At 71.3% G+C, this 115,343-nt stretch carries 83 protein-coding genes and 1 tRNA gene (2 of these 84 running past the window's edge); 42 read left to right on the top strand and 42 right to left on the bottom strand.

The genetic code is table 11. The features are described 5' to 3' along the window. The 9 genes from ACWDRB_RS30960 to ACWDRB_RS30920 all read left to right on the top strand — a co-directional run. Window positions 1–4,307: part of a type I polyketide synthase coding region (locus ACWDRB_RS30960; RefSeq protein ID WP_449899526.1), annotated on the top strand (this coding region is incomplete at its 5' end). Its footprint begins 5,662 nt before the window's first position; the window shows 4,307 of its 9,969 annotated nt. A gap of 26 nt (window positions 4,308–4,333) precedes the next feature. Beyond that, window positions 4,334–5,152, top strand: coding sequence for a hypothetical protein (locus ACWDRB_RS30955; protein ID WP_449899524.1), 819 nt, complete (start codon window positions 4,334–4,336; stop codon window positions 5,150–5,152). 2 nt (window positions 5,153–5,154) lie between these two features. Continuing rightward, window positions 5,155–8,232 carry a non-ribosomal peptide synthetase gene (locus ACWDRB_RS30950; RefSeq protein ID WP_449899521.1) on the top strand — a complete coding sequence of 1,026 codons (3,078 nt, stop codon included), beginning with the start codon at window positions 5,155–5,157 and terminating at the stop codon, window positions 8,230–8,232. 130 nt (window positions 8,233–8,362) lie between these two features. Beyond that, window positions 8,363–14,647 (top strand): amino acid adenylation domain-containing protein, encoded by a 6,285-nt coding sequence (locus ACWDRB_RS30945; RefSeq protein WP_449899519.1) that lies wholly within the window; start codon window positions 8,363–8,365, stop codon window positions 14,645–14,647. After that, window positions 14,644–20,133 carry an amino acid adenylation domain-containing protein gene (locus ACWDRB_RS30940; protein WP_449899517.1) on the top strand — a complete coding sequence of 1,830 codons (5,490 nt, stop codon included), beginning with the start codon at window positions 14,644–14,646 and terminating at the stop codon, window positions 20,131–20,133. Before ACWDRB_RS30945 ends, ACWDRB_RS30940 begins: the two co-directional genes overlap by 4 nt. Next, entirely contained in the window at window positions 20,130–21,197 is a 1,068-nt protein-coding gene (locus tag ACWDRB_RS30935; RefSeq protein WP_449899515.1) for a saccharopine dehydrogenase NADP-binding domain-containing protein, read from the top strand. The genes ACWDRB_RS30940 and ACWDRB_RS30935 overlap by 4 nt, the downstream gene beginning before the upstream one ends. Further along, window positions 21,194–22,228 (top strand): Gfo/Idh/MocA family oxidoreductase, encoded by a 1,035-nt coding sequence (locus ACWDRB_RS30930; protein WP_449899513.1) that lies wholly within the window; start codon window positions 21,194–21,196, stop codon window positions 22,226–22,228. Before ACWDRB_RS30935 ends, ACWDRB_RS30930 begins: the two co-directional genes overlap by 4 nt. Continuing rightward, complete coding sequence (locus ACWDRB_RS30925) at window positions 22,225–22,968, top strand: thioesterase II family protein (protein WP_363979406.1); 744 nt, start codon at window positions 22,225–22,227, stop codon at window positions 22,966–22,968. Before ACWDRB_RS30930 ends, ACWDRB_RS30925 begins: the two co-directional genes overlap by 4 nt. Window positions 22,969–22,979: 11 nt before the next feature. Further along, the gene (locus ACWDRB_RS30920; RefSeq protein ID WP_449899510.1) at window positions 22,980–23,954 is read left to right on the top strand and encodes a methyltransferase; all 975 of its coding nucleotides are present in this window, start codon (window positions 22,980–22,982) and stop codon (window positions 23,952–23,954) included. Between the two features lie 62 nt (window positions 23,955–24,016). On the opposite strand, the gene ACWDRB_RS30915 is transcribed toward ACWDRB_RS30920, so the two are convergent. From ACWDRB_RS30915 to ACWDRB_RS30895, 5 genes are all read right to left on the bottom strand, one after another. After that, the gene (locus tag ACWDRB_RS30915) at window positions 24,017–26,521 is read right to left on the bottom strand and encodes a PEP/pyruvate-binding domain-containing protein (RefSeq protein ID WP_449899508.1); all 2,505 of its coding nucleotides are present in this window, start codon (window positions 26,519–26,521) and stop codon (window positions 24,017–24,019) included. Window positions 26,522–26,740: 219 nt separating this feature from the next. Then, window positions 26,741–27,376: a response regulator gene (locus tag ACWDRB_RS30910; protein ID WP_449899505.1), complete on the bottom strand. Its 636-nt coding sequence runs from the start codon at window positions 27,374–27,376 to the stop codon at window positions 26,741–26,743. 3 nt (window positions 27,377–27,379) lie between these two features. Then, on the bottom strand, window positions 27,380–28,681 hold the full coding sequence (locus tag ACWDRB_RS30905; RefSeq protein WP_449899502.1) for a sensor histidine kinase: 1,302 nt from the start codon (window positions 28,679–28,681) through the stop codon (window positions 27,380–27,382). Continuing rightward, entirely contained in the window at window positions 28,678–29,400 is a 723-nt protein-coding gene (locus ACWDRB_RS30900) for an ABC transporter permease (protein ID WP_357744017.1), read from the bottom strand. The genes ACWDRB_RS30905 and ACWDRB_RS30900 overlap by 4 nt, the downstream gene beginning before the upstream one ends. Next, entirely contained in the window at window positions 29,397–30,113 is a 717-nt protein-coding gene (locus ACWDRB_RS30895) for an ABC transporter ATP-binding protein (RefSeq protein ID WP_449899499.1), read from the bottom strand. Before ACWDRB_RS30895 ends, ACWDRB_RS30900 begins: the two co-directional genes overlap by 4 nt. A 161-nt stretch (window positions 30,114–30,274) precedes the next feature. Between ACWDRB_RS30895 and ACWDRB_RS30890 the strand changes: the two genes are divergently transcribed. Further along, window positions 30,275–31,120, top strand: a complete 846-nt coding sequence (locus ACWDRB_RS30890; protein ID WP_397365838.1) for an ABC transporter ATP-binding protein — start codon at window positions 30,275–30,277, stop codon at window positions 31,118–31,120. After that, window positions 31,117–31,968 carry an ABC transporter permease gene (locus ACWDRB_RS30885; RefSeq protein ID WP_449899497.1) on the top strand — a complete coding sequence of 284 codons (852 nt, stop codon included), beginning with the start codon at window positions 31,117–31,119 and terminating at the stop codon, window positions 31,966–31,968. Before ACWDRB_RS30890 ends, ACWDRB_RS30885 begins: the two co-directional genes overlap by 4 nt. A gap of 221 nt (window positions 31,969–32,189) precedes the next feature. On the opposite strand, the gene ACWDRB_RS30880 is transcribed toward ACWDRB_RS30885, so the two are convergent. From ACWDRB_RS30880 to ACWDRB_RS30870, 3 genes are all read right to left on the bottom strand, one after another. Then, complete coding sequence (locus tag ACWDRB_RS30880; protein WP_350728276.1) at window positions 32,190–32,921, bottom strand: 4'-phosphopantetheinyl transferase family protein; 732 nt, start codon at window positions 32,919–32,921, stop codon at window positions 32,190–32,192. A 133-nt stretch (window positions 32,922–33,054) separates the two neighbouring features. Next, window positions 33,055–33,717: a response regulator transcription factor gene (locus ACWDRB_RS30875; protein ID WP_355199581.1), complete on the bottom strand. Its 663-nt coding sequence runs from the start codon at window positions 33,715–33,717 to the stop codon at window positions 33,055–33,057. Next, on the bottom strand, window positions 33,704–34,651 hold the full coding sequence (locus ACWDRB_RS30870; RefSeq protein WP_355199580.1) for a sensor histidine kinase: 948 nt from the start codon (window positions 34,649–34,651) through the stop codon (window positions 33,704–33,706). Before ACWDRB_RS30870 ends, ACWDRB_RS30875 begins: the two co-directional genes overlap by 14 nt. A gap of 900 nt (window positions 34,652–35,551) precedes the next feature. Between ACWDRB_RS30870 and ACWDRB_RS30865 the strand changes: the two genes are divergently transcribed. Both ACWDRB_RS30865 and ACWDRB_RS30860 read left to right on the top strand, forming a co-directional pair. Continuing rightward, entirely contained in the window at window positions 35,552–38,296 is a 2,745-nt protein-coding gene (locus ACWDRB_RS30865; protein ID WP_449899494.1) for an AAA family ATPase, read from the top strand. 211 nt (window positions 38,297–38,507) lie between these two features. Continuing rightward, on the top strand, window positions 38,508–39,437 hold the full coding sequence (locus ACWDRB_RS30860) for an aldo/keto reductase (RefSeq protein WP_449899492.1): 930 nt from the start codon (window positions 38,508–38,510) through the stop codon (window positions 39,435–39,437). A 16-nt stretch (window positions 39,438–39,453) separates the two neighbouring features. Here ACWDRB_RS30860 and ACWDRB_RS30855 read toward each other — a convergent pair whose 3' ends face one another. After that, complete coding sequence (locus ACWDRB_RS30855; protein WP_449899490.1) at window positions 39,454–40,332, bottom strand: UbiA family prenyltransferase; 879 nt, start codon at window positions 40,330–40,332, stop codon at window positions 39,454–39,456. 209 nt (window positions 40,333–40,541) lie between these two features. Here ACWDRB_RS30855 and ACWDRB_RS30850 point away from each other — a divergent pair, with 209 nt between their 5' ends. Continuing rightward, the gene (locus ACWDRB_RS30850) at window positions 40,542–42,209 is read left to right on the top strand and encodes a 2-isopropylmalate synthase (protein ID WP_449899487.1); all 1,668 of its coding nucleotides are present in this window, start codon (window positions 40,542–40,544) and stop codon (window positions 42,207–42,209) included. A gap of 258 nt (window positions 42,210–42,467) precedes the next feature. On the opposite strand, the gene ACWDRB_RS30845 is transcribed toward ACWDRB_RS30850, so the two are convergent. Beyond that, a complete protein-coding gene (locus ACWDRB_RS30845) occupies window positions 42,468–42,677 on the bottom strand; it encodes a DUF5988 family protein (protein WP_449899485.1) in 210 nt (69 codons plus the stop codon). 12 nt (window positions 42,678–42,689) lie between these two features. Then, window positions 42,690–44,102 (bottom strand): acyl-CoA carboxylase subunit beta, encoded by a 1,413-nt coding sequence (locus ACWDRB_RS30840; protein WP_449899482.1) that lies wholly within the window; start codon window positions 44,100–44,102, stop codon window positions 42,690–42,692. 320 nt (window positions 44,103–44,422) lie between these two features. Between ACWDRB_RS30840 and ACWDRB_RS30835 the strand changes: the two genes are divergently transcribed. Then, the gene (locus ACWDRB_RS30835; RefSeq protein ID WP_449899479.1) at window positions 44,423–45,631 is read left to right on the top strand and encodes an NAD(P)-dependent malic enzyme; all 1,209 of its coding nucleotides are present in this window, start codon (window positions 44,423–44,425) and stop codon (window positions 45,629–45,631) included. An 83-nt stretch (window positions 45,632–45,714) separates the two neighbouring features. Here the strand turns inward: ACWDRB_RS30835 and ACWDRB_RS30830 are convergent, their stop codons facing one another. Together ACWDRB_RS30830 and ACWDRB_RS30825 are read right to left on the bottom strand one after the other, a co-directional pair. Further along, window positions 45,715–46,143: a nucleoside deaminase gene (locus tag ACWDRB_RS30830; RefSeq protein WP_350728266.1), complete on the bottom strand. Its 429-nt coding sequence runs from the start codon at window positions 46,141–46,143 to the stop codon at window positions 45,715–45,717. Window positions 46,144–46,197: 54 nt separating this feature from the next. Then, window positions 46,198–47,055: a DUF4429 domain-containing protein gene (locus tag ACWDRB_RS30825; protein ID WP_449899477.1), complete on the bottom strand. Its 858-nt coding sequence runs from the start codon at window positions 47,053–47,055 to the stop codon at window positions 46,198–46,200. 37 nt (window positions 47,056–47,092) lie between these two features. Here ACWDRB_RS30825 and ACWDRB_RS30820 point away from each other — a divergent pair, with 37 nt between their 5' ends. Next, complete coding sequence (locus ACWDRB_RS30820) at window positions 47,093–47,680, top strand: HD domain-containing protein (RefSeq protein ID WP_449899475.1); 588 nt, start codon at window positions 47,093–47,095, stop codon at window positions 47,678–47,680. Here ACWDRB_RS30820 and ACWDRB_RS30815 read toward each other — a convergent pair. Further along, window positions 47,677–48,387 (bottom strand): FadR/GntR family transcriptional regulator, encoded by a 711-nt coding sequence (locus ACWDRB_RS30815; RefSeq protein WP_449899473.1) that lies wholly within the window; start codon window positions 48,385–48,387, stop codon window positions 47,677–47,679. The two genes, ACWDRB_RS30820 and ACWDRB_RS30815, sit on opposite strands and share 4 nt — an antisense overlap. 132 nt (window positions 48,388–48,519) lie before the next feature. Between ACWDRB_RS30815 and ACWDRB_RS30810 the strand changes: the two genes are divergently transcribed. The 5 genes from ACWDRB_RS30810 to ACWDRB_RS30790 are packed head-to-tail and all read left to right on the top strand — an operon-like array spanning window position 48,520 to window position 54,943. Then, window positions 48,520–50,124 carry an ABC transporter substrate-binding protein gene (locus ACWDRB_RS30810; RefSeq protein WP_449899470.1) on the top strand — a complete coding sequence of 535 codons (1,605 nt, stop codon included), beginning with the start codon at window positions 48,520–48,522 and terminating at the stop codon, window positions 50,122–50,124. Continuing rightward, complete coding sequence (locus ACWDRB_RS30805; RefSeq protein WP_350728261.1) at window positions 50,121–51,080, top strand: ABC transporter permease; 960 nt, start codon at window positions 50,121–50,123, stop codon at window positions 51,078–51,080. Before ACWDRB_RS30810 ends, ACWDRB_RS30805 begins: the two co-directional genes overlap by 4 nt. Beyond that, window positions 51,077–53,014 (top strand): dipeptide/oligopeptide/nickel ABC transporter permease/ATP-binding protein, encoded by a 1,938-nt coding sequence (locus ACWDRB_RS30800; RefSeq protein ID WP_449899467.1) that lies wholly within the window; start codon window positions 51,077–51,079, stop codon window positions 53,012–53,014. Before ACWDRB_RS30805 ends, ACWDRB_RS30800 begins: the two co-directional genes overlap by 4 nt. Then, window positions 53,007–54,041, top strand: coding sequence for an oligopeptide/dipeptide ABC transporter ATP-binding protein (locus ACWDRB_RS30795; RefSeq protein ID WP_449899465.1), 1,035 nt, complete (start codon window positions 53,007–53,009; stop codon window positions 54,039–54,041). Before ACWDRB_RS30800 ends, ACWDRB_RS30795 begins: the two co-directional genes overlap by 8 nt. Then, window positions 54,038–54,943, top strand: coding sequence for a dihydrodipicolinate synthase family protein (locus ACWDRB_RS30790; RefSeq protein ID WP_449899462.1), 906 nt, complete (start codon window positions 54,038–54,040; stop codon window positions 54,941–54,943). Before ACWDRB_RS30795 ends, ACWDRB_RS30790 begins: the two co-directional genes overlap by 4 nt. 1 nt (window position 54,944) lies before the next feature. Here the strand turns inward: ACWDRB_RS30790 and ACWDRB_RS30785 are convergent, their stop codons facing one another. Both ACWDRB_RS30785 and ACWDRB_RS30780 read right to left on the bottom strand, forming a co-directional pair. Next, on the bottom strand, window positions 54,945–55,202 hold the full coding sequence (locus ACWDRB_RS30785; protein WP_185067965.1) for a DUF1876 domain-containing protein: 258 nt from the start codon (window positions 55,200–55,202) through the stop codon (window positions 54,945–54,947). Between the two features lie 462 nt (window positions 55,203–55,664). Then, on the bottom strand, window positions 55,665–56,765 hold the full coding sequence (locus ACWDRB_RS30780; protein WP_449899459.1) for a winged helix DNA-binding domain-containing protein: 1,101 nt from the start codon (window positions 56,763–56,765) through the stop codon (window positions 55,665–55,667). Window positions 56,766–56,863: 98 nt separating this feature from the next. Here ACWDRB_RS30780 and ACWDRB_RS30775 point away from each other — a divergent pair, with 98 nt between their 5' ends. The 3 genes from ACWDRB_RS30775 to ACWDRB_RS30765 are packed head-to-tail and all read left to right on the top strand — an operon-like array spanning window position 56,864 to window position 60,821. Next, complete coding sequence (locus ACWDRB_RS30775; protein ID WP_364248214.1) at window positions 56,864–57,898, top strand: LacI family DNA-binding transcriptional regulator; 1,035 nt, start codon at window positions 56,864–56,866, stop codon at window positions 57,896–57,898. 33 nt (window positions 57,899–57,931) lie between these two features. Next, on the top strand, window positions 57,932–58,933 hold the full coding sequence (locus tag ACWDRB_RS30770; RefSeq protein ID WP_449899456.1) for a hydroxyacid dehydrogenase: 1,002 nt from the start codon (window positions 57,932–57,934) through the stop codon (window positions 58,931–58,933). A gap of 58 nt (window positions 58,934–58,991) precedes the next feature. Beyond that, window positions 58,992–60,821, top strand: a complete 1,830-nt coding sequence (locus ACWDRB_RS30765; RefSeq protein WP_449899454.1) for a protein kinase domain-containing protein — start codon at window positions 58,992–58,994, stop codon at window positions 60,819–60,821. Here the strand turns inward: ACWDRB_RS30765 and ACWDRB_RS30760 are convergent. From ACWDRB_RS30760 to ACWDRB_RS30750, 3 genes are all read right to left on the bottom strand, one after another. Continuing rightward, a complete protein-coding gene (locus ACWDRB_RS30760) occupies window positions 60,818–64,117 on the bottom strand; it encodes a protein kinase domain-containing protein (protein WP_449899451.1) in 3,300 nt (1,099 codons plus the stop codon). The two genes, ACWDRB_RS30765 and ACWDRB_RS30760, sit on opposite strands and share 4 nt — an antisense overlap. Window positions 64,118–64,223: 106 nt before the next feature. Further along, complete coding sequence (locus tag ACWDRB_RS30755) at window positions 64,224–64,778, bottom strand: GNAT family N-acetyltransferase (protein WP_350728251.1); 555 nt, start codon at window positions 64,776–64,778, stop codon at window positions 64,224–64,226. 12 nt (window positions 64,779–64,790) lie between these two features. Beyond that, complete coding sequence (locus ACWDRB_RS30750) at window positions 64,791–65,300, bottom strand: shikimate kinase (RefSeq protein WP_350728250.1); 510 nt, start codon at window positions 65,298–65,300, stop codon at window positions 64,791–64,793. A gap of 38 nt (window positions 65,301–65,338) precedes the next feature. Between ACWDRB_RS30750 and ACWDRB_RS30745 the strand changes: the two genes are divergently transcribed. Further along, window positions 65,339–65,620, top strand: coding sequence for a hypothetical protein (locus ACWDRB_RS30745; RefSeq protein WP_192787484.1), 282 nt, complete (start codon window positions 65,339–65,341; stop codon window positions 65,618–65,620). Window positions 65,621–65,633: 13 nt separating this feature from the next. After that, window positions 65,634–66,131 (top strand): ChaB family protein, encoded by a 498-nt coding sequence (locus ACWDRB_RS30740; RefSeq protein ID WP_449899447.1) that lies wholly within the window; start codon window positions 65,634–65,636, stop codon window positions 66,129–66,131. 96 nt (window positions 66,132–66,227) lie between these two features. Here the strand turns inward: ACWDRB_RS30740 and ACWDRB_RS30735 are convergent, their stop codons facing one another. The 3 genes from ACWDRB_RS30735 to ACWDRB_RS30725 form a co-directional block, all read right to left on the bottom strand. Continuing rightward, window positions 66,228–68,057 (bottom strand): transketolase, encoded by a 1,830-nt coding sequence (locus ACWDRB_RS30735; protein ID WP_397365815.1) that lies wholly within the window; start codon window positions 68,055–68,057, stop codon window positions 66,228–66,230. A gap of 80 nt (window positions 68,058–68,137) precedes the next feature. Then, entirely contained in the window at window positions 68,138–69,145 is a 1,008-nt protein-coding gene (locus ACWDRB_RS30730) for an SDR family oxidoreductase (RefSeq protein ID WP_449899443.1), read from the bottom strand. A gap of 7 nt (window positions 69,146–69,152) precedes the next feature. After that, a complete protein-coding gene (locus ACWDRB_RS30725; RefSeq protein ID WP_449899440.1) occupies window positions 69,153–69,428 on the bottom strand; it encodes a hypothetical protein in 276 nt (91 codons plus the stop codon). A gap of 235 nt (window positions 69,429–69,663) precedes the next feature. Between ACWDRB_RS30725 and ACWDRB_RS30720 the strand changes: the two genes are divergently transcribed. Next, entirely contained in the window at window positions 69,664–69,912 is a 249-nt protein-coding gene (locus ACWDRB_RS30720) for a BON domain-containing protein (protein WP_192787480.1), read from the top strand. Further along, window positions 69,905–70,636 carry a metallophosphoesterase family protein gene (locus tag ACWDRB_RS30715; RefSeq protein WP_221519178.1) on the top strand — a complete coding sequence of 244 codons (732 nt, stop codon included), beginning with the start codon at window positions 69,905–69,907 and terminating at the stop codon, window positions 70,634–70,636. The genes ACWDRB_RS30720 and ACWDRB_RS30715 overlap by 8 nt, the downstream gene beginning before the upstream one ends. Before the next feature lie 465 nt (window positions 70,637–71,101). On the opposite strand, the gene ACWDRB_RS30710 is transcribed toward ACWDRB_RS30715, so the two are convergent. Continuing rightward, entirely contained in the window at window positions 71,102–71,251 is a 150-nt protein-coding gene (locus tag ACWDRB_RS30710; protein ID WP_165959640.1) for a GPGG-motif small membrane protein, read from the bottom strand. 113 nt (window positions 71,252–71,364) lie between these two features. On the opposite strand from ACWDRB_RS30710, the gene ACWDRB_RS30705 reads away from it, so the two are divergent. Next, window positions 71,365–71,961 (top strand): nucleotidyltransferase, encoded by a 597-nt coding sequence (locus ACWDRB_RS30705; RefSeq protein WP_350728242.1) that lies wholly within the window; start codon window positions 71,365–71,367, stop codon window positions 71,959–71,961. A gap of 57 nt (window positions 71,962–72,018) precedes the next feature. Here the strand turns inward: ACWDRB_RS30705 and ACWDRB_RS30700 are convergent, their stop codons facing one another. Further along, the gene (locus ACWDRB_RS30700) at window positions 72,019–72,279 is read right to left on the bottom strand and encodes a hypothetical protein (protein ID WP_449899435.1); all 261 of its coding nucleotides are present in this window, start codon (window positions 72,277–72,279) and stop codon (window positions 72,019–72,021) included. A gap of 70 nt (window positions 72,280–72,349) precedes the next feature. On the opposite strand from ACWDRB_RS30700, the gene ACWDRB_RS30695 reads away from it, so the two are divergent. The 6 genes from ACWDRB_RS30695 to ACWDRB_RS30670 all read left to right on the top strand — a co-directional run bounded on the left by ACWDRB_RS30695 (window position 72,350) and on the right by ACWDRB_RS30670 (window position 79,140). Continuing rightward, window positions 72,350–73,435 carry an acyltransferase family protein gene (locus ACWDRB_RS30695; protein ID WP_449899432.1) on the top strand — a complete coding sequence of 362 codons (1,086 nt, stop codon included), beginning with the start codon at window positions 72,350–72,352 and terminating at the stop codon, window positions 73,433–73,435. A gap of 67 nt (window positions 73,436–73,502) precedes the next feature. Next, window positions 73,503–74,318: an SAM-dependent methyltransferase gene (locus ACWDRB_RS30690; protein WP_449899430.1), complete on the top strand. Its 816-nt coding sequence runs from the start codon at window positions 73,503–73,505 to the stop codon at window positions 74,316–74,318. 171 nt (window positions 74,319–74,489) lie between these two features. Next, entirely contained in the window at window positions 74,490–75,353 is an 864-nt protein-coding gene (locus ACWDRB_RS30685) for a DMT family transporter (protein WP_449899428.1), read from the top strand. Between the two features lie 169 nt (window positions 75,354–75,522). Continuing rightward, a complete protein-coding gene (secA2, locus tag ACWDRB_RS30680) occupies window positions 75,523–77,691 on the top strand; it encodes an accessory Sec system translocase SecA2 (RefSeq protein ID WP_449899426.1) in 2,169 nt (722 codons plus the stop codon). Window positions 77,692–77,736: 45 nt separating this feature from the next. Further along, window positions 77,737–78,111, top strand: coding sequence for a VOC family protein (locus tag ACWDRB_RS30675; protein WP_363979521.1), 375 nt, complete (start codon window positions 77,737–77,739; stop codon window positions 78,109–78,111). Between the two features lie 144 nt (window positions 78,112–78,255). After that, entirely contained in the window at window positions 78,256–79,140 is an 885-nt protein-coding gene (locus ACWDRB_RS30670) for a DMT family transporter (RefSeq protein ID WP_449899423.1), read from the top strand. 14 nt (window positions 79,141–79,154) lie between these two features. Here ACWDRB_RS30670 and ACWDRB_RS30665 read toward each other — a convergent pair whose 3' ends face one another. Further along, window positions 79,155–81,557 (bottom strand): nSTAND1 domain-containing NTPase, encoded by a 2,403-nt coding sequence (locus ACWDRB_RS30665; protein WP_449899421.1) that lies wholly within the window; start codon window positions 81,555–81,557, stop codon window positions 79,155–79,157. Window positions 81,558–81,564: 7 nt separating this feature from the next. After that, the gene (locus tag ACWDRB_RS30660) at window positions 81,565–82,140 is read right to left on the bottom strand and encodes a GNAT family N-acetyltransferase (RefSeq protein WP_350728233.1); all 576 of its coding nucleotides are present in this window, start codon (window positions 82,138–82,140) and stop codon (window positions 81,565–81,567) included. 109 nt (window positions 82,141–82,249) lie between these two features. Between ACWDRB_RS30660 and ACWDRB_RS30655 the strand changes: the two genes are divergently transcribed. The 3 genes from ACWDRB_RS30655 to ACWDRB_RS30645 are packed head-to-tail and all read left to right on the top strand — an operon-like array spanning window position 82,250 to window position 85,652. Next, window positions 82,250–83,452 carry an acyl-CoA dehydrogenase family protein gene (locus ACWDRB_RS30655; RefSeq protein WP_449899418.1) on the top strand — a complete coding sequence of 401 codons (1,203 nt, stop codon included), beginning with the start codon at window positions 82,250–82,252 and terminating at the stop codon, window positions 83,450–83,452. Beyond that, the gene (locus tag ACWDRB_RS30650; protein ID WP_449899415.1) at window positions 83,449–84,612 is read left to right on the top strand and encodes an acyl-CoA dehydrogenase family protein; all 1,164 of its coding nucleotides are present in this window, start codon (window positions 83,449–83,451) and stop codon (window positions 84,610–84,612) included. Before ACWDRB_RS30655 ends, ACWDRB_RS30650 begins: the two co-directional genes overlap by 4 nt. Further along, window positions 84,609–85,652 (top strand): acyl-CoA dehydrogenase family protein, encoded by a 1,044-nt coding sequence (locus ACWDRB_RS30645; RefSeq protein WP_449899412.1) that lies wholly within the window; start codon window positions 84,609–84,611, stop codon window positions 85,650–85,652. Before ACWDRB_RS30650 ends, ACWDRB_RS30645 begins: the two co-directional genes overlap by 4 nt. Here ACWDRB_RS30645 and ACWDRB_RS30640 read toward each other — a convergent pair. Further along, window positions 85,623–86,213 (bottom strand): TetR/AcrR family transcriptional regulator, encoded by a 591-nt coding sequence (locus ACWDRB_RS30640; protein ID WP_449899410.1) that lies wholly within the window; start codon window positions 86,211–86,213, stop codon window positions 85,623–85,625. The genes ACWDRB_RS30645 and ACWDRB_RS30640 overlap by 30 nt on opposite strands. Before the next feature lie 200 nt (window positions 86,214–86,413). Here ACWDRB_RS30640 and ACWDRB_RS30635 point away from each other — a divergent pair, with 200 nt between their 5' ends. Further along, window positions 86,414–87,160 carry a nuclease-related domain-containing protein gene (locus ACWDRB_RS30635; protein ID WP_449899408.1) on the top strand — a complete coding sequence of 249 codons (747 nt, stop codon included), beginning with the start codon at window positions 86,414–86,416 and terminating at the stop codon, window positions 87,158–87,160. A 44-nt stretch (window positions 87,161–87,204) separates the two neighbouring features. On the opposite strand, the gene ACWDRB_RS30630 is transcribed toward ACWDRB_RS30635, so the two are convergent. Both ACWDRB_RS30630 and ACWDRB_RS30625 read right to left on the bottom strand, forming a co-directional pair. Next, on the bottom strand, window positions 87,205–88,569 hold the full coding sequence (locus ACWDRB_RS30630; protein WP_449899405.1) for a vWA domain-containing protein: 1,365 nt from the start codon (window positions 88,567–88,569) through the stop codon (window positions 87,205–87,207). Continuing rightward, window positions 88,553–89,401, bottom strand: coding sequence for an AAA family ATPase (locus ACWDRB_RS30625; RefSeq protein WP_185067936.1), 849 nt, complete (start codon window positions 89,399–89,401; stop codon window positions 88,553–88,555). Before ACWDRB_RS30625 ends, ACWDRB_RS30630 begins: the two co-directional genes overlap by 17 nt. Window positions 89,402–89,519: 118 nt before the next feature. On the opposite strand from ACWDRB_RS30625, the gene ACWDRB_RS30620 reads away from it, so the two are divergent. Further along, window positions 89,520–89,593 (top strand) — tRNA-Lys (locus ACWDRB_RS30620). A 48-nt stretch (window positions 89,594–89,641) separates the two neighbouring features. On the opposite strand, the gene ACWDRB_RS30615 is transcribed toward ACWDRB_RS30620, so the two are convergent. From ACWDRB_RS30615 to ACWDRB_RS30570, 10 genes are all read right to left on the bottom strand, one after another. Continuing rightward, a complete protein-coding gene (locus ACWDRB_RS30615; RefSeq protein ID WP_449899402.1) occupies window positions 89,642–90,190 on the bottom strand; it encodes a phospholipase in 549 nt (182 codons plus the stop codon). A gap of 154 nt (window positions 90,191–90,344) precedes the next feature. Then, the gene (locus ACWDRB_RS30610; protein ID WP_449899399.1) at window positions 90,345–92,678 is read right to left on the bottom strand and encodes a right-handed parallel beta-helix repeat-containing protein; all 2,334 of its coding nucleotides are present in this window, start codon (window positions 92,676–92,678) and stop codon (window positions 90,345–90,347) included. Window positions 92,679–92,765: 87 nt separating this feature from the next. Next, on the bottom strand, window positions 92,766–93,311 hold the full coding sequence (locus tag ACWDRB_RS30605; protein WP_449899397.1) for a hypothetical protein: 546 nt from the start codon (window positions 93,309–93,311) through the stop codon (window positions 92,766–92,768). Continuing rightward, window positions 93,304–93,828, bottom strand: a complete 525-nt coding sequence (locus ACWDRB_RS30600; protein ID WP_350728224.1) for a hypothetical protein — start codon at window positions 93,826–93,828, stop codon at window positions 93,304–93,306. The genes ACWDRB_RS30605 and ACWDRB_RS30600 overlap by 8 nt, the downstream gene beginning before the upstream one ends. Window positions 93,829–93,877: 49 nt before the next feature. Then, a complete protein-coding gene (locus ACWDRB_RS30595) occupies window positions 93,878–104,290 on the bottom strand; it encodes a WXG100-like domain-containing protein (RefSeq protein ID WP_449899393.1) in 10,413 nt (3,470 codons plus the stop codon). A 10-nt stretch (window positions 104,291–104,300) separates the two neighbouring features. Continuing rightward, window positions 104,301–104,645: a hypothetical protein gene (locus ACWDRB_RS30590; RefSeq protein ID WP_355199544.1), complete on the bottom strand. Its 345-nt coding sequence runs from the start codon at window positions 104,643–104,645 to the stop codon at window positions 104,301–104,303. Next, window positions 104,642–105,046 carry a YbaB/EbfC family nucleoid-associated protein gene (locus tag ACWDRB_RS30585; RefSeq protein WP_350728221.1) on the bottom strand — a complete coding sequence of 135 codons (405 nt, stop codon included), beginning with the start codon at window positions 105,044–105,046 and terminating at the stop codon, window positions 104,642–104,644. The genes ACWDRB_RS30590 and ACWDRB_RS30585 overlap by 4 nt, the downstream gene beginning before the upstream one ends. A gap of 105 nt (window positions 105,047–105,151) precedes the next feature. Then, window positions 105,152–105,556: a hypothetical protein gene (locus tag ACWDRB_RS30580; RefSeq protein WP_397365798.1), complete on the bottom strand. Its 405-nt coding sequence runs from the start codon at window positions 105,554–105,556 to the stop codon at window positions 105,152–105,154. After that, window positions 105,553–106,443: an SseB family protein gene (locus tag ACWDRB_RS30575; RefSeq protein WP_449899389.1), complete on the bottom strand. Its 891-nt coding sequence runs from the start codon at window positions 106,441–106,443 to the stop codon at window positions 105,553–105,555. The genes ACWDRB_RS30580 and ACWDRB_RS30575 overlap by 4 nt, the downstream gene beginning before the upstream one ends. A 27-nt stretch (window positions 106,444–106,470) precedes the next feature. Then, window positions 106,471–108,270 carry a glycoside hydrolase family 15 protein gene (locus ACWDRB_RS30570; RefSeq protein WP_449899387.1) on the bottom strand — a complete coding sequence of 600 codons (1,800 nt, stop codon included), beginning with the start codon at window positions 108,268–108,270 and terminating at the stop codon, window positions 106,471–106,473. A gap of 98 nt (window positions 108,271–108,368) precedes the next feature. Between ACWDRB_RS30570 and ACWDRB_RS30565 the strand changes: the two genes are divergently transcribed. Further along, entirely contained in the window at window positions 108,369–111,314 is a 2,946-nt protein-coding gene (locus ACWDRB_RS30565; RefSeq protein ID WP_449899386.1) for a BTAD domain-containing putative transcriptional regulator, read from the top strand. A gap of 1 nt (window position 111,315) precedes the next feature. On the opposite strand, the gene ACWDRB_RS30560 is transcribed toward ACWDRB_RS30565, so the two are convergent. From ACWDRB_RS30560 to ACWDRB_RS30550, 3 genes are all read right to left on the bottom strand, one after another. Next, window positions 111,316–112,275, bottom strand: coding sequence for a hypothetical protein (locus tag ACWDRB_RS30560; protein ID WP_449899385.1), 960 nt, complete (start codon window positions 112,273–112,275; stop codon window positions 111,316–111,318). Next, on the bottom strand, window positions 112,272–113,654 hold the full coding sequence (locus ACWDRB_RS30555; protein WP_449899383.1) for a phenylacetate--CoA ligase family protein: 1,383 nt from the start codon (window positions 113,652–113,654) through the stop codon (window positions 112,272–112,274). The genes ACWDRB_RS30560 and ACWDRB_RS30555 overlap by 4 nt, the downstream gene beginning before the upstream one ends. Before the next feature lie 228 nt (window positions 113,655–113,882). Further along, on the bottom strand, window positions 113,883–114,620 hold the full coding sequence (locus tag ACWDRB_RS30550) for a hypothetical protein (protein WP_449899380.1): 738 nt from the start codon (window positions 114,618–114,620) through the stop codon (window positions 113,883–113,885). Window positions 114,621–114,707: 87 nt separating this feature from the next. On the opposite strand from ACWDRB_RS30550, the gene ACWDRB_RS30545 reads away from it, so the two are divergent. Continuing rightward, a protein-coding gene (locus ACWDRB_RS30545; RefSeq protein ID WP_449899377.1) for an SDR family oxidoreductase crosses the window boundary here: on the top strand, window positions 114,708–115,343 show its 5' portion. It continues 207 nt past the right edge of the window; only the first 636 of its 843 coding nucleotides appear in the window; it begins with the start codon at window positions 114,708–114,710; its stop codon lies off the right edge, out of view.

Below are 115,343 nucleotides of genomic sequence, written 5' to 3'. Positions count from 1 at the left end.
ACGCCGGGTTGTCGGCCGCCGATGTGGACGTGGTCGAGGCGCACGGCACGGGCACCAAGCTCGGCGACCCGATCGAGGCCCAGGCGCTCCTCGCGACCTACGGCCAGGAGCGGGACCAGCCGCTGTGGCTGGGGTCGCTGAAGTCCAACATCGGTCACACGCAGGCTGCAGCCGGTGTGGGTGGCGTGATCAAGATGGTCATGGCCATGCGGAATGGGGTTCTGCCGCAGACCTTGCATGCGGACGAGCCTTCGCCGCACGTGGACTGGACGGCGGGCGCGGTGCGGCTGCTCACCGACACGCAGCCGTGGGAGCAGAACGGGCATGCCCGTCGTGCGGCAATCTCTTCGTTCGGGATCAGCGGTACGAACGCCCATGTCGTGCTGGAGGAGCCTCCCGCGCCGACAATCGAGACCGGTGGCGCGGAGCCACGGGTGGTGCCATGGCTGATCTCCGCGAGAAGTCGCGAGGCCCTTCAGGCTCAGGCGTCTCGACTGGCGTCGTGGCTGGAGGAGCGGCCGGAGCTGAAGACGGCCGATGCCGCGTGGTCGTTGGCCACGGGGCGGGCCGTGTTGGAGCAGCGTGCGGTCGTGGTTGGCGCTGACCGTGACGAGCTGCTGGCCGGGTTGCGGGCGCTGGCCTCGGACGTGGTTTCCGAGAGTGGCTCGGGTGGCCGGCTGGCGTTGTTGTTCGCCGGTCAGGGGAGCCAGCGGGTCGGGATGGGCCGTCAGCTCGCTGAGGCGTTCCCGGTGTTCGCCGAGACGCTGGAGGAGATCGACCAGCTCCTGCCGATCCGCGAGGTCATGTTCAACGACCCGGACGGGGTGTTGAACGAGACCGGTATGACCCAGCCGGCGCTGTTCGCCTTCGAGGTCGCGCTGTATCGGCTGCTGGAGTCCTTCGGCATCCGCGCCGATGTGCTGGTCGGGCATTCGATCGGGGAGATCGCCGCCGCGCACGTGGCCGGGGTGTTCTCGCTGGCGGATGCGTGTGCGCTGGTGGCGGCCCGGGCCCGGTTGATGCAGGCCCTGCCGACCGGTGGGGCGATGCTCGCGATCGCGGCGCCCGAGGCGGAGGTTCTGCCGCTGCTGGGGGGCCGGGTCGGGATCGCGGCGGTCAACGGCCCGGCTGCGGTGGTGATCTCCGGAGACGCCCGAAAGATCGCTGAGATCGAGGAGCGGGTCAGCGTTCGGACGCGCAGGCTGCGGGTCTCGCACGCTTTCCATTCGCCGTTGATGGAGCCGATGCTGGCCGATTTCGAGCAGGCCATCACCGGGCTGACCTACCACGAGCCCACTCTCGCGATCGTTTCCAACCTCACCGGCCAGATCGCTGAACCGGGCCAGTTGACCACCCCGAGCTACTGGGTGGAGCACGTGCGCCAGGCCGTGCGGTTCGCCGACGGGGTGACGGCTGCGGAGGCTGGCTGCTTCCTGGAAGTAGGCCCGGATGGGGTGTTGACCGGGCTGGCTCAGCAGAGCATCGCCGACGGTGTGTTCGTTCCCGCCGCCCGCAAGGACCGCGATGAGGTCCGCACCCTGATCGAGGCGCTCGGCCGGTTGCACACCCAGGGGATCGCCGTGGACTGGACGGCCGTGCTGACCCCGGCCAGGCACGTAGACCTGCCCACCTACGCCTTCCAGCACCAGCGGTACTGGGTGCCGGCCAGTCTGGAGTCCGGTGATGTGGACGCGGCCGGGCTGGGCGCCATCGAGCATCCGATGTGGAGTGCGATGACCGAGGTGGCCGGCGGCGCGTCGGTCATCTTCACCGGCCGCCTGTCCCTCACCTCCCAGCCCTGGCTGGCCGATCACCAGGTCAACGGCCGGGTGGTGGTGCCGGGTGCGGCGCTGGTGGAGCTGGCGGTGCGGGCCGGGCATGAGCTGGATTGCCCGCAGCTGCGGGAGCTGACCATCCAGGCGCCGTTGCTGGTGCCTGCCGAGGGCGGCGTGCACATCCAGCTGGTCGCCGGACCATGCGACGAGTCAGGCACCCGCCCCATAAGCATCCATTCCCGCAGCAGCCAGGCCGCGGAGTGGGTGCAGCACGCGCAAGGCCTGCTCGCTGACCAGACGGAGGAGCCGGTGTTCGACCTGGCTGAATGGCCTCCGGCCGGGGCGGCTCCGGTTGACGTCGAGCAGCTGTATGACGACCTGGCCGCGGATGGGTTGGAGTACGGGCCGCTGTTCCAGGGACTGACTGCGGCCTGGCGGCACGGAAGCACGGTCTTCGCCGAGATCACGCTGCCGGAGCAGGCGCACGCCGAGGCGGGCCGGTTCGGTTTGCACCCGGCTCTGCTGGACGCCTCCCTGCACGCGGCCGCGCTGGGCGACGTGGTGCCGCGACCGGAGGCAGGACGCCCGTATCTCCCGTTCGCCTGGAGCGGGGTGTCGCTGCACGCGGCCGGTACGAGCGGCCTTCGCGTCAAGGTGAGCGCGACTGGCGAGGCGAGCATCACGTTGAGCATCGCCGACGAGAGCGGCGCGCCGGTGGCCGAGATCGGCACCCTGGCCCTGCGTGCCCTGTCCACCACCGAGAACCGAAGCTCGCTGCACCAGCTCGACTGGATCGCGATCCCGCCCGCGGCCGGCTCGCAACCACCTCGGTGGGCCGTGCTGGGTCCCGACGACTTCGGAACCGGCGCCCAGACGTACCCCGACCTGGCCTCGATTCAGCCGGTGGAGGCGGTCCTGGTCGCGTGCCCGGCCGCCGGCCAGAACGTGCACGCCACGACCCACGCGACGCTGGAGCTGGTCCAGGAGTGGCTCGCCGACGACCGCCTGGCCTCGTCCCGGCTGGTCGTCGTCACCCACGGCGCGGTGGTCGCGATCGTCGACGACGTACCGGATGCGGCGCAGGCGGCAGTCTGGGGTCTGGTACGGGCCGCGCAGGCCGAGCAGCCGGGCCGGTTCACGCTGCTGGACCTGGACGGCGACACACCTGAAGACGTGATCGGCCGGGCGCTGGCGTCGGGCGAGTCCCAACTCGCGGTGCGGGCGGGCGAGCTACGGATGCCGCAGCTGGGTCGGGCCACAGATCTGGAAGATCAGGGTCCGGTGTTCGGGCCGGGGGGCACGGTGCTGGTCACCGGTGGCACGGGCGGGCTGGGCGCATTGGTGGCCCGCCATCTCGTCACCGAACACGAGGTCAGACGCCTGCTGCTGGTCAGCCGTCGCGGCCCGGAGGCGCCGGGCGCGGCCGAGCTGGTCGCCGAGCTCTCGGAACTCGGTGCCGAGGTGGAGGTGGCGGCCTGCGACGTGGCCGACCGCGAGGCGCTGTTCGGGGTGGTGGCCTCGGTGGCGGACTCGCTGACCGGGGTGGTGCACACGGCCGGCGTGCTGGACGACGGCGTGATCACCTCCCTGTCGGGCGAGCGGCTGGACGCGGTGCTGCGGCCCAAGGCCGACGCCGCCTGGCACCTGCACGAGCTGACACGAGGACTCGACCTGACCGCGTTCGTGCTGTTCTCCTCGCTGGCCGGCGTGCTGGGCAGCGCGGGCCAGGGCAACTACGCCGCCGCCAACGCGTACTTGGACGCCCTGGCGCACCACCGCAGAGCCCAGGGTCTCCCGGCGACCTCCCTCGCCTGGGGCCTCTGGACGACCAGCGGCATGGCGGGCGAGCTGACCGAGACCGACCTGCGCCGCATGGAACGCGCGGGCGTGCAGCCCCTGACCACTGAGGAGGGATTGGAACTCTTCGACGTCGGCGTCCGCTCCGGCCGCGCCGCGCTGGTCCCCGCGAAGTTCACCAAGGCCGGGACCCGTACCCGGCCACGCCGTGTCCGCCCGGCCCAGGGACTGGCGGAACGGCTGGCCACGATGGAGCCGGACCAGCTGCAGGACACCCTGTCGGAACTCGTCAGAGGCCAGGTCGCGGCGGTGCTCGGGTTCGCCGACGGGTCGGCGATCGAGCCGGGGCGCCAGTTCCAGGATCTCGGCTTCGACTCCCTGACCGCGGTCGAACTCCGCAACCAGCTCAACGCGGCCACCGGACTTCAGCTCCCGGCCACGCTCATCTTCGACTATCCGACTCCCCACGACCTGACGCGATTCGTACTGGAGCAGCTCTTCCCGGCCGCCGCGGCCAGGACGGCCGGGCCCGCCGCGGTCCGGAGCGACGCCGAGGTACGGCAGCTCCTGACGACCATCCCGATCTCACGGCTACGTGAGGCCGGGCTGCTGGACAGCCTGTTCCGCCTAGCCGGCCCGGAGGAGGACGGAGAGCCGAACGGCAGGACCGAGGAGATCGACAGCATGGACGCCGACCTCCTGATTCAGCTCGCCCTTGAAGGCGGGAGTTCCTAGGCAGAACTCCGATCAAAGGAATGATCATGACCCTGGTAACCACTTGGACGACGCTCAAAGCATCCAACTCGGCGGACCTCGTCCTCTGCGTCGACTTCACGGAGACCGGCCGCGCGGAGGCGGGCTTCCCCGAGCTGGTGGCGAACATTGACTATGACGCGACCTTCTGGCACGTGCGCCCGCCCGCCGTGGCGCCCGGTTGCGGGATCGACGGTGCCGCCTATGTCCGTTCCTGGGTGGAGCCCATCAAGGAGAGCGGCAGGAAGGTCCACGCGGTCATGGGCTACTGCGTGGGCGCCGTCTACGCGACCGAGCTCGTCGACCGGCTGGCCGAGCTGCAGGGCTCGACGCCTGAGCTGATCCTCTTCGACCCGGAGCCCACGAGCCTGGAGAACGTCTACTTCCAGTTCGGCAAGGTCTTCGGCATCCTCTCCTCGATCCTGAACGAGGAGGACGTCGCCCAGCTCCGGGAGACCATGGACACGACGCTCCAGGTCGAGGGGATCACGGTCGAGGGCTACGCCGCCCAGCTGTATGCCACCTTCCGCGAGGTCGGGCACCGCGCGTTCGAAAGGGCCGGGTTCGACCCGGAGTACTCCGAGGAGATGTGGGAGACGTTCAGCGCCTTCCTGGCCTTCCTCACCTACGCCGACCACCTGGACCCCTGGGAGGGGTGGCTGCGCGCCATCGCGGTGAGCTCGTCCAACCCGAGGAACGGCCTGAACCGGCTGCGTGACTCCGGTCGCACCCTCGTGGCCGAGGAGCTCAGGTTCGAGGAGGGCCACGACGTGCTGCTCACCTCGGACGAGGTCGCCAGGGCCGTCACCAAGCTGCTGGAGAGATGATCATGGAGCAGATGCTGGGTCAGCGCGCCTCGCGCAAGGAGCAGGCGCTGTGGATGCTGGAAGAGCTGGTCCCCGGTACCGGGGTGAACAACCTGGGCGTGGCGTTCAGCGTGGCGAGACTGCCGAGCCGCACCCTCATGCTGGACGCGATCAACCACGTCCTGCGCCGGCACGAGATCCTGCGCACGGTCTTCGGGATCGAGGCCGAGGGCATGACGCGGGAGGTCCTGCCGCCCGAGTACGCCGAGCTGCGCTTCGAGGAGGGCGGCCGGGGAGCCACGCGCGAGTGGCTGACGGAGTTCGTGGCCCGGCCGTTCCGGCCGGACGGCGAGCTCCTGGTGCGCGCCGCCGTCCTGGAGGAGGAGGCGGGCGAGGTCTACTGCCTGGCGATCCACCACTCGATCTTCGACGGGCTGTCGTCCGCGCTGCTGATGAACGAGCTCGCCGCGACCTACAACGCCCTCGCGGCGGGCGAGTCGCCGCCGCGCGATACCGTGCCGGCCTGGGAGGAGCCGGCCGCCGACCCGCGCAGCCGGGAGTTCTGGCACGACAAGCTGGACGGGTTCCGCGCCGACGAGCTGGACCTGTGGTGCGAGCAGCCGGAAGCCTCGCAGGTCACCCTCCTGGGCGACGTGGTCAACTGGGAGCTGTCCCCCGCCGCGCGCGACGCGGCGCGGCGGATGCAGCGCGAGCTGCGGGCGCCGGAGTCGGTCGTCCTCATGGCCGCGTACGGCGTGCTGCTCGCCGCCCACGGCGCCGGCCCCGACCTCACCATCGGCTCGCCCATCAGCGTGCGGACGCCCGAGGCCGCCACCCGGCTCGGCTACCACATCAACGTGCTCACCCTGCGCACCCGCGTGCAATGGGCGAACAACTTCCGCACGTACACGCGGCTCACCCGCCGCACGTTCATGGAGGCCATGTCGCACGCCGACCACCCGGTGGACGACCTGCTGGAGATCGTTCCGCGCGACGGCTGGCGCAACAACCTCTTCCGGCACACCTTCAACTACGTGCCCGCAGACCTGTCCGCCGAGTTCATGCTGGGCGGGCTGCGGGCCGGGCAGGTGGTGATCGAGAACGGCTTCAGCAAGTTCGACCTGGAGTTCTTCGTCACCTCCACCCCCGAGGCGATCAAGATCAGGACTGCGTTCTGCGTGGACGTCCTGGACCGGGCCGACGTGGAGCTGCTGCTGGCCCGCTTCGACGAGCTGCTCGTCACGCTCGCGGAGCAGCCCGACACGCCGCTCGCGGACCTGCCCGTCTGGTGCTACCAGGACCGGGCGGCCATCGAGCTGGCCAACGCCACCGAGCGCGCCGTGACGCCGGCGACCGTACTGGACAAGATCGCCCGCCAGGTCTCCGCCGCGCCGCCGGAGGACACCGACGCGGTGCTCGACGGCGAGCGCCGCGTCGGGTTACGCCGCCTGTGGGCCGCAGCCGAGGCCACCCGCGACGAGTTGCGGGCCGCCGGCGTGGGCAGGGGCGACGTCGTCGCGCTGCTCGCGCGGCGCAGTCCCGAGCTGGCCGCGGCCGCCGTCGGCGTGTGGCTCGCCGGGGCGGCGTACCTGCCGCTCGAACCCGACCACCCGCAGCAGCGGCTCGACTACCAGCTCGACGACGCGGGCGCCGCCGTGGTCCTCGCGGGCGAGGGGATCGTCGTCTCCGGCGACCGTACGGTCCTGCCGCTCGTGCCCGTCGACTCGGTGACGCCGGTCTCCGGCACGGTGACGGCGTTCAGCAGCGTCAGGCCGGAGGACTGCGCGTACCTCATCTACACCAGCGGCTCCACCGGGCTCCCCAAGGGCACGCTGATCGACCACTACAGCCTCGCCAACCTGATCGCGCACTTCGCGCACCAGCTGGCCGTGAGCGCGGAGGACACCGTGCTCTGGCTGACCACGTTCAGCTTCGACATCTCCGCTCTGGAACTGTTCCTGCCCCTGACGACGGGCGCGCGGCTGGCCGTCGCGCCGGACGACGCCCGCACCCAGGGCGAACCCCTCGCGGAAGCGCTGCGGCGCTACGAGGTCACCGTCGCCCAGGCCACGCCGACCACCTGGCGTCTGGTCATCGACCAGGTGGCCGGGCAGCTGGCCGGCCGCCGCGTGCTCTGCGGCGGCGAGCCGATGCCCGCCGTCCTGGCCAAACGGCTGTCCGCGACCGGGTGCGAGCTCTACAACGTGTACGGCCCCACGGAGACCACGATCTGGTCCACCTCCGGCCGCATCGACCCGGCCGCCGACCGCGTCGACGTGGGCGTGCCCATCGCGAACACCAAGGTGTACGTCTCCGCCCCCGACGGCCGCCCGCTGCCGATCGGGACCCGGGGCGAGCTCTGCATCGCCGGCGACGGGGTGGCCATCGGCTACCACAACCGCCCGGAGCTGACCGCCGAGCGGTTCGGCGAGCACCCCCAGTACGGCCGGTCCTACCGCACGGGCGACCTGGCCCAGTGGACGTCCGACGGCCGGCTGGAGATCCTCGGCAGGCTCGACCGCCAGATCAAACTGCGCGGCAACCGGATCGAGCTCGCCGAGGTCGAGGGCGTGCTGCTGACCCACCCGGACGTCAGGGCCGCCGCGGTCGTGGTCGTCGGCGACCCCAGCGCCGACGCCGTCCTGTGGGCCTTCGTGGTGGCGCCGGAGCGCCCCGAGGTCACCTCGGAGCTGTGGGAGCACGCCAGCGCCTCCCTCCCGTACGCCGCGACCCCCCAGGAGTACGTGACCGTGGACGCGTTCCCGATGACGGGCAACGACAAGGTCGACTACCCCGCCCTCCGCCGCCTGGCCACGGAGCTGAGCGACGCCGAGAACAGCGTGGAGGAGGAACTCCCGTCCGAGAGCGGGGACGAGCTGGTCGACTCCCTGGTGGCGCTCTGGAAGGTCATGCTCAACCGCAACGATCTCGGCCCCAACAGCCACTTCTTCGCGCTCGGCGGGCACTCGCTGCTGGCGGTCAAGCTGCTGCAGGAGATCAAGCGGGAGACCCAGATCCGGCTCAAGCTCAAGGACATCTTCGAGGAGCCGACGCCGGCCGGCCTCGCCCGGCGGCTGCAGGCGGCCAACGCGAACCTCTGACGAACCCGCGGCCGGGTCCGCACCCGGCCGCGGGCGTGATGCAGGCACTACTCGATAGGCGGGTTCTCTCGTGTCGGACAAAGCCGTCGTTCCTCATGCCCCTTCCACCTCTCCGCCGACCCTCGACTCGATGCGCGCGGACATCGCGGGCCAGCTCGACCTCGACCCCTCGGCGGTCACCGACCACGCCGACCTGATCAGCCTGGGGCTCGACTCGCTCCGCGCGATGCGGCTGGCCGGGCGGTGGCGGCGCGCCGGGGCCGGCATCGCGTTCAGCGAGCTGGCGACGGAGTTCACGCTCGCGGCCTGGTGGTCGCTGGTCGGCTCGCGACTGTCCCCGGCCGTGGAGGTCCCCGCGCCGGAGCCGGTCGTGGACGAGGCGGCGCCGTTCCCGCTCACCCCGGTCCAGCTGGCGTACTGGATCGGGCGTGGCGACGGGCAGGTCATCGGCGGTGTCGGCTGCCACGCGTACCTGGAGTTCGACGGCTCCGGCATCGACCCGGCGCGGCTGGAGCGGGCCGTACGCGCGCTGATCGACCGGCACGGCATGCTCCGCGCGATCTTCCACGACGACGGCACCCAGCAGATCACGGACACCAGCCCCTGGCCCGGCCTGACCGTGCACGACCTGACGGAACTCGGGGAGGAGGCCGCCGAGGCCGTCAGGGAGCGGCTGTCGCACCGCCGCTTCGACGCCTCCGGGGGCGAGGTCTTCGACGTGCGGCTGTCGCTGCTGCCGGGCGGCCGCACCAGGGTGCACTTCGAGGTGGACTTCCTGGTCGCCGACGTGCTCGGGCTGCAGATCCTGCTGCGGGACCTGGCCATGCTCTACCTGGACCCGGACCGGCCGCTCCCCGAGCTGGCCTGCTCGTTCCCCCGATATCTCGCGGCCCGCGACGCCGAACGCGCGGTGCGGCGCGTACGGGACCAGGAGTACTGGCGCGGACGCCTGGACGAGCTCCCCGGCGCGCCCCAGCTGCCCCTCGCCGTGGAGCCCGGCCGGATCGCCCGGCCCCGGTTCGTCCGGCGCGAGAGGTGGCTGTCCCTTGACTCGTGGCGGCGGATCCAGGAGCAGGCCCGCGCGTACGGGCTGACCCCCGCCATGGTGCTGGCCACCGCCTACGCCGAGGTGCTCGCCGCGTGGAGCGGCGAAAAGCGCCTCCTCCTCAACCTGCCGCTGTTCGACCGGGACGAGACCGTGCATCCGGACGTGGCCCACCTGGTCGCGGACTTCACCAATCTGATCCTGGTGGCCGCCGACCTGTCCGAGGCGCAGCCGTTCGCCGAGCGCGCCAGAACCCTGCAGGCCCGCTTCCGCGCCGACGCGCGCCACACCGGGTACTCCGGCGTCGAAGTGCTCCGCGACCTCGCCCGCGGCGGCGAGCACACCGGGGCTCCGGTGGTGTTCGCCTGCAACCTGGGCACCGAGCTGATCGTCCCGGAGGTACGCGAGGCCTTCGGCGCTCCCGGCTGGATGATCACGCAGACGCCGCAGGTGTGGCTCGATCACCAGATCAACGAGTACGACCATGGGCTGCATCTGGCGTGGGACGCGGTGGAGGAGCTGTTCGCGCCGGGTGTGTTGGACGCGATGTTCGCCGCTTATGGGGGGTTGTTGGAGTGGTTGGCGGAGGGGGATTGGTCGGTTGCTGCTCCGGTGGGGTTGCCTGCTGGTCAGGTAGTGGTGCGGGAGCGGGTGAACGCTACTTCGGGGTCGTTGCCTGAGGGTGTTTTGCACGAGGGGTTCTTTGGGTGGGCTGCCCGTGAGCCGGATCGTGCGGCGTTGATCGGTGATGGCCGGGTGGTGTCGTATGGCGCGCTGGCGGATCAGGCGTTGCAGGTCGCGGGGCATCTGCGGGCGGCTGGGGTCGTGACGGGCGATGCGGTGGGGGTTGTGCTGCCGAAGGGGCCTGATCAGATCGCGGCGGTGTTGGGTGTTCTTGCCGCTGGTGGGGTGTATGTCCCGGTGGGGGTGGATCAGCCGGTCGCGCGGCGGGAGCGGATCTTGTCGCGTGCGGGTGCGTGCCATGTCCTGACCGGTCTGCCTGGGGAGGCGGGGCGGTTGGCCGAGCCGGTGATGGTCGCGCCGGATATGTCGGCATACGTGATTTTCACGTCGGGGTCGACGGGCGAGCCGAAGGGGGTGGAGGTCTCTCATCGGGCGGCGCTCAACACGATCGAGGACATCAACCAGCGTTTCGGCGTGGGTCCAGATGATCGCGTCCTGGCGGTGTCGGCGTTGGACTTCGACCTGTCGGTGTATGACATCTTCGGCCTGCTGTCCGTGGGCGGCGCGCTGGTAATGCCCGAAGAGAGCGAACGGCGTGATGCCCAACGCTGGGCGGAGCTGTGCGCCGCGCACGGGGTGACGATCTGGAACACCGTCCCGACCCTGCTCGACATGCTTCTGCACACCACGGCTCCGAGTCTGCGGCTGGCGTTGGTGTCGGGTGACTGGGTGGGCCTGGATCTGCATGCGCGTCTGGCCGCTCAGAGAGAGTGCCGGCTGGTGGCGTTGGGCGGTGCGACGGAGGCTGCGATCTGGTCGAATGCGTGGGAGGTGGATCGGGTCCCGGCGCATTGGACGTCGATCCCTTACGGATTGCCGTTGCGTAATCAGCGCTATCGGGTGGTGGACGGGCATGGCCGGGACTGCCCGGACTGGGTGGCGGGGGAGCTGTGGATCGGCGGCGCAGGCGTCGCCATCGGGTACCGGGGAGATCCGGAGACGACATCGGCCAAGTTCGTCCAGCACGAGGGCGAGCGGTGGTATCGGACCGGGGACCTGGGCCGGTACTGGCCGGACGGGACGCTGGAGTTCCTGGGGCGGGCCGATCATCAGGTGAAGATCCGGGGGCATCGGATCGAGCTGGGGGAGATCGAGGCGGCCCTGGAGGCGTCTTCGCAGGTGGCCCGCGCCGTGGCGGTCGCGGTAGGGGATCGGCGGCAGCGCCGGTTGGCCGCTTTCGTCACGCCTGAGGACGTCGATCTCGACAAGTTGCGTTCGTTCCTGTCCGATCGGCTGCCTGGCTACGCCGTCCCGCCGACGATCACCGTACTGGATCGGCTGCCGCTGACCGCCAACGGCAAGATCGACAGAAGTGCACTCACCGCCCTGGTCATCGAGACAGCGGAGAGCACCGTCCAGGAGCCGCCCGTGGGACCGGCCGAGACCGTGCTCGCCAAGATCTGGGCCGACCTGCTCGAACTCCCGGCCGTACAGCGCACGGACAGCTTCTTCGCCCTCGGCGGCGACTCCCTGCTCGCCACCCGCATGATCGCGCGCCTGCGTGCGGAAGGCGTCGCCGACGCCAGGCTGAGCCTGCTGTTCGAGACGCCCGTGCTGGCGGACTTCGCGGCCACCTTCACCGTGGGGGAGGCGGTTGCGCCCGCTCCCGTGCTGGTCCCGGACGTCGAGCACCGGCACGACCCATTCCCGCCCACCGAGGTGCAGCGGGCCTACTGGCTCGGCCGGGCCGAGCACTTCACGCTCGGCGGCGTCGGCTGCCACTTCTACACCGAGTTCGACGGCGACATCGACCTCGAACGGCTGGAAACGGCCTGGAACCTGCTGATCGAGCGGCACGAGATGCTGCGCGCGGTCTTCGACCAGGACGGGCTCCAGCGCATCCTGCGCGAGGTGCCGCGCTTCGCCGTCGCCGCCGTCGACAGCGTCGAGCAACTGCGCGAGCAGATGTCGCACCAGGTGCTGGACGTGTCCAGCTGGCCGCTGTTCGACGCGCGGGCCGCCCGCCACGACGGCGGGGTACGGCTCGGCGTCAGCTTCGACAACATCATCGTCGACGCGCTCAGCATGATGGTCTTCTTCGCCGAACTCGACCAGCTGTACCACGACCCCGACACCGTCCTGCCGCCGATCGAGGTGTCGTTCCGCGACTACGTGCTCGCGCAGGAGCCCGATCCCGCGGTCTTCGAGACGGCCAAGGAATACTGGGCCGCCCGGCTGCCCGAACTGCCGCCCGCCCCGAGGTTGCCACTGCGCGTGGACCCGGCGATGATCGACCGGCCCCGGTTCGCTCGCCGCGAGCTCCGGATACCGGCCGAGCGGTGGCGTACGATCACGGATCTGGCCAGGCGGCACGAGCTGACCCCCGCCACCGTGCTGGCCGCCGCCTTCGGCGAGGTCCTGGGCAGGTGGAGCGGCCAGGAGGCGCTGACGCTCAACCTCACGCTGTTCGACAGGCGGGAGGTCCACCCCGACATCCACCGCGTGCTCGGCGACTTCACCTCCCTCCTCCTCGCCGGCTACCGGACGGGAGCCGGCTGGCTGGACGGGGCGCGCGGGCTGCAGGAAGAGGTGTGGCGCGGGCTCGAACACGGCGAGGTGTCGGCGGTCTGGGTGATGCGGGAGCTGGCCAGGCGGAGCGACTCGATCGAGATGACCATGCCGGTCGTGTTCACCAGCACGCTCGGCGTCGCCGGCGGCGGCGCGTTCGGCCCCTCCTTCGCCGAGCAGGTCTGGGGCGTCTCGCAGACCCCGCAGGTCTGGCTGGACAGCCAGGTGGGGGAGGTCGAGGGAGGCCTGCTGGTCCGGTGGGACGCGGTGGAGGAACTGTTCGCGCCGGGTGTGCTGGATGCGATGTTCGCCGCCTACGGGGAGTTGCTGGCGTGGCTGGCCGAGGGGGATTGGTCGGTTGCCGCTCCGGTGGGGTTGCCCGTTGATCAGGCGGTGGTGCGGGAGCGGGTGAACGCTACTTCGGGGTCGTTGCCTGAGGGTGTTTTGCACGAGGGGTTCTTTGGGTGGGCTGCCCGTGAGCCGGATCGTGCGGCGTTGATCGGTGATGGCCGGGTGGTGTCGTATGGCGCGCTGGCGGATCAGGCGTTGCAGGTCGCGGGGCATCTACGGGCGGCTGGGGTCGCAACAGGCGATGCGGTGGGGGTCGTGCTGCCCAAGGGGCCCGACCAGATCGCCGCTGTCTTGGGCGTTCTTGCCGCTGGTGGAGTGTATGTCCCGGTGGGGGTGGATCAGCCGGTCGCGCGGCGGGAGCGCATCCTGTCGCGAGCGGGTGCGCGTCACGTCCTGACCGGTCTGCCCGGGGAGTCACAAGGGTTGGCCGAGCCGGTGATGGTCGCGCCGGATATGTCGGCATACGTGATCTTCACGTCGGGGTCGACCGGAGAGCCGAAGGGGGTGGAGGTCTCTCATCGGGCGGCACGCAACACGATCGAGGACATCAACCAGCGTTTCGGCGTAGGTCCGGACGATCGGGTCCTGGCGGTCTCGGCGTTGGATTTCGACCTGTCCGTCTTCGACATCTTCGGCCTGCTGTCGGCGGGCGGTGCGCTCGTTCTGCCGCAGGAGGAGGAGCGGCGGGATGCGCAGGCTTGGGCCCGATTGTGCGCCGCGCACGGGGTGACGATCTGGAACACCGTCCCGACCCTGCTCGACATGCTTCTGCACACCACGGCTCCGAGTCTGAGGCTGGCGTTGGTGTCGGGTGACTGGGTGGGGCTGGACCTGCACGCGCGACTGGCCGCTCAGAGCGAGTGCCGGCTGGTGGCGTTGGGCGGAGCGACGGAAGCGGCGATCTGGTCCAACGCCTGGGAGGTGGACCGGGTCCCGGCGCATTGGACGTCGATCCCTTACGGGTTGCCGTTGCGTAATCAGCGCTATCGGGTGGTGGACGGGCGTGGCCGGGACTGCCCGGACTGGGTGGCGGGGGAGCTGTGGATCGGCGGCGCCGGGGTGGCGGTCGGTTATCGGGGAGATCTGGAGACGACGGCGGCCAAGTTCGTCCAGCACGGTGGCGAGCGTTGGTATCGGACCGGGGATCTGGGCCGGTACTGGCCGGACGGGACGTTGGAGTTCCTGGGGCGGGCCGATCATCAGGTGAAGATCCGGGGACATCGGATCGAGCTGGGGGAGATCGAGGCGGCCCTGGAGGCGTCTTCGCAGGTGGCCCGCGCCGTGGCGGTCGCAGTGGGAGATCGGCGGCAGCGCCGGTTGGCCGCTTTCGTCACCCCTGAGGACGTCGATCTCGACAAGCTGCGTTCGTTCCTGTCCGATCGGCTGCCCGGCTACGCCGTCCCGCCGACGATCACCGTACTGGATCGGCTGCCGCTGACCGCCAACGGCAAGATCGACAGGGGAGCTCTGTCCACCCGGCTGGAACCTCTGCCTGATGACGACCCCCCACGCCCGGGTACGGAGGCGCTGCTCGCCGAGCTGTGGGCCGAGCTGCTGGAGATCCCGCCGCCGGGACGGGGCCAGAGCTTCTTCGCCCTCGGTGGCGACTCCCTGCTCGCCACCCGTTTCGCCGAGATCGTACGGCGGCGGCTCGGCGTGGAGCTGTCCCTGCGTCGCTTCTTCGCCACTCCCACCATCGCCGACTGCGCCGAGGCGATCGGCCTGACGGCGGACGACACCCAAGAGACGGAAGAGGGCGTGCTGTGACCCAGGCACCGGCCGTACACGAACTCATCGCCGACATGGAGGCCGCCGGGATTCGGCTGTGGGAGGACGACGGCAGCCTCCGCTTCCGGGCGCCCAAGGGAGCGCTGACCGAGGATCGGCGCGCGGCGCTGATCGGCGCGAAGCCCGAGATCATCGCGCACCTGCGCCGCGAGTCCGAGGCCGAGACGGTCCGGCCCGAGCCCGAACGCCGCCTCGACCCCTTCCCCCTGACCGACGTCCAGCAGGCCTACCTGCTCGGCCGCAACGACGCGTTCGGCTACGGCGGAGTCGCCTGCCACGGCTATGTCGAGGTCTCCTTCCCCCGGCTCGACCCGGAACGGGTACAGGCCGCGTGGCGTGCCCTGATCGCCCGCCACGACATGCTCCGCGCCGTGATCCACCCCGACGGCCACCAGCAGGTGCTCGCCGAGGTCCCCGGCTACGAGGTCCGTGTGACGGACCTGCGCGGCACCGACCCGGAGGAGCGGCTCGCCGCCGTCCGCGAGGAGATGGCGAACACGGTCTATCCGGCGGGCAGCTGGCCCCTGTTCGAGCTGCGGATCTCGCTCACCGATCGCGGAGCCCTCCTGCACGCCTCGATCGACCTGCTCATCGCCGACTACGTCAGCATCCAGCTGCTGCTCGGCGAGCTGCACCTGCTGCACGAGAACCCTGACGCCGACCTGCCCCCCGTCCCGGTCAGCTTCCGCGACTGCCTGCTGGCCCTGCGCGCGCAGCGCGAGAGCGCCCGTTACGACCGGGATCGCGCCTACTGGTGGGGACGCATGGACGACCTGCCGGCCGCGCCCGAACTGCCCGCGCTCGACCAGGCCGCCGTGGACGCCCGATTTGGGCGGTGGGAGAGCAGGGTGGAGCCGGCGGAATGGGCGCGGTTACGCACCCGGGCCGCCGCGGCCGGCATCACGCCGTCGCAGGCCGTGCTGGCCGCCTATGCCGAGGTCATCGGGAGGTGGAGCCGGCGGCCCAAGTTCACGCTCAACCTGACGCTGCTCGACCGCCCGCCGCTGCACCCGTACATCGACCGGGTCGTCGGCGACTTCACCACGCTCAACCTGCTCGCCGTCGACACCACGCCCGGCCGGTTCTTCGCCGAGCGCGCCCACGCCATCGGCCGGCAGCTCTTCGCCGACATGGAGCACCGCCGCTGCGGCGGCATCGAGGTCATACGGGAGCTGGCCCGCCGGCGCGGCCGGGACGCCGCGCTGATGCCGGTGGTGTTCACCAGCGCCATCGGCCTCGGCCGTGACGACGCCGAGCACGGTACGCCGGAGTACGGCATCAGCCAGACGCCCCAGGTGTGGATCGACTGCCAGGTCAAGGAGCACCGCGACGCGCTGCTGGTCAACTGGGACGTGCGCGCGGGGGTGTTCCCCGAAGGGCTCGTGGACGACATGTTCGCCGCGTTCACCGCGCTCCTGCACGGCCTGTCCTCGGACGAGGCCTGGTCGTCCGAGGACCCTGTCGAATTGCCCGAAGCGCAGACGCGCCGCCGCGCCCTCGTCAACGCCACCGCCGCGCCGCTCCCGGACGGGCTGCTGCACGAGGAGGTCGTGGCCCAGGCACGCCGCACACCGGAACGAATCGCCGTCGTCACGGGCGCCGGTTCGATCACGTACGGCGAGCTGCTGGGCCGGGCCGCCGGGGTGGCGCGGGCGCTGCGCGAGGCGGGGCACCGGCCCGGCGAGATCGTCGCCGTGGTCATGGACAAGGGGGTCGAGCAGGTCGTGGCCGTGCTCGGCACGCTGCTGGCCGGCGGCGCCTACCTGCCGGTCGACACCGGGCAGCCACCGGCGAGGCGCGACCGCATCCTCGCCGACGCCTCGGCCCGCCTGGTGCTCACGCAGTCCTGGCACGCCGAGCACGACTGGATCGCCGTCGACACCCTCCCGCCGACCCATGCCGAGCACGCCTTCTCGCCGGCCCACGCCGAGGACGGCGCTCGGCGGCACCCTGACGATCTGGCCTACGTCATCTACACCTCGGGCTCCACGGGCGTGCCCAAGGGCGTGATGATCAGCCATCGGGCCGCCCGCAACACCATCGACGACATCAGCGCCCGCTTCGGCGTCGGCCCGGACGACCGCGTGCTCGGGCTGGCCGGCCTGGGGTTCGACCTGTCGGTCTACGACATCTTCGGACCGCTCGCCGTCGGGGCGGCCCTCGTGCTGCCGGATCCGTCACGCCGGGGCGACCCGGCCCACTGGGCCGAGCTCGCCGCCGGGCACGGGGTCACCGTGTGGAACTCGGTGCCCGCGCAACTCCAGATGCTCCAGCACTATCTGCACGCGGAGCCCGCGGCGGAGCTGCCCACGCTGAGGCTGGCGATGTTGTCGGGCGACTGGATCCCGGTGGCGCTGCCCGGCCAGATCCGCCGCCGCGTGCCGGGACTGGACGTGATCAGCCTGGGCGGGGCCACGGAGGCCGCGATCTGGTCCATCTACCACCCCGTCGGCGACCCGCTGCCCGGCTGGGTGAGCGTCCCGTACGGCAAGCCGCTGGCCAACCAGACCTTCCACGTGCTCGACGCCGCCATGCGGCCCTGCCCGGACTGGGTGCCAGGAGAGCTGTACATCGGCGGCTCCGGTGTGGCGATCGGCTACTTCGGCGATGAGGGCAGGACCGCCGAGCGCTTCGTGCGCCACGGCGGCGAGCGCCTCTATCGCACCGGCGATCTCGGCCGCTACCGGCCCGACGGCAACATCGAGTTCCTCGGCAGGGAGGACTCCCAGGTCAAGATCCGCGGCCATCGGATCGAGCTGGCCGAGGTGGAGACCGCGCTGCAGGCACACCCCGCGGTCGCGGCCGGGACCGTGATCGTGGACGGCGACCGCGCGCTGGAACGCCGCCTGATCGCCTTCGCCCAGGCCGCCGCCCGCAAGGACGACGGCGCACCGGACGCGGAGGCTGAGAGTGGCGACGCGCCGGAAACAAGGGCGGGGCGGGGCGACGCGCCGGACGCAGGGGCTGGGGATGGCGGGCTCGATGTCGCGGGTGCGGCCGAGGTCGCGGCGGTTGCGGCCCTGGAGGGCGTCGATCTGGCGCGCGTCGTGGCGGTGGCCGAGACGCTCGACGAGATCGCGCTTGCGTCGATGGCGGCGGCGCTCCGTACGGGCGGCCTGTTCACCACCGAGGACGGCCACGGCCTCGAGGAGATCCTGGCCGCCGCGCGGGTCGCGCCGAGCCACCACCGGCTCGTCCGGCGCTGGCTCACGGCGCTGCACGAGCGCGGACGGCTCGACCGCGACCCCGATGGGCGGTACCGGAACCTGCGTGGGGACACCGGCGTGGAGCCGCTGTGGCGCCGGGTCGGGATCCTGGCCGAAGGGCTCGACTACGGGGCCGAGCTGATCAGGTTCCTGCGGGTCAGCACCACGCACCTGTCCGAGCTGATGCGCGGCGAGCTCGACGCCCGCGAGCTGCTGTTCCCCGAGGGTGACGTGGGGACGGCCGAGGGCGCGTACAAGGACAACGTGCTCAGCAGGTACGTCAACCGCATCGTGCGCGCGGTGGTCGGCCGCGTGGCCGAGCACCACACCGGCGGGCCGCTGCGCGTCCTGGAAGCGGGCGCGGGCGTGGGCGGCACCAGCGCCGAGCTGATCCCCGAGCTGGTCGGACACCAGGTCGAGTACGTCTTCACCGACCTGTCGCGGTTCTTCCTCACCCAGGCCGCCGAACGGTTCGCGGACCACCCGTGGGTGCGGTACGGCCTGTTCGACATCAACGCCGACTACCGCGCCCAGGGCTACGAGCCGAACTCCTTCGAGGTCATCCTCTGCGCCAACGTCCTGCACAACTCCCACGACGCCGCCGCCGTGCTGGCCAGGTTCCGCGAGCTGCTGGTGCCCGGCGGGTGGCTGGTGTTCATCGAGACCACCCGCGAGCACGTCCAGATCATGAGCTCGATGGAGTTCCTGATGAACCCGCACGACTACGCCGACGTGCGGCAGGGCCGCGACCGGACGTTCGTCACCCGCGACGAGTGGCTCGACCTGCTTCGCGGGGCGGGCGCCCGTACGCTTGCCTGCCTGCCCGGGCCGGGCGACCCGCTGGCGTCCCTCGGGCAGTGCGTCTTCGCGGCCCGCTTCCCCGACGACCGGGAGCGGATCGACCTGGCGGAGCTGCGGGCGTTCCTCGCCGAGCGGCTGCCCGACTACATGCTCCCGGCCCACGTCCAGGTGGTCGACGAGCTGCCGCTGACGGACAACGGCAAGATCGACCGGACGCGGCTGCGTACCCTCCTGCCCAGCACGACAGGAGAGAGCGCGCCCGGCGGCGAGGAGCCGCGCGACGACCTCGAACGGCGGCTGGCCGCCCTCTGGGCCGAGCTGCTCGGGCTCCCGCGCGTCCACCGCGACCAGGACTTCTTCGCGCTGGGCGGCGACTCCCTGCTGGTCACCCGCCTGGCCGGGCGGGTGCGCGAGGAGTTGGAGGAGGCGAGCGGCTTCTACTGGGACAGCCTGGTCCGCCAGCTCGTCAACCAGCCGACCGTCGCCGCGCTGGCGGCCCACCTCCGCCAGGCCCGCGACGACCGTGAGCAGGGGCTGCCGAGAACGCACGCCAGCCCGCTGGTACGCCTGTCCGGGGACGGGACGAAGGGCGGTTCGGTGCGGGTGCTGCTGCATGACGGCACCGGCACCCTGACCCCGTACCGGGCGCTCGTCCCCGAGCTCTCCGGGACGCCGCTGCTCGGCCTGGTGATCAACGACGCGGAGCGCTACCTGGAGCTGGACCCCGCGCAAACGGTGGAATCGCTGGCCGGATCGTACGCGCGGCTCCTGATCGAGGAGGGCGCGGCCGGCTACCACATCGTGGGTTACTGCATGGGCGGCCTCATCGCCACCGAGGTCGCCCGCCGGCTCACCGAGAGCGGCGCGGTGGTCGACGGGCTCACCGTCGTCAGCAGCTCCCGCTTCCCCTACCGGATCAGCGACGAGCTCATGCTGGAGTACGGCTTCGCGCAGGCCTGCGGCCTGGACCCGGTCCGGCTCGGCCACCCCGGCGGAGACCTCGCCGGGGCCCTGCGGGTCGTGCTGGAGTCGTCGCCCGGACACGTGCCCGAGGGCAGCCTGGCCGCGCTCGCCGGCAGCGCGGATCCCGGCCACGCGCAGATCGGCCGCCAGTTCGCCGAACTGGCCGCCACCTCACCCCCGGACCGGCTGGCCGCCGTCGCCCGCGCCCTCGGTCAACCGCAGGAGCGGGTGGACCTGGCCTACCGGGTCTTCCGGCAGAGCTTCACGGCCGTCACCCACTACGACCCGGAGCCGTACGCGGGCGACATCACGTTCCTCCGCCAGCGCGGCGTCACCAACCTCGTGCCGACGTTGCAGGACGACATGACGGACTTCTGGCAGAACCTCTGCCTGGGCCGGCTCACCGCGCTCGACATCGAGGGCGACCACTTCAGCTGCCTCAGCGGGCCGTACGCGGACGACGTGGCGAAACTGGTGACCGAGGTGACCGCGTGATCGGCGTACTCGGCGGCTACGGCGCGGTCGGTGGCGCCGCGGCCCGCCTGCTCGCCGGCCACCCGGGGCTGCGCGTGGGCGGGCGGGACGGGGCGGCGGCCCGGCGGTTCGTCGACGCGGATCTGGGCGGGCACGGCGAGGCGTGGCAGGTGGACGCGCTCGACGCGGCCGAGCTCGCCCGCTTCTGCGCGGGCTGCCAGGTCGTCGTGAACTGCGCGGGCCCCTCCTACCTCCTGCGGGACCGGGTGGCGCGGGCCGCGTTCGCCGCCGGGGCCGACTACGTGGACGCCGCCGGTGACGCCGCCGCCTTCGCCCAGGCCGATGCGGGCGCGCAGGGACGTACGGCGGTGCTGTCGGCGGGAATGCTCCCCGGCCTCACCGGACTCGTGCCCCGCCACCTGGCCGCCCTCGCCTCCCCGAACGCCGGGCTCCGGCTGGACGTCTACACCGGCGGGCTGGACCGGCTCACCCCCGCCGCCGCCGGTGACTTCCTGCTGGCCGGGCAGGAGGAGCGGGGCGCCGCGCTGGCCGCGTGGCGTGACGGCGCCAGGGTCTCCCGCGCCCTGACCCCCGTCCACGACGTACAGCTCCCCTACTTCCCAGGGCCGGTCACCGCCTACCCCTACCTGAGCGCCGAGGCGGAGCGGGTGGCCGGGGAGCTCGGGCTGGTGGAGGCCCGCTGGTACAACGTCATCACCGGCGACGGCGTCCTCGCCGCCGCGAGCACTGCCGGCCAGGCCGCGGACCTGACGCGCGCGGCCGAGCTCGAACTGGCCGGGCGCACCCCGTACTACGTCCTGCTCTTCCAGCTCAGCAGCCCGCACGGCACCCGCACCCTGGCACTGCGCACCCACGACTCCTACGCGCTCACCGCCGCGGTCGCCGCGCACGCGGCCATGGCGGTGCTCCGCGGCGAGGTCGCCGCGGGGCTCCACCAGGCCGACGCCGTGCTCGACCCGGCCCGGGTGCTGGCGGACCTGGAGCCCGTGGCGAAGATCGAGATCACCGAGGCGGTGGCGCCGATCGACCTGGTCGCGCCGGTGTTCGAGGAGGGCGCGCTGTGAAGCGGGTGGTGGTGTGCGGGACCAAGTTCGGCCAGATCTACCTCTCCGCGCTGCGGGACGGCCCCTTCGAGCTGACCGGCGTCCTCGCCCGCGGCAGCGCCCGATCCGCCGCGTACGCCGAGGAGTACGGGGTCCCGCTGCTCACGGACCCCGACCAGGTGCCCGAGCTCGCGGACCTGGCCTGCGTGGTCGTACGGTCGGGAGTCGTCGGGGGAGAGGGCAGCGAGCTGGCCGGTGCCCTGCTGGCCCGCGGCGTGCACGTGCTGCAGGAGCATCCGCTGCACGCCGACGAGCTGGCCCGCTGCCTGCGCACCGCCCGGGCCGCCTCCGCCGTGCACCACGTGAACACCCTGTACGTCCACCTCGACCCGGTACGCCGGTTCATCGAGACCGCCCGCCGCCTGTTCGAGCTCCAGCGGCCCCTCTACGTGGACGCCGCCTGCAGCGTCCACGTCGCCTACGCCCTGTTCGACATCCTCGGCCGGGCCCTGGGGGCGTTACGCCCGTGGACGTTCACCGCCACAGCCCCCGGCACGCCGTTCACCTGCCTCACCGGAACCGTCGGCGGCGTGCCGCTGACCCTCCGGGTGCAGAACCAGATCGCCCCCAACGACCCCGACGCCCACCTGCACCTGCTCCACCGCGTCACCGTGGGGACGGAGGGCGGCAGCCTCACCCTCGTCAACACGCACGGCCCGCTCGTGTGGAGCCCCCGCATGTACGTCGGCCGCGACGCCGACGACCGCTTCGATACCGGCGCGGACCACCTGCGCCTGCCCAGCGCCACCACCATCGGACCGGCGCAGGCGCCTACCTTCCACGACATCGTCACGTCCGTGTGGCCCGACGGCGTCCGGCGGGCGCTGTCGGAGCTGCGCCAGGACGTCGAGGAGGGGCGGGATCCGCTGCGCCAGGGCCAGTACCACCTGACGCTCAGCCGCCTCTGGCTCGACGCCACCGCCGCGATCGGCCGGCCCGAACTGCTGGTCCAGACGGCACCACGACCCCTGTCCGCCGCGGAGCTCACATGAACTGGTTCCACTGTTACCGGCCCAGGCCGTACGCCGGGCTGCGGCTGTTCTGCTTCCCGCACGCGGGCGGCTCTGCGAGCTTCTACCGGAGCTGGCACGGGGACGCGCCGCACTCCGTCGAGGTACGCGCCGTGCAGTACCCGGGACACGGCGATCACCGCGCCGCCCCGCTCGTGGACGACGCCGTCCACCTCGCCAAGCTCGTCACCGACGCCATGGCGCCGCTGCTCGACCGGCCGGTGGCGCTGTTCGGGCACAGCATGGGGGCGCTGATCGCGTACGAGGTGGCCCGCGCGCTGGAGGCCAGGGGCAGGGGCGTGACGCACCTGTTCGCCTCCGGCCGGCACGCCCCTCACGAGCACCGCCCCGGCGACACGCACGCCCGCTCCGACGACGAGCTGGTGGACGAGCTGGTCCGGCTCGGCGGCGTGGACCGGGAGCTCATGGACGATCCGGACATCCGCGAGCTGACCCTGCCCGCCGTACGCAACGACTACCGGGTCGACGAGACCTACCGGCACCGGCCGGGCGGCGTGCTCGCCTGCCCCGTCACCGCGCTGCTCGGGAGCGACGACCCCGAGGTGACCGCCGGGCAGGCGGCGCGATGGGGCGAGCTCACCAGGGACCGATTCGCCGTCCGCGTGATGGAGGGCGACCACTTCTACCTCGTGCCGCGGCAGGGCGACGTGATCGCGGAGCTGTCCCGCGCCGTCGCCACCGCGTGGCCGTCCACACCCTGAGGAAGGATTCGATGGAGCAGGATCTGATGCGCATCCTCACCGGAGGATGGGTGGCGCAGGCGACCTTCGCCGCGGTGCGCCTGGGCGTCGCGGACGCGCTCGACGGGCGGCGCCTGGCCCCCGAGGAGATCGCCGAGGAGGTCGGCGCGCACCCGGACGCGCTGCACCGCCTGCTACGGCTGCTGGCCGGTGTGGGCCTGGCCGACGCCGACGCCGACAACAGGTACGCGCTGACCCCGATGGGGGCGCAGCTGCGCGGCGACGCGCTGGGCCCGCTGGCCACCCTCTACGGCGAGGACTATTTCGCCTCCGCCTGGGACGGCCTGGCACACGCGGTCCGCACCGGGGAGCCGGCGTTCGAGCACGTCCACGGCGAGCCCGTCTTCGCGCACCTGGCCGGCGACCCGGGCAAGGCGGCCGTCTTCAACCGTGGAATGGCGGCGGGCGCCTCGTTCTTCCGCGGCGTCCCCGACGCCTACGACTTCTCCGGCGCGCGCCGGGTGGTCGACCTGGCCGGCGGCACCGGCGCCCTGCTGGCCACGGTCCTGCGGAGCAGCCCCGCGGCGCGCGGCGTGCTGTTCGACGTGCCGGACGTGGTCGAGGCCGCGCCCGCGCACCTGGCGCGGATGGGCGTGCTGGACAGGTGCGAGCTGGTCGGCGGCGACCTGTTCGACGCCGTGCCGGAGGGCGGCGACGTCTACGTGCTCTCGCGCATCCTGCACGACTGGGACGACGAGCGCTGCGCCGTCCTGCTGGCCAACTGCGCCAAGGCGATGGAGCCGGGGGCCGAACTGCTCGTCGTCGAACGCGTCGTCGGCCAGGACTCGTACCTGCCGCTCGCGTACGACCTGCACATGATGGTGATGACCGGGGGACGGGAGCGCACCGAGGCGGAGTACCGCGCGCTCCTGGAGGAGGCCGACCTGACCCCCGGCAGGCTGCTCGACCTGCCGCTCGGGATGCGGCTGCTCACCGCCACCCGCTGAAACCGGGCCGAACACCACGAAGGCGCCGGGCTCCTGGAGAGCCCGGCGCCTTCCGCGTGGCCTCAGCTCAGGACGAGCGCCTCCTCCCGCTCCCGCGCCGACTCGCCGATCACCTCGACGCTGCCCTTGCTGCCGTCGACGCGGATCCGGTCGCCGTCCCGCACCAGCATCGTGGCGTTCCTGGTCCCGACGACGGCGGGGATCCCCAGCTCACGGGCGACGATCGCGGCGTGCGACAGGGGAGCGCCGACGTCGGTGACGACCGCCGCCGCGCGCGGGAAGAGCAGCGTCCAGCCCACGTTCGTCACGGTCGTCACGAGGATCTCGCCCTCGCCCAGCCGGTCGCCCTCCGCCACCGACGCCAGCACCCGGGCGGTCCCCTCGACCACGCCGGCCGCGCCGGGGAAGCCGCTGATGGTCTGCGACGGGGGCGCCGCCGTGTCCTCAGCGTCGAACACGTCGCCGCGCCGATGCGGGTCCGCGGCCCACCGCTCGGGGTCGAACCGGCCGCGGATGATGCCCGGGTACGGCGGCAGCGCCTTGTACAGCTCGTACGTGGCCCGCCGCCTGGCGACGTACGACAGCGGCCGGTTCCAGCCGCGCAGCACGCCCAGGATCTCCTCGACCGTCAGGAAGAACAGATCATCACCCTGCCCGGTCACCTCGCCGGCACGCAGGACGAAGTCGCGCACCATCCAGAAGCCGCGCATCATCTCCGACCGCGTCTCCTCGCGGGAGCGGACGATCGCCTCCCAGCGGTCGATCTGGCGGCGGAACTTCTCGGCCTGCCTCGGGTGGCGCTCGCGGAAGCGCCGCCAGGCCGCCGCGCTCGCCGCCTCCTGGCGTTCGAGCAGCTCGGTGGGGTCGACCGTGAGGGCGGCCAACTGCTCGTCGATCCACGCCGGGTCCTCCACCGGCCGGGCGGCCGAGACCTCGAACTCGTCCGGGCAGCGGTGCCCGTACCTGCGGACGTACTCCTCGCGGGAGATCTCGCCGCGCTTGAGCCGGGCCAGCCCGAGCAGCGGGCCGAGGCTCTCCAGCCGGCCGTCCCGGGCCTGGATGCCGGACATCAGCACGGTGGCGTCCGCCTCCCCGACCAGCTTCGTCAGCCGGGCGCCGAGGTAGACCAGCGAGCCGGCGTCCTGGCGGGCCGCGGCGGCCAGCATGCGGTTGCACTCGTCGAACCTGGGCTCGATCTCGCTCTGCCAGAGCGCGACCAGGTCGTCGCTCTCGGCGATCATGGCGCGGAGCTCCTCCGTGCGGCGGGGCGCGTCCGCTATGTACTCGGGGATCCGCTCCACGAGCTTCTGGATCTCGCGCCGGCCGCCCGCCATCGGCCTGGCCGCCCTGAGGGTCTGCCAGCGCGACATCGGCAGCAGCGGGGTCCCCACACCCTCCGGCAGCCTGCCGTAGATCGGCTCCTGGGAGTCCTTGATCTTCTTGGTCATGCCGAGGGCCTTGCCGAGTGAGGCGGTCAGGCTCATGTTCATGTAGACGCGGCCGCCGATGTTGCCGCAGATGGGGTGGCCGCCGAGGTCGCCGACGACCATGATCTCGGCGATGAACGCCTGCACGAGCGACCAGGTGCACGGCGTCATGACGCTGGGGATGGCCTCGCCCAGGTTGCCGTTGGTCCACAGGTAGTCGCCCTTGAGCGAGTCGTTCCACACCTCGCGCTGGCCGGTGATCGGCCTGGCCTGGAGGATGTGCGGGCGCCCGTCGTGCAGGGCCCACTCGATGTCCATCGCGCGGCCGTACAGCTCCTCGATCGCCAGGCCCAGCTCGGCCAGCCGGGTCGCCTGCGCCGAGGTCAGGACCGGCTCGTCGCGCCTGGCGGGCGGGACGGGCTCCTCCCGGGTGCCGTCCGGGGTGCGCACGGTCATGACGGCCTTGGACGCGATGCGCTCCTCGACGACCGTGAGGCCGGCGCGGTCGACGGTGATCGTGTCGGGCGTGACGAGGCCGCCGACGACCGCCTCGCCCAGACCCCATGCGGCGTTGATGGTCAGCCGGTCGTGGGGGGAGACCCGGTCCTCGGTGAACAGCACGCCCGCGGCGTCGGCGGGTACGAGCTCCTGGACGACGACGGCGATGGCCACCTGGTCCCGCGGGATGTCGTGGCGGTCGCGGTAGGCGATCGCCCGGTCGGTCCAGAGCGAGGCCCAGCAACGCCTGACCGCGTCCAGGAGCTGTTCGGCGCCGCGGATGTTGAGATAGCTGTCCTGCTGCCCGGCGAACGACATCCCCGGCAGGTCCTCCGCGGTCGCCGACGACCGGACGGCCACCGCGGCGTCCTCGCCCAGCGTGGCGTACGAGGCCAGAATGTCCTCGGTGATCTCCGGCGGGATCTCGCACCCGGCGAACAGCGCCTGGATCTCCTCGGCGTCCCCGGACAGGATCGCCTCGCGCAGACCATGGCGGGCCACGAAGTCGCGGTAGGCGCCGGTGGTGACGTGGAAACCCGCCGGCACGGGCAGCCGAGCCCTGGCCAGGCGCGCCAGGGACTCCCCCTTGCCGCCGACGATCTCCAGCTCGGCCCTCGGGTCGGCCAGGGCAAGCGTGTTCATGAGCTCATCTCCAAATCCTTCCGGACGATCTCCAGGAACCGATTCGGCGGCACGCGAAAGAATTCATCAGGGGGAAAGGAAATGCGGTGGCCACATTTGACACACCGCTTGACTCGTCGCGTCCGGGGCGGGAAAGGTGCCCTCGGGTAGAGATGGAACGGCCGCCTGTTCCACGGTACGAAGCGGCCGGAGGGGCGGCACACCCCTAGGTGCCCTTAATCAGCTGTCGACGCCCGGCCTGAGCAGGCCCGTCTCGTAGGCGGCAGCGACGGCGGCCGCACGGTCGTTGACCTCGAGCTTGGCGAAGATGTGCAGCAGGTGCGTCTTCACGGTGGCCTCGGTGATGAACAGCCGCTTGGCCACGTCGCGGTTGGTGGCGCCCCGGGAGATGAGCGACAGGACCTCCAGCTCACGGCGGCTGAGAGGCTGCTGGCGCGGCGCGCGCAGCTTCTGCGTCAGCACGCCGGCCACGGAGGGGGACAGCACGGTCTCGCCGCGCGCCGCCGCCTGCACGGCGCGGCGCAGCTCGGCGCGCGGGGTGTCCTTGAGCAGGTAGCCGGTCGCCCCCTCCTCGATGGCCGGCAGCACGTCCACGTCGTCGTCGAACGTGGTCAGCACGAGCACGCGGACGTCGGGCGCCTGCTCGCGCAGCCGGCGGATGAGCTCCGCGCCCTTCATCCTCGGCATGCGCAGGTCGGTGAGCACGACGTCGGGATTGGTGCGCTCCACCACGGCCAGCGCCTCGAACCCGTCACCCGCCTCCCCGACCACCTCGAACTCGTCGTCGGTGAAGATTCCGCGCAGCCCGTCGCGGACGACCGGATGATCGTCCACGATGATCAGCCGAATCGGCATGTCTCACCCGGCGTTTCTGGATCGGTCGGATGGCTCGAGGCCCGTTTCGGCGGGGATGGCGGGGACGGCGGCGGAGATGCCGGTGCCCTCGCCGGGGGCCGACTCGATCTGGAAGTCGCCCGCCAGCCTGGTCACGCGCTGGCGCATGGACAGGAGGCCGAAACCGCCCGCCTCGGAGGCGGGCGCGGCCGGCAGGCCCGGTGGCTCGGGGGCGAAACCGGCTCCGTCGTCGCGTACGTCCAGCACCACGACATCTTCCATGTACGACAGAGTGAGGGCAACTCGTCCGGCGGAAGCGTGCTTGGCGACGTTCGCCAGCGCCTCCTGCGCCACCCGCAGCAGGGTGATCTCCACCTCCGCGTGCAGCGGCCGGGCCTCGCCCGTGACCTCCAGGGACGAGGCCACGCCGCTGGCCTGCGACCATTTGCCGGAGACGTCCTGGAGCGCGGCCGGCAGCTGCGACTCGGCCAGCGGCGCGGGGCGCAGGGCCTGCACCGACCGGCGGGCCTCCTTCAGGCTGTCCCTGGCCAGCATGCGAACCGTGTCAAGGCGGGCACGAGCCGCCTTGACGTCGTCGAGCGCCTCCTCGGCGGCCTCCACCTGGGTGACGATGGCGGCCAGACCCTGCGCGATCGTGTCGTGGATCTCCCTGGCCAGCCGCTGCCGCTCCCCGACCACTCCGGCCTCGCGGGCCTTGGTCAGCAGCTGGGCCTGCAGGTTCGCGTTCTCGGCCGCGAGGGCGGCCAGCCTCGCGCCGGTCTCCTGGAGCTGCGCGATCATCACCCTGCGGCTCTCGTTCTGGTCGGAGATGGTCTGGACGACCAGGCCGACCGCGGAGGCGACCAGCGCGGCCACCAGGAACGAGAAGAGCATCTGGCCCGGGCTCCGCCCGGCCTCCGGCCGCATCGAGACCAGCACCCCCGCGGTCGCGACCACCCCGGCGTAGGCCCACCAGCGGGGCAGCAGCGCGAAGGACTGGATGAACACCGCCGGGCCGGCCACCGTGAACACCGAGTCGATACTGACCAGCGCCCCGATGGCGGCGAGCAGGACGGCGAAGTAGACGAGCGCGACGAGGTGGTGCTTGATCCACTCCGGGTGCGCGCCGACCATGAACCAGTGCCAGGCCATCGCGAACAGCGCCAGGACCAGCGTGTCCGGCCGCCAGTTCTGCAGCAGGGAGAAACCAGCCGGAAGCAGGATGAAAAGGTAGGGCAGATAGGGCCAGACCCGGTCCCATCGTGAAGGGCCGGGGCCGGTGGAGGTGACCACCGGCCCCGGCCCTTCACGGTCGACGCTGCTCACCACCGGAAGGCCTTGATGGCGACGCCGCCGGCCACGAGGCAGATCGCGAGCATGACGGCCAGCGAGATCGGGGACATCGCCTGGCCCTCCCAGCCGGCGCGGATGGCCTGGACGGCGGGTGCCATGGGGGTCAGGTCACCGATCGCCCGCATCGAACCGCCCATGCTCTCGCGGGGGATGATGGCGCCGGAGATGAAGACCATCGGGAAGAACAGGCTCAGCCCGATCACGGTCGCGCCGCGGCCGGAGGGCACCACCGCGCCGAGCAGGAAGCCGATGGCGCTGAGGCTCAGCGCGGCGAGGAGCCACGCCACGACCACGCCGCCCACGTTGGCGGGGGCCGACGCGCCGTAGACGAAGAAGCCGATGGCCACCAGCAGCGCCGTGCCGAACACGGCCAGCAGCATGTGAGCGACCCACTGCGCGCCGAACAGCATGCCGGGCGAGGCCGGCGTGGCCCGCAGCCGCTTCAGCACCAGGCGCTCCCGGTACTGGGCGACCGTGGCCGGCAGGATGACCAGCGCGGCCATGCCGATGACGAACGTGGTCAGCATGGGCACGTTGGCGTCCGCCAGCGACAGCCCGCTGGGAAGGGACCCGCCGTTGCGCAGCTTGACCCAGAGCATGATCGCGGGGAAGGCCAGCGCGAAGAACGCCGACATGGGGTCCCGTGCGATCAGCTTGAGCTCGACCGCGATGACCTGAGTGATGCCTCTCATGCCGCCTGCCCTCCCGTCAGAGCGAAGTACGCGTCCTCGAGCGATTCGGTACGGCCCTGGGCCTTCAGCTCGCCCGGGGTGCCGTGGGTGATGACGCGGCCCTGGTCGATGATCGCCATGCGGTCGCACAGCGCCTGGGCCTCGTCCATGAAGTGGGTGACCAGCACGACGGTCACCCCGCGGTCGCGGATCTCGCGGACCAGGCCCCACGTCATGCGGCGGGCCGAGGGGTCCAGACCGGTGGTGAGCTCGTCGAGGAAGACGACCTCCGGGTTGCCGACCAGGGCCAGCGCGATGAACAGGCGCTGCTTCCAACCGCCCGACAGGCTCCTGAAGCTGGAGCGCTGCCGCTCGGTCAGCCCCCACTCGTCCATGAGCGCCCTCCAGTCGGCGGGCTTCTCGTAGAAAGAGGCATACATCTTCAGCGCCTCGCCCACCTTGAGCGCGTCCGGCAGGGCCGCCTCCTGCAGCTGGACGCCGACGCGCGGAAGGAGCCGGCGCCGGTCGGTCTGCGGGTCGAGGCCCAGCACGCGCAGCACACCGCCGTCGCGCTGCCGCAGGCCCGCCATGCACTCCACGGTCGTGGTCTTGCCCGCGCCGTTGGGGCCGGCGATCCCGAAGACCTCGCCCTTTTCCACCTTCAGGGATACGCTCTCGAGAACCTGCTTGCCTCGGTAGCTCTTACTCATGCCCTCGATTTCGATGACTGTCATGTTTACAGAATCATCGGTGGCCGCGACTTGCGACATCCTCCGAACGGTTGATAGGGGGTCAGCTCCTTGATTTGGGGTCCGACCTGCGGCTTAGACGTTTGACCAGGTGAAACCCTAAATAGGGGTGTCGGTGGCGGAGCCGATCCCCAACCCTGATGGGTATGAGCGATACAGCGGTGCGGGTACGTGAGCTGCGCAAGCGATATGGCGACGTGGTCGCCATTGACGGCGTCGACCTGGACATCGCCAGGGGTGAGGTGTTCGCGCTCCTCGGCCCCAACGGCGCAGGCAAGACGACCACTGTTGAGATCCTCGAAGGGCACCGCCGCCGCGACGCCGGCGACATCAGCGTGCTCGGCGAGGACCCCGGCCAGGCCGGCAGGGCCTGGCGCGCCAGACTCGGCATCGTGCTGCAGTCGGCCACCGACGCCGCGGAGATGACCGTCCGGGAGATGGTGCACCACTACGCCACCTACTACCCGAGCCCGCGCGACCCCGACCACGTGATCGAGCTCGTCGGGCTCACCGGCAAGGCCGACGTCCGCACCCGCCACCTCTCCGGCGGCCAGCGGCGCAGGGTCGACGTGGCGCTCGGCGTCGTGGGCAATCCCGAGCTGGTCTTCCTGGACGAGCCCACCACGGGGTTCGACCCCGTGGCGCGCCGCCAGTTCTGGGACCTGATCTCGCAGCTGTCCGACGAAGGCACCACCATCCTGCTGACCACGCACTACCTGGACGAGGCCGAGGCGCTGGCCGACCGGGTGGGAGTGATCGTGGGGGGCAAGGTCGTCGCGCTGGGGGAGCCGGCCACGCTGGCCGGCCGCGCGCAGGCGATGGCCACCGTCAGCTGGGCCGGCCCGGACGGGGAGCGCAGCGTGAAGACGGCGACGCCCACGCAGGTCGTCGCCGAGCTGGGCCGCCAGTTCGAGGGGGAGATCCCGGAGCTGGCCGTGACCCGGCCGACCCTCGAAGACATCTACCTCGGCCTGATCGGAGACCAGCCGTGACAACCACGATGTCGAGACCGACGACTCGCATCCCCGCCGCGAGCTCGGTGAGCCTGCCCGGCGCCTGGGGCCTGGCGCTCAAGCGCGGCGGGCTGGAGCTCAGGAGCTTCTTTCGCACCAAGAGCCAGTTCATCGTCATCTTCTCGCTCCCGGCGATCATGCTGATGCTGCTCGGCGCGATGCAGATCAACAAACCGGCCATCGCCGGGATCACGGGGGCCCAGATCCTCACGGCCGGCATGATCGGCGCCGGCGTGATGGGCACGTCCTTCCAGAACCTGGGCATCAACATCGCCCTGGAACGCCATGACGGGACCCTGAAGAGGCTCTACGGCATGCCGCTGCCACGGATGGCGTATTTCGGCGGGAAGGTCATCCAGGTCCTGGTGTGCATGGTCGCCGAGGTGGCCATCTTGGTCACGGTGGGAGCGCTGCTGTTCGGCATCCAGGTGCCCACCTCTTTCGACCGGTGGCTGACGTTCACCTGGGTCCTGCTGTTGGGTGGTACGGCCTGCGCGCTCCTGGGCATCGCGGCCGGCAGCCTGCCGAAGTCGACGCGCGGGGCCAACGCGGTGATCACGCTGCCGTTCCTCATCGTGCAGTTCTGCTCCGGCGTCTTCATGCCCTTCTCCGACGTGCCGGGCATTCTCCAGTTCTTCGCGTCGCTGTTCCCACTCAAGTGGATCACCCAGGGCATGCGCTCGGTGTTCCTGCCGGAACACGCGGCCGCGCTGGAGCCCTCCGGCTCGTGGCAGCTCCCGATGACCGCCCTCGTGCTCGGCGCCTGGTGCGTCGGCGCGCTGCTGCTGTGCCTGAAGACGTTCCGCTGGACGGCCAAGGACAGCTGACCTCGAATCCTCGTGACGGTGGCGGGTCGCCTGAACGCCACCGTCAATCGCATGCCCGGCCTCTGCGCCGGGCTTTCGCGTCGGTGGGTCCTCACGTGCCGCCGCCGGAGCCGTTCATGCGCCTAGTGGTCGCGGGGAGAGGAGGGCGCGCGACACGCCCGGTACCCGGCCGGAGATACGGAATCGGGCGCGGCAGGAGTGGGCCGCGCCGTCCGGCCGGGTCAGGCCTTGACGGGCTGGGCGGCGGGGCGCCTGTGCGCCGCGCGGTGGCGGCGGGTGGCGGGGCCGGAGGCCTTGACGATGGCGGTGACGATGAGACCGTCCTGGGCCTTCCACGTGCCGGAGAAGCCCATCAGCTGCCGGCCCTCCACGTGCGGCCCGGTCACCAGGAGCCGGGCGGAGAACGTGCCCTGCACCGGGTTGAAGGTGAGGATCGCGTCCTCGAAGTCGAGCCACCGCTTCGCCAGCGGGAACCAGGCCTTGTAGACCGACTCCTTCGCCGAGAACAGCAGGCGGTCCCAGGCGACGTCCGGGTAGTCGGCGGCGAGCGCGCTCAGCGACTTGCGCTCCTCAGCCAGGGAGACCGCTTCCAGGACGCCGTAGGACAGCGGCTGGTTGGGCTCGGCGTCGATGCCGATCGTGATGGTGTCGGTGCCGGGGCTGAGGACGGCGCCGCGGTAACCGGCGCAGTGGGTGATGCTGCCCACGAAGCCCGTCGGCCACTGAGGTTCACCGCGCACGCCCGGCAGGATGGGCTGCTCGGGCAGGCCGAGCAGCCCCATTGCGGTCCTGGCGCACATGCGTGCCGTGGCGAACTCCTTGCGCCGGCTCTCCACCGATCGGCTGATCACCTCTTCTTCCGCAGGGAAGAGCACCGCGTCGTGGTCGTCGAACGTGTCGACCGCCACCACCCACGGCGGGAGGATGCTCCCGATGAATGCATTGGTGTTCACAATTCCACGCTAGGCAGGGCCTTCGCGGAAGAAAATGTTCGGGCGCTTCTTCTCGGGCTCTCCGGAGACGGTTGCGGGGTGAACCTACCCCGGGAAGGGGGTCTGATTTATACAGATATATGGCGATTTAGGGTTAGTTGTCGGATCGTGTCCGTGATGGTGTGATCAGTGAGGCGTCGATCGCCCGGTTGACGGCGTCGATGCGCGAGGCGGCCCCGAGCTTGACGAAGATGTTGCGCAGGTGGCGCTTCACCGTGGCTTCCGTGGTGTTGATGCGGGCGGCGATCTGCCGGTTGCTGAGCGCCTGCGCGGCCAGCTCGAGGACCTCCCGTTCCTTGCTCGTCAGCACCTCGGACGGTGTGCTCTCCATCTGGGCGAGGCTCTCGCGGGAGACGGCGAGCACGACCCGTTCCGGCTCGTCGTGCACGCTGCGGATGGCCGACACCAGCTCGTGCCAGTGGACGCTCTTCAGCAGGTATCCGCGGATGCCGGCGGCCAGGAGCCGGTGCAGCAGCTGCGGTCCGTCGTACATGCTCAGGATGATGATCTGCGTGTTCGGTGACTGGATGCGCAGGCGGGTCACGGTGTCGGTGGCGGAGTCGCCGGGGATCTCCACGTCGAGCAGGAGAATGTCCGGCTTCTTGTCGGCCACCATTTTGAGCGCGCCGCTGGAGGTGCCGGCCTCGCCCACCACGACCAGCCCCTCCTGAGACTCCAGGATCTCCCTGAGGCCCTCGCGGAACAGCGCGTGGTCGTCCACGATGGCCACTGTGGTCGGTTGCTCACTCCTGATCATCGGGTCGCCTCTGGATGGGCACCGCGAGGTCGACCCTTGCCCCCTTGCCGGGTTCGCTCACGATGTTGACCGTGCCGCCGAGCAGCTGGGTGCGTTCCCGGATGGAGGACAGGCCCAGGCTGCCCTTGGGCGCCTGCTGGCTCGGGTCGAAGCCGCAGCCGTCGTCGATCACGGAGGCGATCAGCTCGTGCGGCGCGACGTCGATCCTGATGAAGATGGTCGAAGGGTCTCCGTGGGTGAGCGCGTTGCGGGCCGCTTCGCGCAGGATGAGCAGGCACTCCTCGCTGACGATCGGGGGCGCCCAGCTCTGGTCGCCGTTGACGACGAGCTCGACCTGTACGTCGTCGGTCCCGATCACGTCCAGGTAGCCGAGCAGTCCCTTCTCCAGGGTCCTCCCGTCGGGAGGGTGGAGGTCGGAGGTCACCTGGCGCAGGCTGCACATCGTCTCCTGGATGGCCTGCTGCGCCATTTCCAGCTTGGCCAGCGCCTTGGCCGGCTCGGACGGCCGGTAGAGGTTCGACAGCTCCAGCTGGCGCTGGGCGACGCTGAGGCTGTGCCCGATGCGGTCGTGTAACTCCCTGGCGATCCGGCGGCGCTCGGCCATCTGCGCCTCGGTCACCTGGTTCAGCAAGAACCCGGTGTAGCTGCTTGAAGCCTCTCTGATCCGCAGGGAGATGCTCTGTTCCAGAGCCGTCACCACAAGCCTGAGCAGCCTGGCGGCCTGGGTGTCGTCCTGAAGTCGGTGACTAAGAGTAGTGAATGCGGCGCGGAAGAAGACCGACGCGGCCAGGAGGGACTCTCTCGGGTGGATACCGGCGGACGCTCTGGACACGCCGATGTCCCAGGACAGGAAACGGGACGTCTCGTCGTCGAGCAAGCGACCTGCTCGCAGCGTGCCGGCCATCTCCGTCAGGATCTCGCCCGCGTTAGCCATGACCTGGGCTTTCGTGTGCTGATCCCTGATCAGTACGCTGCCGATCGAGGCCAGTCCCTGCTCGTACTTGCTCAGTATGTCGGCTCGACACTCCTCGATAAGATTCGCCGTCCCCGTGGCATCATGCTCGCCCCTTTGCGCAATTTCTCCCACCATGTCCCCTTGGAAATGCACGAATGCTTACATCTTGGGTCAACACTGATGAGTAGGCAACTGTATGAACATAGGCCCCGATGCGCCGCGGGCTGCGCTCCGGGCCCGCGAGCCCTGTGACCAGTGGGAACGCCTGCGACGTAGGAATGTCAATATTTCGTGACTTAGGGTGCCCTATCTCGTGGCGGCTCGGCGGGGGCCTCCGGGGAGCGGGGAGGCGGGGCTGATCTTGTGCTCACCGTCCAATAGGGGTCGTTTGTGAGATGTGAAGCCGCCGCGGTCGGTAAGGCCCAGATCGACATGAGCACGGCTCGCATTGGCGCTGCTCGGTCAATGTTTACGCGTGGGTAATAAATGATTCAAGCGCTTCGCCGGGACGGCCGGGCCCTGGCCCACCCCTGGGCCGCGGGGCCGCGGACGGTGGCCCAGGGCCTGGTGCCGCACCGAGGCGCCGCACCGAGTCGACCGCCCGGCCGATCGACTCGGACCACCCGTTGGTCCGAAAGTTGGAGACGGACTGGTCCGTATGGAGCGGCGGACGTTATTAAGGATAAGCCATATTGTGGGCACCCCGAACTGACACCTAACGTGATGACCGTCAACCCATAACCGGATACGGAAGAGGTTGAGGGTCATGCGGCAAGTCCGACGGATCGTGAATTCGAAGCCGAAAAAAGAGCTGAATGGCTCCTTGGACCTCAGAACCCCTTCCGGCCGGAAATTGCCTTTCTAAAAGGGGTGTCCAACATGGGGCTGTACGAAAGAGACACCGCCATGGCCTCCATGCAAGGTCTCCTCACCGAGGCCGTGGGCGGCAAGGGCCGGGTCGCAATGGTGACGGGAGTCGTTGCGACGGGCAAGAGCGACCTCCTGCACGCCTTCGCCGAGCAGGCTCTGGAACACGGCGCGCTGCCGCTGGTGGCCTCCGCCACCCGGGCGGAGAGCGACCTGCCGCTGGGCGTGCTCGGCCAGCTCTTCCAGAACGCGCCGTTACAGGAAGACGTACGCGCGCTCGCGGCTGACCTGCTGCGAGAGGGCGCGCAGATGGCCTCCCCCGCGAAGGGGGAGAGCTTTGAACAGGTGGACGCCCAGATCGTCCACTCGTTGTCCGCGGTGCTGCTCTCGCTCGCCGAGCGCCACCCGCTGGTGATCGTCGTCGACGACGTCCACCTGGCCGACAGGGCCTCGCTGCTCTGCCTCTCCTACCTCGTCCGCAGGGCCAGATACTCCCCGCTCATGGCGGTGTTCGGCCAGACCGACTACCGGCCGCACACCCACGGCTTCTTCGCCACCGAGATGCTGCGCCAGCCGCACTGCACAGCCGTAAGGCTGGCGCCGCTGTCGTACGACGCGGTGGTGAGCATGGCGGCCGAGCACCTGGGCGAGGCGGCGGCCGAAGCCGTCGCACCGGACTGGTACGCGCTGAGTGGCGGCAACCCGCTCCTGCTCAGGGGCCTGATCGAGGACTTCGGGACGAGCGGCGGCGCCCCCGCCGAGCGTTACGGCGAGGCCGTGCTGTCCTGTCTGCACCGGGCCGACCCCGCGCTCCTGCAGGTCGCCGGCTGGCTCGCGGTGCTGGACGACCCGGAGCTCCTGCAGCGCCTGGTCGACGCGGACGGCACGACGGTCGCCCAGGCCACCCGCTGGCTGGAGACCGCCGGGCTGCTGGAGTCGGGCCACTACCGGGCCGAGATCGCCAGGGAGACGGTGCTGGCCGAGCTGGGCGACGAGATGCGGCGCAGCGTGCACCGCAGGGCCGCCGAGCTGCTGCACCTGGAGGCGGCCGACGACGTCGCGATAGCCGAGCACCTGGTCGGCGCCGACGCCACCGACCTGCCGTGGGCCGTCCCCGTGCTGGAGGCCGCGGCGCTGCACCGGCTGGACGACGGGTTCGTGGACGAGGCCGTCGACTATCTCAAGCTCGCCTGGCGCTGCTGCACGGACGAGCGGCGGCGTACGACCATCGCCACGCTCCTGATGCGCGCGGAGTGGCGCATCAACCCCAGCACCCCGGCCGAGCACATAGCCGAGCTGACCGACGCCCTGCACAACGGCACCCTGCGCGGCAGCGACGCGGTCGTGCTGGCCAGGGCGCTGCTCTGGCACGGCAAGGTGGACGACGCCTGCCAGGTGCTCGAACACCTGAAGGAGAGCGGCGACACCGAGCCGCAGACCGTGGCCGAGCTCGTCGGCACCCGGTTGTGGCTGCGCGCCTCGGCGCCGCCGTTGCTCGCCCACGTCAACAGGGCGACCACCGAGCAGAACAAGGAGGCCGTCCTACCGGTGCGGGTGAGCCGGCGGCTGGAGGCGATCAACGCTCTGACCTCGGTGCTCACCCGCGGTCCCCGCGAGCGCACCCTGTCCACGGTGGAGCGGATCCTGCACAGCTCCCGCCTGGACGAGATGTCCATGGACACGGTGGAGAGCTCGCTGCTCGCGCTCACCTACGGCGGCTGGTCGGACAAGGCGGCGCCGTGGTGCGACGCCTTCATCGAGGAGGCGCAGTCCCGCAGCGCGCCGGCCCGCCGGGCCCGGCTCACCGCGATCCGCGCCGAGATCGCCATGCGGCGCGGCGATCTGGAGACCGCGGCCTCGTCCGCGCGCCTGGCCCTGGAGCTCATCCCGCCGGCCAGCTGGGGGGTGACCGTGGGTTCCCCGCTGGCCAACCTGATGCTGGCCAGCACGGCCATGGGGCAGTACGACCAGGCGCTCGCCCAGGTCAACACCGCGGTCCCGGAGGCCATGCTGCGCACCCGCTTCGGGCTGCACTACCTGCACGCCCGCGGGCGCTACCACCTGGCCGTGGACCATCCGGCGGCGGCGCTGCGGGACTTCCGCTTCTGCGGCGAGCTCATGGGCGAGTGGGAGATGGACACGCCGGGCTTCATCGCCTGGCGTGCCGACGCGGCCGAGGCGCTCATCCGGATGGGCGAGCACGACGAGGCCCGTTCCCTGGTCGAGGAGCAGTTGTCGCGCTGCGGCCCCATGGCCTCCCGTACGCAAGGGGTCGCGCTGCGCCTGCTGGCCGCCACGAGCGAGCTCCGGCACCGGCCCATGCTGCTGCGGCAGTCCACGGACCGGCTGCAGGCCTGCGGCGACCGCTACGAGCTGGCCCGGTCGCTGTTCGAGCTCACCGAGGCGTTCCACAGCGTCGGGGAGTTCCGCAGGGCGGGGATCATCGCCAGCCGTACGCGCATCCTCGCGCAGGAGTGCGGCGCCCAGCCGCTGAGCCAGGCGCTGGCCGGTGACGGCTCCTCCGCCGGCGACGGGCAGAACGCGGAGATCAGCAAGGTCGTGGCGATCCTCAGCGACGCCGAGCGCCGGGTCGCCGGCCTGGCCTCGGTCGGCTACACCAACCGGGAGATCGCGGCCAAGCTGTTCATCACGGTGAGTACGGTGGAACAGCACTTGACGCGCATCTATCGCAAGCTCGGAATCACTCAGAGATCGGATCTTCCCACCGATCTGGAGCTGAGCCCGACCGTCCGCTAACCCCTCCCAGATCCTGCCCACCGCGCGGAGTCCGCGCGGTGGGCAGCGCCATTAACTGGGTGTATAACTGATCGTTGCGTTCTGTGTCAGGCGGCTTAAACGGGAAAGATTCTCCCCTTATTCATCCGCCCACAGGGGGGATAGGGGTTGTGGCACAATCGCGGCCCGCAGATCGTATGTATAACGTGACGGCCAAATGGAGGGGAGTGTCGTGGACAGCAGAAGGCTGGGCGATGCGGGGCTGATCACCTCGTGTCTGGGCTTCGGGTGTCTGGCCCTCTCAGGCGTGTACGGCGACGTGGACCGCTCGGAGTCCCTGGCGTTGATCCACTACGTTCTCGACGTGGGCGTGACGCTGCTCGACATGTCCGACGACCAGGCCGACGGGGAGGTCGAGCGGCTCGTCGGCGAGGCCGTCCGGCCCTGGCGCGAGGACGTGCTCCTGGCGACGCGGACCGTCCGGCGCGGCACCGGCTGCGGCGAGCTGGCGCAGTCGTGCGACGCCTCGTTGAAGCGCCTGGGCGTCGACTACGTCGACCTCTACATCGCGAGCCACGAGGAGCCGTCCGTACCGGTCGAGGAGACCGCCCACCAGTTGGCGGACCTGGTGACCGCGGGCAAGGCCCGCCACGTCGGCCTGTCGGGGGTGACGGGGGACGAGCTCCGCCGGGCGCACGCGGTCCATCCGGTGACCGCCCTGGCGATGGAATACTCCCTTTGGCACCGTACGGTCGAGCTCGACCAGCTGCCGGTGGCGCGCGAGCTCGGGATCGGCGTGCTGGCCGGCCGGCCGCTGGGCCGCGGCTTCCTGACCGGGCGTAGCCTGTCGCCCTCGCGGCTCGGCCCGGCCGACCCTCGCCGGGCGGATCCCCGGTTCTCGCCGCACAACCTCCCGCGCAACGGCGCGATGCTCCGGCGGCTGCAGACCGAGGCGGCGAACATGGACGTCAGCACGGGCCGCCTGGCCCTGGCCTGGTTGCTGTCGCGGGGGCCGGACGTGGTGCCGGTGCCCAGCACGCGCGACCCGGTCCATCTGGAGATGAACGTGGGTTCCGTCAGGCTCCTGCTGACCGAGACGGTCTGCCGGCGGGTGGAGGAGGCCTTCCCGCCCGGCTCGACCGGCGCGGACTGCGCGGTCTGATCGGCCGGTCCGCCTGTCAGATGAGGAGGAGCGGCAGGATCGCCAGGCCGTGCAGCGCGTACTGGGTGGCCATGAAGGCGCCGTACGGCTCGCGGCGGCGGCCCTTGAAGCACAGGACCGTGATGACCAGTGCCCCGCCGATCATGGCGAGCGCGGACGGCCACAGCGGGAGCTTCAGCAGCAGGACGGCCGCGGCGAAGGCCAGCGCCAGCCCGATCGCCATGCAGCAGATCGTCAGCCGCAGGACGCGCTCGCCGTGCATGACCGCGAAGGTCATCCGCCCGGCGCGGGCGTCGCCCTCGATGTCGGGCAGGTCCTTGGTCGTCGAGCCCACGAGAGCGGTCCACAGTGACGCGGCGAGCACGAAGACGACCAGCATCAGCGAGCTCCTGATCTCGCTCGCGTAGGAGAAGGCGCCCCCGTAGTAGGTGAGCAGGGTGGCCACGCCTCCCGTCAGGACCGTGCCGCCGGAGCTGCGCTTGAGCGGGAACGGCGGGCCCGAGTAGAGGTAGCCGAGCGTCAGCACGACGGCGAGCATGCCGCCCATCAGCGGGGCGAGCGCGAACCCGGCCGCGAGCGACAGCAGGGCCGCCCCGATCGCGACCGCGCTGGCGAAGCCCGGCGGTAGGTCGCCGCGGACGATGGGCCTGCGTGAGCCGTTGAGCCGGTCCTCCGGCACGTCCATGACGCCGTTGAAGAGGTAGACGGCGAAGATCATCATCACCCATGCCGCGGCGCCCCAGACCGTTCTGCCCAGGTGGCCGTCGTCGCCGGCGACCGAGGCGCACAGCGCCGTGCCGGTGAGGAAGCGCAGCAGGAAGATGAACTGCACCGTAGGCCGCGCCTCCGCGAAGCACAGACCGCCTCGCCGGATCGCCGGTTCGATAGTCGCCATGATCGGAGTGTGCAGGGCCGGCAGGGGCCGGAGAAGGGGGGTGCGTCGAAAGATACCGGGGGCGCGCACTCTCGATACCCCTGCGGAATCCCTTGGTCAGGACCGGCACTCTCATGATCCCCGACCTGTTCGCGGGCCCGTCGCCGCTTGTACGTTGAGTGCGGAGATCTCCTAGAGCCACACCATGAGACCTGCGAAGGAGATTCACGATGGCCCCGACCCGTCCCGTCGAGCGCTATTCGAACTTCACCCCGCTGGCCCTGCCCGACCGTACCTGGCCGGACAAGAGGATCGTGGCGGCGCCCCGCTGGCTGTCGACGGACCTCCGCGACGGAAACCAGTCGCTGGCCAACCCGATGTCGCCGGCCCGGAAGCTGCGGATGTTCGAGCTGCTCGTCGACCTCGGCTACAAGGAGATCGAAGTCGGATTCCCCGTGGCCAGCCAGGACGACTACGACTTCGTCCGGATGCTCATCGAGCAGGACCGCATCCCGGACGACGTATGGATCTCGGTGCTCGTACCGGCGCGGGACGAGCTGATCGAGCGCTCGGTCACCGCGCTGGCCGGCGCCCCCCGCGCCACGTTCCACCTCTACAACGCGACCGCGCCGTTGTTCCGGCGCGTGGTGTTCAACATGGACCGCGCCCAGTGCAAGGACCTGGCCGTGCAGGGCACCCGGCTGATGATGAAGTACGCCGAGCGGGACCTGGCGGACTGCGACCTGCGCTACCAGTACTCGCCCGAGCTGTTCAACGAGACCGAGGCGGACTTCGCCCTCGAGGTCTGCGAGGCGGTCATGGACGTGTGGGAGACCGGCCCCGGCCGCCCGATCATCCTGAACTTCCCCACCACCGTGGAGCGCTCCCTGCCCTCGGTGTTCGCCGACCAGATCGAATGGCTGGACCGCAACCTCTCCCGCAGGGAGCACGTCTGCCTGTCCATCCACCCGCACAACGACCGCGGCACGGGGGTGGCCGCGTCCGAGCTGGCGCTGCTGGCCGGGGCCGAGCGCATCGAGGGGTGCCTGTTCGGCAACGGCGAGCGGGCGGGCAACGTCTGCCTGGTGACGCTCGGCATGAACATGTTCACCCACGGGGTGGACCCGGGGATCGACTTCTCCGACATCGACCGGATCCGCGACACCGTCGAGCTCTGCAACGAGATCCCCGTGCACCCCCGGCACCCTTACGGCGGCGAGCTCGTGTACACCGCCTTCTCCGGTTCGCACCAGGACGCGATCAAGAAGGGCTTCGACGATCTGGAGCGGGCCGCCGGTGAGAGCGGCGTCGAGGTCGACGAGATGCCGTGGAGCATGCCGTACCTGCCGGTGGACCCCAAGGACGTCGGGCGCACGTACGAGGCGATCGTGCGGATCAACAGCCAGTCGGGCAAGGGCGGCATCGCGTACGTCATGAGCGCCTGGCACGGGATGCGGCTGCCCCGCGAGCTGCAGCGGGAGTTCGCCGGGCTGGTCCAGGCCCGGGCGGAGGCACGGGGCAGCGAGCTGACGCCCGACGAGATCTGGGCGCTGTTCGAGCAGGAGTACCTCACCGGCCAGGCCCGGACCGACACCCTGGGGCGGGGCGACCGGATCACCGCGACGCTCCACATGGACGGCCAGCAGGAGCAGGCCGTGCGGGCCATCGGCGTCACGATGGCGCCCTGGGGCGTCGACGTGCGGGCGGTGCACCGGGCCGACGGCACCGAGCGCGTCACGAGCATGAAGACGACGGTCTACGCCGAATGCAAGGTGGACGGCACGACGGTCTGGGGCGTGGGCGTGGACACCAACGTGGTCGACGCGACCCTGGCCGCGGTCGGCTCGGCCGCCAGGCGGAGCGGCCGGACGGGGGTCACGCTCGCGAACGCCAGCTGATGCCGGAGGACACGCCGACGGCCGCCGAAAGGCGGCCGTCGCGGCGTTTTTACGTGAAAAGCAAGAGCGAGAGCCACCGTCCATTTGATTTAGGGCGGTGGCTCTCGTTCTGCTGGGGGCTTCGCAAAAGGGGAAGTGCCGTCTAGTTCAATGCCTCACCTCTCCGGCGGGATAAACATCCGTCAAACCCGACTACTCATATTGAATCGCCGGTCCGGCTGTTTTCCCACCCCTAGCGGACCCTTAGGCGGTCACCCGTCACTCGGCAATGGCCGTCCGCATGATCCAGTGGTAGGCGGGCACCTCCTGCCCGTCCACGCGCGTGCGCTCGCCATTGTGGAGAAAGTGCTCGTACCCGCTGCCGAAAGGCAGTTTGATCTTCTCGCAGAACTTCGCGATGGTCACGATCCGCTGCTCGGCCGGGAGGTGGTTCGGTCCGCCGACGAGCATTACCTTGATGTTCGACATGGTCTCCTCGATTCAGAGCGGGATATTGGAGTGGCAGCCGCGGTCCTGCGGTGCCGATGCCAGTGCTTCCGCCAGCCGGAGCCGGGTCTCGAGAGGCGAGACGACCGCGTCGACCACACCGAGCGACATCGCCCGCTCGACCCCGCCGGCCGTCCGCCGATGCTCTTCCACCAGTCGCGCGTGCAGGTCCGCCTGCTCGGACTCGGGCACCGCGGCCAGCCGCTTGCGGTGCAGGATGCCGACCGCCGCCTCGGCCCCCATGACCGCCACCTCCGCGTCGGGCCAGGCGTACACCGCGGTCGCGCCCAGCGACCTGGAGTTCATGGCGATGTAGGCGCCGCCGTACGACTTGCGGGTGATGAGCGTGACGCGGGGGACGACCGACTCGGCGAAGGCGTGCAGGAGCTTGGCGCCCCGCCTGACCACGCCGCCCCACTCCTGCTGGACGCCGGGCAGGTAGCCGGGCACGTCGACCACGACCACGAGCGGGACGCCGAGCGAGTCGCACATCCGCACGAAACGCGAGGCCTTCTCCGCCGAGAGCGAGTCGAGGCAGCCGCCCTTGCGCAGCGGGTTGTTGGCGATCACGCCCACGGCCCGCCCGCCCAGCCGGCCGAGCCCGATCACCATGTTGGGGGCCCAGCGGGGCTGGAACTCCAGGAACTCCGGGTCCAGGAGCTCGCGGAGGACCGGCCGGACATCGTAGGCGCGGCGCGGCTGCTCGGGGAGGAGGGCCCGCAGGTCGCGCGGCTCGCTCAGCGCGGCGAAGTCGAACCGGCCGGGCCGGGTGAAGAACCCCGCCAGCAGGCGGGCCCGGTCGTAGGCCGCCTGCTCGGAGTCGACCGTGATGTGCGCGACCCCCGATTTGGGGCCGTGCGCCTCCGGGCCGCCGAGGCCCGCCATGTCGATCTCCTCGCCGGTGACGCTGCGGACGACGTCGGGCCCGGTGATGAAGACCCGCGCGACGTCCGACATGATGATCACGTCGGTCAGCGCGGGCCCGTAGGCGGCCGCGCCCGCGGCCGGTCCGAGGACGACCGAGATCTGCGGGATCAGGCCGGAGGCCGCGGTCATGGCGGCGAACATGCGGCCGACGCCGTCCATCGACTCCACGCCGTCGGCCAGCCGGGCACCGCCGGAATGCCACAGGCCGATCACCGGGCAGCGCCGGCGGACGGCCAGCTGGATGGCCTCGACGATGCGATTCGCGCCTGCCCAGCCCAGCGCGCCGCCCATGCGCGTCGCGTCCGTGCAGTAGGCGATGACCGGCGAGCCGTCGATCAGACCGTGTACGGCCTGCACGCCGCTCTCTTCGTCGCCGGGCATCGGCACCATGGAGCCGGGATCCAGGAGCCGCGAGAGGCGTGCCGATGGCGTCCGCGGATCGAGTGGTGCTTCCGTGGGAAAAGCGGTCAGGACCGTCATCGTTGTCCTTTCGCAGGTATCTGTCCTTCGAATTTCCCGACCGACCCCTATCCCGGACAACCCCTACTGCCTCGTACCTCTTACCAGGGGGTGGCTCCGATATAGGGGGGACATGGGGTAACCGGGAATGGCCGCCCGTGTGACACTCGAGCTGTGTTGTTAATCACATCGACGTAGCGGACGGGGCCGCGCAGAAAGGCATGGACGTCATGAAACGTGCACAGCTCAAAAAGGCGCGCCCGGCGCGTACCACGGTGTGGAACGAGGTGCCTGACTTACGCACCCCGTCCGGCCGGATGCTGCGGTTCTAGGAGCTCCGGATGACGACCGAAATCACCGCGCCGGCCATCAGCCTTGCCACGCTTCTCGACCAGGACCCGGCTTTCCGCCTGCACGAGGGCGGCAAATTGGAGACGCGCCCGTCGGTGCCGGTGCGCGACGCCGGCGACCTGTCGCTCGCGTACACGCCGGGGGTGGCCCGCGTGTGCACGGCCATCGCCGAGCGGCCGGAGCTGGCCGACGACTACACCTGGCGGTCCAACGTGGTCGCCGTGGTCACCGACGGCACCGCCGTGCTCGGGCTCGGCGACATCGGCCCCACCGCGGCCATGCCGGTCATGGAGGGCAAGTCGCTGCTGTTCAAGCAGTTCGGCGGCGTGGACTCGGTGCCCATCTGCCTCGACTGCACGGACGTCGACGAGCTGGTGGAGACGATCGCCCGGATGGCCCCGTCCTTCGGCGGCATCAACCTCGAGGACATCAGCGCCCCGCGCTGCTTCGAGGTGGAGCGCCGGCTCAAGGAGCGGCTGGGCATCCCGGTCTTCCACGACGACCAGCACGGCACGGCGATCGTGGTGCTGGCAGCGCTGCGTAACGCGGCTCGGCTGACCGGGCGGCGGCTGTGGGACCTGCGGGCCGTCGTGGCCGGCGCGGGCGCCTCCGGGCTCGCGGTCACGAGCATGCTGCTCAAGGCCGGCATCTCCGAGGTCATCGTGTCCGACAGCAAAGGTGTGATCCACCAGGGCCGCGGCGACCTCAACACGTACAAGGCCCTGATCGCGACCTGCACGAACCAGTCGGGCCACACCGGCACGACCGAGGAGGCCATGGCCGGGGCGGACGTCTTCATCGGCCTGTCGGGCTCGACGATCAGCGAGCGGGCCATCGCGTCGATGGCGCCGGGCTCCATCGTGTTCGCCCTGTCCAACCCCGAGCCGGAGATCCACCCGGGGATCGCGCTGGAGCACGCCGCCATCGTGGCCACCGGGCGCAGCGACTTCCCCAACCAGATCAACAACGTGCTCGCCTTCCCCGGCGTGTTCAGGGGCGCCCTGTCGGCGCGGGCCGTGGAGATCACCGAGAACATGAAGATGGCCGCCGCGCACGCCCTGTCCGGCGTGATCGAGGAGGAGCTGTCGGCGGAGCGGATCATCCCGGAGCCGTTCGACCCCCGGGTGGTGCCCGCGGTCGCCGCGGCGGTGGCCGACCAGGCCCGCCGCGACGGCGTGGCCCGCCTGCGCGGCCTCTGAGGCGCACCGGCCGGGGCGCCCGGCTCCGCGGTCGCACCGCGGAGGCCGGTCGCGTCCCGGCAGGCCGCTCGTCGCGGGAAGGGTCAGACGTAATAGCCCTCGACGGGTACGCGCGCCTCGTCGTACAGGGCCGGGCCTTCGACGGGCGGGTCCACGAAGGCGCTGCCCGGCGGCTTGAGGCCGTTGAGCTGATCGCCGGACAGCGCGTAGACGACGCGGCCCAGGCCCGAACGGGCGATGGCCCCCGCGCACATCCCGCACGGCTGGCAGCTGGTGTACATGGTGGTCGTGGCCGCGGCCGCGGGGTCGAGCTCGCGGGCGGCCCAGCGGGCCAGCTTCAGCTCCGGGTGCGCGGTGATGTCGCGGTCGGTGAGCGAGCTGTTGCGCTCCTCGACCAGGATCGAGCCGTCCGGGCCCGCCAGCAGCGAGCCGAACGGCGGGTTGCCGCCGGCACGGGCCTCCGCGGCCAGCTCGATGGCGCGGCGCAGGAGCTTCTCTTCGTCGTGGGTCACTCTAAGTCCTCCGATATTGGGCATCTGGCCACATTTTGCCCCGCTCGGGCGGGGTCACGTCTCCTGGAGGCGGCGGATCATGGCCTGCTTGGCCGCCGCGAACTCCTCGTCGGTCAGCACCCCGGACCGGTGCAGCTCCCCGAGCTCCCCCAGGCGGCGCAGGACCGCGTCGTGCACGTCGTCGGAGACGGGCGGGGGAGCCGGCGGCAGCTCGGCCTCCCTCGGGAGCCGGGCCAGCACGGCCGCGGCGACCAGGGCGGTGGTCCCGCCGAAGCGCTGGATGCCCCACGACACGCAGTGGAGGTCCTTCTGCGGCGGCTGCGCGGCCCCCTCGCCCTTGACGCGGAACCGCAGCGTGCCGTAACCCATGCCGGACTGCGGCTTCCACTCCACGCCGGCCACGTCCGTCAGCGGGAACTCCTGCGGCCCGGCCTTCTCCTTCTCCGTGCTCGCGAACCCGGTCCACTCCAGCCGCACCCGCTCCCCGTCGAAGAGCGCGGTGCCGTCGCCCGCCGTGGCCGAGACGGGCACGGAGGGCCCGGCCAGGAGGTAGTCCTCGCAGGCGGCGGTGGGCGTCTGGTAGACGAGCAGGGTGTCGCGGACCTCGTCGGCGAAGTATTCGGCCGCGCCGGCGCGGCTCTTGGGGACGGTCAGCCGGTACGGGTCGGCGGGCGGGCCGAGCAGCCCCGCGACCGCGTCGGAGAGCGGGTCGGCCCCTTTGCGCAGCCGCATCCGCACGTGGCCGCCCTTGCGCGACGGCTCGAAGGCCATGCTCGCGATCGCCTCCAGCGGCACTACGACTTCGCCCAGCGTCCTGCGCAGCTCGTGCACGCCCTTGTCGCTTCCGGGGACGATGCGCAGGAACTCGCCGTTGAACGTCCACGAGCCGTCGGCGACGGCGATCTCGGCCATATTCTCAGCCTAGGACACGCGGGACGAGAGGAGCGGGATGGAGATCTTCACGAGCTGGTCGTCCTGGGCGCAGGCGGAAGGCCGCCTGAGCGAGGCGCTCCCGCCGGGGACCACGGAGTCCCTGCGCGACGCGGTGGCGTTCGCCCGCGCGCAGCACGGGGTGCAGCAGCGGCCGACCGGGCGCCCGTACGTGGAGCATCTGCTCGAGGCGCTGGAGGTGGCCGTGGTCGGCGCCGAGCTGACCGACCGGGACGTGCTCGTGGCGATCGTGCTGCACGACGTGCTGGAGGACACGCCGTGCACCGAGGCGGACATCGCGCGCAGGTACGGCGCCGGCGTGGCCGAGCTCGTACGGTGGGTGACCAAGCCGCGCGGGGTCGTGAAGGTCGACTACCTGAGCACCCTCGTGCAGGCGCCGCTGCACGCGGTGTTCGTGAAGCTGGCCGACCGGGTGAGCAACGTGCAGGAGCTGCAGCGGATGCCGTGGCGGTTCCAGCGGCGCTACTACCTGGAGACCGTGGCCTACATCATGCCGCTGGCCGGCGCCCACCCCTGGTTCGCCCGGTGGTTCGGGGAGTGGCGCACGCGCTGGCATCCCCGCGTGGAGCGGCTCAGCGCGTACTAGCCGCCGATCCTGGCCACGCGGTTGCGCACACCCTCGAAATGGGCGTGCACGGCGGCCACGGCCGCGCCCCGGTCGCCGGCCAGCACGGCCGTGTAGATGTCGCGATGGCGCCTGACCACGTCGCCCGGCGGCTCGTCGGGCGCGCCCAGCTCCTCGCGCAGCTGGTAGTAGACGTCCCAGAACGCCCCCAGGAGCTGGCTCACCAGCGGGTTGCCGAGCGGGCGGTAGAGGAGGTCGTGGAAGAGGCGGTCGGTCTCGGGGGAGACCGGCCCGATCGGCGCCTCGGCCTCCATCCTGGCGATGACGTCGGCGACCGGCGTCAGGTCGGCCTCGGGGCCCAGCTCGATGAGGCGCTCGACGAGGCCGCTCTCCAGGATCTCGCGGATCTCGATCAGGTTGGCCAGGTGGTTCTTGCCGTTCTGCAGCGTGATGCGGCTGTGGAAGGTCAGCTCGTCCACCAGTCCCGCCAGCGACATCCGGCCCACGAACATGCCGAAGCCGTGGCGGATGTCCACGATGCCGACCGCCTGCAGGGCCTTGAGCGCCTCCCTGACCGAGTTGCGGCTGACCCGCAGCTCCTCCATGAGCTCCGACTCGGTCGGCAGGGGGTCCCCGGCCACCAGTCCACGCCGGACGATCAGGTCCTTGACGCCCTCCTGGGCCTCGACGGCACGGCTCGGCCGCGCCGGACGCGGGACTGTGGCCATGAAAATTCCTTTCGCCCTATGTAACATTCCGGAAATCTTCTGTTGACCTCAAGCGGTGGCACCATCTAGCGTCCACGTTACGGCAAAGATAGGACATGGGATGTCCCACGTGCTACGTCCCAGGAGGATTCCGTGAGCTCTGAGTTCAGCCGCCGCGACTTTCTGCGTTACAGCGGGGCTACGGGTGCGGCAGCGTTCGTCGCGGCGACGCTCTCCGCGTGTTCCGGCGGTCCGGCCTCGACCGGATCGGTCGGCGCCGGATCCAACAAGGATCTGATCACCGCCGTCATCGGGTACGGCAACGACCAGAGCTGGGATCCGACGCAGACCGCGTCGGCGTTCGCGATGGCGGGGATCAGTCACATCTACGAGGGCCTGCTCGACACCGACCCGATCACGCGCGAGCCGTACCCGGCCCTGGCCACCGCCCTGCCCACCGACCTGAACGCGACCTCCTGGAAGTTCACGCTCAGGGACGGCGCCAAGTGGCACGACGGCCAGCCGGTCACGGCCGACGACGTGGTCTTCACCTTCGAGCGGATCCTGGGCCCCGACAACGTCCTGACCGGCAACTTCTTCAAGTCCTGGCTCCAGGAGGTGAAGAAGGTCGATGACAGGAATGTCGAGCTGGTCTTCAAGTTCCCCTTCCCTGACGCCGCGCCCAGGCTGACTATCGCCAAGATCATGCCGAAGCACGTGTTCAGCCAGGCGGGCGCGTGGGACAAGGCCAAGAGCGGCATGACGATGGGCTCGGGGCCGTACAAGCAGACCGCGCACAACCCCAAGTCCAACACCACCTTCGAGGCGTTCGACGGCTACAACGGGCCGCGCCCGGCCACGGCCAAGAAGATGAACTGGCTGACGATCGTGGACGCCGCCGCCCGCGTGGCCAAGATCTCCGGTGGCTCGGCCGAGGCGCAGATCGCCGACAACATCCCGTACGCCAACGTCGAGCAGCTCAAGCAGCAGGGCCTGACGGTCGAGGGCGGCAAGGGCATGAACCACATGTTCCTGATGTTCAACACGGGCGCCAAGCCCTTCGACGACGTACGGGTGCGCCAGGCCCTGCACTACGCGATCGACAAGCAGAAGATGATCGACGTGGCGCTCAAGGGCCACGGCACGGCCTCCAGCTCCTTCCTCAACGAGGGCAACCCCGCCTACAAGCGGGCCTCGGTCGTCTACGACTACGACCCCGAGAAGGCCAAGGCGCTGCTGGCCGAGGCCGGGGTCAAGAACCTCACGATCAACCTCATGGCCGTGAACGTGAGCTGGATCGCGGACTGCCTGCCCACCATCGCCGCCTCCTGGGAGGCCATCGGCATCAAGACCACGCTGGAGCCGCAGGACACGGCCGCGTTGTTCGCCAAGATGGACCAGTTCCAGGACTACCAGGTGGTCGCCGCCGCCTCGAACCCCAACCAGTTCGGCATGGACGCCGACCTGATCCTGCACTACAACTACGTGCCCGGCGGCCTGTGGATGAAGTACAGCCACTGGGACGGCACCGCGGACGCCAAGAAGCTGTTCGCGATGATGGACGAGGCCAGCAAGGAAACCGACAAGACCAAGAGGACCGAAGTTATCCACAAATATCTGGATTTTGTGGCTGAGCAGGCCATCCTCTACCCCGTCGTCCACAACGAGCTGATGACCGCCTGGGACCCGAAGAAGCTGTCCGGCATCCGCGCCCAGCCCTACCCCGGCATCAACCTGCTGCAGGCCAAGAGGACATGACGCTCGTCGCCAGGATGCTGCTCCGGCGGCTCCTCATGCTGATCCCGCTGCTGCTCGGCGTGGTCGCGTTCGTGTTCATCGTGATGCGCTTCTCCAACAGCAAGCCGGAGTACGCGTACTTCCAGGGCGCGAACCCGACCCCCGAGCAGATCCACCAGTTCCAGCTCGAGAACGGCCTGCTGGACCCGTTGCCCCTGCGCTATGTCCGCTTCGTCGCGGACCTGGCCCAGGGCGACATGGGCACCAGCGTGCTCACCAAGAAGCCGGTGGTGGAGTCCATCTCGACCGCGCTGCCGCTGACGCTGCAGCTCACGTTCCTGGGCCTGGCCGTCGCGGTGGTGCTGTCGCTGGTGTTCGGCGTCACCGCGGCGCTGTACCGCGACCGCTGGCCGGACCAGGTGATCCGCGTGGTGTCGCTGGTCGGGGTGGCGGCGCCGTCGTTCTGGCTGGCGCTGCTGATGATCCAGTACCTGGCCGTCGGCGAGGGCCTGTTCCCGACGGGCGGCTACATCAACCCGGCCGACTCCACGGCGGGCTGGCTGCAGTCGATGACGCTGCCCGCCCTGTCGCTGTCGCTGCCGATCGCGGCCCAGCTCACCCGCATCATTCGCACCTCGATGGTGGAGGAGCTGGACCGCGACTACGTGCGCACCGCGATCGGCAGCGGCCTGCCGCCGATCGTGGTCGTCGGCAGGAACGTGCTGCGCAACGCCCTGATCACCCCGCTGACCGTGCTCGGCCTGCGCATCGGCTACCTGATCGGCGGCACCGTCGTCATCGAGACCATCTACGGCCTGCCCGGCATGGGCCAGCTCATGATCAACGCCGTGCGCGACGGCGACCCGGCCGTCGTCCAGGGCGTGGTGCTGACCATCGCGGTCGGCTTCATGGTCGTCAACCTGGTCGTGGACGTCCTCTACCTGCTGGTCAACCCTCGCCTCAGGAGCGCCGCATGAGACGTGGACTGACGGAACGGCTGTCCGTGCCGAAGAAGGGGCCGGGCATGACTCTGCGCCGCCTCAAGCCCCTGTCGTGGGTGGCGGTCGGCATCGTGGCCGTGGTCGTGCTGGCCGCGCTGCTGGCGCCGTGGATCGCGCCGCACTCGCCGTACTTCCAGGAGGTCACCGGCGGCGGCCCGTCGGCCGCGCACTGGATGGGCCTCGACAGCGCCAACCGCGACATCCTGTCCAGGCTCCTGTATGGGGCCCGCTGGTCGCTGATCATCGGCCTCGGCGCGACCGCGCTCGCCCTGGTGGCCGGGGCGGTCGTCGGCGCGGTCGCGGCCACCTCGCGCCGGGCCGTGGACGAGACCATCATGCGCCTGCTCGACGTCGTCATGGCCTTCCCCGGCATCGCGCTGGCGGCCGTGCTGGTGGCGGTGTTCGGCGGCAGCATCCCGGTGCTGGTCATGGCCATGGCCTTCCTCTACATGCCGTCCGTGGCCAGGGTCGTGCGGGCCAACGTGATCGCCCAGTACGGCGAGGACTACGTGGCGGCCGAGCGGATCATCGGGGCGCGCACGCCGTACATCGTCGTCAAGCACGTCGCGATCAACTGCGCCGCGCCCGTGCTGGTCTTCTGCACGGTGATGGTGGCCGACGCGATCGTGTTCGAGGCGTCGCTGTCGTTCATCGGCGCCGGCGTGCGCCCGCCGAACCCCTCCTGGGGCAGCGTCATCGCCGACGGCAAGAACCTGGTGCTGCTCGGCGGCTGGTGGGCCACCGTCTTCCCGGGCCTGCTGATCCTGCTGACCGTGCTCGCGCTCAACATCCTCTCGGAGGGCATCTCCGACGCCTGGGCCGCGCCCGCCACCCGCAGGGCTGTCCCGAAGAAGGACGACGCTTTCGAGCGGGCCAGGCCCGGCTCCGGCGAGGTCGTCGAGCTGCCCGGGCTGGCCGAGGCCGCCCGCAGGCTGGCCGAACGCGCCCGCCCGCTCCCGCAGGGGCCGCCGATCCTCTCGGTGGAACGGCTGCGGATCGGGTTCGCGGACGGTGTGGACATCGTGGACGGCATCGGCTTCGAGGTGCACCCGGGCGAGGTGCTCGGCCTGGTCGGCGAGTCGGGCTGCGGCAAGTCGCTGACCGCGCTGACCATCATGGGCCTGCAGCCGCGCAACGCCCGCGTCAGCGGCCATGTCCGCTTCGACCAGCGCGAACTGCTCGCGGAGTCGCGCCGCGCCCGTCGCCGCCTGCTCGGCCACGAGATGGCGATGATCTACCAGGACGCCCTCTCCTCCCTGAACCCGGCCATGACCATCAAGGCCCAGCTCAAGCAGCTCACCCGCCGCGGCGGCCGGCGCACCCCCGCCGAACTGCTCGAACTCGTCGGCCTCGACGCCCGCCGCACCCTGTCCGCGTACCCGCACGAGCTGTCGGGCGGGCAGCGGCAGCGGGTGCTGATCGCGATGGCGCTGTCGCGCGACCCGAAGCTGATCGTCGCCGACGAGCCCACCACCGCGCTCGACGTCACCGTCCAGGCGCAGGTCATCGAGCTGCTGCTGAAGCTGCGCGAGGAGCTGGGGTTCGCGCTGATCCTCGTCTCGCACGACCTCGCGCTGGTCGCCGACGTCACCGACCGCGTGGTCGTCATGTACGGCGGCCAGATCGTCGAGACCGGCGCCACGGCGACCCTGGTCGGCGCGCCCGCCCACCACTACGCCCGCGGCCTGCTGGGCTCGGTGCTGTCGCTGGAGTCGGGCGCCGAGCGGCTCACGCAGATCCCCGGCGTGGTGCCCGCCCCGGCCGACTTCCCGCCCGGCTGCCGGTTCGCCGACCGGTGCCCCATGGCCACGGACGTGTGCCGTACCGAGGCTCCGGTGCTGACGGGGGACACCACGCACGCGGTGGCCTGCCATCATCCGGCGCTCGTAGGAAGTGAGCAGCATGCTTGAGCTGAAGGACGTGCACGTCGTGCACAAGGCCCGCTCGGGCGGCCTGTTCTCGCGCGACCGTGTCCACGCGCTGACCGCGGCGGACCTCACGGTGAGCGCCGGTGAGACGGTCGGGGTCGTGGGGGAGTCGGGCTGCGGCAAGTCCACGCTGGCCAGGGTGCTGGTCGGCCTGCAACAACCCACCCAGGGCAGTGTGACCTTCCGCGGCAAGGACCTGTGGGCGCTGAAGGAGGGCGAGCGGCGCGCGCTGATCGGCTCCAGCGTCGGGATGATCTTCCAGGACCCGTCCACGGCGCTCAACCGGCGCCTGCCCGTCAGGCAGGTGCTGCGCGACCCGCTCAACGTGCACCGACGCGGCACCCCCGCCCAGCGCGACGCCCGCGTACGCGAGCTGCTCGACCTGGTTGGCCTGCCCGCCAGCGCCGCCGACGCGCTGCCCAGCCAGCTCTCCGGCGGGCAGCGCCAGCGTGTGGCCGTGGCCAGGGCGCTCGCGCTCGAACCCGACCTGGTCGTGGCCGACGAGCCCACCAGCGCGCTCGACGTGTCGGTCCGCGCGCAGATCCTCAACCTGCTGCTCGACCTGAAGGAACGGCTCGGGCTCGCGCTGGTGTTCGTCTCGCACGACATCCAGACGGTACGCAGGATGAGCGACCGCGTGGTCACCATGTACCTCGGCAGGATCGTCGAGCAGGCGCCCGCGCGGGCCGTGCCGATGGGCGCCCGCCACCCGTACACGCGGGCCCTGTTCTCCGCGACCCCGGGCCTGATCTCGCCGATCAACCCGATCCCGCTCGTGGGCGTGGTGCCCTCCGCCACCAGACCGCCGAGCGGCTGCCCGTTCCGCACCCGGTGCTGGCGGGCAGACCACCTTTGTGCGGAGGACTGGCCGGCGGCGCGGACCGAAGGCGACCACCTCCGTGCGGAGGACCGGCCCGCGGCGCAGACCGAAGGCGACCACCTCTTCCACTGCCACCACCCGGTGGCGGCGGGAGCAACTGATGTAGAGCTGATCCAGGAGCGCGCATGACTTTGACCGGCGTCATTCCCCCGGTTTGCACCCCGTTGACCCCTGACTACGAGGTGGACGCCGCCTCGCTGGTCCGGTTGGTCGACCACCTGCTGGCAGGGGGCGTGGACGCGCTGTTCGTGCTGGGGTCGTCGTCGGAGGTGGCGTACCTGACGGACGCGCAGCGCCGGGTGGTGCTGGACACCGTGGTCGGCCACGTGGGCGGGCAGGTACCGGTGCTGGCCGGGGTGATCGACATGACGACGCCACGCGTGCTCGAACACGTGCGGGTCGCGGCCGAGGCGGGGGTGTCGGGGCTGGTGGCGACCGCGCCGTTCTACACGCGTACCCATCCGGACGAGATCCGCACCCACTTCCGGACCATCGCCGCGCGGGGCGGGCTGCCGGTCTACGCGTACGACCTGCCGGTTTCCGTGCACACCAAGCTGAGCGCCGAACTCCTGCTCGGGCTGGCCGCCGAGGGCGCGCTGGCCGGAGTGAAGGACTCCAGCGGCGACGACGGCGGCCTGCGCCAGGTCATCCTGGGCCGCGAGGCGCCCTTCAGCGTGCTCACGGGGTCCGAGGTGACCGTGGACTCGGCGCTGTGGATGGGCGCGGACGGTGTGGTGCCCGGGCTGGGCAACGTGGACCCGCAGGGATACGTCGAGCTCTACCAGTGTGCCTCCCGGAGCGACTGGCAGGCGGCAAGAGCGGAGCAGGAGCGCCTGGTCAGGCTGTTCGAGATAGTCCGTGTAGGCGGCTCACGCATGGGCGGCAGCTCGTCGGGCCTCGGAGCCTTCAAAGCCGCGCTTCACCTACGCGGTGTCATCGACTGCCCGATCACCGCGCTCCCGCAGGTTCCGCTCAATGACGACGAGGTAGGCCGGATCGGCAAGCTCCTGGCTGCCGCCGGGCTGCTCTGAACTATGCCGTACCGGCCAGCTGGGCCACGTCGTCCGCGCCGTCCTCGATCAACTTCGAGGCCAGGTTGGACAGGGCCCGCCCAGCGGCCAGCTCGTCCCCGATCCCGGGCACCGGGCGGTCGGTGGGATTGCGTCGGGCGTGCGCCACGCTCTCGTGACGTTTGCCGTCCGCGGTGAACAGCACCGCCGTGGCCGTGGTCACGGCGTCCTCGTCGTCCTCACTGATCCAGATCTGTATGTTCCACTGTTTGTACTCCATGGGAAGACACCTCCCTACCTTCGAGGGTCTCTCTTACGAGCCCAAAGGTAAAGGTCAGGCCCCCGGAACGGCCCTGGTGCCACCCCGGCGGGGGCCTACGCCGGGGTGATGGTCTCCACCCGGCACGAGCCCGGGTGCCCTCCCGGCCGGCTGCTCTGCTCGTCCTGGTGGCCGCGCCGCCCCGGCCGCCCCCGCCGCGCACGCCACCCCCGCCGCCCCGGCTGCGCACGCCGTGCTGAGCCGCTCGGGCGGGCTCCACCACGGCTCTCGTGACTCGGCCGACAAGGTCGCACTCCTGGCATGCGGGCTGACGACTCGCCAAGACTTGATCGCCTGACGAATCGGCGAAGCGGCTTTGAGCGGGGGTTTGGGGGGCCGCACCCCCAATCTCACAGCCTGAGCTCCAATGCGCGAAGCGCTATCCGGCGAAGACCATGCCGTTCCCCCCACTGCACGCCCGTGTCAGGGCTTGGAGGCGCCGTCGGAGACCGTGATTTCGTGTTTGTCGCCCGGCGCCAGGAACTCCAGCAGTCTCCGCGCCTCCTCCTCGACCTCCTCCAGGACCGGGATCGGCATCCACCGGTGGATGGTGAGCGTGGAGGTGCCCTTGGCGCGGGCCACCGTCCAGTCCCCGGCGGTGAAGCCGTCCACCAGGATGACGCGCGGCACCACGTTCGTGCCCATGAAGCCCTGGAGGGCGGTCGCTCCCGTGTCGGAGATGGCCCGGGAGCGGTCGGCGTACGACAGGAACAGGTTGTCGAAGTCGTACATCAGCCGCACCGGCGCCGGGGTGTCCTCGCCGGGCCGTACGGCGTCGGGCAGGTCGTACAGGGTCCGGCCGGCCTCGTCCCTGAAGCGGACCAGGTCGAGCGAGTCCACCACCTCGCCCAGCCGCGTCAGCCCGGACCACGTCTGCACGTCCATCACCGACGCCGGCCCGAACGCGGCGAGATAGCGCCGCACCAGCTCGGCCGGCGTCATCGGCGGCACCTCGAAGCCCAGCCAGGACTCGGCGCTCGTGTGCGCGATGGGCCCGCTCTTGCCCCACACGCCCCTGGGCGGCACCTGTACGAGCGGCACCAGCCACCGCACACCCTGGCCGAGCGCGTGCGGATCGTTCGCCGGCCACCGCTCGGCCAGTTTCCGGCCCAGCTCGGCGAACGTCATGGGCCGCTCCTCCAGCAGCTCCCGCCCGGCCGCCGCCAGCTCGTCCAGGTCGACCCCTTGCCACCGCTTGCCGAACGTCGACGTGGTCATGCGCCCGATGGCGGGCTGCAGCAGCGGCCGGATGGCCAGGCAGTCGCGGGCGGAGACGAGGTGGATCGTGCCGCGCTGCAGCGCGATGCGTACGAGCTCGCGCGAGAGCAGCAGGTCGGCGGCGTCGGCGGGTTTGAAGCCCTCCACCCGGTTCCACAGGCCGGTGTACCAGGTGTGCGGGGTCTGCGCCTGGAGCCCGCCGAGGCGTTCCACGACCTCGACCACGGAGTTGTCGGTGCGGCGCAGCAGGTGCTGGCGGTCGAGCGTGGCCCGGTTGAGCGCCCTGCGGCTGATGAGGGGGTCCATGGGTCAAATGTAGGGGTTAATGAGGTCGATTCCGGTCCTCAATAGTGATTGATCGAACGAAACTCAAACGATCATTTCGAAAGGCATAGGATCGAGGTATGTCCGTCGAGCAGCGCCACCGGCTCATCCTCCGCCAGGTCCGTGACCGCGGCTCGGCCCGGGTGGCCGACCTGGCCGAGGCGCTGGGCGTCTCCGCCGTCACCCTGCGCAGGGACGTCGAGCATCTGGCCGCCCAGGGCCTGCTCACCAGGGTGCACGGCGGCGTCACGCTGCCCGCCGCGGCCCCCGCCCCGCGGGCCGGCGGGCTGACCATAGGCATGCTGGTCCCGACCGCGCACTACTACTACCCGGCCGTGATCAAGGGCGCCCAGGAGCAGGCGGCCAGGGCGGGGGCGCGGCTCGTGCTCGGCATCTCCCGGTACGAGGACGCCGAGGACCGCGCCCAGGTGCGCCAGCTCGTCAAGGGCGGCGCGGAGGGCCTGCTGCTCACCCCGAGCAGGCAGCCCGACGGCTCCCACGTGGAGTGGCTGGCCGGGCTGAGCGTCCCGGCCGTGCTCGTGGAGCGCCGGGCCGAGCCGGCGGGCCCGGCCGCCACGCTCGACGCGGTCGCCTCCGACCACGCCCACGGCGCCTACCTCGCCGTACGCCACCTGGCCGAGCTGGGCCACCGCGGGCTCGCGCTCGTCGCCTTCCCCAGCCCGACCACGCCGGGGATCCGGGCGGGCCTGCTGGCGGGCGCCTCGGCGCTGGGCCTGGACACCCCTGCGGAGATCGTCATCGACCGCGACCGCACCGACGAGCTCGTGGCGGGCGTGCTGCGCCTGGTGCGCGACCGGGGCGTGACGGGCCTGCTCGTGCACAACGACGAGGACGCGCTCACGCTGGTCAGGCACCTGGTCGCGGCGGGTGTGGACATCCCGGGCGAGGTGTCGCTGGTCGCCTACGACGACGAGGTGGCCGCGTTCTGCTCGCCCTCGCTCACCGCCGTGGCGCCGCCCAAGGAGGAGGTCGGGCGCTGCGCGGTGGACCTGCTGATCGCCCGCCTCACCGCAGGAGCGGCCCCGGTCGGCCGCCACGTGGCGCTGCTGCCCGAGCTCAGGCCCCGGGAGTCGTCCGCACCACCTTCGTTATGATCGATTCGATCGTATTGATTGCGGGGGAGCGATATGAGCGAATCACGGCCGAAGACGCTGCTGGCCATGGGTCGACCGGTGGCGGCCCGGCTCTTCACCGGCGAGGTGCGCGACCGCCTGGTCGGCATCGCCGACGTGGACCCCGGCCTGGTGGCCGAGGACTTCGCCGATCCGGCCGTGGCCGAGGCGCTGGCCGGCGCGGAGGTGCTCTACACGAGCTGGTGGTGCCCGCCCGTCACCGGGGACGTGCTGGCCAGGGCGCCCAGGCTGCGCGCGATCGTGCACGCCGCCGGCACCGTGAAGCACCACGTCACCGAGGCGTGCTGGGAGCGCGGCATCGTCGTGTCGTCCGCCGCGGCGGCCAACGCCGAGCCGGTGGCCGAGTTCACGCTGGCCTCGATCCTGTTCGCCAACAAGCGCGTGCTCGACATCGCCGCGCTCTACCGCGAGCAACGGGCGCGGATCGACGCGGACGGCCGCTTCCCCGGGTTCGGCAACTACCGGCGCACGGTCGGCATCGTCGGGGCCTCCAGGATCGGCCGCCGGGTGATCGAGCTGCTGCGGCCGTTCGAGCTCGACGTGCTCGTGGCGGACCCGTACCTGACGGAGGACCTGGGCGTGCCGCACGTCGGGCTGGACGAGCTGATCGAGCGGTGCGACGTGGTCAGCCTGCACGCGCCCTCGCTCCCGGAGACCAGGAACCTCATCGACGCGGCCCGCCTCGCCCGCATGCGCGACGGCGCCACGCTGATCAACACGGCCAGGGGCGCGCTCGTCGACCAGGACGCGCTCGTCGCCGAGCTGGCGAGTGGACGGCTGTACGCGGTGATCGACGTGACCGAGCCCGACCCGCTGCCCACTGACTCGCCCCTCTTCGACCTCCCGAACGTCCTGCTCACCCCGCACATCGCCGGGTCGCTCGGCGGCGAGCTGTCCCGTCTGGCCCACCAGGCGCTCGACGAGCTGTCCAGGTACGCCCAGGGCCTGCCCTTCCGGTACGGCGTCGAAGCGGGGTCGCTGGCGATAAGCGCGTGATGCCCGTACTGCCGGGGTTCGATGGCGCGGGCAGCGGGTCGGCCCTACGCTGCTCTGCATGCACAAACGGGTGATCGACGGCCGCTTCGAGCTCACGGAGCGGCTCGGTGGCGGGGGCATGGGCCTGGTGTGGCGGGCCTGGGACGTGGCCCTGCACCGCGAGGTCGCGCTCAAGGAAGTGCGCACGCGCGAGCCGTCCCTGGATGAGAACGAGCACGACCCGGCGGGCGACCGCGAGCTGCGGGCCAGGGTGCTGCGCGAGGCCCGCGCCCTGGCCAGGCTGAACCACCCGCACGTGGCCACCATCCACCACATCGTCGACCCCGGCGAGCAGGGCTACCCGTGGATCGTCATGGAGCTGGTCACGGGCGGCTCCCTCCAGGACCGCATCCAGCGCGGGCCCATGTCGCCCCAGGAGGTGGCGCGCCTGGGGCGGGAGGTCCTGTCCGCGCTGCGGGCCGCGCACGCCGTCGGCATCCAGCACCGCGACGTCAAACCCGCCAACGTCCTGTTACGCGAGGACGGCCGGTCGGTGCTCACCGACTTCGGCATCGCGGCGGTACGCGAGTCCACGAGCCTGACGGCCACCGGGTCGTTCATCGGCTCGCCCGAGTACATGGCGCCCGAGCGCATCAACGGCGTCGAGGGCGACCCGGCCTCCGACTTCTGGTCGCTCGGCATGATGCTGTACGTGGCGGTGGAGGGCCGGCACCCGCTGCGCAGGAGCACCACGCTGGCGACCCTGGCCGCGGTGCTCAACCAGGAGGTGCCGCCGCCGGAACGCGCCGGGGCGCTCACCCCCGTGCTGAGCGCGCTGCTCAGGCGCGACCCGGCGGGCCGCCCCGACGCCGAGACCCTCGACCGCATGTTGGCCTCGGCGGCCGACCCCGGCGCGGCCCCGCCCCCGATGCCCCCCACCCCCACCCCTGCCCCGGCGATGCCGGGCCCGCACGCCCAGGGCCCCGCCCCGGCGGGCCCCGCGATGGGCCCCGGGATGGGTCACGCGACAGGTCCTGGGATGGGTCACGCGACAGGTCCTGGGATGGGTCACGCGACGGGCCCTGGGATGGGTCACGCGACGGGCCCCGGGCCGCACGCCGCCCACACGGTGCCGCCCATGGCCGGTCGCCCAGGGCCGCCGATGGGCGGGCAGACCATGCCGCCCGGGTACGGGCACGCGCCGCAGCAGCCCCCGTGGGGTCCGGCGCCGATCCCGAAGGCGACCACCGTGCACGGCCGCCGTCGCGGCGGCGGCGGCATCACCGTGGGCATCGTGACGTCGGCTGTCGCGGTCACGGTGGCGGGCGTGCTGGTGTGGCAGCTGATCCCCTCCGCGTCGAGGAGCACCACGAAGAAGGACCCGTCGGTGCGCTCCACCTCGGAGGACTCCTCCGAGGTGGACCGCACCGATCCCGAGTCCCCGCGCGACAGCACGCCGGCCACGCCCGGCAACCTGCACACCCCTGCGGGAATGCGGGCCCTGATCACCAAGATCAAGACCGAGCTCGGCGACACCAAGGTCGTCAGGATGACGGTGTACCCCACGTACGCGTCGATCGAGGCACCGATCAGGCGCGACAAAGAGCTCTATGACACGTACTTCTACCGCGACGGCGAGATCACCCGCTCGAGCGCCGGCGGCAAGGTGAGCACCCCTGTCGTGGACCTGCAGAAGTACAACTGGAACGCCCTCCCCGCCCTGTTGAAGAAGGCGAACAAGGACCTCGGCGTCCCCAAGCCGACCTCGCGCTATCTGATCGTGGACCCCGACTACGCGTTCGCCACGCCGCGCCAGGTGCTGCTCGTCTACGCGTCCGACGAGTATCGCTCGGGCTACCTGGTCGCCAACCTCCAGGGCAAGGTGATCAAGACCTACGCGAGCGACTAGCAGATCTTCTGGTACCCGCTCTCCGGGATCAGCCGGGTCCACTCCGCCTTGCTCAGCGACCCGCCCGCCCTGGCGCACACCGCCTGCGCCGCCAGCCCGGGATCGACCGGGCTCTCGCGTACGGTGCCGTCCGGCGCGACGCCGCGCAGCCGCTTGCCGTCCTGGGTGAAGGCCGGTCCTGCGGCCCACGAACCCGCCTGGCCGACCTCCCGCATCGTGCCCGTGTCCCAGAGCGAGGTACGGGCGGCGTCGATGGCCAGCAGGTCGCCCTCAGGGGAGAAGCGGAGCTCGTCCACCGGGGCCGTCCCCGTCTGGATGGTGCCCCGCGCCTTCCCCTTGCGCAGGTCCCAGAGGAGCACGTGCCCGCCCTCCAGCCCGAACGCCAGCGTGCGCCCGTCCGGCGAGAAGGCGAGCGCGGTCGGCGCCGGCGGGTCCTCGCCGGCGTCGGCGGACCGGTCGAGGACCAGCGGGGTGATCTCGCCGGTGCGCAGGTCGAGGAGCTTGGCGCCGGCGGCCAGCGTCGAGCCGTCGGGGCTGAAGGCCATCGCCAGGTCGCCCGCGCCCTCGTACGCCTTGATGCGCCGCCCCTTGCGCACGTCCCACGTCTCCAGGGTCCGGCCCCGCGCGGTGGCCAGCGTGTCGCCGGCGGGGGAGAGGGCCACGGCGAGCACGTCGCCGCCCGCGTCGATGGCGGCGACCCGGCGGCTGCTGGTCACCTCCCACACGGTCACGGGGTCGCCCGCGACGGCGAGCAGCCGGCCGTCGGCGTCGAAGGCCAGGTCGCCGGCGGCGGCGATGCGGCCGAGCGGCTTGCGCTCCACGGTGTCGGTGAGCTCGATGGAGTCGCCGACCTCCTTGGCGGCGACCCGCCCGTTGCCGGAGAAGGCGGCGGAGGGGGCGTCCTCGGACGGCACGGGCAGCCCCGAGACGTCGAGCGAGACCACGGAGCCGGTGCCGCTCAGGTAGCGCAGCGAGCGGCCGTCGGCGGAGAAGGCCAGGCCGCGCTCGGGGTTTCGGAGGGGGTAGGCGCCCGCGAGGCGGCGTTCGGCGACGTTCCAGACCCGGACCTCGCCGTCGCCCGGCAGCGCGAGCAGGCGTCCGTCGGGGCTGAAGGCGGGCGGGTCGGCCGAGGTGTGCCCCAAGGCGTCGGCCCCGACCACCTCGACGCCGCGGACGGACTCCCGGGCCGTGCGCCCCTCCGCCCGGAACATCTCGGGTGTTCCGGACGCCGTGGGGTTCGGCGTGGTCGCCCGCTTGGAGATGACGGGGCTCGGGGGCCGGGCCGCCACGAGCGTGATCCCGTCGCGTCCGGCCACGGCCAGCGTCGCCCCGTCGGGGCTGAACGCCAGGGCGGGCGCCGCCGCGTCCGCGCCGGTGGGCGGCTGGACCGAGACGGTGCCGGTCTTGGTCCGCCCTGCCAGCTCCCACAGATCGACCCGCCCGCTCAGGCTGGAGAAGGCGGCCCTGGTCCCGTCGGCGGAGAGCGCCACCTGGCGGTCGGCGACGTCGAACAGCAGCCGCCCGCCCCGGTAGACCCTGGTCCTGTTGCCCTGGCCGATCGCGTAGGTGACCGGCTCTAAGGGCGCGCGCCCCGTGGACACCTCGAACGGCCGGCCGTCGGCCGCCTCCGCGAACCTCCCGTCGTCGCTCAGCACGCTCCCCGCAGGCAGTGAGTACGAGCCGAGCCGCTGCCCGTCGGCCAGGTCCCAGACGGCGACCGTACCCGTGCCCCATTTGACCAGTTGGTCGCCGCGCAGCACGTAACGCGCCCGCAGGTCGGCGGCGGGATCGGTGAACACCCCCAGCTCCGGCTGCACCAGCGAGGCCTGCAGCGCCGCCCGCGCCTCGAACACCGGCGACAGCTTCCAGGCCGCCACGCTCAGCCGCATCGCCGTACGCGGATCGGACGACCGCAGCGCCTCCGCCCTGGCGGCCACGGCCCGCGCGTTGGCCTCGACGAGCTGCCCGCGCAGCTGGTTCTGCCCGTGCACGGACACCACGGACAGCGTCACGGCGATGGCCAGCACGGCGGCCAGCGCCGCCAGCGCGGGCGTGAGTAGCCTCCTGCGCTGCTTGGACAGGGTCACGCTGTCGTTGACGAAGTCGCGTTCGAGCTGGTTGAGGCGTAGATGACGGCGCTTGGTCGCGGCCCAGGCGAGCGCCGTGTCGAGCGCCTGGCCCCGGAAGAGGTGGCTCCTGCCGCGCCGGTGCTCCGACCAGTTCCTGGCGGCGTCGCGGATCTCCCGGTGCACGTGCATGCTCTCGCGCTCGTCCTCGACCCAGGCGCGCAGCCGGGGCCAGGCCCGGTAGAGGGCCGCGCTGGCCGGGGCCACCCGCTGGTCGCTGACCGCGACGAGCTTGCCCACGGGCGTCTCGGTCGGGGCCACGCGCACGCTGCGGCGTACCAGGAGACCCGCCTCCATGAGCGGGCCGAGCACGTCGCCCTCGTCGTGCGGGCTGTCGCCGTCGAGCAGGCGCAGCAGCACCCCCGGCACCTCAGCCTGCTGCCGCGGCGTGAGCGCGAGGTAGACCTCCTCGGCCACCTCGCCCAGCGAGCGCGGCCCGGCGTGCCCCTCGGGCGGCCGCACGTCGGCCGGGCTCTCGACCCACAGCTCCGGCGCGGCGGGCCGGTCGGCGGGATCCTTGGCCAGGGCGCGCCCGACCAGCTCGCGCAGCGGCTCCGGCAGCACGCCGAGGTCGGGGTCGACGGTCAGCAGCCGGTGCATGACCCCGCCCAGGCTCGTCCCGCTGAACGGATCGTCCCCGGTGGCCGCGAACAGCACCACGGCGCCCCACGCGAACACGTCGGCCGCGGCCCCCGAGTCGCGCCCGGTCAGGACCTCGGGAGCCGTGTACGTGTACGTGCCGCCGGCCGGCACGCCCAGCTCGATCACCTTGGGCCCGTCGGCGGCCAGCAGCACGCTCTCCGGATTGAGCCCCCGGTGCGTCAGACCCGCCTCGTGCAGCGCGCTCAGCGCCGACGCCAGCGCGCCGGCCAGCGCGACCAGCTCGTCGCCCGCGTAGGGCCCGTGCAGCTCGACCGCGCGCCGCAGGTCAGGTCCGTCCACGTATTCGCTCACCACGTACGGCACGCCCTCGTCGTCGCCGACGGCGACCACCTCCGCCAGATGGGGGCAGGTGACCCGCTCGAACCGGCGACCGACCTGGCCACGCGGCACCGTCACCGCGAAGCGGCGGCCCTCGTCGTCGTAGGCGTCGTAAACCACGCCGCGCCCGCCCGCGCCGAGTCTGGCCGCCGGCCAGAAGCCGCCGAGCCTCTCGGGGTCACCGGGCACCAAGCGCATCGTCACTGATGCTTAGATGCACGCCACTGCCCAATGGTTGTCCCAAAGGACGCCACAGGTCCCCCGCGCGCCTCGGGGGACCCATGCGTCATGATCATTATGCCAGGCTTCCGGATCTTGCCGGCCATTCGCGCCGGAGCACCGACATGAGCACCGCGTCGTGCCATTCGCCGTCCCACAGCAGGGCGTCGCGTTCGACGCCCTCCTCGACGAAGCCGACCTTCTTGTAGACGTGCCGCGCCCGCTCGTTGAAGGCGTAGACGCCCAGCCTGATGCGGTGCAGCGGCGTCGTGGCGAAGGCGTGGTCGAGGACCAGCTCGATGGCCTCGGTGCCGTAGCCCTTGCCGAAGGCGCGCTCGCCGATGAGGGCTATGCGGAGGTTGCAGGCGAGGTTGTGCTGGTCGAGCTCGTTGAGCACGATCTCGCCGACGTATTCGCCGGCGGCCATGATGGCCAGGTCGAGCCGGTCGGCGTGGTCCTTCCTGGTGGCGTACCACTGGTGGGCGGCTCCGCGGTCGATCTCGCCGTGCGAGCCCGTCAGGCGGCCCACCTCAGGGTCGGAGACCAGCTCGAAGAGGCCGTCGACATGCTCCGGGCCGACCGGGCAGAGGGTCACGCGGTCACCCGTCAGGGTGGGCTTCTCGGCGAACATCCCCTTTGGCTATCAGTGCCGATCGCCTTCGGGCAAACCCATTTCCCGCAGCGTCGCGTCCCGCACCTGCTCGGGGGTCAGCTCGCCGACGTCGCACCTCAGGTCCGCGACCTCCCGGAAGAACGGCTCGCGGCGGGCTCGCATGACGGCGGGGCCGTAGTCGGGGCGGTGGCTGCTCGACTTCATCCGCTGGGCCAGCACCTCGTCGGCGGCGTCCACCCAGACCACGAACGCCTTGGCCAGCGCCGCGCGCACCTCGGGGAACTCGACCGTGCTGGCCGCCGCCGCGATGACCTCCGGCTCGCCGGCCAACTGGTGCAGCACGTGGTCGGCCTCGTACCGGTGCAGGGCGTCCGCTCCCTCGCGTTCGGCGATCTGCGCGGCGGTGCCGCCGTAGCGCTCCTGAAGGAACGGATCGCTGTCGCTGAACGGCAGCCCGAGCGCCTGCGCGATCAACCGGCCGGCGCTCGACTTGCCCGAGCCCATGAGCCCGACCAGTACGACTGGTTTGTTTTTCGACATGTGGATAGAGGTTCCTTCGTGTCAAGGAGGTAAATCTGATGACCATCGCCGGAAGCATCATCCTCATCATGCTCGGCGCGATCCTCACCTGGGCCGTCGAGTTCGACCTCGCCGGTCTCGACATCAACGTAGTGGGGGTCATCCTCATGCTCGGCGGCCTCGTCGGACTCCTGTTCGGCATCTACAGGATCAGCGTCACCCGTAGAGCGGTCGGACCCATCGACGAGCCGGTTCACCGTCACGAGGTCTACGAGGAGCCTGAAGCCCGCAGGACCACCGTGTACGAGGAACGCCGCCGCTACGACGAACCACCGCTGTAGGAGGTGAATCGACATGCCAGCTGTTGAAGAGCTGCCGTCGACCATCAAACGTTCGCCGAAGAGGGCACAGAACACGTGGATCAAGGCGCACGACAACGCCGTGAAGGAGTACGGCGAGGGCCGGCGCGCCCACATGACCGCGTTCGCCGCGCTGAAGCGATCCTTCGAGAAGGTCGGCGACCACTGGGAGCCCAAGAAGGGCCCCTCCGACAAGGCGACGATGACCCGGACCGGTAAGGCGACCACGACGCGGACCAGTGGCCGGACCAGTGGCAAGGCCACGATGACCCGGACCGCCAAGGCCGCCACCCGGACCGCCAAGGCCGCGATGACCCGGACGGTCAAGACGGCCGAGGGCGTCGTCGAGGGCGTCAACCTCAACGCCACCAGGGAGTACCTGCAGAAGATGGCCGCCAAGCTCGATGTGCGCGGCCGGTCCAAGATGACCAAGCAGGAGCTGGTGAACGCCATCAGGAGGGCCAACAGGAGGCTGACGGCGAAGGCCCGCTGACGGGAGGTTCCCGCTCAGGGGGCCGCGCCAAGAGGGCCGGGGGCATGTCGCCCCTCGGCCCTCACTCATGTCCGGCACTCATGTCCGGCATATCCATCACAGGAGCCGCTTGACCGCCTCGGCGATCGCGTGGCGGTCGATGCCGGCGTCGGCCAGCTGCTCCTCGGGCGTCGCGGACCCGGGCAGGCCCGTCACGGCCAGCTTCACCACCCGCGGCCCCAGCTCGCTGACCGCGTCCAGCACCGCGTCGCCGAGCCCGCCCTCCAGCCGGTGGTCCTCCACCGTGATCAGGTTGCCCGTGGTGGTGGCCGCCTCGACCAGCGCGGCCGTGTCGACCGGCTTGACCGAGTACAGGTCGATCACCCCCACCGGGATCCCGGCCCCGCTCAGCTCGTCGGCCGCCGCCAGCGCCTCGTGCACGGTCACGCCCGCAGCCACGATGGTGGCCCGGTCGTTGGGCGAGTGCCGCAGCACCCGCGACCCGCCCACGGGGAACCGCTCGTCCGGCGGGTAGATGACCGGCGTCTCCCCGCGCGTGGTGCGCAGGTAGGAGACGCCTTCGACGTCCGCCAGCTCGGCCGTCAGCGCCGCCGCCTGGTTGGCGTCGCACGGGTAGAGCACGGTGCTGCCGTAGACCGCCCGCAGCATCGCCAGGTCCTCCAGGCCCATCTGGGAGGGCCCGTCCTCGCCGATCGCCACCCCCGCGTGCGACCCCACGAGCCGGATCGACGCCCTGCTCACGCCGGCCATCCTGATGAAGTCGTACGCCCTGGTCAGGAACGCCGCGAACGTGACCGCGTACGGCTTCCACCCGCGCACCTGCAGGCCGATGGCGGCGGCCACGAGCTGCTGCTCGGCGATGTACATCTCGAAGAACCGCTCGGGGAACTCCTTCCCGAACGCCTCCGCCCTGGTCGAGTCCGCCACCTCGCCGTCCAGCGCCAGGACGTCCCCGCGGGCCGCGCCGAGCGCCGCCAGCGCCTCCCCGAACGCCGTCCGCGTGGCCGCCTTGTCGCCCACCTTGTACGCGGGCAGGCTCATCGGCCTGGTCTCGAACCGGTACGGCGCCGCCGGGGCCTCGGGCTTGTGCACCTCGACCCGCAGGTCCCGCCGGCCGCCCAGCTCCTCGACGGCCTTGTCCGGGTCCTTGAGCGGCTTGCCGTGGGCCCCTTCACGGTTCTCGACCTCCAGGGCTCCCTCGCCCTTGCGCGTCTTGGCCAGGATCACCGTCGGCCGCCTGCGCGTGTTGCGGGCGTCGCTGAGCGCGTAGTCGATCTGCCCGGGATCGTGCCCGTCGATCTCGATCGTGTGCCATCCGAACGCCCCGAACCTGCGCGCGTAGGCCCCCGTGTCCCATCCGTGCCGGGTGGGCCCGCGCTGGCCGAGGCGGTTCACGTCCACGATCGCGGTCAGGTTGGCCAGCCCCTCGCACCCCGCGTGCTCGGCAGCCTCCCAGATGGACCCCTCGGCGAGCTCGCTGTCCCCGCAGAGCACCCACACCCGGTACGGCATCCGCTCCAGCCGCCCGGCCATGGCCACCCCGACCCCGACCGGCAACCCCTGCCCGAGGGACCCGGTGGCCACGTCCACCCACGGCAGCCGCGGCGTCGGATGCCCCTCCAACCGGCTGCCCCGCCGGCGGAACGTCAGGAGCTCCTTGTCGTCGACGACCCCGGCTGCCTTGAAGAGCGCATAGAGCAGCGGGGACGCGTGCCCCTTCGAGAAGATCAAGTGGTCGTTGGCGGGGTTGTCCGGGTTCTCGAAGTCGTAGTGCAGGTGGCACGCGAAGAGCACGGCCATCAGATCGGCCGCCGACATCGACGAGGTCGGATGGCCGGACCCGGCCTCAGCGGCCGCCCGCACGGAATCGACCCGCAGTTGCGCGGCCAGCTCGGTCAGGTACTGAAGATCGCGCTCAGGCATCATGGCCTCCTCGGAAGCGGTTTCCCGCCGCCTACCCCGCCAGGCCCGCTTAAGTCGGGCCGATCAGGGGGACGGGGCTCGGCTCATCGCCCGCGCAGGCGCAGGGCGGCCCACGCGGCGGCCGCGCCGCCGGCCAGCGCGAGGAGGACCGCGCCGCGGTGCTGGGCCAGCCAGAGCTGGGGGCTGTGGGCGTGGGAGCGCGCGTCGAACGAGCCGTGGGCGCCGTAGTCCACGTCCTCGTCCACCGGCTTCCACAGGTTGGCGACGCCTTCCGGCGGTTTCTCGTCCGTCTGCTGGGACCGCGCGCCGGTCCTGGCCAGATAGCGGTCCACCAGCGCCGGCGCCACGCGCTGGGCCAGGAGGGTGGCGGCCGTGCTGGCCCCCACCCAGTACTCCTTGCGCTCCGGGTGCTCGGCCGCGTGCACGATGGCCCTGGCGGCCACCTCCGGCTGGTAGATCGGGGGGACCGGCTGCGGGTGGCGCCGCAGTTTGGACAGCACCCAGTCGAACTGGGGGGTGTTGACCGCGGGCAGCTGCACCAGCGTGATGTCGATGCCGCTGCGGTCGGCCAGCAACTCCGTGCGGACCGACTCCGTGAACCCCTTGACCGCGTGCTTGGCGCCGCAGTACGCCGACTGCAGCGGGATGCCGCGCTGCGACAGTGCCGAGCCGGTCTGGACGATCGCACCCGCGTTGCGCGGGCTCATGAGGTCCAGGGCCACCTTCGTGCCCCAGACGTAGCCCAGGTACGTCACCGCGGTGGTGCGGGCGTACTCATCTGGGGAAATATCGGTGAATTTGGCGAAGACGGATGAAAATGCGGTGTTGATCCAGACGGAAATGGGCCCCATCTCCGCCTCTATACGCTCGGCCGCCCTCCGCACCTGGTCGTAGTCGGCCATGTCGGCCTCGAATACCTCGCCGGTGCCTCCTTCCACCCCCACGTCCACGGCGGCGGCGCCCAGCCCGGTCGTGCCCCGGGCGATGAGCGCCACCTTCGCACCCTGGTGCCCGAGCTGCCGGACGACCGCTCGCCCGACCCCGCCGCTGGCACCCGTCACCACCACTACGCGCCCTTCAAGTGGTGCCATGTCGCAATCAGCCCGCCTCTCCGTCCTGTCGCAGCTTCTGGCGTCGCACGGCCAATGCGATGTCGACCACCGTCGCCAGGGCCACCACGAGCGCGATCCCTGTCATGACGGGCGCCCCGACGATGATCCCGAGCACCGCGAACGCGAACATGAACACCAGCAGGAACGACCCGATCCTGATGTGCGCCACGTCGCGCGGCGTCGCGGGCACCATGGCATGGCCCCTGCTGTCCCGCTCCTCGTGCCACTTTCCGTTATCCGGTATGTCCCTGTTATCCGACATGCCGCCCACCTGCCCGTTCTGTTTGTCCCTTAACTTCCGGGGTACCCGCCGCCCGTGGATCCGCGGCTGGTCGAGGCGCACGGCCAGGACAGGACGATCGCGGCCGTGCCGGCCGGGCTGGGGCGAACGCCGATTCCGGGCAACTGGCCCTATCGAGCAGGCGGTTATTGACCTTATTCGTGCCGTTTGAGGTGTTAATCCAGGGGCATGCGGCGACAGAAGAAGGAGGCGAGCGATGGAAGCTCCGCAGTACGTCGCGGCCCGTGTCCAGCAGGCGCTGGCCGAGGACGGACGCACGCACGAGCTCGGAATCCGCGTCGACATACGAGGCGACCAGCTGTTCCTGCGCGGTGAGGTCAGCGGGACAGGGCAGCGCGAGCGGCTCGGCCAGGTGGCGCACGAGGCCGCGCCCGAGCTCCACCTGCACAACGAGATCAGGGTCGTGGAGGCCAGTGAGCCGGGGGAGGATGAGCGTCTTGACTGACCTGCGTATCGCGGCCGTCGGAGACATCCACCTGGGGGAGGACGACAGAGGCCAGTACCGCAAGAGACTGGTGGGCATCGAGGAACGCGCGGACGTGCTGATGCTGGCCGGCGACCTGACCAGGCACGGCACGCTGGAGGAGGGGCGGGTCGTGGCCGACGAGCTGCGCGGCCTGCCGATCCCCGTCGTCGCGGTGCTCGGCAACCACGACTACCACTCCGACCTGCAGTACGAGATCGCCGGCGAGCTGCGCGACGCGGGCGTCGTGGTGCTCGACGACGACGGCGCCGTCGTCCAGTGCGGCGACAGGAAGCTGGGCGTGGTCGGCGGCAAGGGGTTCGGCGGCGGGTTCGCGGGCAAGTGCGCCAGCGAGTTCGGCGAGCGGGAGATCAAGAACTTCGTCGCCCACACCCGCTACATCGCCGAGTCCTGGAAGGTCGCGCTGAAGGAGATCGTGGCCGAGAAGCGCGTGGTGCTGTCGCACTACTCCCCGATCAAGGAGACGCTGGAGGGGGAGCCGCACGAGATCTACCCGTTCCTGGGCAGCTACCTGCTGGCGGAGGCGGTCGACACGGCGGGCGCCGACCTGATCCTGCACGGCCACGCGCACAAGGGCAGCGAGAAGGGCATGACGCCGGGCGGCATCAGGGTCCGTAACGTGGCGCTGCCGGTGCTGGGCCGGGCCTACGCGGTCTACTGCCTCGACTGCGAGACCGGGTTCTAGAGGACCATCGCGGCCAGGAGGCAGATGTCGTCCTCGGTCACGTCGAACGCCCCCAGCATCATCCCCGACACCCCCTCGACCTGCGCGGCGCTGCCGCCCCCGATCAGTACGGGGGCGGGGCGCCCCGGCGTTCGTCCAGGCGTAGGTGCGCTCCTTCGGGTCGTTCAACGTGGCCCGGCACCCGGCCGGCTCGCCGGCGGGGTGCCCGGACACGGTCCTGGAGTGGCGGTTGGCCGCCAGGATGCGGAAGTCGACCACGCGACCCAGTGAGTCTTTGAAGGGGGTCAGGCAGAGGGCCGAGGCGTGGGACGGCCTCCAGCATCCCGCGTACCCGGATTTTGAGCGCCTGCGGTGCCGCAGCCGCGCCAGTTGTTCACGTACTCTCGCCGATGCTGCTCCGGTTTCGAAGCGGGTGAACGGCGGATATGTGTTCACACGCTCCCCATGCCCTCGGGAGCGCGGAACTTATACGTTGAAGATGCTGACTCCGCCAGGTCCGACCAGGAATCCGAGGACGATGAGCACGATCCCCCAGAGGAGGTCGCGCCTGGCCAGGATCACGTAGATCCCGGAGATGACCAGTATTACCGCGATGATCCAGAGCAAAGTAGCCATGGGTCTGCCACTGCCCTAAGGGGGGTTCGCATAACATGTTTTTTCCCTGATTAATGGGCAAGAGACCCCGGCATCCAACGCCTAGTTGACGATCGTTTGGGTAGCCCGAAAACATGACGAGCCACGGTCACGCTGTCACCGACGCCATCCTCGACACGCTCAAGCGTGCCAGCTCAGGGCTGAAGGACGCCGGGGTGAAATTCGCGCTGGCCGGCGGATGCGCGGCTTACGCGAGAGGCGCCGCACCGTCGCTGCACGACGTCGACTTCATGCTGACCGAGCACGACGTGCCGACCGCGCTGGAGGCGCTGCGCGGGATCGGCTTCCAGACGGCCAAGCCGCCGGAGGACTGGCTGGTCAAGGCGTACGACGAGGGGCGGCTGGTGGACCTGATCTTCCGGGTGTCCGACCAGCCGATCACCGACGAGTTGCTGGACCGGGCCGAGCCGCTGAAGGCGTCCGCCGTGATCGTGCCCGTGCTGGAGGCCACCGACCTGGTCATCTCGTGGCTGCTGCCGCTGTCGGAGCACGCCTGCGACTACGGGGCGCTGCTGGCCCAGGTGCGCGCGCTGCGCGAGCAGGTCGACTGGCCGCGCGTGGCCGCCGTGCTCCAGGACTCGCCGTACGCGATGACGTTCATCACGCTCCTGGAGCGGCTGGACGTGCTGAAGGGCCCGATCGAGCCGAAGGGCGACCCGAAATGGCCGTGACACGCAACAGAAGGGCCGCGCCCCTGGGGGCGCGGCCCTTCTGTTGCGGCAGGTCAGTTACACGAGCCGGCCGTAGTAGTCGCCCAGCCGCGTCCGGTACTCGGGTTCCTTGAACCTGCCCTCGTCCAACTCGGGAGCGTCCTTGATCTCGGCCTTGGTGCGCGCCACGTACACGTTGCGCTCCTGAGGGTCGATGCTCATGATGACCTGTGCCGGGAGCATGACCTTCTTACCGAAGATCCAGGGGCCGGTGTCGACGATGATGTAGCTCTCGCCCGACTCCTGCCTTCCGGCCACGGCCGCGTAAACGTCTTGCAAAGCACTTGCATGCAGGCGAGCGGCAAGCGGCCGGGCGCACCCTCTCCATGAACAGGAGGGGGTGGAACCCATGCGAACCAGCTCAGACCGGCTCTACGAGATCGACGGCCTCAGGCTGCTGGCGGCGCTCTGCGTCGTGCTCTTCCACTACACGTTCTCCGGCTGGGCCGGCGGCAACAGCCCGGTGGCCTTCGCCGCCGAGAGCTCCTGGTCCAAGTACGGCTACCTGGGCGTGGACCTGTTCTTCCTGATCAGCGGGTTCGTGGTGCTGATGAGCGCGTGGGGCAGGAGCCCGCGCTCGTTCGTGGTGTCGCGGGCCGTGCGGCTCTACCCCGCGTACTGGGTGGGCATCGCGGTCACCGCCGTGGTCACCGTGACGCTGGGGCAGGGGCTGTTCCAGGTGACGCTGCCGCAGGTGCTGGCGAACCTGACGATGTTCCAGGCGGTGCCGGACATCGCGAACGTGGACGTCGTCTACTGGACGCTCTGGGCCGAGATGCGCTTCTACTTCCTCATCCTGGCCCTGACCTGGATCGGGATGACGCGAGGCCGGGTCATGGCGGGGCTGTGGGGCTGGCTGGGGCTGACGTTCGCGGTGGAGACGGGGCTGCTGCCCGGGTTCGCCGACCTGGTCGTGCAGTCGGAGTTCTCCCACTACTTCATCGCCGGGATGGCCCTGTTCATGCTCTACAAGTTCGGGCTGAACCGCCAGATCGCGCTGCTGGTGCCGATCTGCCTGGGCAACGCGGTCTACCGGGCCATCGGGTACGCCGACGCCGTCGGCTCGCGGTACGCGGTGTCGTACTCACACACGGTGATCACCGCCGTGGTCGTGCTCGTCTTCCTCGTCATGACGCTCGTGGCGTTGCGGGCCACCCGCCTGCTGGCCAGGCCGTGGCTGGTGACGGCCGGCGCGCTCACGTACCCGCTCTACCTGCTGCACGGGCACATCGGGTTCATCGTGTTCAACCGGGTGGGGGACGCGGTGAACAAGTACGTGCTGCTGGCCGCGCTCGTCGCGGTCATGTGCGGGGCCGCGTACCTGGTGCACAGGTTCGTGGAGCGGCCGCTGGCACCGGCGTTCAAGCGCCTGCTGTCCGGCCGGCCGGCCGTTCCGTCACTGGGCGTGTTCGTCGCGGGGCGTCCCACAATCTGATGCGTTCTTCCCGTTAAGCCCCCAAGTGCGACTACGATCCCGGTCAAAGCACGCAAAGGGGGCGGGGTTGAGTCTCAGCGGAGAGTACGAGTGGGCTCCACCCGGGGTCGACCCGACGCGGCCCAGCGTGGCCCGGGTACACGACGCGCTGCTCGGCGGCATGGAGAACTTCGCCGCCGACCGCTCGGTGGCCCGCAAGCTGAAGGACACGGTGCCCGAGGTGGTGAACCTCGTCTGGTGCAACCGCGCCTTCATCGGCAGGGTCGTGGACTTCCTCGTCCGCGAGGCCGGGATCAGGCAGATCATCGACCTGGGCGCCGGGCTGCCCACGGTGGAGAACACGCATGAGGTGGCCCAGTTCGCCGACCCCAGGGCCAGGGTGGTGTACGTCGACAGCGACCCCATGGTCGAGCCGCACGCCCGCGCCATCCTGAACGGCAATCCGTACGCCGACGCCATCACCGCCGACGTCCGCGACGTGGACGCCGTGCTCGGCCACCCCTCGCTGCGCCGCCTGATCGACCCGGCCCAGCCCACGGCGATTCTCATCATCGGCCTGCTGCACCTGCTGCCGGACCAGGACGACCCGCACGGGCTGGTCCGGCGGTACATGTCCGCGCTGCCGAAGGACAGCTACCTGGCCGCCTCCAACATGATGGCCTCGGACAACCCCAAGGCCCAGGCGCTGGAGGCCATGCTCCACGTCACCATGGGCACCGGGTACTTCCGCGACCGGGACTCCATCGCCGCGTACTTCGACGGGCTGGCGCTGGTGGAGCCCGGGGTGGTGCACTTTCCCGAGTGGCATCCGGACGAGCGCCTGCCCGGCCCGCTGGCCACCTGGGAACAGCTCCTGCTGGGCGGCGTGGCCCGCAAACCCTAGCCTCCGCCGCGCCGCGCTAGGGTGAGCGAGTGCACCGACGCTTGATCTGCTCCCCGCCGCCCGCCCTCTAGCGGGCGGCCTTCCCTGAGATTCCGGGTCTGACCGATCCGGGGGTGGTTGCTGCCCGCACACCGGGCCCATTCCGACCACTCCATCCGGAGCACTCCTGTCATGACCCATGTCTCCGCCCGGCGGGGCGCCCTTTACGTGTCCGTGGCCGCGACCGCCTGGGGCACGGGCGGCGCCGCCGGTTCGCTGCTCTTCGAGTCCGGCGGCCTCGGCGCCGTCGGCGTCTCCCTGTGGCGCTACCTTCTCGGCGCCGCCTTCCTTCTCCTCCTCACCCGCCGCCCCGTCGTGGTCAACGGCCGGATCCTGCTGATCGGCGCCGGAATGGCCGTCTACCAGACCGCGTACTTCGCCGCGATCGCCCACTCCGGCGTGGCGATCGCGACCGTGGTGACGATGGGCGCCACCCCTGTCTTCACCGCCCTGGGCAGCCGCTTCCTCCTCCGCGAGCCGCTCGGCCGCGTCGCGCTCACCGCCCTCGCCACCGCCCTGGTCGGGCTCGTCCTCCTCACCGGGGAGACCGCGCTGCAGGCCCGCACGTCCTCCATCGCGGGCATCGGCCTCGCCCTGCTCTCGGCGGCCGGGTACGCCGGGGTCACGATCCTCTCCCGGAGGCACGGGGGCGACGATCCGCAGGGTGTGGCGATCGGCGGGTTCGTGGTCGGGGCGGCGTGCCTGGCGCCGTTCGCGCTGGTGGAGGGGGTCGTGCCGAACGTGAGCCTGCCGTCCGTGGCGCTGCTGCTCTACCTGGGCGCGGTGCCCACCGCGCTCGCGTACGGCCTGTTCTTCCGCGCCCTGACCGCGCTGCGCGCCACCACGGTGTCGATCATCACGCTCGGGGAGGCCGTGGGTGCGGCGGTGCTCGGCGTGGTGCTGTTCGGGGAGCGGCTCACCCCTCTCGCCTGGTCGGGGTGCGTGCTGCTGCTGGCCGCCGTCACAGTCCTCGCCGTACGGGCTGAATCCGGGTGACTCGGACATGAGCGATGTGGCGGCGCAGCGTCCCGGATGAGCTAATGTCCGGTACGGCGGCGCTTGCCGTAACGTCGCTCCGCTCCCCTCCCTTGTAAGAGGGAACGGTGTCGGCGAAGCGTGCGTTGGAGGAATTGTGGCCTCAATAAAGGGAATTATCAGGAACCTCTTGGATCGTCCAGGAGGGGTGCCCCTGACCCCCTATGAGAAGACCGTCAAGGCGGCGGAAGGTCGCGCCGATCGGTTGCGCAAGCTCGACGAGCTGCCCGAGCCGAAGATGGACGATCTGGCCGAGTTCTGCGCCATCGCACGCGAGGCCGCCGACAGGACGCTGGGCCTGCGGCCGTACGACGTGCAGTTGCTCGGCACCTTGGCCCTCCTCGACGGGAAGGTCGCCGAGATGGCCACCGGCGAGGGCAAGACGTTGTCCGGCGCCATGGCGGCGGCCGGCTACGCGTTGCAGGGCAAGCATGTCCACGTGATCTCGGTGAACGACTATCTGGCCAGGCGCGACGCCGAGTGGATGGGCCCGTTCTACGAGGCGCTCGGCGTCACCGTGGGCTGGATCGGCCAGAACTCCACGCCGGAGGAGCGGCGCGAGGCGTACGCGAAGGACGTCACGTACGGGCCCGTCAGCGAGATCGGGTTCGACGTGCTGCGCGACCGGCTCCGTACGGAGGCCGGCGAGATCATCGTGCCCGCGCCCGAGGTGGCCCTGATCGACGAGGCCGACTCCGTGCTGGTCGACGAGGCCCGCGTGCCGCTCGTGATGGCCGGGTCCACCGACCCCGGCAGCGCGGTGCCGGAGATGGCGGCGCTGGTCAGGCAGCTCGTACGCGGCTACCACTACGAGATCGACGAGCAGGCCCGCAACGTCTACCTCACCCCCAAGGGCGCCGACAGCGTCGAGAACCTCCTCGGCGTCGAGCTCTACGACGAGCACGAGCCCGGCACGCTCATCGAGCTCAACCTGGCCCTGCACGCCCACGCGCTGCTCGCCCGCGACGTCGACTACATCGTGCGCGACGGCAAGGTCCAGCTGATCAACCCCTCGCGCGGCCGGGTGGCGCTGCTCCAGCGCTGGCCCGACGGCCTGCAGGCGGCCGTGGAGGCCAAGGAGGCGCTGCCGCCGAGCGAGAAGGGCGAGATCCTCGACTCGATCACCGTTCAGGGCCTGATCCGCCGCTATCCGGAGATCTGCGGCATGACGGGCACGGCGGTGGCGGTCAGCGAGCAGCTCGGCGAGTTCTACGGCCTCAAGGTCGCGGTCATCCCGCCCAACCGGCCCTGCGTGCGCGAGGACGAGCCGGACCGCATCTACCCGACCGTCCCCGACAAGGACGCCGCCCTGGTCGAGGAGATCCAGGAGATCCACGCCACCGGCCGGCCGATCCTCATCGGCACGCTGGACGTCGCCGAATCGGAGAACCTCGCCAAGCTCCTCCAGCGCCGCGGCATGGAGCCGGTCGTCCTCAACGCCAAGAACGACGCCGAAGAGGCCGCGATCATCGCCAAGGCGGGGGAGCGCGACGCCATCACCGTCTCCACCCAGATGGCCGGGCGCGGCACCGACATCCGCCTCGGGGACGGCGTCGCCGAGACGGGCGGCCTGTACGTGATCGGCTCGGGCCGCCACGCCAGCAGCCGCCTCGACGACCAGCTCCGTGGGCGCGCCGGCCGCCAGGGCGACCCGGGTGGCTCGGTCTTCTTCGTCAGCACGCAGGACGACCTGATCACCCAGTTCGTCCCCGACGAGCGGCCGCCCGCCGCCGACGCCGACGGCATCGTCCGCCACCGGCGCGGCGCGTACCTCGTCGGCCATGCCCAGCGCGTCGCCGAGGGCGTCAACCTGGAGATCCACCGCAACACGTGGCGCTACACCCGCCTCCTGGAGCACCAGCGCGAGCTCATCCTGGAGTGGCGCGACAAGGTCCTGCACGGCGACTCCGCCTCCAAGGCCCTGTCCACGGCCGATGCCGAACGCTGGGAGGCCCTGCCGGAGGACACCAGGGACGAGACCGCCCGCCAGATCGTCCTGCACGCCATCGACCGCTGCTGGACCGAGCACCTGGCGTTCCTGACGGACCTGCGCGAGGGCATCCACCTGCGCGCGCTGGGCCGGATGAGCCCGGTCGACGAGTTCCACCGGGAGGCGGTGGCCGAGTACAAGTCGCTGCTGGCGGAGGTGGAGCGGCGCTCGCTGGAGTCCTTCGAGGCGCCCGAGCCGGACCTGAAGCGGCCGACGGCCACCTGGACGTACCTGGTGCAGGACAACCCGTTCGGCACGGAGTGGGACCGCATCCTCAAGCGTGTGACGGCCGCCACCCGCCGCGGCTAGCCGTACCTGACAGAAGGTGACAGGTACGGCTGGAACCATGGACGCATGACGACGAAAGCAAAGCTCCTGGCCGTTACCCTCGACTGCGCGGAGCCCAAGAAGCTGGCCGAGTTCTACCACGAGATCACGGGGTGGGAGATCCAGTACGCGGAGGACGAGTACGCGGCCGTGGGGAACGGCGCCACCAGCATCTACTTCGGCCGGATCCCCGACCGCAAGCCGGTGACCTGGCCGAGCCCGGACAAGCAGTTCCACCTGGACTTCCGGGTGCCGGACGTGGAGAAGGCGGCGGAGGAGTACGTCGCCCTGGGGGCCACGAAGCCTGAGTTCCAGCCGGGGATCACGGAGGACGGCGTCGGCTGGATCGTCCTCCAGGACCCCGCAGGCCACCTGTTCTGCGTCTGCCCCGACCGCTCCTGACCTCTTCCCAGCCGGTCACACATGTGTCCTGGCCGGGATCAGCTCCGCCCGAACGATCCACCAAAAGTATGATTCGCCAGCTTTGCTTCCCTCATAAGCTAGAGGAATGCTCTTGGAAGGATCCATGCCCCTGCGCGGGCGCCCATGACCTGGGTCGGCCTGATCATCGCCCTGGCAGGAGCGCTTGGATACGCACTCGGCGCGGCCCTGCAACAGTACGAGGCCGTCGCCGGGGGCGCCTCGCTCAAGCTGGTCCGGCGCCCCCGCTGGTTGATCGGCGGCGCCATCGGCCTCACCGGCGCCTGCCTGCACGCCGTGGCGCTGAGTTTCGCCCCGCTGGTGGCCGTCCAGCCGATCAGCGTCGCCACGCTGGTGTTCGCCGTGCCGCTGGCCGCGTTCATGTACGGGCGCAAGCCGTACCGCGCGGAGATCTTCGGCTCGATCGCGGTGGCGGTGGGCCTGCTCTGGCTCATGCTCCTGGTGCCGCACCACAACGTGACGCCGAGACTGAGTGACGGCGCCGCGCTCGTGTTCCTGGCCGTGATCGGCGTGATCGTCCTGGTGACGCAGCTGATCGCGGCCCGGGTGCACGGGCCGAGCAGGGCGTTACTGCTGTCCGTGGGCGCGGGCGTGGTGACGGCGAGCGTGTCCACGTTCGTCCGGGTCGTCGGGGGCGGCATGGAGGGGGACTGGGGCCGGCTGGTGCACTGGTTCACGCTCGCCGTGCCCGTGCTGCTGGTCTGCGCGGTGGTGCTGTTGCAGCGCTCGTACGCGGTCGGCTACTTCGGCATCGCGTACGCCGGCGTACAGGTCATCGACCCCATCACCTCGGTCCTCGCCGGCGTGATCCTCCTCGGCGAGCCCCTGCCGACCAACCCCTCCACCGCGATCCCCGCCATCCTGGCCAGCGCGCTCACCATCGGCGGCACGATCACCCTCGGCCGCCTCGCCCCCGACCACTCCCACCCCACCCCCACGCAGCCCAAGTCGGCCCCCGAGCCGGTGTCCGCGACCTCCCAGGCCAGCTGACCCTTCGTCCGTGGTCAGCAGGTGTCGCGGTGCGGCAGTTCGGGCAGGTGCCGCGACCACTCCTGCGGGGAGAGGGCGCCGTACCGGGAGCAGATGTACGCGGCGTGATCCCGGGGCGCGGGCCCGGGTGCCAGATCGATGGTCAGCACGATTCCGTGTCCGGCCAGGACCCGCAGCCGCCGTCCGTCCCCGGTGATCGTGGCCTGCGCCGCCCGGTCGACGCCGGCCGCGGGCACCGCCCTGTCGGCCACCGGCGTGCCGGTGCCGTCATCGAGCCGCCAGACCCGTACCCGATCGCTGTCCGTGCTGACGAGCAGCCGTCCGTCCGGGCTGAACCGCAGGTGGCCCGGCGAGGGACGCAGCCGGGTGGACCGGGTGGGCACTCCGTCGAGGCCGTAGATCTGGATCCCGCTCTCCTCGGCGATCGCCACCCGCTCGCCGTCCGGGGCGAACGTCGTGTACTCCCACGGCATCCGGTCCAGCCACGGTGCGCGGGAGACCCGGGGCGGGCGGCGGACCTCCGAACGATTGCCGGCGAAGACCAGCGCCACCCGGTCCCCGGGGCCCACCACCGCGTACTCGCCCACGAACGCGGCTCGCCGCTCCCTCAGGTCCCACGCCCAGCGCTCGCCCGACAGCCGGGCCGCCGCGAACAGCAGGCCGCCGCCCGGGCTGAACCATGCCGACTGTTCCCCCGGTGCGCCGAGGCCACGGCCGAAGGGCGGGCCGACGCCGTCGCCGGACGTGGTGTCCCAGAGGTACGAGCGGTCGACGCCGACGAGGGCCAGCGTGTGGCCGTCGGGGGACCAGGCCATGGCGCGCACGGTCTGGACCGGGCCCGCCGTTTCAGCGAGCAGGCGGCGGGAGGGGGTGTCGTACACCCGCAGGGTTCCCTCGTCGAGTGCGGCGAGGCGGGAGCCGTCGTCGCTGATGGCGTGGAGGGAGCGGGGGCCCGCGTACGGGTCGGCGAACACGTCCACCGCCGGATCCGCCGACGTCAACGCCCGGCGCGCCTCGGGGATCGGGGCCAGGCGCCACGCGGCGAGGCTGAGCTTGCGGGCCGTCACCGGGTCCGCCAGCCGCAGCGCCTCCGCCCGGGACGCCGCCACCTTCGCCATCGCCTGGTCCAGGCGTCCGTCGGCGGCGCCCCGCTGCCACAGGGCGAGCAGCATCACCACCGACAGCAGCCCCGCCATGACCGTCCACCGCCTGCGCGACCTCCGGCGTACCCTGGCGAGCCCCGCGTCCAGGAACGTCTGCTCGCCGGCGCTCAGCGTCACCCGCCTCCGGCCGCTGGCCGCCCACGCCAGTGCCCTGTCCAGCGGCTCCCCACGGAACAGCGCCGCCTCCCGCCGCCCGCCCGCTTCCCACCGCCGGGCCGCCCGCGCCAGCTCCCTGTGCACGGCCAGTCCGTCGCGCTCGCCGTCCAGCCACTCGTGCAGCCGCGGCCAGGCCCGCAGGAGCGCCGCGTACGTGATCGCCGGCGAGTCGTCACCTTCAGTGAGGAGGCCTGCCTTGCCGTACGCCTCCAGCACCCCGTCGATCGAGGTCACCTCGTCGGTGGCGCGGCCGGCGACCAGGTCGGTTCTGGAGGTGGTGCCGATGATGTCGGAGCCGTCGGAGTCCAGGTCCACCAGGCGGAGGAAGACGTCCGGCACCAGGTCCTGCTCGGCCGGGCTGAGTCGCGCGTACACGGTCTCGGCGCGGACGCCCAGCGGCGGGTCGGAGACGGGCTCGGGGGGCAGCAGGCGGCCCTGCTGGGATTGCGGGGCGTCGAGGAGGGAGAGGAGGAGCTGGTGGGCGCTCGGGCGGCGTTCGGGATCTCGCTGCAGGGCGGCGGCCACCAGCCCGCGTAACGGGCGGTCCAGCCGCTCGCCGTGGCCTGATCGCTCGTCCGGGCCGTAGGCGGCGAAGATCAGCAGCCGCCCCCAGGCGTGCACGTCCGCGGCCGGTACCGCCGGCTCCCGGGGGAGACACCAGCCCAGGCCGACCAGGCGCGGCCCCTCGGTGCCCAGGATGACCTTGTCGGGGGTGAGGGACCCGTGCACCGCGCCCGCCTCGTGGGCCGCGGCCAGCGCGGTGGCCACGGCGGTGGCCAGGCGGTAGAGGGCGTCGCCCGTGTACGGGCCGTGCCGGTCCACGACCTGCCGCACGGTGGGGCCGGGGACGTACTCGCCGACCAGGTAGGGCGGATCGCCGTCCAAGCGAGCCTCCGTCAGCCTGGCGACCGACAGCGACCGCACGCGCCCGGCCGCCGAGGCGGCGGTGGCGAGCCTGGCGCGGGCCTCGGCGTCCGGCAGGCAGGGCACTCCCAGCGCATGCCGCGTGCCCGACTCGTCGTAGGCCTCGCGGACGATGACGTGCCCGCCGCCGTCGAGCCGGGCGCCGAGCCAGTAGCCTCCCAGCCGATCAGTCATACACCCCTTAACGGTCCAAGCGGGCCCGGTGCTGCGGCCACTCCTCTTCGAGGATGCCGAAATAGACCGTGTCGCGCCAGGTGCCGTCCGGCCGCTTGCGATGCCGCCGCAGCGTTCCCTCGTGTACCCCGCCGATGCGCTTGATGGCGTTCTGCGACCGGAGGTTGAGGTGGTCGGTCTTGAGCAGGACGCGGTTGTAGCCGAACGCGAAGGCGTGGTCGATGAGCAGGACCTTGCAGCCGGTGTTCACGGCCGTGCGCCACACCGATCGGCCGTACCACGTCCAGCCGATCTCGATGCTGGCGTCGAAGCCCGGCACGTCGCCGTACGTGGTCCAGCCCACGGCCCGCCCGCTCTCCTTGAGCACCACCGCGAAGGGGACGTGGTTGTCGTCGGTCATCAGCCCGAGGGCGACCTTCCCCAGCTCCTCCTCGGACCGCGGCGCGGGCGCGGGCAGCCAGCGCCAGACCTCCTCGTCGGCGCCGGAGGCGGCGAACAGGTCGGGAACGTGGTCGAGGGTGAGCGGTTCGAGCCGGACGACGCCGTTCTCGAGCACCACGGGGGCAGGCAGCTTCGCGGTCATGGCAGGCAACTCTAGGGGCGCCTGCGAAGTCCCGATTATGGCCACCTGCACCCTTTTGTGGGGAACCACCTGTCGACACTCATACCGGCCGGTCGGTAGGCTCGCAGGCATGGACTTCGCCTTTGACAGCGTCACCGAGGACCTGCGCGAACGACTGCTGCGATTCATGGAGGAATGCGTCTACCCCGCCGAGGCCCCCTTCGAGGAGCAGGCGGCGGTCAGCGGCTGGAGCCCGCCGCCCCTCATGGAGGACCTGAAGGACGAGGCCAGGAAGCGCGGCCTGTGGAACCTGTTCCTCCCGGGCGAGCACGGTGCCGGCCTGACGAACCTCCAGTACGCGCCGCTGGCGGAGATCATGGGCCGGAGCCCCACCATCGCCCCGACGGCCACCAATTGCGCCGCGCCCGACACCGGGAACATGGAGGTCCTTTCCATGTTCGGCAGCGAGTGGCAGCGCAAGGAGTGGCTGCGGCCGCTGCTCGACGGGGAGATCCGCTCCGCGTTCGCGATGACGGAGCCCGACGTGGCCTCCTCGGACGCCACGAACATCGCCACCTCCATCGTCCGCGATGGCGGCGAGTACGTCATCAACGGCCGCAAGTGGTTCATCTCCGGCGCGATGAACCCCAACTGCAAGATCTTCATCGTCATGGGCAAGACGAACCCGGACGCGCCCAAGCACCGCCAGCAGAGCATGATCCTGGTGCCCCGTGACACACCCGGGCTGCACATCAAGCGCGGCATGCACGTCTTCGGCTACACCGACGCCGACCACGGCGGCCACGCCGAGATCGTGTTCGAGGACGTACGCGTGCCCGTGGAGAACCTGATCGGCGAGGAGGGCGGCGGCTTCGCCATCGCCCAGGCCCGGCTCGGCCCCGGCCGCATCCACCACTGCATGCGCCTGATCGGCATGGCCGAGCGCGCCGTGGAGCTGATGTGCCGGCGGGCCCTGGCCCGGACGACGTTCGGCAAGCCCGTCGCCCAGCAGGGCGTGATCCAGGAGTGGATCGCCGAGTCGCGGATCAGGATCGAGCAGCTGCGCCTGCTCGTGCTCAAGACCGCCTGGCTCATGGACACGGTGGGCAACCAGGGCGCGCACACCGAGATCCAGGCCATCAAGATCTCCACGCCGATCGCCGTGGAGTGGATCCTGGACAAGGCCGTCCAGGTGCACGGTGCGGGCGGCGTCTCGCAGGACTTCCCCCTGGCGGGGCTCTGGGCGGGCGCCCGCTCGTTGCGCCTGGCGGACGGCCCCGACGAGGTGCACAAGCGGTCCCTGGCCTATCGCGAGCTGAAGAGGTACATGTGAACGAGGCGGAGATCAAGGAGCGGGTCGCGGCGTTCCTCGCGGAGCACGACCCGGACGGGGACCGGCTGGAGTTCCTGCGGGCGAGGTTCGACGCGGGGCTGGCCTGGGTGTGGTTCCCCGAAGGGCTCGGCGGGCTGGGTGCGTCGCGGGAGCTGCAACTGGTCGTGGAGCGGGAGCTGGCCGGCACGCCGCAGCTCAACGTCGGCGTCCAGGGCATCGGGCTCGGGATGGCGGCCCCGACGGTCCTGGCGTTCGGGACGGAGGAGCAGAAACGCCGCTTCCTCCGGCCGCTGTGGACCGGCGAGGAGATCTGGTGCCAGCTCTTCAGCGAGCCCGGCGCGGGATCCGACCTGGCCACGCTCGCGACCCGCGCCGTCAGGGACGGGGACGAATGGGTCATCGATGGCCAGAAGGTGTGGACGTCCGGCGCCCATCACTCCAGGTGGGCCATCCTCGTCACCCGTACCGACCCGGACGTGCCGAAACACCGCGGCATGACGTACTTCATCTGCGACATGCACGCGCCGGGTGTCGAGGTGCGGCCGCTGCGGCAGGTCACCGGTGAGGCCGAGTTCAACGAGGTGTTCCTGACCGGCGTGCGGCTCCCCGACGAGCTGCGGCTCGGCGAGGTCGGCGACGGCTGGCGGGTCGCGCAGACCACGCTGATGAACGAGCGCGTCGCCATCGGCGGCGCCCCCGTGCGGCGCGGCGGCGGCATGGTCGGCGTCGTGGTCGACTCCTGGCGTGCCCACCCCGAGTTGCGCACCCACGACCTGCACCAGCGGCTGCTGTCGCTCTGGGTGGAGTCGGAGGTCACCCGCCTGTCCGGGGCGCGGCTGCGCGAGCAACTCGCCGCCGGCCAGCCGGGGCCCGAGGGGTCCGGCATGAAGCTGTCGTTCGCCAAGCTCAACCAGGCGCTGTCCGGCTTCGAGGTGGAGTTCGGGCGGGACCTGGGTTACGACGACTGGACGTTCCGCCGCTCCGAGGACGTCGACTTCTACGGCCGCGGCCCCGGCTACCGCTACCTGCGGGCCAAGGGCAACTCGATCGAGGGCGGCACGTCCGAGATCCTGCGCAACATCATCTCCGAGCGGGTGCTCGGCCTGCCCTCAGAGCCCCGCGTCGACAAGGACGTGCCCTGGAAGGACCTGCCGCGATGACCACCCTTCTGTATTCAGAGGTCGAGGAGGAGCTGCGGGCCGCGGTGCGCGGGCTGCTCGCCGACCGCTGCCCGCCCGCCGCCGTGCTCAAGCGGATCGAGTCCGAGCCGTACGACCTGGACCTGTGGAAGACGCTGGCGGGCGAGATCGGGGTGGCCGGGCTGCTCATCCCCGAGCAGTACGGCGGCGCCGGGGCGTCGGCCAGCGAGGCGGCCGTCGTGCTGGAGGAGCTGGGCAGGGGAGTGGCGCCGGTGCCGTTCTTCACCAGCTCGGTGCTGGCCACCCGCGCGCTGCTGCCGACCGGTGACGCGCTGCTGGAGGAGCTGGCCGAGGGCAGGAAGACCGCCGCCCTCGTCATGCCGTTCGCGGCCTCCCCGTACCGGGCGGGCGCGGCCGTGCGGCTCGAGGACGGGCGGCTGACCGGGATCGTCACCGGGGTGGCCGGGGCCGACGTGGCCGACGTGCTGCTGGTGCCCGTCGGCGGCAGGCTGCACGCCGTGGAAGGGGATGCGCTCGTCCAGGTCGTGCCGTCGCTCGACCAGACCAGGCCCGTCGCGACCGTCACCTTCGACGGGGCCGAGGCCAGGGACGTGGGGGAGTGCGACCTGGCGGAGGTGCTCAGGTTCGGGGCGGGGCTGCTGGCGTCCGAGCAGCTCGGGGTGGCCGAATGGTGCCTCGACACGACGCTCGCCTACGTCAGGGAACGCCACCAGTTCGCCCGGCCGATCGGCTCCTTCCAGGCGATCAAGCACCGGCTGGCGGACCTGTGGCTGGACGTCGTACGGGCCAGGGCCGCCGCCCGGAGCGCCGCGACCGACGGCTCGGCGCTCTCCGTGGCCGTGGCCCAGTCGTGGAACGCTGGCGTGGCCGTGCACGCCGCCGAAGAGGCCCTGCAGCTCCACGGCGGGATCGGGATGACGTGGGAGCATCCCGTGCATCTCTACCTCAAGCGCGCCAAAGCCGCGGAGATCGCGCTGGGCACGCCCGGCGACCACCGCGCGGCGCTGGCCTCACTCGTCGACGTGCCCGGCCCCGAGTGAGGTGAGCAGCAGGTCGGCGAAGTGCCTGCCCACCTGGGCGCCGGTCAGTGGCCCGTCCACGTGGAACCACGAGCCCAGGTGGTGCACCGAGCCGAAGAAGTAGTCGACGATCAGCTCCGCCGGGACCCGGTCGCTGAAGACGCCCTCGCGCTGGCCCTCGGCCACGAGGCCGCGGAAGCGCTCGTGGTAGCGGCGGCGCTCGGCGCGTACGGTCTTCTGCGTCTCGGGCGCGAGCAGGTGCATCGACCTGAAGAAGATCTTGGAATCGTCCAGGTTCGCGGCCGTGGTCTCCACGACGTCGGCCGCGGCCTGGTACAGGCGCTGCCGCACGTCGCCGGGGCCGTCGGCGATCCGCGTCAGCCGGTCCATCTGCATGCGCAGCACCCGGCCGTAGATCTCGTGCAGCAGGTCGTCCTTGGAGTCGAAGTAGTGGTACATGGCGCCCTTGGTGACGCCGGCCGCCACGACGATCTCCTGGACGGAGGTGCTCTCGAAGCCGCGCTCGGCGAACAGACGGGTCGCCTCGGCGAGCAGTCGCTGTCTGACCGGTTCCTCTTTCACATGTCCCCCTTTGTCACCTGCTTTAGCATACCGACTGGTCGGTTGAGGTCATTTGCTGGTCTTGCGGGTACTAATTACGTCACCTTAGGCTCGCCTTGGTTGAGGGGCGGGTATCCCTTGACTGGCGAGGGATCTTCGGCGTGGCAGATCCTGCATCACATCTACATTGGGGGTTTGCCGTGCCCGGTGGCTCTATCTATGTGCAACCAGACGAGAAGTACACAGGGTCTTCTCCGCAGTGGTGGTACGAGAAGTTCTGGCGTGAGGACGCGTCCAACCGGCGCAAGTCCAGGTATGTCAAGGCGGCCGTGGGCTTCGTGATCGGGGTGGCGCTCGCGCTGAGGTTCGGCATGTCCGGGGCCGCTCCGCTGTTCGGCCTGCTCCTGGCCGGGCTCGTGGCGGCGGGCGACTGGCTCCTCGACTGGCGTTCCTTCCACGCGACGGCCGTGTGGCGCGGTGCGCGCAAGGGAGAGGCGATCACCGGGAAGCTGCTGCGCAGGTCTCTCGGCCGCCTCGGCTACACCGTGCTCGACGGCCGCGCCATCCGTGGCCAGGCGTCGATCGACCACCTGGTGATCGGCCCGGGCGGCTTGTGGATCATCGACAACGAGTCCTGGAGCCCCGACACCGAGATCGCCTGCTACGCCGGCCGGCTGTTCTTCGGTGAGAAGTACGGCACCAAGACGGCCAAGCCGCTGGTGGAGGCCTCCGAGGCGTTCGCCGAGCTGCTGAGCCGCGAGACGCGCATCCCGGTGACGATCACGCCGTTGCTCGCCGTCCACTGCGGGCTGCTGCCCAAGGGCGGCATCGTGGTCGCCGAGGGCCTGATGCTGCTCAAGCCGCGGCTGGCGGCCAAGGTGATCAAGTCGGCCGACCACGTCGCGCTCAACGCCGAGCAGATCGAGCTGCTGACCCGCACCGCGGCCAGGGAGCTGCACCGCGCCTGAGGCTTCAGGCCGGCGCCGGCGGCTTCAGGCCGGCGCCTCAGGCTTCAGGCCAGCGTCTCGATGAAGGCCGTGAGCTGGGCGACGTTGCGGCACTCGTGCATGGGGACGACCGCTCCGTACTCGCTCGCGACCGAGTCTCCCGTGTCCCACTGCGCCACGGGCTCGGGGTTGAGCCAGTACGCGTGCCGCGAGCGGCCCACGAGCGACCTGAGCACGTCCAGGGCGGGCGGCTGGTAGTTGGAGCGGGCGTCGCCCAGGATCAGCAGCGAGGTCCTGGGCCCGATGGCGTCGCCGTACCGCTCGGCGAAGCGCTCCAGCGAGTGCCCGTAGTTGGTACGCCCGAAGCGCACCATGTCGGCCTCATTCGTCAGCCTGGTCATGGCCTCGACCACGTCGGCGCCGGGGACGAAGAACCGGGTGATCTCGTCCACCGTGTCCACGAACCCGAACGCCCGCACCTTGGTGAACTGCTCCCTCAGCGCGTACGTGAGCAGCAGCGTGAAGTGGGCGAACGACGAGACCGAGTCGCTGGTGTCGCAGAGGATGACCAGCTCGGGCTTGTGCGGCCGCGGTGGCCTGAAGTGCGTGGTCAGCGGCACGCCGCCGCTCTGCAGCGAGGCCCGCACGGTCCTGCGGAAGTCGAGGCGGCCGCGCCTGCCCTTGCGCTGCTTGATCGTCAGGCGGGTGGCCAGGCGTCTGGCCAGCGGATGGACCTCGCGGCGCAGCCTGGCCAGATCCGCCTTGGTGATGCGGAGGAAGTCGATCTGGTCGAGCGGGGGCCGGACGGCGGAGCGGGCGATGCGCTCGATCCCCGAGTCCTCGGCGATGCGGCGGCGCACGTCGGTGGCCACGGCCTCCTCGAAGCGCCGGGTGTTGTCGTAGACCGTCCTGCGGGCGTTCTTCTCGGCCAGGCCGCCGCGCTCCTGGCCCTGCAGGACGTTCTGGAGGATGCGGGCCATCAGCGTCTCGGGGGAGAGGGCGCGCATGACGCTGTAGGAGAACCAGTTCTGCCGCCCGGGGGTGGCGGCCGGTTGGTGGCCGAAGCGCCCCACCATGGCCTGGGCGAACTCGCGCAGCTCCTGGTCGGTGCCGCCGGTCAGGAGCCGGGCGAGATGGTCGCGCAGCTCTTCGACGGGCGCCGTCTCCAGGCCGATCGGCCGCTCGGCGCGCTCGGTGTGCATGCCGGACGTCGAGGCCGGGAACCACAGGTCGAACAGCACGTCGAACCCCGGCCGGTACGCGGGCTTCTTGACCAGCGTGGCCGCGTAGGCGGCGCGCAGCGACTCCCGCTCGCTCAGCTCGATCACCCGCAGCGCGTGCGCGGCGTCCAGCCCCTCGGCCACCGACACCGGGATCCCGGCCTCGCGCAGCGCCCGCACGAACCCGACATGCCTATCGATCAGCGACATCCGGCAACCCCAGTTCCTTGACCGCCCGCGCCTGGTCGGAGGCGTGCTTGAGCACCACGCCCAGCGTCCCGGCCACGGTGGCCTCGTCGAGGTCGTCCCGCCCGAGCGCCAGCAGCGTGTTGGCCCAGTCGACGGTCTCGGCCACCGACGGCGCCTTCTTCAGCTCCAGCGCCCGCAGCGTGGCCACCGTCCTGGCCAGCCGCTCGGCCAGGTCGGCCCGGATGCCCGGCACCTGGCTGAGCACGATGTCCCGCTCCCGCTCGGGGGTGGGGTATTCGAGGTGCAGGTAGAGGCAGCGCCGCTTGAGCGCCTCGGACAGCTCGCGGGTGGCGTTGGAGGTCAGCACCACGTACGGCCGGCGCGTGGCGGCGATCGTGCCCAGCTCCGGGATCGTGATCTGGAAGTCCGACAGCAGCTCCAGCAGCAGCCCTTCGACCTCGACGTCTGCCTTGTCGGTCTCGTCGATGAGCAGCACGGTCGGGCCGGCGGCCCTGATCGCCTTCAGCAGCGGCCGCTCCAGCAGGAACTCCTCGGAGAAGATGTCGTCGTCCGCGCTGGTGGCCTGGATCCTGAGCAGCTGCTTCTTGTAGTTCCACTCGTACAGGGCCCTGGCCTCGTCGAGCCCCTCGTAACACTGCAGCCTGATCAGCTCGGCCCCGGTCGCCAGGGCCACGGCCTTGGCCAGCTGCGTCTTCCCCACGCCCGCGGGGCCTTCGACCAGCAGCGGCTTGCCCAGCGCCGCGGCCAGGAACACCGAGGTGGAGATGGCGTCGTCGGAGAGGTAGTCGACGGCGGCGAGCCGCTCCGCCACCTCGGCGGGAGAGTCGAACATCGATGATCCTGTCTGCCGGAGCCGGGGGCCGAACTTTATTCTAGCCTTGACCGCCCGACAGGCCCGCCTGCTACCGATTCGACCAGGATGCGGATCACCGGTATATTCCTCTCTGCAAGCGCCGCTAGCTCAGTTGGTTAGAGCAGCTGACTCTTAATCAGCGGGTCCGGGGTTCGAGTCCCTGGCGGCGCACCGCACGAAAAGGGCGGGGATGCCAAGGCATCCCCGCCCTTTTCGTTGTCAGGATTCGACGCTCTCCGTGCTCTCCGCGTTCTGGGCGCTCAGCTGCGCCTCCTGCTGCACTTCCTGGATCTGCTCCTGGGTGACGTTGAGGTTCCCGAACTCCTTGACCGCCTGGTAGTACGTCCAGGCCAGGCCGTTGCAGGTGGACTTGGAGACGCCCGAGTACTTGGCGCACACCTGCTTCATGTCGTAATAGAACGAGTCATCGATGCGCGACTTGTTCGCCGGGAACTGGCTCACGTCCTTGTAGTTGCGGTAACCGAAATCGTGCCTTCTGCACGGCATCCGGAAATCGAAGCCGAGCGGCTGGTCCGGGCTGCTCGAGCACAGGTCGGTCGACCAGTCGAAGGCGTAGTCCGCCCACGCGGCCTGGTTCTCCCAGGCCGCCCGCCAGGACGAGGCGCTGGCGGCCGTGGGCTGCGAGAAACCGGAAAGAGCGGCGAGCTTCTGCTCCAAGGTCACCGCGTGGGCGGGCAAGGCGAACCCGAGTACGGTGATCACAGAGAGGGCGAAAGCGGCGAGTAGCGTGCGGGACCGTCTGACCATGAGGACCTGCTCCTGTTGCCGGGGGGTCGGATGCACGTCCTCACGATGACCCGAAACCATCGGGAAGGGCAGAAGCAGATCTTGCTCAATTCCGAAAGAAGGGTTCGCCGAGTCTCGATCTTTACATGGCGCCGCTTTTCTGTCAGTCGTGGAGTCAGTGAGGCCCGATGCCCTCCAGGGTGAAGCGCGCGTTCCACTCCCGCACCCATCTCCGGCCGAAGCCCTCGGCCGAGTTCAGCGGCGTGGCGGCCGCGTCGAACTTCCCCGTCGCCGGGTCGAAGGCGAAGCCGGCGGCGGTGTCCTTCCTGACGTTGAAGGAGTCGAAGCCGGGGTTGAACGTCTTGTTGCTCAGGCCGCCGGCGTCGTCGGTGTAGGCGAAGCCGCCCGACGCGATGCTCACCGACCGGGTCAGCACGTTGTGGGACGGCACGTACACGGAGTCCGGGTCGCGCCAGACGTACTCCTCCGTGCACTCCGTGGTGCCGACGGCGGTGCAGATCTGCCCGCTCGCGTCCGCCGGGACGTACCAGGACCGGATGTTCGGGTACTGGCGGCCGTAGTGCCGGTACCACTTCTCGACGTTCTCGCGCGTGTTGGTGAAGCCGGTGCCGTCGCCGGCCTTCAGCATGTCGTTGAAGCGCTCGACCACGACCTTGGAGTTGGGCACCGGCAGCCGCCCGCCGCTCTCGTGGTAGAGCTTGTCGTGACCGACGTACGTCACGTCCTTGAACACGTTGTCGGTCGCGACGTTGCTGTGCCCCGACTGGTAGAACAGGCCGTGCTGGGCCCCGTCGAAGAAGTTGTGGTGGATCACCATCCCCGACATCCCGTCGTCCATGTAGACGGCCTGGTTGCCCTTCGGCCCGACGTTCCTGAACAGGTTGTAGGAGATCACGTTGTTCAGGTACGTGTAGTCGCGGCCCGCGTAGATCACCCCCTGGTCCGAGGCGTTCGTCACGAGGTTCTCGAACCTGTTGTGACTCACCTCCATGTCGTTGCCCATGATCTGGATGGCCATGTGTGGCGCGTCGTGGACGTTGTTGTACCTGAAGGTGTTGCCGACGCCGTACAGGTAGCCCGCCGGGGTGTAGGTGGCGAGCTTGGAGAAGTCGTAGATCTCGTTGTGCTCCACGACATGGTCGCCGCGCTCGAGCGAGTCGCGGTCGCCGCCGGCCGTGAACACCCCGCCGCCGCCCAGGTCGTGCAGCCTGCTGTTGACCACCCGGTTGCGGTGGCCGCCCCGGCTCGTGCGGTACTCGGCGATAGCCGTGATCGCGTCGTTGGCCTCGCCGATCGCGACCGCGTCCATGCTGACGTTGAGGATCTCCAGGCCGTCGATGGTGCACGACTCCGCGTCGAGCAGGCGTACGCCGGTGCCGGTCGTGCCGTTGAGCTTCAGCCCCTTGAGCGTCACCCCCTTGACGTTCTCCAGCGTGAAGAAGGGGGCGTCGAAGGAGGTCAGGCTGATCCGCTTGCCCTCGACCGTGCCGCCGGGCGGGTAGTAGTAGAGGGAGTCGCCGCCGTTCCAGCGGTCGATGTAGTACTCGCCCTCGGCGTCCAGCTCGCTCAGCACGTTCTGGGCCACGAACGACGTCCACTTGTCCGTGGCGGCGTACATCGTGGGGTAGCGGGTCCTGAGCTCGTCACCGTTGACGGAGTCGATGCGTACGCGGTCGTTGGCATAGTTGTTGCCGAAATATCCGGACAGCCAGCCGTCGGTCTCGTACGTCGTGTTGTCGGCGGTCCCGCCGGGCGGGGCCCACGTGGCGGAGCGCTCCTTGAGCGCGGGGTCGACCGCCGTGTAGGCGGGGCCGGGCAGCTTCAGCATGTCCTCGTAGGGCAGGGTGGTGCCGTCGGCGGTCTTGTCCGAGAAGTAGTCGCGGGCGCCCTTCGGCGCCTCTTTGACGGTGAGGTCGGCGCGGTCCAGCTTCTCGCCGCCGTTCGGATACTGCGCCAGGGTCTGCGCGACGTCGTCGGTGATCAACTCGGGCGCGTACGGCTGCGGCTTCCAGTTGAATCCGTTCTTGTTGAGCCGCCCGGCCGGGATGCCCTCGGCGGCCAGGTCGTAGACGTAGACATTGCCGGACACCGAGTCCCGGACCCGCGACTTCGACGACCACTTGGCCTCGCCCGCCGGGAGGTCGCTCAGCCTGCGGAACTTCTCCGGCGAGAGCGTGGTGACCCCGGCGAACTCCACCCGCTCGCCCGGATAGGCGGCATAGGTGACATAGGAATTGCGCTCCCCGCTGAGCTGGACGGTCCTGGACGTCCGGTAGACGCCGCCCCTGATGCGGACGATCCCGGGGAAGCGGGCGCTCGTCCGGCCTGCCAGCGCGTCGCGGGCCTGCTCGACGGTCGCGAACGGGTCCTGTCGGGTGCCGGTGGCGGCGGATCTGCCGTCCGGCGAAACGTACACGGTGAGTGAGGCGGCTGTCGCCGGGGCTTCCGTCGCGGCGATGGCCGGTAAGGCCATGACCAGGACAACCAAGACACTTCTCATTCGGCTGCGTCGCGTCATAATCGATAAAATATTACGCGTTCGACCCGGAGATCAATCGTTTGACCTGACCGGCCCTCAGCGGTCGTGAAGACGGTGGAAGTCGTCCAGGCTCTGGCGGTAGAAGGCGAGATCGCTCTCCAGCTTCTGCCTGGTGAGCCGATGGGGCTCGGACTCCCGCAACGCCCTGCCCATCCCGGTCCAGAAGGCGTCAGGGGGCAGCTCGGCGGCGCCGCGGGGGAAGAACTTCAGCGCCTCGGCCACGGCGTCGGCGGCGAAGCGCCAGTCGGTCTCGATCCTGCCGAACGCCTCGGGGTCCGAGGGGTCCGCGGCGAAGAACAGCCCGCCCTCCAGCGCCCGGCTCGCGTAGGTGGCGGCGACGAGCACCCACTGGCCGGGGTCGATCAGCTCGGAGAGGCCGGAGCCGAAGATCAGCCCCGCCTGCCTCGCCACGACCTCGGCCTCCTGGGGGACCAGGACCTCCGTGCCGCCGAGCCGCACCACCCAGCCGTCCGCGTCCTGCTCGGCCTCCGCCCGGCGCGACGCGCCCTGCTCCCCGCCGGCCATCAGATCGAAGTAGACGTACGCCTCCACGAGGGAACGGGCGAGACCGCGCTCAGGCATGCCGGCCCGCCAGGTCCTGGTAGGTGTCCCTGACGATGAGCAGCCGGTCGAGCTGGAACCTGCCGGGGTCGGCCGCCCGCAGCTGCTGCCCGCGCTCGGACCAGAACCCGTCGTCGGGCACCGCGTCCGCCCCCGGCGGCACGAACTTGACGACCTCCTCGACGGCCGCGGTCGCGACCCGCAGCGTGCGCCGGGCCTCTGCCTGGTCGTCCACCGGCACGTTGCCCGCGCTCAGGTCGGCCACCCACAACCATTCGCCCGCGTCGAGCAGCTCGGACGGCTCCGTCCCGCCGAACGTCGGATAGCCGGTGGGCAGCACGGGACGCTCCGGCAGGCCGAACAGGTATTCCCGGGCCGTCCCGCACTCCCCGCACACGCCGGAATAGCGGTTGACCAGCCCTTCCTCGACGCTTACCAGCCCGCTGTGCCAGGTCGTGTCCACCGACCCGCAGGCGCACGGGTGCAGATCGAGGTAGAGATGCGCCTCATCCCTCGTCCGCGCCACCGCGAATGCCATAGCCGTCCTCTCCTCGGGAGTCCCATCATGCCGGAACGCGCGATCCCGCTCACACTGCCATCGTGCGTGCCACGGCCGGTTCCTGCCCGGCGCGCAGGCCGCACTCGCACGGCCCGTCGGCGGGGCACCGGCAGTTCCCCTCTTCCGGCGGCGACCAGCCGGTCGCGTTGGCGAGCGTACGCAGGCGGTCCATGTACGCCGGCAGGTCCCGGGGACGCGCCCCGTCCGCCAGCCTGGCGAGCTCGGTGGCCAGCGGCTGCGGGACGAGCTGCCACACCTGGGGATGGGCGGCGGCGAGCAGGTCGTGGAGCACGCCGAGCCGGGCCGGCCGCTGGCGGGTGGTGGCCGCGCGTGCCTGGCGCACGGCCTCGTACAGCTCGGCCAGGGCCGCATGGTCGCCGGCGGCCGTCGCGCCCAGCGTACGGGCGACCGCTCCGGCGACGGTCGCGGCGGCGGCCCGCTCGTTCGCGCCGATCGTGCGGCGGCCGTCCACCTGGACGGTCAGCATGCCCGTGTCACCCGCAGTGTCACCCGCAGCGTCACCCACTGGGCCCGACCGCACCTCGACGGGGATGGGCGGGCGGCCGGGGAGCACGATGTCCAGCAGGCCGGAGCCGTAGTCGTGGACCCGGGCGCCCATGAGCGCCGCGCCGCGCTCGACGGCCCTGGCCGCGGCCGTCTCCGGCAGCGTCGCAGGGCCGCGGATCGCCGTGACGTCGGCGGGAGAGAGCTCGCCCGCCCGCGCCAGCGCCAGCAACCGGGGTGCGGCTCCGGCCTGGCCGGGCGCCAGACCGGCCCGCGCCGCCTCGGCGCGCAGCGCCTCGGCCGCGCCGCTCCAGCCGCCTTCGGTGACCGCGCGGGCCAGCCCGCGCAGCCGCGCGAGCGTCGCGGCGTCGGCCACCCCGAGCACCTGTCCCGGCGCCGTGGGGTGGGTGCCGAAGGCCGGCCCCGGGCCGAGCGTCCGGCCCGCCGGGCGGCCGTCCAGCGCGGCCGCGTGCGCGGCGATCTGCTCGGCCACCGCGACGACCCCGCGCCCGCCTCCGTCGGCGGGCACGCGAAGCGCCAGCCGCCCCGGCTCGCGCGAGTCGACGGTCACGTCCGTGGCGCCCGGCGCGGCATCGGCCAGCGCCACGGTGAAGGTCCCGCTCCTGGTGGACACCGTGAACTCGCCCGGGGGCCCCGCCGGAGCCAGGTCGGCGATGCCGGCGGTCTGCGCCAGCCTGCCGAGCCCGGCCGGCGAGGTGTCCAGCCCCACCGGGCCTCCCCCGTTGAGCAGCCGCGCGAGCCGGTTCAGCGGCTGAGGGGCGGCCGGCGCCCGCGGGCCCGTTCCCCACGGTGGCGCGGGCGGGGTGTGGCCGCGGCGTTCGAGGTCGGCCGCGATGGCGTCGATCGCGTCGGCCAGGACCGCGCGCGTGGCCGGGTCGGAGGTCGCGTGCCACTTGCGCGACAGGTGGGCGTGCTCGTTCAGGCGGGGGAGCAGGCAGTAGTCGGTGCCCTCGGTCTGGTGTTCCGACAAGGAGGTCCTGATCACGCCCTGCGGCGCGCCCGACGACGCGGCGAGCGTCTCCTGAAGGACGTGCGAGAGCTCGTGCACCAGGACCGACGACACCACGTCCGGGTGCACGCGCGGCCAGAAGCGCATGACGTGCGGGTCGTCCGGCGTGCCCGCGCGCAACTCGGTGGAGGCGTCGTTGCCTACGCCCGGTTCCCCGATCAGCACGCGGACGTGCTGGTCGGGCGCGTTGGGGACCTGGACGGTCAGCGTGTCGCCGTTCCAGGCGACGTGCGCGGCGGCGCCGCCCAGATCGCCGAGGGTGATGTTCTGGTTGCGCAGCTCGTCCATGGTCAGGTCGGGGACCCCGTCGGGCCGGCCCGACCGGCTGAAGGGCGTGCCCTCGATCGCGGGAGAGGGCATGCCGCCGGGCGTCAGCCCCTGGGCGACGCTCCCGCCCGCCGTCGGGCTCGCGGCCTCCCGGTCGGCGGGCCACACCGACTTGTCGACGTCGGCGAGCAGGATGCCCTGTGCCATCAGCGCGGCCCTGACCTGATGGACGAACGTGCCGGGCTCGTGGGAGTTCATGAAGACGTGGCGCAGGTCGAGGCCCGCCTGGTCGGCGGCGTCCAGCAGGTTGGGCGGCAGGGTGGCGAACGCCTCGGCGAAGCCGCCGTCGGGCGTCGTGCTGTGGATCGTGCCGTCGGGGGCGGCGTCGTACCGGTGGATCCCGTCCGACTCCCGGATCGCGACCCGGGCCACCATGCCGCGTTCGCGGGCGGCCAGTCGCGCGTCCTGGAGGATCTGGATCAACCCGGAGCGGCCCTCGGCCGGAGCGAACGAGAACGTCGTCCAGCCGGGATCGACCGACGGTGTGAGCCGCACGTTCGACTCCACCCGGGAGCGCAGCTCCGCGATCTCGTCCTCGAAGAGCGTCACGTCGATCTCGCCGCTGGTGGCCCCCGCCATGTGGACGGGATCGCCGACGGGGTGCTCGTTGCCGTCCCGCAGCCGCGCCACGTGCTCGAAGGTGAGGTCGTAGTCCACCCTGAGCCGGACGACGTAGGCCTTGCCCTGCTCGAACTTGCTGCGCTCGCGGCGCGCCCCGTGGTGGTCCGACACGCTCTCGGACGCCTGCTCGCCGGCCCGCACACCGCCGTCGAGGCCGGACTCGCCGTCGCTCATGCTGCCGCTCGTGCCGACGGGCAGCGTGCGGCCGCGGGACACCGTCGCGTTCTGGGCGTCGGCCGCCCTGTCGACCTCGCCCTTCTCCGCGTCGATGGGCCCGGCGATGATGGTGAAGTCCGACAGGCGGGCCCGGATCGTGACCTGCGCGCCCTGGTCCTTGAACTTCTGCCTGGCCAGCGGCACGACGAGGCCGGCCGGCCCCGCCATCCGCTCGAACCCGGTCAGCAGGGCGTCGTGGGACAGCCGCTTGACCAGCTCGGCCCGGCGTTCCGCGACCGAGGCGGCACCCAGCATCTTCGCGAACCGCGAGGTGATGATGTCGAAGAGGAGGGGTTTGCCGGCGTGCTCCCGCAGCCTGTCGGGGAAGTGGCCGGGACGCAGCTCGACCAGCCGGGGGTCGATCACGGGGGTGACCGGCCCCGGGTCCTCGCCGACGGGCCGGATCATGCCGGTCGGGATGCGCCGCACGAGTGTGGCGCGGTACTTGACCGGGGGCGCGACGCGGAGGATGCGCCGGAGCGCGTCCGCGGCGCGGCGCGCGGCGGACCGGAACTTACCCGCGCGCACCGGCCTGCGGGTGACCTCGATGACCAGCGTCATCTTCTGCTCGACCCGGTTCATGCCGTTGAACACGGCCATCCGTTGCAGCCGCGTTCCCTGCCGGTTGGTGGAGCCCGAGTACGAGCGGCCCCGGTCCGTCCCCACGCCGACGCCGTGGCCGTCGCCGTTGTCCACGCTTCCCTGGTTCACGCCCGCCGAGTAGGAGCCGTTGTACGACTCGGAGTGCGACAGGTCGGTGTAGCGGTAGCGCTGCCTGATGACACCGGCCTGCGAGGTGTGCGTGAGGAACCGGCCCCGGCGGGAGTCCTCCGGGTCGTCGTACACCAGCCGGGCCGTGACCGTCACCTCCTCGGCCTGCGCTGTCTGCGCGCCGACCTGGACGTGGTAGCTCTTCTCGTAGCCCTGCGTCGACCACATGTCGTTGACGTGGATCAGCGCGGCGTCACTGGAGAAGTCGACGCTCAGCTCGTCGAGCAGGGTCGGGCTCCCGTCCACGGCCTCGGGGTGGGCGGCGCGCACGGCGTTCAGCACCGCATCCATCATGTCGACGGGATTGCCCTGCTCGTCGGTCAGGTCGAGCGACTCCACCGTGCCCAGGCCCACCGTCCCGTCGTACGACGGCGCCAGCACGACGTCCCTGGAGCGGTCGATCAGGTCCGTCGCCTCGCTCAGCGTCTGGTCGAGCTGCTGCTGCTCGTTTCCCTGTTGGGCCGTGGTGGCCGCCGGGCCGAGACCCGTCAGCTCCTGGATCTTCTCCAGCAGGGCCTGCGGCGTGTGCCGCGCGGCGTATTTCACGTCCTCGCCGGCGGCCCGCGCCTTGGCGACGTCCATGATGTAGCGCTGGACCAGGGGCACGGCGAGGCTCGGGTCGAGCTTCATGCTGCCGTTGAGGAAGCGCTCGACGGCGTCGCCCACCAGGGGGCCGGGCAGCGGGAGCTCGCCTTCGGCGTACATCACCAGCGCGTCGTCCTCGGAGAGCATGAACAGCCCGGTGCCCTGCGCCGTGGCCGGTTCGTGCTCGCCGCTCGGGACCCGGCCCGCCAGCGGCACCGCGTGCGCCATGCTCTCCGAGCCGGTGACCGTGAGGTCCGCGGTGGCCCGGAGGAGGATCTGACGGCCGAAGTCGATCGAGAGACCCTCGTCGCCCCAGATGTCGAGGACCGAGGTGGAGACGGACGTGCCTCCCGACCGTGAGGGCAGCGAGAGCGAGCCGCTGTCGCTCGACGTGCCGCCGTCGTCGAGGTCGGAGACGCTGGTCGAGGCGCCGACGGAGTGACCCGACGATCCGCCCCAGGAGACGCCGGCGCTGCCGAGCCCGAAGAGGATCTCTCCCTTCACGTGGTCGATGACGCCCAGCACCTCCATTTCGCCGACCTCGCCCGTCACCGTCATGGACGCCTGGGTGGGCGTCCCCTGCGGGCGGACGGCGAGGCCGGTGGTGAGCAGCCTCATCAGCATCCTGGGGTGCGAGACGAGGTTGCGCACGCCCAGGACCGCCATGAACATCTGGTACGCCACCGAGTCCTGGCGCATGCTCCCCGGCTGCACCTTCTTCGCGGCGGTCTGCAGGCTGCCGTGCGCGTCCCAGTGGACGAGCTTCGCCCTGGACAGCACCTTCTTCGACACCTTGCCGATGGGCGCGGGGGCCGAGCCGTCCTTCGCGGGGAGGAGGTCCGCCGCGAACAGCAGCCTGGCCGAGCCCCTGCCGGACGCCAGGGGGGTCGTCTCCCCGTCGTGCACGAGATCGACCTTCAGGTCGTGGCCCACGGAGAAGATCGCGACCGGGCCGGTGCTCTCGTGCAGGCTCACCACGTTGACCGTGCTGCCGACGCTCGAACCCGCCGTACGGGTGCGGTTGCCGCCGGCGCTGACGCCCACCTCGTGCGACAGCCCGTCGTGTCCCTTGTCGGGGCCGTCGCTCTCGGCGACCGAGGCGCCGCCGCCGTACGTCCTGGACTGGCTGACGGCCCGGGCCGAGGTGTCGGAGCCGATGTCGAGGTTGACCACCGTCTCCGAGTCCGTGTACCCGATGTAGCGGTAGTTCTTGAAGTCCTGCTTCAGCGAAATGTGCAGCATGTGGTGCTCAGGGGCGCCGTTCAGACCGTGCGTCACCAGGTCGACGGCGATGCCCTCCTGGGCCAGGGTGTCGTAGCCGGACCTGATCCGGTGCTCGGACAGCTGCTCGGTGACCTCCTGCAGGTTGAGGATCTGGGCTGCGCGGGCGAGCGGGTTGGACGCGTACTGCCGGACGTCGTTCACGGTCTTCGGGATGATGCCGCGATCGGCGAGCTGGTCCATCACCTTCTGCCTGACCTCGGCCAGCCCGTCGATTTCCTGGACGAGGCCGGGGCCGACGCCCCGCATCTGGCCCGGGCCGTCGCCGAGCCAGGAGGGCAACTCGGGCTTGCGGCCGGGGGGCGGGCCGGGGCGCGGGTCGCCCCGCAGCACCTGGTTGCCGTCCGCGTCGAGCAGCGGCCGGCCGTCGTGATACACCAGCGCGTCCTGGTCGACCGGCAGGCCGAAGCGGTAGGCGGCCGACTCCCGCATGGTGACCACCGCCGCGCTGCGCATCGGCCGGAGCTTGACGGGCGGCTTGCCGAACTCCTCCACGATGAACGTGGTCTCCAGCGCGAGCCGGTAGCTCTGCTTGGGGCTGGTCTTCCGGTGCACGCTCGGGTGGATCGCCTGCTGGTTGGCGGTGGCCGAGTACGACCGCGACGCCGACCTGGAGCCTCGGACCCGCGGCCCGATGCTGGGCTCGTAGCTGCCGAATCCGTCGATCTCCTGCAGCGCGGGATGGGTGAACCCGGCCGAGGCGCTCGCTTCCAGCGACCCGCCGGACGACGCCCCGCCCGGCGTCGCGGCGAAGTCGACGAGCACCTCCTCCTCCCACTCCTCGGCGCTCGCCCCGCCAAGCGGCTCGCTCGCCACCAGCACGACCCGGGTCTCGGCGCGTACCCTCGCGTGCGGCTTGCCGTTCCTGGTGAAGACGCGCTCCAGATCGCCGTTGACCGCGTCGCGGAGCCGGTGGGGCAGCTCCTCGGTCACGAAGGTCCGCAGCTGGTCGTGGGGGATGGCGCCGACCTGGTTGTACAGCCCGCCCAGCGCCCCGGCGACCGTGTCCAGCGCGCCTTCCAGGCCGGTCATGCTGGTGATGATGTGGTTGGGGAGCTTGTCGTCGCGCTTGGCGTCGTCGATCCAGGCCAGCCTCCGCGGCGCCTGGTCGGTGAAGGAGTGCGAGACCCACAACCGCTGCCCGGCGGCGTCGCCGGGTGCGCCGGAGTTCACGACGGCGGCCTTCTGCCAGCCGTCCGTCTTCCGCGTGCGGATCTCGACGCTCCACGTCGCGGCGGCGTCGAACAGCAGCGACTCGCTCCTGTTGTCGGAGACGGAGCCGCCCTGCGCGTACATCCCCGCGCCGCCCGTCGCCGACCAGTTCCGGCCGGCCACGACCCCGACGCCGACCCCGAGCATCTCGGTCAGCGTCCTGGCCCATTCGCCCTCGGGCAGGAGCTGCGCCAGGACGGCCGTGTTGAAGCCGAGGGGCAGCCCGCCGCTGCCGGACTCGGTGGCGGTGACCGTACGGCCGGCCTGGAAGAACAGGCCCACCATCGTCTCCGACGCCTTGACGCCCGGGTCGAGCACCTCGACGAGGTCGGCGAGGGAGAGCTTGACCCGCACCTCCGCCGCGTTGCTGCCGCGGCCCACCCGCAGCACGACGCCGTCGGGGGAGACGAGCTTGTGGAAGTCGGCGCGCAGGGCGCGCTCCAGCTCGTCCGTGCTGAACTGGTAGCCGATCTTGTGGCGTTCCAGGACGTTGTTGACGGCGGTGGTGAGAGCGGTGTGATGGGCGAGCGGGCCCGTCGGCATGGCCATGGACAGGCTGTCCTGCTGCGGCAGCGCCGCTGACAGGGCGTTCAGATAGCCCCGGTGGCGCCGCGCGGCCTCATTCGCCAGCGATCGGGCGATGGAGGCCATGCCGACCTCGCCCGGCCGGGTGGACGCTCCTGTCCGGCGCATCGCCGACAGCAGTTGCTCGTAGGCCTTTCTCGTCTGCGTCGCCTGCGCCAGGGCGGGGCCGTACGCCTTCGCGATCCTGGTGTGCCGCGCCTGCGTGGCGCGGTGCGCGCGGTTCTCCTGCCGTGCCTTGCGCGCCCGCTCGAAGCGGCCCTGATCGTGCTGCTTCAGCGCCTTGCGCGCGTCCCGCGTGGCCTGGCGGGCCTTCTTGCGCGCCTCTTCGGCGCTGTTCGTCTTCGACTGGATCTGGATCTTGAGCGCCTGCTCGGCCTGGACCAGCGCGTCGATGACGGCCTGTACGTCCTCGGCGGACGGGTTGGGGCCGGGTAAGGGGGGCGCGAGGGACGGCCGGGTGCCCTGTGTGGGGGCCCACGGCGGCAGGGGCGGGGTCTGGCCGTGTTCGCGCAGCTGGCGGGCCACACCGTCGATGTCGACGGCGATGAGCCGCTTCTCCGGGAGCGTCTGGGCCTGGTGCCATTTGTCGGCCAGGAACGCCAGCTCGTTGAGCCAGGCGCGCACGCACGCGTTCTGCTTGGCCTCGCCGCTCTTGCGCGGCAGGATGCTCCGCCGCCCGCCGTCGCCGGCCTCCTGCAGCTTCTGCAGGGTGTCGGTGATCTCGTGCAGCCAGACCCTGGGCAGCTGGTCGGTGGCGACGCGCGGGTTGAAGTGGACGAGATGGGCGTCGTCCTCGGTCCTGCCGGTCCTGACCTCGGTCTCGCCCATCAGGTTCGGGGACAGGCCGCCGATGACGGGGCGGAAGTAGTGGGTGCCGTCCGTCGCCGTGTGGACCGCCAGCGTCCGGCCGTCCTGCGACCAGCTGAAGCCGGTCACGCCCTGGTCGAGGAAGTGGGCCGCGAGCAGCTCGGCGACCGCGTCGTACACCTCGTCGAAGTCCAGGTCGGGGCCCTGGCGGCCGTTGGGGACGTACCTGGTGCCCGGGACCGGTCGCGACGTGACCGTCCCCGGCTTGCTCGTGTACGCCGGTGCGGCGTCGGGCGCCGGGGCCGCCGCGGGGGCGGTCGGCTGCCCGGTCTGGACGACGTCCTCGCCCTGGACGACCGCCAGCATGGCGGCGGCCTCGGCCTGCAGTTCCGAGAGGTCCTGGACCTCCTCGGCCCGCATGTCCAGCGCGGAGCGGACGCGGCCCATGGTGGCCGCGGAGATCACGCGCACGCCATTGGGGGTGGAGATGAGGAGGTCGCCCTCCGGGCCGACCACCGCGTTGGGGAAGTTCGCGGCGAGCGCGCCGATCAGCGCCGTACGGGCTCGGACGGCGGCGGGCATGGGCTGACCGGCCGGGGCCGACCCGTCGAGGGAGGTGACCGGCTGCCCGGAGCCGTCGTCGGCGAGCGTCGTCGTGCCGGTCGCGGCCTGGGCGTCGGGCACCGCTTGGGCGTCGGGCACCGTCTGGCCGTCCGGCTGGGCGGGGCTGTTGTCAGGATTTGTCGGGTTGGCGTCGGGTTGGGTGGAGTTGTTGTCGGGGTTTGTCGGATTGGCGTCCGGTTGGGCGGGGGCGCTGTCCGGCTGCGCGGGGGTGCTGTCCGGCTGGGCCGGGTCGGCGTTGGGCGCGGTGGTGCCGTCCGGCGCCTGTCCCGTCGGGGCCGTTCCGGAGGCGTCGTCCGGTCGCGGGCCCGCGTCGCCGGCGGGCTGCGGCGCGGCGTCGTCCTGGGAGGGTGCCGCCGCATTCGAGTCCGCCTCGTCGGGTGCCGCCGCATTCGGGTCCGCTTGGTCGGGTGTTGTCGCATTCGGGTCTGTCTGGTCGGGGTCCTCGCCCCTGGAGGTCCGCCGCTGCGACGACGCGTCCGGGTCCGGCGCGGCGGGGTTGCGCCGGCCGTCGCCGTCCCGGCCGCCGTCGGCCCTCGGGGTCGCCGGAGCGTCGGGCCTCGGGGTCGCCGGTGCGGTCGCCTGCCCGCCGGACCTCGCGGTGGTGGGCCCCGCGGGGTCGGGCTGGCGCACGGCTCCGGGCATGCCGGGCTGGGGACCGCCGTTCGTGGGGCCGCCGCCCGACGTGTTCCCGTCCGCCGGGCCCCCGGGCGGGCCACCCGCCGCGCGGCCGGCGTCGGTGCGCGCGGCGAGGTCGTAGGCGGAGGCGAGAGAGGTGACCGGGTGGGCCAGCGCGGTGTAGACCTCGGGGTTGAACGGGCTGATCGTCCCGGTACGCCCGGCGCCGCCCATGAAGCCGCCCAGGAGGGAATCGGCCGTGAACGGGTTCTGCCACTGGTCGTAGACCACGCCGTTGGCGATGAAGCTGCCGGCCGGGGAGGCGATCGTGTTGGTCAGGCCCGTGGTCAGGGCGCGGCCCGCGAATCCCGGCACGTGGCTGGTGATCTGGGACACGGGCCCGGCCAGCGCCGTGCCGAAGAGCGCGCCGCCGCCCGCGCCGATGACCGAGGCGGCCGACTTGTTCACGTCCCAGTCCTGCACGGTGCCCATCTGGAGCTGCTGGTACTGGGAGGCCGCGTCGATGAAGAACTCCTCGCCGATCTCCTCGATCAGCTCCCGGCCGATCGGTGAGGCCAGCAGCCTGGCGATGAGGCCGCGCCCGGTGGCGCCGCTGAGCGCGGTCACCCTGGCCAGCTGCCGCACGCCCAGTTCCCGGCCGCCCAGGGTCATGAGCCTGACGAGGATCCGCGTGATGGCCGCGCGGGCGCCCGCCGCGTACGGCCCGATGATCGCGGTGGAGGAGCCGGCGGTGAAGAAGGCGACGAAGAGGGCGATCGCGATGGCGACGACCGTCACCCAGAAGGCCACGTTGACGGAGAGCTTGGAGTACTGCGTCTCGACGGCGAAGTTGTTGGCCTGCTGCGAGTAGGCCCGCGCGTTCCCGGACACCCCGGCCAGCCCGCCCTCGTGGCCGTACAGGAAGGTGGCCCTGGTGACGAAGTTCGCGGTCGCGGGCGAGATCCATCCGTCCAGGAGGACGCGCGTGGCCGAGCCTGCGGCCGGCGCGGAGCTGACGGACCCCTCGGCCAGCTTGTCGTACGCCTCGGACAGCTTCGACAGCCCGCTCTCGCTGGCGCCCGGCCATTTCTGCCCAGCCGAAAGCAGGGGGATCAGCCAGTAGACGACCCAGTCGGGCAGCGCCTCGGTCTCCCACGCGGGGAGGACGTCGCTGTCGATGCGGACCGCTGGCCGCGGGGCGGCAAGGCCGCCGCCGTTCTTGCTGCCGGAGCCGTTGACCCCGGTGTCGGCGTTGACCGTCACGTCCTGGGCCTCAGATTTCCCGCACCCGCCCGGCCGCCATGTCGCGCTTGATGTCGAGATCCATCTTCAGGGTGTTGTCGACGGCCGTGCGCACCCCGCTCCCCGCACCGGTGATCTCCTTGGCCAGCTGGGTGCACTGGCTGAGCATCTGGTTGGGGCCGTCGTTGCGGAAATGGGCGGCCCTGAACGCTTCCCCCTCGGCGCCGGGACCCCACGGGGCGGCCTCGAGCGCCTCCTGGACCAGGGCGACCAGCCTCGCCGACTCGTGTTCGAGGTCTTCGGCCATCGTCGACCACTCGGACAGCCCCCGGTCCACGCTGGGCTTGATGATCTGCGTACCGTCCCAGAGCCTCATCGTTCACCCTCCATCCGCTCGGCGAGTTGCGTCAGGGCGGTTTCGACGTCGCCGTCGAGGTGTGCCTCGAGCTCCGCACGGGGGATCACCGGCTCCAAGATCTCCGTGACGCGCTCGCGGGCGCCGGCCGCCGCCCGCTGAGCCGTCTCGACGATCGTGTCGGCCAGCTGCCGTGCCTCGGGCCGCCGGTAGATGCGCGGGTCCAGGTCGAGCCGGACGAGCTCGCCACGCGGGCCGACCGTGACCGACACCAGGCCGTCGCGTGACTTCTCGGTGAACTGCACCCCTCTGGCCTGGGCGTGCAGCTCCATGCCCGCGTCCTGGATCTGCCGGAACATGGCGCGCAGCTCGTCGGCGTATGCCCTCATCGCCGCCGAATCAGGCTGGTCGAGCGACTCCATGACACCCCCTGAAGCCAGGCCTCCCGTCTACGGGAAATCCTCTTACGAAACTTCCACGTTTCTAGTTAGTTTCCGTCACATGAACACCATCAGACAAGAGTGTGTTCAAAAGTGTTGTTTCCCGACATTTAGTGGTTCGGTGTGCTCGTGGAGATCCGTCACCTCGGCCCGGGGCACCCAGAGGCGGTACACACCCCGCTCGACGCGCTCCAGCCCGAGCTCCACCGCCGCGGGCGCGGACCCGCCCAGGTATTCGAGCAGCAGCCGCCCGTCACGCTCGCCGTGCACGTGGAAGCGCTCTCCCCGCCAGGTGCACACCGTCGTCACGAAGTCCAGGGCCGCGCACTCGGACGCGGGCACCGGGCGTACGTGGCAGCCGGGCTCGACCTCCTCGAACCCGTCCGCCGGCTCCGGGCTGCGCAGCCGGATCCACAGCTCCAGGGAGTGCGGCTCGGGGCTGGCCACGTAGTCCGCCCCCTGCCAGCGGGCCCGGTAGAAGTGCCAGCTCATCCCGTCCGCCTCCCGATCAGCAGCCACCGGCCCAGGTCGCCGTGGTAGATCGCGCGCCGGTGCTCCGTCCCTCCCGAGGTGAGCTCCCAGATCTCCGCGCCGTGCGGCAGGCCCACGCCGTACACCTTGTACTCGCGGATGACCTGGTCGACGTTCGGCACCAGGCCCATCCCCACGAACGGCGGCTCCTCGACCACCCAGCCCGCCACCGCGGCCCTGCGCTCCTCGTCGGTCCCGCCGTAGGGGGTGCGGTAGCCGGCCAGGTCCACGGGGCGCCAGCGCAGGATGTTGAGCGAGCCGTTCTCGGTCAGCAGGTCCGGCTGCCCCAGCGCGTCGGCGAGCACGACGGGCGTAGCGATGTGCGAGACGTCCAGGGCGTGATGGCAGTAGCCGGAGACGCGCGGCTCGCCCCCGGTCAGCAGGTCATGGATGGCGGCGGGGGACAGCAGCTTCTGGACCGCCGGCACCCCCGAGCCGGGGTCGAGCACGAGGTCCGCGGCCAGCGTGGGCACCGCCAGCCTGGCCACCGTCCCCGACTCCAGCATGAAGGCGGCCGTCAGCCCCGGATTGATCGCCAGCCCCCACCGCGGGTCCGGCCAGCCGGCCGCCAGCTCGACCAGCGACAGGACGCGGCAGTGCGTGGCGACGCCCCCGGTGGCCAGCCGCATCGCCTCGACGGAGGTGTAGGCGAGCAGCCATGTCCGCTCGGCGTCGGCGGCGGTCGCCCACGCGGGGGCCTCGGTCCCGTCCGCCGCGGCGGCGGTGATCGGCAGCGCCAGGTCCGCGTCGCGGAGCAGGCTCAGGCACAGCGCGTCCTGCCCGTCCTGGTGCGCCGCCCACAACCGCTCCTCGAACGGCGTGGCCGGTTCGTGATCACTCGACGTCATCCGCCCAGTTTGCCGGAGCGGAACGCGTCAACCCAGGGCGTGGTCGAGGTTGAAGGCGGCGCTGATCAGCGCCAGATGGGTGAACGCCTGGGGGAAGTTGCCGAGTTGCTCCCCTGAGCGCCCGATCTCCTCGGCGTACAGGCCCAGATGATTGGCGTAGCTCAGGATGTTGTCGAAGACCCGGCGGGCCTCCTCCACCCGGCCCGCCCTGGCCAGCGCCTCGACGTACCAGAACGTGCAGATCGAGAACGTGCCCTCCGAGCCCTGCATCCCGTCGGGGCTGGCCTCGGGGTCGTAGCGGTACACCAGCGAGTCGGAGACCAGCCCGTCGGCGAGCGCGTCAAGCGTGGACAGCCACTTCGGGTCCATGGGCGAGACGAACTTGGCCAGGGGCATCATCAGCACCGACGCGTCCAGCACGTCATCGCCGAAATGCTGGACGAAGGCGTTCAGCGTGGCCGAATAGCCGTTCCGCATGATCTGCCGGTAGATGCCGTCGCGGGCCTCGCGCCAGCGCGGGATGTCGGCCGGGAGCCCGCGGTGGATGGCCATGCGCATGGCCCGCTCGATGGCCACCCAGCACATGAGCCTGGAGTAGACGAAGTTCTTGCGCCCGCCGCGGGTCTCCCAGATGCCTTCGTCCGGCTGGTCCCAGTTGTCGGAGACCCAGTCGACCAGCGTGCACAGCTCGTCCCAGCGGTCGCTGGAGATGGGCTTGCCCCATTTGTCGTACAGGTAGACGGAGTCGATGAGCGCGCCGTAGATGTCCATCTGGAGCTGGTCCGCGGCGGCGTTGCCCACGCGTACCGGGGCTGATCCGCGGTAGCCCTCCAGGTGGGTGAGCTCGCGCTCCGGGAACTCGACGCGGCCGTCGATGCCGTACATGATCTGCAGCGGGGCCGACTGGTCGCCGCGGCCGAGCGTGACGTGCTCCGACAGGAAGTTCATGAACGCCTCGGCCTCTTCGGTGAAGCCCAGCCGCAGCAGCGCGTACACGCAGAAGGCCGCGTCGCGCACCCACACGTAGCGGTAGTCCCAGTTGCGCGGGCCGCCGATCTGCTCCGGCAGGCTCGTGGTGGGGGCCGCGACGATGCCGCCGGTCGGCGCGTACGTGAGCAGCTTCAGCGTCAGCGCCGAGCGGTGCACCATCTCCCGCCACCTGCCGCGATAACGGGAGCCGGACAGCCACGACCGCCAGAACCGCACCGTGTCGGCCAGCTCCTGCTCGGCCTCGGCGAGCGCGCACGACTTCGGGCCGAGCCCCATGTCGGACCGGTCGAGGGCGAAGACGGCCTGCTCGCCCTCGGAGAGCGTGAACCATGCCCGCACGTCACGCCCGTCGCTCTCCAGCGGCACGGTCGAGGTCAAGGTCAGGGAGAGCCCGGATGACTCGAACGTGGCCCGGTCGTCGTGCAGCCGCACGCTGTGCTCCTGCGCGGCGTAGTCGAACCGGGGCGCGACCAGCACGCGGAACGGCAGCGAGCCGCGTACGCAGACCAGCCGCCTGATCAGCCGGTGCCGGTCGGCCTCGTGCGTCTCCTCCTCGACGACCGGCATGAAGTCCTGGACCTCGGCCATCCCCTCGTCCGCGAAGAACCGGGTGACGAGCACGTTCGTGTCGGGGATGTAGAACTGTTTGGTCCGTATGTCGAGGTCGGCGGCCAGTTCGAAACAGCCGCCCCGCTCGGTGTCCAGGATCGAGCCGAAGACGCTCGGCGCGTCGAAGCGCGGGCAGCAGTACCAGTCGATCGTGCCGTCCGTGCCGACCAGGGCGACCGTCCGCAGGTCGCCGATCAGCCCATGTTCGCCGATCGGCAGATATCCCATGACATCAAACTAGACCCGTCAAGGTCGGCAGTTGCCAAAACATCCGGCAAGGGATGTACTGCGTCGTGGGTCCGGACGGCCTCGGGGAGATTGCCACGATGGATTTCTCGATTCTGGGATCCTTACGCGTACAAGGCGCAGAAGGGCCCGTTCGGCTGAGCGCCAAGCAGCGCGCGGTGCTCAGCGTCCTGCTGCTTCATCCCAACGTCGTGATTTCAACCGAGCGCTTGGTCGCCGCCGTCTGGGACGACCCGCCGCGCTCCGCCGTGGCGAACCTCCAGACGTACGTCTCCCAGCTGCGCCGCGTCGTCAGCGGCACCGCGCTCCGCCTGCGCACGGAGCCCGCCGGGTACGCGTGCGAGCTGTCGCCCGACCGGCTCGACCTGCTCGCGTTCGAGGACCTCGTACGCCGGGCGCGGCGCGCGCGGCAGGCGGGCGAGCACCAGGCCGCGGAGCAGGCCTACAAGGCTGCGGTGTCCCTGTGGCGGGGCAGGCCCGCCGAGGACAGCCGGCTCGGCAGCGCCATGGAGCCCAGGATCGCCGAGCTGGAGGAGCAGCTCCTCCTGGCCAGGTCCGAGTGGATCGACGTCCGGCTGGAGCTCGGCGGGGAGGACCTGGTGGCCGAGCTGCGCACGCTGGTCGCGGCCGACCCGCTGCGCGAGCGGCTGTGGGCGCAGCTCATGCTGGCCCTGCACAGGAGCGGGCGGCGCAGCGAGGCGCTCGACGCCTTCCGCCAGGCCCGCGCGGTGCTCAGCAGCGAGCTGGGCATCGAGCCGGGCCGCGAGCTGGCCGACCTGCACGCCGCCCTGCTGGCCGGCGATCCCGCGCCGAGCGCCCCGGTCTCCCCGCGCGTGCCGCTGTGCCAGCTGCCCGCCGACACCTCCGACTTCGTGGGCCGCAAGGCCGAGCTGGACGTGCTGCTCCCCGCCGCGCGGGCCCGGCCGGAGCGGATGTCGCCGCCCATCGTGGTCGTCTCGGGGCTGCCGGGGGTGGGGAAGACCACGCTCACCGTGCACGCGGCGCACCTGTTACGCGCCGACTACCCCGACGGGCAGGTCTTCCTGCGGCTGGGCCGGGACGCGGCCGGCCCGCGGCGGCCGGAGGACCTGCTCGGCGAGCTGCTGCGCTCGCTGGGCGTGGACGGCACGCTGGTCCCGGGGCCGCTGGAGGAGCGGGCGAGCCTGCTCAGGCAGCGCCTGGCCGACATGGGCGTGCTCATCGTGCTCGACGACGCCCAGGACGAGACGCAGGTGCGCCACCTGCTGCCGGGCACCGCGCGCAGCTGCGTGCTGGTGACGTCCAGGTCGCGGCTGCCCGCCCTGGAGGGGGCCACCCGGCTGCAGCTCGACCTGCCCGGCGAGCACGACGCCCGGCTGCTGCTGGAGCGCGTGGCGGGCGGGGCGCGCTTCCGCGCGGCGCCGGAGGCCGCGCGGGCGATCCTGAAGGCCTGCGGGCTGCTGCCGCTGGCGATCAGGGTGGCGGGCGCGCGGCTGGCGATCCGCCCGTCCTGGCCGGTCGGCGTGTTCGCCAGCAGGCTCGAGGACCGGCGGCTCGACGAGCTGATCGTGGGCGGGCTGGACGTGCGGGGCACGTTCGGGGAGAGCTACGCGGCCCTGCCGGAGCCGGCGCGGCGGGCGTTCAGGCTGCTGGGGCTGGCCGACCTGGGGAGCATCGCCGAGTGGTCGGCGGCGGCCCTGCTCGGCTCGTCCGGGCTGGAGGCGGACGCGGCGCTGGAGACGCTGGTCGCCAGGGGGATGCTCGACTCGGGCGAGGTCGACGGGGCGGGACAGCCGCGTTACCGCCTGCACGACCTGTTACGCGTGTACGCAGAAGAGCGGGCCCGGGTCGAGGACGACCTGGAGGAGCAGCGGGCGGCGCTGACCCGGCACGTGCTGGAGTGCCTGCGCCGGCTCAGGGCGGCCACCAGCGACCTGCCCATCCCGACCGCGCCGCCCTTCCCTCAGGCCGAGGCGATCGACGGGGTCGGGATCGCGTGGCTGGCCGCCGAGCGCAGGACGCTCGTCCACAGCGTGTCGGCGGCCGTCGAGCTGGGGATGGCGGAGGAGGCGGCCGAGCTGGCGCACCACCTGTCGGCGTACCTGAACCTGGAGGGGTTCTTCGACGACGTGGAGCGGCTGCAGGGGATCGTGATCGCGGCGGCGCCGAGCGAGCGGATCGCGCTGCGGGCCGAGCTGGTGCTGGCCGGGGTGCCGCTGTCGCGCGGGGCCTATGGGTCGGCGGGAGAGCACTTCCAGCGGATATATCAGGACTGCTTGCGGATCGGGGACTCGCACGGGGCCGCGTACGCGCTGATCAACCGGGCGGCCTGCCTCCACGGGGCAGGGCTGTTCGAGGAAGGGCTGGACGAGGCGTACCGGGCCATCGCCCTGATGGAGGAGCTGGGTGACGAGGGCGGGCTCGACTACGCCTGGACGTGGCCCGTCTGGATCCACATGGAGCTGGGCCGGTACGGCGAGGCGGTGCGGCTCTGCCAGGAGCGGCTGGCCAAGGCGGGGGAGGACCGGCGGGCCCGCGGCGACCTGCTGCGGGCCCTGGGCACCGCCTGCTACCTGAGCGGCGAGGTGGCCGAGGCCGTGTGGTGCTACCAGGAGAGCCTGGTGGTCAGCGAGATGATCGGGGATCGCGTCGCGTCCAGCAAGGTGCTGCGCAGGCTCGGCGAGGCGCTGGGGGCGCTCGGGCGGTTCGACGAGGCCGTGGACGCGCTCGACCGGGCCAGGTCGCTCTTCCGCGAGTGCGGGGACGGGCTGGGGGAGGCGCTGGCCACGTACGCGCTGGGCGAGGTGCGGCTGCGGCAGGGGCGCGCCGCGGAGGCGCTCGGCCTGCTGGTCACCGCCCGCGACGGGCTCGGGCCCGGCGGGCCGCCGACCTGGCGGGCCCGCGTGCTCAGGGAGCTTGGCCGCGCGTACGCCGAGCTGGGGGAGCACCCGTGCGCGGCGGCCGTGTGGCGCGAGTCGGCCGAGCTGTTCGAGAGCGGGCCGGAACGGGCCCAGGTCGAGGGCTTCCTGAACGAGGCCCAGGGCTGACCTACTCGGCCGGGCGGTGCCGTACCACGGGGACGGTTGCGAGGCCCGACTGCCGTGCCGCCCGCCGGGCGCTTCCCGGCGTGGGGCCCTCGCCCACGATCTCGCCGTCGGCCAGCGCCACCCACACGCCCGCGGGGATCATCTCGCCCAGCGCCCGCTCCACCACCGGCCGCGACGGCGCCGGGATCGGGCGGGTGCGCCAGAAGAGCCACTGCGCGACGATGAGCGGGCCGAGCGGGGTCAGCAGCGGTATCGCGCCGCTCCCGGACAGGAAGGCCGTGGCCGCGACGGCCAGCAGCGCGGCGTCGATCCCGGCGGCCAGCCAGCCGGCGCGCCGACCGTACCTCTTGTACGCCACCAGCGGCCACAACGTGAGCATGAGGCAGTCGCCCAGCCCGACGAGCGAGGCGTCGGCGCCGTAGCGGGTGGCCAGCACCGGCGCGAACGGCAGCCCGTCCAGCCGCGCCACGAAGTCGAGCGTGAGCGAGCTGAGCCCGGTGGCGAGCGTGTCGTAGCAGGTCAACGCGGCGGCCAGAGCGGCCACCTGGGCCGGGGTGACGGCCGTCTGGACCCAGAGGTTGACCACGCCGACGACGAGCAGGATCACCGCCACGTCGTTCAGCACGAGGACGGCGGGCTCCCAGCCGGCGAAGTACGCGGCCACGTCGCCGCCGACCAGCACCGCCGCCGCGATCGCCGCCGTCCGCCCGCCGAGCACCGGCGCCAGCGTGAGCTGCGCGATCGTGAACACCACGACGCCGAAGATCGTCACGACGATGCCGACGGGGATGTGCAGGTACGCGAACGGCATCGCCACCAGCGCCACGATCATGACGGCGATGTCGGACCCGACGAACTTGCCGACCGGCGGTCGCGGGATCTCGTACCGGGACAGGAACAGGGCCGCCAGCGCGACGGTCAGCGCGATGAGCGTGTGCAGGCCCAGGACGTGCGCGGTCATCGGACTCCGATCGGGAGGTGCGCGGCGTGCTCGAAGCTCTGCTCGATCAGGTCCGCCCGGACGTGGCAGGGGCGCGGCAGGTCGTCCGGGCTCTCGACCAGCACGATGCCCTTGAGCTTCGTCGCGGCGGCCCGCTCCTCCAGCCGGCTGAGCAGCGCCGGGTCGTCCTTGCCCGACACGACGTGCAGGATCCCGTCCTCCACCGCGAACCTGGTCGGCAGCGGCAGCGCGTGCTCGGCCTGCAGCAGGTCCAGCACGTCACGGGTGGTCACGTCGCCGTCCACGGCGCGTCCCAGGACGCGGGAGGTCGCCGGGATTGCCGCCAGCGCGCACGTGGGCGGCTCAGGCAGGGTTCTGACCAGGTCGCCGGTGACGTACCGGAGCAGCAGCGTGGTGTCGCGGAAGGTGGAGTACGGGGTGACGACCAGGACGCCGAGCGCGTCCGGCCCGGCGGGCTCCATGGTGACCGGGTCGAGCACCTCGATCAGGCCCTGGTCGGAGGGCAGATGCAGGTGGCCGTCATCGCACACCCGCCCGGTGACGGGCGCGATCTCGGTCATGGAGTAGCCGTCGTAGACCCTGGCACCCAGGGCCTCTTCGGCGCGCAGGCGCAGCGCGTCGGTGAGCACCTCGCCGCCGGACGTCACCTCGATGAGCCCGAAGTCGCGCGGGCTCCAGCCGCCGCGTTCGGCCTCCTGCACCAGCGCGGCCAGGTAGGAGGCGGTCACGTTCAGGTGCGTGATGAGGGGCTGCTTGCCGGGGACGTGCATCGGCGTGGCCAGCCGGTCGAGGGTGGCGCGCGGGTCGATCATGCCGAGGTGCACGAAGCCCGCGCCCGTCATCGGCACCGCCCGCTCGGCCACGATCTGGGCGATGGAACGGGAGCTGATGGCGTTGGCCCACAGGTGCTCGGAGCGCAGGCCGCCGTTCAGCATCGCGGCCAGCGCCGCCATCGACGACATCAGCTCGATCTCGTACGCGGAGAACCACACGAGCGTGGGGCTGCCGGTCGTGCCGGTCGTGTGCGCGAGCACGGCGGGACGGGCCAGCTCGGAGACGAACGCGGCGGACATGCCGCGCAGTGCCTGCTTGGGGGTGGGGGCGATGCCGGCCAGGTCGTCCGACTCGAGACCGCGGTAGTACGGGACCTCCGCGCGGGCGTGCCTGATCGTGCGGCGCAGGCGCCGCTTGGTGAGGTCCTCCTGGATCTCCGGGTCGGCGGCGGCGAGCATGTCGTCGGAGCCCTCGCCGGGCGATCCGAACGCCTCCATGGTCGCCCGCGTGTCCTCCACCAGCGCCCGCACGTCCTTGATCCGGAACCTGCGGCCGGACATCATCGTCCACGCGTAGCCCAGTTGCCGCACCGCTGTGCCGAACACGCCTCGCCCTCCTGTCGCGATGGTGCAGTGTGCCCCCGGGCCCGGAGCGCCCGGGGGACACCTGGGTGTCAGCCGTTGAGGACGAAAACCGCGGTCGACAGCGTGCTGATGGCGTACTTGGCGTACCGGCGAACAGTCTTGACCATGGGACTCTCCCTCGTTGTTCGGGACAGGGGGGCTTCTCGCGCCCCTCTGCCGTAAACGATCAGCCCGGGTCCTACAGGGTCGCTACAAGCCCGCTACAACCCTGCGCCGCCGCAGGACCAGGCCGGTTGCGGAGGCGAGGACGAGCAGGCCCCCCACCCCCACCAGCACCCGCCCGTCGGGCCCTGCCTCACCACCGCCACCCGTGTCGGCCGCGCCCGCCGGGGTTCTGGTCTTCGTGTCCGTCTCGCTGGGGCTGGCGCTCGTGGTCTCGTCCGTCTCGCTGGGGCTGGGGCTCGTGGTCTCGCCGGTCCCGGGGATGGTGAGGGGGTGTTTCGGCAGGGCGTCCTTGTCCTTGACCTCGCACTCGATCGCGCGATCGCTGGAGTCGGTGCCGAAGTTGATCGAGGCCGCGCGTACGGTGCCGGTGCCCGGGTTGTTGGGTTTTGTCTTCAGGTTGACCGTCGTCGCGGGGAGCGGGACGGGAGAATCGGGAATGATCGGCCCGATCGCGGCGACCCCGGTGGCCGACGTCAGCTTCTCGATGCCGCTGATGCCCGCGTACGCGTACAGGTTGAGATTGTCCTCCAGGCCCGTGGTGGGTGCGCGTAACTCGGAGCCCTCCACGTACGTGCCGTGCCAGCCGATGGCCATCTCCTCGCCCACCTGCGCGTCCGTGGGCACCGTCAGCTCGACCTCGACCTTCACGTCCTGGGTCTCGCCCGTGGCGCGGACCTTGCATTCGTACTCCACGACGTCGGCTTGGGCGGTGGCGGACGAGAGCAACAGGGTGGCGGCTGGGACGAGCAGCAGAACACGCACGGCGACTCCTTGCGACGGATGGGGACCATGAGGAGACGGTGCAGGGGGACGCCTGGTTGACAGCTCCGGCCGCAATAGGGTGATTGCATGGGGTTCATCGTCACCACCGGTGCCACCGGCCGCCTTGGCGGGCGGGTGGCAGCACTGCTCGCCGCCGCCGGGATCGAGCAGCGGCTCGTCTCACGGCAGGCCGACCGCGTCGTCCCGCTGGCGGGCGCAAGCGCGGTCAGCGCCGAGTACGGCGATCCCGGCGCGGTGCGGCGGGCTCTCGAAGGGGCCTCGACCGTGCTCTTCGTGTCCGCGTCGGAGAGCGCCGACCGCCTCGACCGGCATCGCACGTTCGTGGACGCCGCCCGCGACGCCGGTGTCGCCCATCTGGTGTACATCTCGTTCTACGGCGCCGCCCCGGACGCCACGTTCACGCTGGCGCGCGACCATTGGGCCACCGAGCAGCACATTCGCGACAGCGGCCTGCCCTTCACCTTCCTGCGTGACAACCTGTACGCCGACTTCCTGCCGGGCATGGCGGGGGAGGACGGCGTGATCCGCGGCCCGGCCGGTCAGGGGCGGGTCGCGGCGGTGGCCCAGGACGACATCGCGGAGGCGGCGGCTGCGGTCCTGCTGGATCCGGGCGCGCACGGGGGTGCGACCTACGACCTCACCGGGCCGCAGGCCCTGACGCTGGACGAGGTGGCCGCCGCGCTGACCAGGGCGACCGGGCGC

Source organism: Nonomuraea sp. NPDC003707, assembly GCF_053587055.1.
The sequence above is the reverse complement of the archived record's forward strand: the minus strand, read 5'-3'. Positions and strand labels throughout refer to the sequence as shown.

What these genes read in the sequence shown, in the direction of transcription:
- ACWDRB_RS30955 (WP_449899524.1), top strand. Translation starts at nt 4,334, where the DNA reads ATGACCCTGGTAACCACTTGGACGACGCTCAAAGCATCCAACTCGGCG.
- ACWDRB_RS30950 (WP_449899521.1), top strand. Translation starts at nt 5,155, where the DNA reads ATGGAGCAGATGCTGGGTCAGCGCGCCTCGCGCAAGGAGCAGGCGCTG.
- ACWDRB_RS30945 (WP_449899519.1), top strand. Translation starts at nt 8,363, where the DNA reads ATGCGCGCGGACATCGCGGGCCAGCTCGACCTCGACCCCTCGGCGGTC.
- ACWDRB_RS30925 (WP_363979406.1), top strand. Translation starts at nt 22,225, where the DNA reads ATGAACTGGTTCCACTGTTACCGGCCCAGGCCGTACGCCGGGCTGCGG.
- ACWDRB_RS30920 (WP_449899510.1), top strand. Translation starts at nt 22,980, where the DNA reads ATGGAGCAGGATCTGATGCGCATCCTCACCGGAGGATGGGTGGCGCAG.
- ACWDRB_RS30915 (WP_449899508.1), bottom strand. Translation starts at nt 26,521, where the DNA reads ATGAACACGCTTGCCCTGGCCGACCCGAGGGCCGAGCTGGAGATCGTC.
- ACWDRB_RS30910 (WP_449899505.1), bottom strand. Translation starts at nt 27,376, where the DNA reads ATGCCGATTCGGCTGATCATCGTGGACGATCATCCGGTCGTCCGCGAC.
- ACWDRB_RS30900 (WP_357744017.1), bottom strand. Translation starts at nt 29,400, where the DNA reads ATGAGAGGCATCACTCAGGTCATCGCGGTCGAGCTCAAGCTGATCGCA.
- ACWDRB_RS30895 (WP_449899499.1), bottom strand. Translation starts at nt 30,113, where the DNA reads ATGACAGTCATCGAAATCGAGGGCATGAGTAAGAGCTACCGAGGCAAG.
- ACWDRB_RS30890 (WP_397365838.1), top strand. Translation starts at nt 30,275, where the DNA reads ATGAGCGATACAGCGGTGCGGGTACGTGAGCTGCGCAAGCGATATGGC.
- ACWDRB_RS30875 (WP_355199581.1), bottom strand. Translation starts at nt 33,717, where the DNA reads ATGATCAGGAGTGAGCAACCGACCACAGTGGCCATCGTGGACGACCAC.
- ACWDRB_RS30870 (WP_355199580.1), bottom strand. Translation starts at nt 34,651, where the DNA reads ATGGCTAACGCGGGCGAGATCCTGACGGAGATGGCCGGCACGCTGCGA.
- ACWDRB_RS30865 (WP_449899494.1), top strand. Translation starts at nt 35,552, where the DNA reads ATGGGGCTGTACGAAAGAGACACCGCCATGGCCTCCATGCAAGGTCTC.
- ACWDRB_RS30855 (WP_449899490.1), bottom strand. Translation starts at nt 40,332, where the DNA reads ATGGCGACTATCGAACCGGCGATCCGGCGAGGCGGTCTGTGCTTCGCG.
- ACWDRB_RS30850 (WP_449899487.1), top strand. Translation starts at nt 40,542, where the DNA reads ATGGCCCCGACCCGTCCCGTCGAGCGCTATTCGAACTTCACCCCGCTG.
- ACWDRB_RS30845 (WP_449899485.1), bottom strand. Translation starts at nt 42,677, where the DNA reads ATGTCGAACATCAAGGTAATGCTCGTCGGCGGACCGAACCACCTCCCG.
- ACWDRB_RS30840 (WP_449899482.1), bottom strand. Translation starts at nt 44,102, where the DNA reads ATGACGGTCCTGACCGCTTTTCCCACGGAAGCACCACTCGATCCGCGG.
- ACWDRB_RS30835 (WP_449899479.1), top strand. Translation starts at nt 44,423, where the DNA reads ATGACGACCGAAATCACCGCGCCGGCCATCAGCCTTGCCACGCTTCTC.
- ACWDRB_RS30825 (WP_449899477.1), bottom strand. Translation starts at nt 47,055, where the DNA reads ATGGCCGAGATCGCCGTCGCCGACGGCTCGTGGACGTTCAACGGCGAG.
- ACWDRB_RS30820 (WP_449899475.1), top strand. Translation starts at nt 47,093, where the DNA reads ATGGAGATCTTCACGAGCTGGTCGTCCTGGGCGCAGGCGGAAGGCCGC.
- ACWDRB_RS30815 (WP_449899473.1), bottom strand. Translation starts at nt 48,387, where the DNA reads ATGGCCACAGTCCCGCGTCCGGCGCGGCCGAGCCGTGCCGTCGAGGCC.
- ACWDRB_RS30805 (WP_350728261.1), top strand. Translation starts at nt 50,121, where the DNA reads ATGACGCTCGTCGCCAGGATGCTGCTCCGGCGGCTCCTCATGCTGATC.
- ACWDRB_RS30800 (WP_449899467.1), top strand. Translation starts at nt 51,077, where the DNA reads ATGAGACGTGGACTGACGGAACGGCTGTCCGTGCCGAAGAAGGGGCCG.
- ACWDRB_RS30795 (WP_449899465.1), top strand. Translation starts at nt 53,007, where the DNA reads ATGCTTGAGCTGAAGGACGTGCACGTCGTGCACAAGGCCCGCTCGGGC.
- ACWDRB_RS30790 (WP_449899462.1), top strand. Translation starts at nt 54,038, where the DNA reads ATGACTTTGACCGGCGTCATTCCCCCGGTTTGCACCCCGTTGACCCCT.
- ACWDRB_RS30785 (WP_185067965.1), bottom strand. Translation starts at nt 55,202, where the DNA reads ATGGAGTACAAACAGTGGAACATACAGATCTGGATCAGTGAGGACGAC.
- ACWDRB_RS30780 (WP_449899459.1), bottom strand. Translation starts at nt 56,765, where the DNA reads ATGGACCCCCTCATCAGCCGCAGGGCGCTCAACCGGGCCACGCTCGAC.
- ACWDRB_RS30775 (WP_364248214.1), top strand. Translation starts at nt 56,864, where the DNA reads ATGTCCGTCGAGCAGCGCCACCGGCTCATCCTCCGCCAGGTCCGTGAC.
- ACWDRB_RS30770 (WP_449899456.1), top strand. Translation starts at nt 57,932, where the DNA reads ATGAGCGAATCACGGCCGAAGACGCTGCTGGCCATGGGTCGACCGGTG.
- ACWDRB_RS30765 (WP_449899454.1), top strand. Translation starts at nt 58,992, where the DNA reads ATGCACAAACGGGTGATCGACGGCCGCTTCGAGCTCACGGAGCGGCTC.
- ACWDRB_RS30755 (WP_350728251.1), bottom strand. Translation starts at nt 64,778, where the DNA reads ATGTTCGCCGAGAAGCCCACCCTGACGGGTGACCGCGTGACCCTCTGC.
- ACWDRB_RS30750 (WP_350728250.1), bottom strand. Translation starts at nt 65,300, where the DNA reads ATGTCGAAAAACAAACCAGTCGTACTGGTCGGGCTCATGGGCTCGGGC.
- ACWDRB_RS30745 (WP_192787484.1), top strand. Translation starts at nt 65,339, where the DNA reads ATGACCATCGCCGGAAGCATCATCCTCATCATGCTCGGCGCGATCCTC.
- ACWDRB_RS30740 (WP_449899447.1), top strand. Translation starts at nt 65,634, where the DNA reads ATGCCAGCTGTTGAAGAGCTGCCGTCGACCATCAAACGTTCGCCGAAG.
- ACWDRB_RS30735 (WP_397365815.1), bottom strand. Translation starts at nt 68,057, where the DNA reads ATGATGCCTGAGCGCGATCTTCAGTACCTGACCGAGCTGGCCGCGCAA.
- ACWDRB_RS30730 (WP_449899443.1), bottom strand. Translation starts at nt 69,145, where the DNA reads ATGGCACCACTTGAAGGGCGCGTAGTGGTGGTGACGGGTGCCAGCGGC.
- ACWDRB_RS30725 (WP_449899440.1), bottom strand. Translation starts at nt 69,428, where the DNA reads ATGTCGGATAACAGGGACATACCGGATAACGGAAAGTGGCACGAGGAG.
- ACWDRB_RS30720 (WP_192787480.1), top strand. Translation starts at nt 69,664, where the DNA reads ATGGAAGCTCCGCAGTACGTCGCGGCCCGTGTCCAGCAGGCGCTGGCC.
- ACWDRB_RS30710 (WP_165959640.1), bottom strand. Translation starts at nt 71,251, where the DNA reads ATGGCTACTTTGCTCTGGATCATCGCGGTAATACTGGTCATCTCCGGG.
- ACWDRB_RS30705 (WP_350728242.1), top strand. Translation starts at nt 71,365, where the DNA reads ATGACGAGCCACGGTCACGCTGTCACCGACGCCATCCTCGACACGCTC.
- ACWDRB_RS30695 (WP_449899432.1), top strand. Translation starts at nt 72,350, where the DNA reads ATGCGAACCAGCTCAGACCGGCTCTACGAGATCGACGGCCTCAGGCTG.
- ACWDRB_RS30685 (WP_449899428.1), top strand. Translation starts at nt 74,490, where the DNA reads ATGACCCATGTCTCCGCCCGGCGGGGCGCCCTTTACGTGTCCGTGGCC.
- ACWDRB_RS30675 (WP_363979521.1), top strand. Translation starts at nt 77,737, where the DNA reads ATGACGACGAAAGCAAAGCTCCTGGCCGTTACCCTCGACTGCGCGGAG.
- ACWDRB_RS30670 (WP_449899423.1), top strand. Translation starts at nt 78,256, where the DNA reads ATGACCTGGGTCGGCCTGATCATCGCCCTGGCAGGAGCGCTTGGATAC.
- ACWDRB_RS30665 (WP_449899421.1), bottom strand. Translation starts at nt 81,557, where the DNA reads ATGACTGATCGGCTGGGAGGCTACTGGCTCGGCGCCCGGCTCGACGGC.
- ACWDRB_RS30660 (WP_350728233.1), bottom strand. Translation starts at nt 82,140, where the DNA reads ATGACCGCGAAGCTGCCTGCCCCCGTGGTGCTCGAGAACGGCGTCGTC.
- ACWDRB_RS30655 (WP_449899418.1), top strand. Translation starts at nt 82,250, where the DNA reads ATGGACTTCGCCTTTGACAGCGTCACCGAGGACCTGCGCGAACGACTG.
- ACWDRB_RS30645 (WP_449899412.1), top strand. Translation starts at nt 84,609, where the DNA reads ATGACCACCCTTCTGTATTCAGAGGTCGAGGAGGAGCTGCGGGCCGCG.
- ACWDRB_RS30630 (WP_449899405.1), bottom strand. Translation starts at nt 88,569, where the DNA reads ATGTCGCTGATCGATAGGCATGTCGGGTTCGTGCGGGCGCTGCGCGAG.
- ACWDRB_RS30625 (WP_185067936.1), bottom strand. Translation starts at nt 89,401, where the DNA reads ATGTTCGACTCTCCCGCCGAGGTGGCGGAGCGGCTCGCCGCCGTCGAC.
- ACWDRB_RS30615 (WP_449899402.1), bottom strand. Translation starts at nt 90,190, where the DNA reads ATGGTCAGACGGTCCCGCACGCTACTCGCCGCTTTCGCCCTCTCTGTG.
- ACWDRB_RS30605 (WP_449899397.1), bottom strand. Translation starts at nt 93,311, where the DNA reads ATGCCTGAGCGCGGTCTCGCCCGTTCCCTCGTGGAGGCGTACGTCTAC.
- ACWDRB_RS30600 (WP_350728224.1), bottom strand. Translation starts at nt 93,828, where the DNA reads ATGGCATTCGCGGTGGCGCGGACGAGGGATGAGGCGCATCTCTACCTC.
- ACWDRB_RS30590 (WP_355199544.1), bottom strand. Translation starts at nt 104,645, where the DNA reads ATGAGGCTCTGGGACGGTACGCAGATCATCAAGCCCAGCGTGGACCGG.
- ACWDRB_RS30585 (WP_350728221.1), bottom strand. Translation starts at nt 105,046, where the DNA reads ATGGAGTCGCTCGACCAGCCTGATTCGGCGGCGATGAGGGCATACGCC.
- ACWDRB_RS30580 (WP_397365798.1), bottom strand. Translation starts at nt 105,556, where the DNA reads ATGAGCTGGCACTTCTACCGGGCCCGCTGGCAGGGGGCGGACTACGTG.
- ACWDRB_RS30575 (WP_449899389.1), bottom strand. Translation starts at nt 106,443, where the DNA reads ATGACGTCGAGTGATCACGAACCGGCCACGCCGTTCGAGGAGCGGTTG.
- ACWDRB_RS30570 (WP_449899387.1), bottom strand. Translation starts at nt 108,270, where the DNA reads ATGGGATATCTGCCGATCGGCGAACATGGGCTGATCGGCGACCTGCGG.
- ACWDRB_RS30565 (WP_449899386.1), top strand. Translation starts at nt 108,369, where the DNA reads ATGGATTTCTCGATTCTGGGATCCTTACGCGTACAAGGCGCAGAAGGG.
- ACWDRB_RS30560 (WP_449899385.1), bottom strand. Translation starts at nt 112,275, where the DNA reads ATGACCGCGCACGTCCTGGGCCTGCACACGCTCATCGCGCTGACCGTC.